Source organism: Burkholderia cepacia, from assembly GCF_029962485.1.
Lineage (GTDB): Bacteria > Pseudomonadota > Gammaproteobacteria > Burkholderiales > Burkholderiaceae > Burkholderia.
Genome location: NZ_CP073638.1, coordinates 2,339,803 through 2,453,520 on the forward strand (window position 1 = coordinate 2,339,803; position 113,718 = coordinate 2,453,520).

Annotated in this window: 103 protein-coding genes and 3 pseudogenes (2 of these 106 cut by a window edge); 60 read left to right on the forward strand and 46 right to left on the reverse strand. The window is 67.0% G+C overall.

The genetic code is table 11. The annotated features are described in order from the left end of the window. Both KEC55_RS26950 and KEC55_RS26955 read left to right on the forward strand, forming a co-directional pair. Positions 1–729, forward strand: partial view of a patatin-like phospholipase family protein gene (locus KEC55_RS26950; RefSeq protein ID WP_282508148.1) — the 3' portion only. It extends 489 nt beyond the left edge of the window; only the last 729 of its 1,218 coding nucleotides appear in the window; its start codon lies off the left edge, out of view; its stop codon occupies positions 727–729. 60 nt (positions 730–789) lie between these two features. Then, on the forward strand, positions 790–1,254 hold the full coding sequence (locus tag KEC55_RS26955; protein ID WP_282508149.1) for a signal peptide protein: 465 nt from the start codon (positions 790–792) through the stop codon (positions 1,252–1,254). Between the two features lie 45 nt (positions 1,255–1,299). On the opposite strand, the gene KEC55_RS26960 is transcribed toward KEC55_RS26955, so the two are convergent. Then, a complete protein-coding gene (locus KEC55_RS26960; protein ID WP_282508150.1) occupies positions 1,300–2,184 on the reverse strand; it encodes a LysR family transcriptional regulator in 885 nt (294 codons plus the stop codon). A 122-nt stretch (positions 2,185–2,306) separates the two neighbouring features. Here KEC55_RS26960 and argC point away from each other — a divergent pair, with 122 nt between their 5' ends. Continuing rightward, positions 2,307–3,248, forward strand: a complete 942-nt coding sequence (gene argC / locus KEC55_RS26965; RefSeq protein ID WP_282508151.1) for an N-acetyl-gamma-glutamyl-phosphate reductase — start codon at positions 2,307–2,309, stop codon at positions 3,246–3,248. A 108-nt stretch (positions 3,249–3,356) separates the two neighbouring features. Here argC and KEC55_RS26970 read toward each other — a convergent pair whose 3' ends face one another. After that, on the reverse strand, positions 3,357–4,280 hold the full coding sequence (locus KEC55_RS26970; protein WP_282508152.1) for a LysR substrate-binding domain-containing protein: 924 nt from the start codon (positions 4,278–4,280) through the stop codon (positions 3,357–3,359). 117 nt (positions 4,281–4,397) lie between these two features. On the opposite strand from KEC55_RS26970, the gene KEC55_RS26975 reads away from it, so the two are divergent. Then, positions 4,398–5,483, forward strand: coding sequence for a tartrate dehydrogenase (locus tag KEC55_RS26975; protein WP_282508153.1), 1,086 nt, complete (start codon positions 4,398–4,400; stop codon positions 5,481–5,483). Between the two features lie 47 nt (positions 5,484–5,530). Here the strand turns inward: KEC55_RS26975 and KEC55_RS26980 are convergent, their stop codons facing one another. The 3 genes from KEC55_RS26980 to KEC55_RS26990 form a co-directional block, all read right to left on the reverse strand. Next, on the reverse strand, positions 5,531–5,692 hold the full coding sequence (locus KEC55_RS26980) for a hypothetical protein (RefSeq protein WP_282508154.1): 162 nt from the start codon (positions 5,690–5,692) through the stop codon (positions 5,531–5,533). 199 nt (positions 5,693–5,891) lie between these two features. Continuing rightward, complete coding sequence (locus tag KEC55_RS26985; protein WP_027781811.1) at positions 5,892–6,371, reverse strand: DUF1348 family protein; 480 nt, start codon at positions 6,369–6,371, stop codon at positions 5,892–5,894. A 63-nt stretch (positions 6,372–6,434) separates the two neighbouring features. Then, positions 6,435–7,040: a TetR/AcrR family transcriptional regulator gene (locus KEC55_RS26990; RefSeq protein ID WP_282508155.1), complete on the reverse strand. Its 606-nt coding sequence runs from the start codon at positions 7,038–7,040 to the stop codon at positions 6,435–6,437. Positions 7,041–7,209: 169 nt separating this feature from the next. Between KEC55_RS26990 and KEC55_RS26995 the strand changes: the two genes are divergently transcribed. Continuing rightward, positions 7,210–7,848, forward strand: a complete 639-nt coding sequence (locus tag KEC55_RS26995) for a GNAT family N-acetyltransferase (protein ID WP_282508156.1) — start codon at positions 7,210–7,212, stop codon at positions 7,846–7,848. Continuing rightward, positions 7,845–8,261, forward strand: coding sequence for a hypothetical protein (locus KEC55_RS27000; RefSeq protein WP_282508157.1), 417 nt, complete (start codon positions 7,845–7,847; stop codon positions 8,259–8,261). The genes KEC55_RS26995 and KEC55_RS27000 overlap by 4 nt, the downstream gene beginning before the upstream one ends. Before the next feature lie 395 nt (positions 8,262–8,656). Here the strand turns inward: KEC55_RS27000 and tdh are convergent, their stop codons facing one another. Together tdh and KEC55_RS27010 are read right to left on the reverse strand one after the other, a co-directional pair. After that, complete coding sequence (gene tdh / locus KEC55_RS27005) at positions 8,657–9,685, reverse strand: L-threonine 3-dehydrogenase (RefSeq protein ID WP_176047845.1); 1,029 nt, start codon at positions 9,683–9,685, stop codon at positions 8,657–8,659. Positions 9,686–9,698: 13 nt separating this feature from the next. After that, positions 9,699–10,898: a glycine C-acetyltransferase gene (locus KEC55_RS27010; protein ID WP_282508159.1), complete on the reverse strand. Its 1,200-nt coding sequence runs from the start codon at positions 10,896–10,898 to the stop codon at positions 9,699–9,701. 161 nt (positions 10,899–11,059) lie between these two features. Here KEC55_RS27010 and KEC55_RS27015 point away from each other — a divergent pair, with 161 nt between their 5' ends. The 3 genes from KEC55_RS27015 (at position 11,060) to KEC55_RS27025 (ending at position 13,312) form a co-directional block, all read left to right on the forward strand. Beyond that, a complete protein-coding gene (locus tag KEC55_RS27015; RefSeq protein ID WP_193102032.1) occupies positions 11,060–11,671 on the forward strand; it encodes a helix-turn-helix domain-containing protein in 612 nt (203 codons plus the stop codon). Between the two features lie 141 nt (positions 11,672–11,812). After that, complete coding sequence (locus tag KEC55_RS27020) at positions 11,813–12,190, forward strand: DUF2471 family protein (protein WP_282508160.1); 378 nt, start codon at positions 11,813–11,815, stop codon at positions 12,188–12,190. Positions 12,191–12,292: 102 nt separating this feature from the next. Continuing rightward, positions 12,293–13,312, forward strand: a complete 1,020-nt coding sequence (locus KEC55_RS27025) for a tyrosine-type recombinase/integrase (protein WP_282508161.1) — start codon at positions 12,293–12,295, stop codon at positions 13,310–13,312. 136 nt (positions 13,313–13,448) lie between these two features. Here KEC55_RS27025 and KEC55_RS27030 read toward each other — a convergent pair whose 3' ends face one another. Beyond that, entirely contained in the window at positions 13,449–14,630 is a 1,182-nt protein-coding gene (locus tag KEC55_RS27030; RefSeq protein ID WP_282508162.1) for a DNA-binding protein, read from the reverse strand. Between the two features lie 1,822 nt (positions 14,631–16,452). Here KEC55_RS27030 and KEC55_RS27035 point away from each other — a divergent pair. Next, positions 16,453–17,820, forward strand: coding sequence for a replication initiation protein (locus tag KEC55_RS27035; RefSeq protein WP_176047839.1), 1,368 nt, complete (start codon positions 16,453–16,455; stop codon positions 17,818–17,820). Between the two features lie 80 nt (positions 17,821–17,900). On the opposite strand, the gene KEC55_RS27040 is transcribed toward KEC55_RS27035, so the two are convergent. Continuing rightward, positions 17,901–18,962, reverse strand: a complete 1,062-nt coding sequence (locus KEC55_RS27040) for a ParB/RepB/Spo0J family partition protein (protein WP_282508163.1) — start codon at positions 18,960–18,962, stop codon at positions 17,901–17,903. Positions 18,963–18,985: 23 nt separating this feature from the next. Next, positions 18,986–19,648: a ParA family partition ATPase gene (parA, locus tag KEC55_RS27045; RefSeq protein WP_059238301.1), complete on the reverse strand. Its 663-nt coding sequence runs from the start codon at positions 19,646–19,648 to the stop codon at positions 18,986–18,988. A gap of 966 nt (positions 19,649–20,614) precedes the next feature. Here parA and arsC point away from each other — a divergent pair. After that, on the forward strand, positions 20,615–20,971 hold the full coding sequence (gene arsC / locus KEC55_RS27050) for an arsenate reductase (glutaredoxin) (protein ID WP_282511442.1): 357 nt from the start codon (positions 20,615–20,617) through the stop codon (positions 20,969–20,971). A 124-nt stretch (positions 20,972–21,095) separates the two neighbouring features. Here arsC and KEC55_RS27055 read toward each other — a convergent pair whose 3' ends face one another. Together KEC55_RS27055 and KEC55_RS27060 are read right to left on the reverse strand one after the other, a co-directional pair. Next, entirely contained in the window at positions 21,096–21,311 is a 216-nt protein-coding gene (locus KEC55_RS27055; RefSeq protein WP_282508165.1) for a zf-HC2 domain-containing protein, read from the reverse strand. After that, positions 21,289–21,888 (reverse strand): RNA polymerase factor sigma-70, encoded by a 600-nt coding sequence (locus KEC55_RS27060; RefSeq protein ID WP_282508166.1) that lies wholly within the window; start codon positions 21,886–21,888, stop codon positions 21,289–21,291. Before KEC55_RS27060 ends, KEC55_RS27055 begins: the two co-directional genes overlap by 23 nt. A 367-nt stretch (positions 21,889–22,255) precedes the next feature. Between KEC55_RS27060 and KEC55_RS27065 the strand changes: the two genes are divergently transcribed. After that, entirely contained in the window at positions 22,256–22,810 is a 555-nt protein-coding gene (locus tag KEC55_RS27065; RefSeq protein WP_282508167.1) for an NADPH-dependent FMN reductase, read from the forward strand. Between the two features lie 45 nt (positions 22,811–22,855). Here the strand turns inward: KEC55_RS27065 and KEC55_RS27070 are convergent, their stop codons facing one another. Beyond that, a complete protein-coding gene (locus tag KEC55_RS27070; RefSeq protein ID WP_282508168.1) occupies positions 22,856–25,105 on the reverse strand; it encodes a hybrid sensor histidine kinase/response regulator in 2,250 nt (749 codons plus the stop codon). A 468-nt stretch (positions 25,106–25,573) separates the two neighbouring features. Between KEC55_RS27070 and KEC55_RS27075 the strand changes: the two genes are divergently transcribed. Genes KEC55_RS27075 through KEC55_RS27085 form a run of 3 tightly spaced genes read left to right on the forward strand, consistent with a single transcriptional unit; the run spans position 25,574 to position 27,496 of the window. Then, positions 25,574–25,942, forward strand: a complete 369-nt coding sequence (locus tag KEC55_RS27075) for a response regulator (RefSeq protein WP_034187557.1) — start codon at positions 25,574–25,576, stop codon at positions 25,940–25,942. Further along, entirely contained in the window at positions 25,935–26,561 is a 627-nt protein-coding gene (locus KEC55_RS27080) for a chemotaxis protein CheC (RefSeq protein ID WP_176047832.1), read from the forward strand. The genes KEC55_RS27075 and KEC55_RS27080 overlap by 8 nt, the downstream gene beginning before the upstream one ends. After that, positions 26,558–27,496, forward strand: coding sequence for a GGDEF domain-containing protein (locus KEC55_RS27085; RefSeq protein WP_282508169.1), 939 nt, complete (start codon positions 26,558–26,560; stop codon positions 27,494–27,496). The genes KEC55_RS27080 and KEC55_RS27085 overlap by 4 nt, the downstream gene beginning before the upstream one ends. 16 nt (positions 27,497–27,512) lie before the next feature. Here KEC55_RS27085 and KEC55_RS27090 read toward each other — a convergent pair whose 3' ends face one another. Then, positions 27,513–28,397, reverse strand: a complete 885-nt coding sequence (locus KEC55_RS27090; RefSeq protein ID WP_282508170.1) for an alpha/beta fold hydrolase — start codon at positions 28,395–28,397, stop codon at positions 27,513–27,515. Positions 28,398–28,588: 191 nt separating this feature from the next. Here KEC55_RS27090 and KEC55_RS27095 point away from each other — a divergent pair, with 191 nt between their 5' ends. From KEC55_RS27095 to KEC55_RS27115, 5 genes are all read left to right on the forward strand, one after another. Continuing rightward, a complete protein-coding gene (locus tag KEC55_RS27095) occupies positions 28,589–28,921 on the forward strand; it encodes a hypothetical protein (protein ID WP_282508171.1) in 333 nt (110 codons plus the stop codon). A 269-nt stretch (positions 28,922–29,190) separates the two neighbouring features. Beyond that, positions 29,191–30,039: a presqualene diphosphate synthase HpnD gene (hpnD, locus tag KEC55_RS27100; RefSeq protein ID WP_282508172.1), complete on the forward strand. Its 849-nt coding sequence runs from the start codon at positions 29,191–29,193 to the stop codon at positions 30,037–30,039. Positions 30,040–30,052: 13 nt separating this feature from the next. Next, positions 30,053–31,306 carry a hydroxysqualene dehydroxylase HpnE gene (gene hpnE / locus KEC55_RS27105; RefSeq protein WP_282508173.1) on the forward strand — a complete coding sequence of 418 codons (1,254 nt, stop codon included), beginning with the start codon at positions 30,053–30,055 and terminating at the stop codon, positions 31,304–31,306. Positions 31,307–31,317: 11 nt separating this feature from the next. Next, positions 31,318–33,291: a squalene--hopene cyclase gene (shc, locus tag KEC55_RS27110; RefSeq protein ID WP_282508174.1), complete on the forward strand. Its 1,974-nt coding sequence runs from the start codon at positions 31,318–31,320 to the stop codon at positions 33,289–33,291. Between the two features lie 2 nt (positions 33,292–33,293). Continuing rightward, positions 33,294–34,001, forward strand: coding sequence for a phosphorylase (locus KEC55_RS27115; protein ID WP_282508175.1), 708 nt, complete (start codon positions 33,294–33,296; stop codon positions 33,999–34,001). A gap of 150 nt (positions 34,002–34,151) precedes the next feature. Here the strand turns inward: KEC55_RS27115 and KEC55_RS27120 are convergent, their stop codons facing one another. The 3 genes from KEC55_RS27120 to KEC55_RS27130 form a co-directional block, all read right to left on the reverse strand. Beyond that, on the reverse strand, positions 34,152–34,391 hold the full coding sequence (locus tag KEC55_RS27120) for a hypothetical protein (RefSeq protein ID WP_282508176.1): 240 nt from the start codon (positions 34,389–34,391) through the stop codon (positions 34,152–34,154). 219 nt (positions 34,392–34,610) lie between these two features. Next, entirely contained in the window at positions 34,611–35,606 is a 996-nt protein-coding gene (locus KEC55_RS27125; RefSeq protein ID WP_282508177.1) for an MlaA family lipoprotein, read from the reverse strand. Then, positions 35,599–38,232, reverse strand: a complete 2,634-nt coding sequence (locus KEC55_RS27130) for an MMPL family transporter (RefSeq protein WP_282508178.1) — start codon at positions 38,230–38,232, stop codon at positions 35,599–35,601. The genes KEC55_RS27125 and KEC55_RS27130 overlap by 8 nt, the downstream gene beginning before the upstream one ends. A gap of 310 nt (positions 38,233–38,542) precedes the next feature. Here KEC55_RS27130 and KEC55_RS27135 point away from each other — a divergent pair, with 310 nt between their 5' ends. Then, positions 38,543–39,139, forward strand: a complete 597-nt coding sequence (locus tag KEC55_RS27135) for an MlaC/ttg2D family ABC transporter substrate-binding protein (protein WP_166955807.1) — start codon at positions 38,543–38,545, stop codon at positions 39,137–39,139. A 210-nt stretch (positions 39,140–39,349) separates the two neighbouring features. On the opposite strand, the gene KEC55_RS27140 is transcribed toward KEC55_RS27135, so the two are convergent. From KEC55_RS27140 to glcD, 8 genes are all read right to left on the reverse strand, one after another. Continuing rightward, positions 39,350–39,994, reverse strand: a complete 645-nt coding sequence (locus KEC55_RS27140; RefSeq protein ID WP_282508182.1) for a response regulator — start codon at positions 39,992–39,994, stop codon at positions 39,350–39,352. A gap of 32 nt (positions 39,995–40,026) precedes the next feature. After that, on the reverse strand, positions 40,027–41,409 hold the full coding sequence (locus KEC55_RS27145) for a cache domain-containing protein (protein WP_282508184.1): 1,383 nt from the start codon (positions 41,407–41,409) through the stop codon (positions 40,027–40,029). 131 nt (positions 41,410–41,540) lie between these two features. Then, positions 41,541–43,106, reverse strand: coding sequence for a sensor domain-containing diguanylate cyclase (locus KEC55_RS27150; RefSeq protein WP_282508185.1), 1,566 nt, complete (start codon positions 43,104–43,106; stop codon positions 41,541–41,543). Positions 43,107–43,674: 568 nt separating this feature from the next. Next, positions 43,675–45,849, reverse strand: a complete 2,175-nt coding sequence (locus KEC55_RS27155) for a malate synthase G (RefSeq protein ID WP_282508187.1) — start codon at positions 45,847–45,849, stop codon at positions 43,675–43,677. Between the two features lie 41 nt (positions 45,850–45,890). Next, on the reverse strand, positions 45,891–46,295 hold the full coding sequence (locus KEC55_RS27160; RefSeq protein ID WP_282508188.1) for a GlcG/HbpS family heme-binding protein: 405 nt from the start codon (positions 46,293–46,295) through the stop codon (positions 45,891–45,893). A 20-nt stretch (positions 46,296–46,315) separates the two neighbouring features. Next, the gene (gene glcF / locus KEC55_RS27165; RefSeq protein ID WP_282508190.1) at positions 46,316–47,536 is read right to left on the reverse strand and encodes a glycolate oxidase subunit GlcF; all 1,221 of its coding nucleotides are present in this window, start codon (positions 47,534–47,536) and stop codon (positions 46,316–46,318) included. Between the two features lie 24 nt (positions 47,537–47,560). After that, a complete protein-coding gene (gene glcE / locus KEC55_RS27170; RefSeq protein WP_282508191.1) occupies positions 47,561–48,637 on the reverse strand; it encodes a glycolate oxidase subunit GlcE in 1,077 nt (358 codons plus the stop codon). After that, entirely contained in the window at positions 48,637–50,136 is a 1,500-nt protein-coding gene (gene glcD, locus KEC55_RS27175) for a glycolate oxidase subunit GlcD (protein ID WP_282508192.1), read from the reverse strand. The genes glcE and glcD overlap by 1 nt, the downstream gene beginning before the upstream one ends. Positions 50,137–50,354: 218 nt before the next feature. Here glcD and glcC point away from each other — a divergent pair, with 218 nt between their 5' ends. The 3 genes and pseudogenes from glcC to KEC55_RS27190 all read left to right on the forward strand — a co-directional run bounded on the left by glcC (position 50,355) and on the right by KEC55_RS27190 (position 53,303). Further along, positions 50,355–51,125: a transcriptional regulator GlcC gene (gene glcC, locus KEC55_RS27180; RefSeq protein ID WP_282508193.1), complete on the forward strand. Its 771-nt coding sequence runs from the start codon at positions 50,355–50,357 to the stop codon at positions 51,123–51,125. A 247-nt stretch (positions 51,126–51,372) separates the two neighbouring features. Further along, positions 51,373–51,810: pseudogene (locus tag KEC55_RS27185) on the forward strand (DUF6306 domain-containing protein); the annotation flags it as partial. 35 nt (positions 51,811–51,845) lie between these two features. Beyond that, positions 51,846–53,303, forward strand: coding sequence for a DEAD/DEAH box helicase (locus KEC55_RS27190; RefSeq protein WP_282508195.1), 1,458 nt, complete (start codon positions 51,846–51,848; stop codon positions 53,301–53,303). A gap of 79 nt (positions 53,304–53,382) precedes the next feature. Here the strand turns inward: KEC55_RS27190 and KEC55_RS27195 are convergent, their stop codons facing one another. From KEC55_RS27195 to KEC55_RS27215, 5 genes are all read right to left on the reverse strand, one after another. Next, positions 53,383–54,234 carry a carbohydrate ABC transporter permease gene (locus KEC55_RS27195; protein ID WP_282508196.1) on the reverse strand — a complete coding sequence of 284 codons (852 nt, stop codon included), beginning with the start codon at positions 54,232–54,234 and terminating at the stop codon, positions 53,383–53,385. Between the two features lie 21 nt (positions 54,235–54,255). Continuing rightward, positions 54,256–55,200 carry a carbohydrate ABC transporter permease gene (locus KEC55_RS27200; protein ID WP_282508197.1) on the reverse strand — a complete coding sequence of 315 codons (945 nt, stop codon included), beginning with the start codon at positions 55,198–55,200 and terminating at the stop codon, positions 54,256–54,258. Between the two features lie 54 nt (positions 55,201–55,254). Then, positions 55,255–56,514 (reverse strand): ABC transporter substrate-binding protein, encoded by a 1,260-nt coding sequence (locus KEC55_RS27205; protein ID WP_282508199.1) that lies wholly within the window; start codon positions 56,512–56,514, stop codon positions 55,255–55,257. 62 nt (positions 56,515–56,576) lie between these two features. Beyond that, a complete protein-coding gene (locus KEC55_RS27210) occupies positions 56,577–58,562 on the reverse strand; it encodes a beta-galactosidase (protein WP_282508200.1) in 1,986 nt (661 codons plus the stop codon). An 8-nt stretch (positions 58,563–58,570) separates the two neighbouring features. After that, entirely contained in the window at positions 58,571–59,722 is a 1,152-nt protein-coding gene (locus KEC55_RS27215) for an ABC transporter ATP-binding protein (protein ID WP_282508201.1), read from the reverse strand. A 188-nt stretch (positions 59,723–59,910) separates the two neighbouring features. Between KEC55_RS27215 and KEC55_RS27220 the strand changes: the two genes are divergently transcribed. After that, positions 59,911–60,951 carry a LacI family DNA-binding transcriptional regulator gene (locus tag KEC55_RS27220; RefSeq protein WP_282508202.1) on the forward strand — a complete coding sequence of 347 codons (1,041 nt, stop codon included), beginning with the start codon at positions 59,911–59,913 and terminating at the stop codon, positions 60,949–60,951. Between the two features lie 102 nt (positions 60,952–61,053). Here KEC55_RS27220 and KEC55_RS27225 read toward each other — a convergent pair whose 3' ends face one another. After that, positions 61,054–61,695, reverse strand: a complete 642-nt coding sequence (locus KEC55_RS27225) for a GntR family transcriptional regulator (RefSeq protein WP_282508203.1) — start codon at positions 61,693–61,695, stop codon at positions 61,054–61,056. A gap of 130 nt (positions 61,696–61,825) precedes the next feature. On the opposite strand from KEC55_RS27225, the gene KEC55_RS27230 reads away from it, so the two are divergent. Continuing rightward, the gene (locus tag KEC55_RS27230) at positions 61,826–62,302 is read left to right on the forward strand and encodes an OsmC family protein (protein ID WP_282508204.1); all 477 of its coding nucleotides are present in this window, start codon (positions 61,826–61,828) and stop codon (positions 62,300–62,302) included. A gap of 28 nt (positions 62,303–62,330) precedes the next feature. Beyond that, on the forward strand, positions 62,331–62,975 hold the full coding sequence (locus KEC55_RS27235; protein ID WP_282508205.1) for a glutathione S-transferase family protein: 645 nt from the start codon (positions 62,331–62,333) through the stop codon (positions 62,973–62,975). Positions 62,976–63,075: 100 nt separating this feature from the next. Here the strand turns inward: KEC55_RS27235 and KEC55_RS27240 are convergent. Next, positions 63,076–63,342 (reverse strand): annotated as a pseudogene (locus KEC55_RS27240) (LysR substrate-binding domain-containing protein); the annotation flags it as partial. On the opposite strand from KEC55_RS27240, the pseudogene araH reads away from it, so the two are divergent. The 9 genes and pseudogenes from araH to KEC55_RS27285 all read left to right on the forward strand — a co-directional run. Continuing rightward, positions 63,332–63,538 (forward strand): annotated as a pseudogene (araH, locus tag KEC55_RS27245) (L-arabinose ABC transporter permease AraH); the annotation flags it as partial. The pseudogenes KEC55_RS27240 and araH sit on opposite strands and share 11 nt — an antisense overlap. A gap of 51 nt (positions 63,539–63,589) precedes the next feature. After that, positions 63,590–64,489 carry an SMP-30/gluconolactonase/LRE family protein gene (locus tag KEC55_RS27250; protein ID WP_282508206.1) on the forward strand — a complete coding sequence of 300 codons (900 nt, stop codon included), beginning with the start codon at positions 63,590–63,592 and terminating at the stop codon, positions 64,487–64,489. A gap of 180 nt (positions 64,490–64,669) precedes the next feature. Beyond that, complete coding sequence (locus KEC55_RS27255; RefSeq protein WP_282508208.1) at positions 64,670–65,173, forward strand: MarR family winged helix-turn-helix transcriptional regulator; 504 nt, start codon at positions 64,670–64,672, stop codon at positions 65,171–65,173. A 232-nt stretch (positions 65,174–65,405) separates the two neighbouring features. Next, a complete protein-coding gene (locus KEC55_RS27260; RefSeq protein WP_176047780.1) occupies positions 65,406–66,236 on the forward strand; it encodes a p-hydroxycinnamoyl CoA hydratase/lyase in 831 nt (276 codons plus the stop codon). 58 nt (positions 66,237–66,294) lie between these two features. Continuing rightward, a complete protein-coding gene (locus KEC55_RS27265; protein WP_282508209.1) occupies positions 66,295–67,743 on the forward strand; it encodes an aldehyde dehydrogenase in 1,449 nt (482 codons plus the stop codon). Then, complete coding sequence (locus KEC55_RS27270; RefSeq protein ID WP_432626301.1) at positions 67,740–69,641, forward strand: feruloyl-CoA synthase; 1,902 nt, start codon at positions 67,740–67,742, stop codon at positions 69,639–69,641. The genes KEC55_RS27265 and KEC55_RS27270 overlap by 4 nt, the downstream gene beginning before the upstream one ends. 258 nt (positions 69,642–69,899) lie before the next feature. After that, complete coding sequence (mhpT, locus tag KEC55_RS27275) at positions 69,900–71,105, forward strand: 3-(3-hydroxy-phenyl)propionate transporter MhpT (RefSeq protein ID WP_282508212.1); 1,206 nt, start codon at positions 69,900–69,902, stop codon at positions 71,103–71,105. 66 nt (positions 71,106–71,171) lie between these two features. Further along, positions 71,172–72,320 (forward strand): porin, encoded by a 1,149-nt coding sequence (locus KEC55_RS27280; protein ID WP_282508214.1) that lies wholly within the window; start codon positions 71,172–71,174, stop codon positions 72,318–72,320. Between the two features lie 28 nt (positions 72,321–72,348). Beyond that, a complete protein-coding gene (locus KEC55_RS27285; protein ID WP_282508215.1) occupies positions 72,349–74,073 on the forward strand; it encodes a tannase/feruloyl esterase family alpha/beta hydrolase in 1,725 nt (574 codons plus the stop codon). An 87-nt stretch (positions 74,074–74,160) separates the two neighbouring features. On the opposite strand, the gene KEC55_RS27290 is transcribed toward KEC55_RS27285, so the two are convergent. Then, complete coding sequence (locus KEC55_RS27290) at positions 74,161–74,637, reverse strand: Lrp/AsnC family transcriptional regulator (protein WP_282508216.1); 477 nt, start codon at positions 74,635–74,637, stop codon at positions 74,161–74,163. A gap of 182 nt (positions 74,638–74,819) precedes the next feature. Here KEC55_RS27290 and KEC55_RS27295 point away from each other — a divergent pair, with 182 nt between their 5' ends. Continuing rightward, positions 74,820–76,052 carry a diaminopropionate ammonia-lyase gene (locus tag KEC55_RS27295; RefSeq protein WP_282508217.1) on the forward strand — a complete coding sequence of 411 codons (1,233 nt, stop codon included), beginning with the start codon at positions 74,820–74,822 and terminating at the stop codon, positions 76,050–76,052. 29 nt (positions 76,053–76,081) lie between these two features. Next, positions 76,082–77,266: a M20 aminoacylase family protein gene (locus tag KEC55_RS27300; RefSeq protein WP_282508218.1), complete on the forward strand. Its 1,185-nt coding sequence runs from the start codon at positions 76,082–76,084 to the stop codon at positions 77,264–77,266. A gap of 21 nt (positions 77,267–77,287) precedes the next feature. On the opposite strand, the gene KEC55_RS27305 is transcribed toward KEC55_RS27300, so the two are convergent. Beyond that, positions 77,288–78,001, reverse strand: coding sequence for a GntR family transcriptional regulator (locus KEC55_RS27305; RefSeq protein ID WP_282508219.1), 714 nt, complete (start codon positions 77,999–78,001; stop codon positions 77,288–77,290). 172 nt (positions 78,002–78,173) lie between these two features. Here KEC55_RS27305 and KEC55_RS27310 point away from each other — a divergent pair, with 172 nt between their 5' ends. Genes KEC55_RS27310 through KEC55_RS27330 form a run of 5 tightly spaced genes read left to right on the forward strand, consistent with a single transcriptional unit; the run spans position 78,174 to position 84,216 of the window. Further along, complete coding sequence (locus KEC55_RS27310; RefSeq protein ID WP_176047770.1) at positions 78,174–79,472, forward strand: MFS transporter; 1,299 nt, start codon at positions 78,174–78,176, stop codon at positions 79,470–79,472. Between the two features lie 51 nt (positions 79,473–79,523). Then, on the forward strand, positions 79,524–80,252 hold the full coding sequence (locus KEC55_RS27315) for a maleate cis-trans isomerase family protein (protein ID WP_282508220.1): 729 nt from the start codon (positions 79,524–79,526) through the stop codon (positions 80,250–80,252). Positions 80,253–80,262: 10 nt separating this feature from the next. Beyond that, a complete protein-coding gene (hydA, locus tag KEC55_RS27320) occupies positions 80,263–81,675 on the forward strand; it encodes a dihydropyrimidinase (RefSeq protein ID WP_282508221.1) in 1,413 nt (470 codons plus the stop codon). Positions 81,676–81,724: 49 nt separating this feature from the next. Further along, positions 81,725–82,921: a serine hydrolase domain-containing protein gene (locus KEC55_RS27325; RefSeq protein ID WP_282508222.1), complete on the forward strand. Its 1,197-nt coding sequence runs from the start codon at positions 81,725–81,727 to the stop codon at positions 82,919–82,921. A gap of 14 nt (positions 82,922–82,935) precedes the next feature. Next, entirely contained in the window at positions 82,936–84,216 is a 1,281-nt protein-coding gene (locus KEC55_RS27330) for a serine hydrolase domain-containing protein (protein WP_282508223.1), read from the forward strand. A gap of 137 nt (positions 84,217–84,353) precedes the next feature. On the opposite strand, the gene KEC55_RS27335 is transcribed toward KEC55_RS27330, so the two are convergent. Beyond that, positions 84,354–85,712: an aspartate aminotransferase family protein gene (locus KEC55_RS27335; protein ID WP_282508224.1), complete on the reverse strand. Its 1,359-nt coding sequence runs from the start codon at positions 85,710–85,712 to the stop codon at positions 84,354–84,356. Between the two features lie 439 nt (positions 85,713–86,151). Here KEC55_RS27335 and KEC55_RS27340 point away from each other — a divergent pair, with 439 nt between their 5' ends. Together KEC55_RS27340 and KEC55_RS27345 are read left to right on the forward strand one after the other, a co-directional pair. Beyond that, complete coding sequence (locus tag KEC55_RS27340) at positions 86,152–86,730, forward strand: hypothetical protein (protein ID WP_282508225.1); 579 nt, start codon at positions 86,152–86,154, stop codon at positions 86,728–86,730. A gap of 263 nt (positions 86,731–86,993) precedes the next feature. Then, positions 86,994–88,991: a glycoside hydrolase family 28 protein gene (locus KEC55_RS27345; RefSeq protein ID WP_282508226.1), complete on the forward strand. Its 1,998-nt coding sequence runs from the start codon at positions 86,994–86,996 to the stop codon at positions 88,989–88,991. A gap of 104 nt (positions 88,992–89,095) precedes the next feature. Here KEC55_RS27345 and KEC55_RS27350 read toward each other — a convergent pair whose 3' ends face one another. Together KEC55_RS27350 and KEC55_RS27355 are read right to left on the reverse strand one after the other, a co-directional pair. Beyond that, positions 89,096–89,605, reverse strand: coding sequence for a GNAT family N-acetyltransferase (locus KEC55_RS27350; protein WP_282508227.1), 510 nt, complete (start codon positions 89,603–89,605; stop codon positions 89,096–89,098). A 239-nt stretch (positions 89,606–89,844) separates the two neighbouring features. After that, positions 89,845–90,495: a glycine zipper 2TM domain-containing protein gene (locus KEC55_RS27355; protein WP_059238436.1), complete on the reverse strand. Its 651-nt coding sequence runs from the start codon at positions 90,493–90,495 to the stop codon at positions 89,845–89,847. A 464-nt stretch (positions 90,496–90,959) separates the two neighbouring features. Between KEC55_RS27355 and KEC55_RS27360 the strand changes: the two genes are divergently transcribed. The 3 genes from KEC55_RS27360 (at position 90,960) to KEC55_RS27370 (ending at position 93,940) form a co-directional block, all read left to right on the forward strand. Then, a complete protein-coding gene (locus tag KEC55_RS27360; protein ID WP_282508229.1) occupies positions 90,960–92,159 on the forward strand; it encodes an amidohydrolase family protein in 1,200 nt (399 codons plus the stop codon). Between the two features lie 66 nt (positions 92,160–92,225). Further along, positions 92,226–93,410: an amidohydrolase family protein gene (locus tag KEC55_RS27365; protein ID WP_282508230.1), complete on the forward strand. Its 1,185-nt coding sequence runs from the start codon at positions 92,226–92,228 to the stop codon at positions 93,408–93,410. A 56-nt stretch (positions 93,411–93,466) separates the two neighbouring features. Beyond that, positions 93,467–93,940 carry a nuclear transport factor 2 family protein gene (locus KEC55_RS27370; RefSeq protein ID WP_282508231.1) on the forward strand — a complete coding sequence of 158 codons (474 nt, stop codon included), beginning with the start codon at positions 93,467–93,469 and terminating at the stop codon, positions 93,938–93,940. Positions 93,941–94,046: 106 nt separating this feature from the next. Here the strand turns inward: KEC55_RS27370 and KEC55_RS27375 are convergent, their stop codons facing one another. Beyond that, the gene (locus tag KEC55_RS27375) at positions 94,047–94,910 is read right to left on the reverse strand and encodes a LysR family transcriptional regulator (RefSeq protein ID WP_282508232.1); all 864 of its coding nucleotides are present in this window, start codon (positions 94,908–94,910) and stop codon (positions 94,047–94,049) included. 185 nt (positions 94,911–95,095) lie between these two features. On the opposite strand from KEC55_RS27375, the gene KEC55_RS27380 reads away from it, so the two are divergent. Next, positions 95,096–95,770 carry an ankyrin repeat domain-containing protein gene (locus tag KEC55_RS27380; RefSeq protein WP_282508233.1) on the forward strand — a complete coding sequence of 225 codons (675 nt, stop codon included), beginning with the start codon at positions 95,096–95,098 and terminating at the stop codon, positions 95,768–95,770. A 28-nt stretch (positions 95,771–95,798) separates the two neighbouring features. Here KEC55_RS27380 and KEC55_RS27385 read toward each other — a convergent pair whose 3' ends face one another. Together KEC55_RS27385 and KEC55_RS27390 are read right to left on the reverse strand one after the other, a co-directional pair. Continuing rightward, a complete protein-coding gene (locus KEC55_RS27385; RefSeq protein ID WP_282508234.1) occupies positions 95,799–96,017 on the reverse strand; it encodes a hypothetical protein in 219 nt (72 codons plus the stop codon). Then, entirely contained in the window at positions 96,014–96,277 is a 264-nt protein-coding gene (locus tag KEC55_RS27390) for a helix-turn-helix domain-containing protein (protein ID WP_282508235.1), read from the reverse strand. Before KEC55_RS27390 ends, KEC55_RS27385 begins: the two co-directional genes overlap by 4 nt. A 454-nt stretch (positions 96,278–96,731) precedes the next feature. Here KEC55_RS27390 and KEC55_RS27395 point away from each other — a divergent pair, with 454 nt between their 5' ends. Further along, positions 96,732–97,535, forward strand: a complete 804-nt coding sequence (locus KEC55_RS27395) for an ABC transporter substrate-binding protein (protein WP_282508236.1) — start codon at positions 96,732–96,734, stop codon at positions 97,533–97,535. 31 nt (positions 97,536–97,566) lie between these two features. After that, positions 97,567–98,415, forward strand: a complete 849-nt coding sequence (locus tag KEC55_RS27400; RefSeq protein WP_282508237.1) for a phytanoyl-CoA dioxygenase family protein — start codon at positions 97,567–97,569, stop codon at positions 98,413–98,415. Between the two features lie 74 nt (positions 98,416–98,489). Here the strand turns inward: KEC55_RS27400 and hutC are convergent, their stop codons facing one another. Both hutC and KEC55_RS27410 read right to left on the reverse strand, forming a co-directional pair. After that, complete coding sequence (gene hutC, locus KEC55_RS27405; RefSeq protein WP_282508238.1) at positions 98,490–99,227, reverse strand: histidine utilization repressor; 738 nt, start codon at positions 99,225–99,227, stop codon at positions 98,490–98,492. Between the two features lie 30 nt (positions 99,228–99,257). Further along, positions 99,258–99,800 (reverse strand): helix-turn-helix domain-containing protein, encoded by a 543-nt coding sequence (locus KEC55_RS27410; protein WP_282508239.1) that lies wholly within the window; start codon positions 99,798–99,800, stop codon positions 99,258–99,260. A 134-nt stretch (positions 99,801–99,934) separates the two neighbouring features. On the opposite strand from KEC55_RS27410, the gene KEC55_RS27415 reads away from it, so the two are divergent. Genes KEC55_RS27415 through KEC55_RS27425 form a run of 3 tightly spaced genes read left to right on the forward strand, consistent with a single transcriptional unit; the run spans position 99,935 to position 102,365 of the window. Further along, a complete protein-coding gene (locus KEC55_RS27415) occupies positions 99,935–100,717 on the forward strand; it encodes an aldolase (RefSeq protein ID WP_282508241.1) in 783 nt (260 codons plus the stop codon). A gap of 50 nt (positions 100,718–100,767) precedes the next feature. Continuing rightward, on the forward strand, positions 100,768–101,664 hold the full coding sequence (locus tag KEC55_RS27420; protein WP_282508243.1) for a dihydrodipicolinate synthase family protein: 897 nt from the start codon (positions 100,768–100,770) through the stop codon (positions 101,662–101,664). Then, complete coding sequence (locus KEC55_RS27425) at positions 101,661–102,365, forward strand: MOSC domain-containing protein (RefSeq protein WP_282508244.1); 705 nt, start codon at positions 101,661–101,663, stop codon at positions 102,363–102,365. Before KEC55_RS27420 ends, KEC55_RS27425 begins: the two co-directional genes overlap by 4 nt. 17 nt (positions 102,366–102,382) lie before the next feature. On the opposite strand, the gene KEC55_RS27430 is transcribed toward KEC55_RS27425, so the two are convergent. Then, a complete protein-coding gene (locus tag KEC55_RS27430) occupies positions 102,383–103,144 on the reverse strand; it encodes an SDR family oxidoreductase (RefSeq protein WP_282508245.1) in 762 nt (253 codons plus the stop codon). 383 nt (positions 103,145–103,527) lie between these two features. Between KEC55_RS27430 and KEC55_RS27435 the strand changes: the two genes are divergently transcribed. Continuing rightward, entirely contained in the window at positions 103,528–104,235 is a 708-nt protein-coding gene (locus tag KEC55_RS27435) for a YceH family protein (protein WP_176047747.1), read from the forward strand. A gap of 187 nt (positions 104,236–104,422) precedes the next feature. Here the strand turns inward: KEC55_RS27435 and KEC55_RS27440 are convergent, their stop codons facing one another. Both KEC55_RS27440 and KEC55_RS27445 read right to left on the reverse strand, forming a co-directional pair. Then, on the reverse strand, positions 104,423–104,845 hold the full coding sequence (locus tag KEC55_RS27440; RefSeq protein WP_282508246.1) for a hypothetical protein: 423 nt from the start codon (positions 104,843–104,845) through the stop codon (positions 104,423–104,425). A 28-nt stretch (positions 104,846–104,873) separates the two neighbouring features. Beyond that, entirely contained in the window at positions 104,874–105,428 is a 555-nt protein-coding gene (locus KEC55_RS27445) for a hypothetical protein (protein ID WP_282508247.1), read from the reverse strand. Positions 105,429–105,832: 404 nt separating this feature from the next. Between KEC55_RS27445 and KEC55_RS27450 the strand changes: the two genes are divergently transcribed. The 3 genes from KEC55_RS27450 to KEC55_RS27460 all read left to right on the forward strand — a co-directional run bounded on the left by KEC55_RS27450 (position 105,833) and on the right by KEC55_RS27460 (position 109,036). Next, complete coding sequence (locus tag KEC55_RS27450) at positions 105,833–107,149, forward strand: lipase family protein (RefSeq protein WP_282508248.1); 1,317 nt, start codon at positions 105,833–105,835, stop codon at positions 107,147–107,149. Positions 107,150–107,341: 192 nt separating this feature from the next. Further along, entirely contained in the window at positions 107,342–108,472 is a 1,131-nt protein-coding gene (locus tag KEC55_RS27455; protein WP_282508250.1) for a 3-deoxy-7-phosphoheptulonate synthase, read from the forward strand. 135 nt (positions 108,473–108,607) lie between these two features. Then, the gene (locus tag KEC55_RS27460) at positions 108,608–109,036 is read left to right on the forward strand and encodes a PRC-barrel domain-containing protein (RefSeq protein WP_282508251.1); all 429 of its coding nucleotides are present in this window, start codon (positions 108,608–108,610) and stop codon (positions 109,034–109,036) included. 186 nt (positions 109,037–109,222) lie between these two features. Here KEC55_RS27460 and dapF read toward each other — a convergent pair whose 3' ends face one another. Beyond that, on the reverse strand, positions 109,223–110,053 hold the full coding sequence (gene dapF / locus KEC55_RS27465; protein WP_282508253.1) for a diaminopimelate epimerase: 831 nt from the start codon (positions 110,051–110,053) through the stop codon (positions 109,223–109,225). 239 nt (positions 110,054–110,292) lie between these two features. Between dapF and KEC55_RS27470 the strand changes: the two genes are divergently transcribed. After that, positions 110,293–111,783: an alanine/glycine:cation symporter family protein gene (locus tag KEC55_RS27470; RefSeq protein ID WP_282508254.1), complete on the forward strand. Its 1,491-nt coding sequence runs from the start codon at positions 110,293–110,295 to the stop codon at positions 111,781–111,783. A gap of 351 nt (positions 111,784–112,134) precedes the next feature. Beyond that, positions 112,135–113,718: the 5' portion of a carbon starvation CstA family protein gene (locus KEC55_RS27475; protein ID WP_122948294.1), read on the forward strand. 495 nt of this gene lie beyond the right edge of the window; 1,584 of the gene's 2,079 nt are visible here — the first part of the coding sequence; it begins with the start codon at positions 112,135–112,137; the stop codon falls past the right edge of the window.

The window sequence follows — 113,718 nt, forward strand, 5'->3', positions numbered from 1 at the left end:
TACGACACGTCGCAATTGCGCACGACGCTACTGAAGCTGTGCGACTTCGACCGGATCAATTCGGGCGAAACGCGCGTGTCGGTCGGCGCGGTCAACGTCGGCACCGGCAACTTCGTGTACTTCGACAACTCGCGCATCCGTCTTGCGCCCGAGCACTTCATGGCGTCCGGTGCGCTGCCGCCCGCGTTCCCGCCCGTCGAGATCGACGGCGAGTACTACTGGGACGGCGGTGTCGTGTCGAATACGCCGCTGATGGAAGTGCTCCGCGCACGGCCGCGCCGCGACACGCTCGCGTTCCAGGTCGATCTGTGGAGCGCACGCGGGCCGTTGCCGCGCACGATGGCCGACGTCGCCGAACGCACGAAGGACGTGCAGTATTCGAGCCGCACGCGTTTCGTGACCGACACGCTGCAGCGCGAGCAGCGCTACCGCAACGTGCTGCGCCACGTGCTCGACCAGGTACCGGACGAGCAGCGCAAGGCCGATCCGTGGTGCATCGAGGCCGATGCGATGTCGTGCAGCAAGAAGTACAACATCCAGCACCTGATCTACCAGCAGAAAGCGTACGAGCATCACTACAAGGACTATCAGTTCGGTCTGTCGACGATGCGCGACCACTGGTCCGCGGGTCTCGACGACATCCGCAAGACGCTCGCAGTGAAGGACGGCCTCGCGCTGCCCAACAACGACGCGGGCTTCGTCACGCACGACATTCACCGCCGCCGGTAATGCCGTGTCCGGCGGCCCGGCGCGACGCATGCGCCGGGCCGTTCTCCTTTCAGATTCGACATGCCGATTTTCATTGCGCTATTCGCGCTCATCGCAATTGGATGGGGCGCGGTTCACCTGTTTCACGTCATCGCCGCGCAGTTCGGCCAGCCGGTCGCGATCGCGGCCGCCGTGCTCGCCGCCGCAATCGTGATCGCACTGGTCGCGTGGTGGATCAAACGCCGCCGCGACGTCGCACCGAATACGAAGGAAGAAGGCTGGACGCACATCGTGCATCGCGCGTGGGGCGAGTTGCGCCTGTCAGCAACGCAAGGGCTGCTGTGGTTGTCGCATGACGGCGCCGACGGCCGCTATACGCTGTCGCAGCTCGACGGCTGCCAGGTCGCGCCGATCGGCGGCCGCTGGCATCTCGTCGTGCGCGTGCGCGACGCCGTGCACAGCGAATGGAAGCTGCCGATGACGGACAAGCGCGATGCGCAGCGCTGGGCGCGCGTACTGACGCTCGCGAAGGACAACCGGCTCTGAACGACGCGCGTTTGGCCCACACGGGCAAAACCGCACCAAGTTCCGCTATCGCGCGCCGAGCGCCCACAGCGCGTCGAGCACGTGCTGCGTCGCCCGTTCGACGGGGCCGGCCCGATGGGCAATACCCAGTTCGCGCCACAACGCCGGGCGTAGCGGCCGCATGACGATGCGCGCATCCGGCAGCGGCGCACCGGCCTCGTGCGGCAGCAACGTCGCACCGTAACCTGCGGCGACCAGGCTCTTGATCGCATCGTTGTAGTTGAGTTCGATCCGCGGCTCGGGCCGGTGGCCGCCGAGCGCGAACCATTCCGTCGTGAGCCGTGACAGGCGCGTCGTCGCATCGTTGAGAATCAGCGGACGCGCTGCCAGATAGGACGGCGTCACGCGCGCCGGAAGCCGCCAGTCCGCGGGCAGGAACGCCATCACCGGATCGCGCCGCCACGCGCGGATCGACAGCCCCGCGACCGCCGCCTGCGGCAACGCCACCAGACCGACGTCGAGCGTGCCCTGCGCAAGGCGCGCCAGCGTGTCCTGCGACGTGAGCACCGCGATCTGGACGTCGATATCCGGATGCTGTTCGCGCAGCCGCGCCACCGCCTGCGGCAACAGATGCGCGATCGCCCCGGTCGATGCGCCAAGGCGCACGCGCCCGGTCAACCCCTGCACCTGCCGCTGCACGTCGTCCAGCGTGGATTCGACTTCGGCCAGCAGACGCCGCGCCCGCTCCACCAGCACTTCACCGATCGTCGAAGGCCGCACGTTTCCGCGCGTGCGGGACAGCAATGGCGCGCCGACGCGGCTTTCCAGCTCGGCAATATGAAGACTGACGGTGGGCGGTGCGAGATGAAGCCATTGCGCTGCCGCGACAAAGGATCCCTGGTCGGCGATCGCGACCAGCGTACGCAAGCGGTCGAGACTGATCTCGCGCATCAAACACCTCTCGTTCAGGAAAGCTGAATCAGATAGTCAGTAAATTCAACTTTTCCTATTCTAGGCGTTCGGCGGACGATACGGCTTTCCCCCGACGACCGAACGCGAGGAACACGACCATCATGAGCTTCCCCACTGTCTTCATCGACGGCGACCAGGGCACGACCGGACTGCTGATTCACGAGCGCCTGCGCGAGCGCGCCGACTTGCGGCTGCTCACGCTTCCGGCTGCCGAACGCAAGGACCCCGTGCGGCGCGCCGACGCGCTCAACGCATGCGATATCGCGATCCTGTGCCTGCCCGATGCGGCCGCGCGCGAAGCGGTCGGCTTCATCCGGAACCCGGCGGTACGCGTGATCGATGCGAGTTCCGCTCACCGCACGCAGCCCGAATGGGTCTACGGCTTTCCCGAGATGGCCGAAGGACACGCGCGGAACATTGCACACGCAAAGCGCGTCACCAATCCGGGCTGCTACCCGACAGGCGCGATCGGCCTGCTGCGCCCGCTGCAACAGGCCGGCCTGCTGCCGCGCGACTACCCGGTGAGCATCCATGCGGTCTCCGGTTACTCGGGGGGTGGAAGGGCGGCCGTCGAAGCATTCGAATCGGGTGACGCCGCCGCACGCGGGCTGCCGCTGCAGGTGTATGGCCTGGCACTGGAGCACAAGCATGCCCCCGAGATCCGGCTGCACGCCGGGCTCGCACACCGGCCGTTCTTCGTGCCGGCCTACGGTGCCTACCGGCAAGGCATCGTGCTCACCATACCGATCGAACTGCGCCTGCTTCCGGCCGGCGTGACCGGTGAGCAGCTGCATGCGTGCCTCGCGCACCATTACGCCGGCGCACGTCACGTCGACGTCACGCCGCTTGCCGACGCCCGCGCGATCACGCATCTCGATCCGCAAGCGCTGAACGGCACCAATGACCTGCGGCTCGGCGTGTTCGTCAATGAAGACCACGGTCAGGTACTGCTGTCCGCCGTGTTCGACAATCTCGGCAAAGGGGCATCGGGTGCAGCCGTGCAGAATCTCGACCTGATGCTCGACGCATCGAGCGCGGCCTGAGTCTCCCGCAGGCGCCATCGCAGGCCCGCCCGTCGGGCCGCTCGCCGTCGCATCCAGCGCTGCTTCGGTGCCTGCGCCCCCCCCGTAAAAGCTCACCTTTAGACGATTTCAGGCCGTATCGTCACCTGCTGCTGCATTCAGGCCGGCCAGCGTCTCCACCAGAAAATCCACGCACACGCGCACCTTCGCCGACGCTGCGACGCGTTCCGGATACACAGCCCAGATGTTCGCGGGCTGGATCGCGTCCGGCAGTACGCGGCACAGTTCACCGCGCTCGATCAGCGGCGCGGCCTCCCAGATCGACCGCAATACGATCCCGCGTCCCGCCAGCGCCCACTGCACGGCCACCTCGCCATGATTCGTCGACAGCGCGCCGCCGACCTTCACCGTGACCGTCTCGCCGCGCACATTCAATCGCCAAATACCGAACGGATGGTCGCGCTCCTTGATTGCAAGACAATCGTGCGACGCGAGATCCGCGAGCGAGCGCGGCGTGCCGCGTCGTGCGAGATAGTCGGGCGACGCGCACAGCACGCGATGGTTCGCGGCGAGGCGGCGCGCGATCAGGTGATCGGCGATCTCGTCGCCGATCCGCACGTCGAGGTCGTAGCCCTCTCCCGCGACATCGACGAGCCGGTCGAACAGATCGAGCCGCACGTTCAGTTGCGGATAGCGCGCGCTGAAGTCGAGCAGCGCCGGCGCAACGACATGCCGGCCGAAGCCGAAGCTGCTCGAGATGCGCAGCGTGCCGCGCGGCACCGTGCGGGTAGTCGACACGTCCTCGACGAGATGATCGACGTCGTCGAGAATCTTCTCGGCGCGCGCGAATACGCGTTCGCCTGCTTCGGTCGCGCTCACGCGACGCGTCGAGCGATGCAGCAGGCGCGTGCCGAGCTGCGCCTCGAGCAACGCGATGCGCTTGCTGACGTACGCGGGCGACACCGCGAGCTGCTCGGCGGCCGCGCTGAAGCTCGCCAGGCGGACAACCAGGCTGAACACGCGCAGGTCGTCGAGATTCGGGGATTTGTTCACGATTCGTGGAAAGTCGATTAACCTTTCGCGCGATTTTAATCCGGATGGAAATAAATAGAATGACGTGACGGCCCGCTGCCTCCCTCGGCAGCCGGCCAACCAGCCAAGGAGATTTGCATGACCGACAAGACCTACAGGATTGCCGTGATCCCCGGCGATGGCATCGGCCGCGAAGTGATGCCCGAGGGCCTGCGCGCGCTCGCCGCCGTCACCGCGCGCTTCGGCATCCGCTTCGACTTCGTCGAGATCGACTGGGCGAGCTGCGACTACTACGCGCAGCACGGCAAGATGATGCCGGACGACTGGAAGGCGCAGTTGTCAGGCATGGACGCGATCCTGTTCGGCGCGGTCGGCTGGCCCGCGACGGTGCCCGATCACATCTCGCTGTGGGGCTCGCTGCTGAAATTCCGCCGCGAATTCGACCAGTACATCAACCTGCGGCCCGCGCGCCTGTTCGACGGCGTGCCGTCGCCGCTCGCCGGCCGCCGCGCGGGCGACATCGATTTCATGATCGTGCGCGAGAACACCGAGGGTGAATATTCGTCGGTCGGCGGCACGATGTTCGAAGGCACCGATCGCGAAGTCGTGATGCAGCAGTCGATCTTCACGCGGCACGGCACCGAGCGTGTGCTGAAATTCGCGTTCGAGCTCGCGCAACGGCGCGCGAAGCGCCTCACCGTCGCGACGAAGAGCAACGGCATCGCGATCAGCATGCCGTGGTGGGATGCGCGCGCGGCCGAAATGGCCGAACGCTTTCCCGAGATCGCCGTCGACAAGCAGCACATCGACATCCTGTGCGCGCGCTTCGTGCTGCAGCCGGACCGCTTCGACGTCGTCGTCGCGTCGAACCTGTTCGGCGACATCCTGTCCGATCTCGGCCCGGCCTGTACGGGCACGATCGGCATCGCGCCGTCGGCGAACCTGAACCCCGACCGCACGTTCCCGTCGCTGTTCGAACCCGTGCATGGGTCGGCACCCGACATCGCGGGGCAATACATCGCGAACCCGGTCGCGATGATCTGGTCGGCGGCGATGATGCTCGACTTCCTCGGCAACGGCACGGGCCGCGAACGTGAAGCGCACGACGCGATCGTCGCCGCGATCGAGAACGTACTGCGCACGGGGCCGCATACGCGCGATCTCGGCGGTAATGCAGGCACGCAGGAAGTGGGCGAGGCGATCGCCGCGCGGATCGCGGGCTGAGCGCCGAGGATCGAAGGTCGCGCCCGGCGCTCGTGCCGGGCGACACTTCACGAATCCGTCTGCGGTGAGCAACACGCGATGCGTTTGCGCACGCGTGCAGATTCTTCGGAAGCGTGCGTGCCGATGTCGATCCGATCGGTGAGTTGCACGTCACGCTCACTCACACCGATCGTCAGTGCTTCACCGGTGCGATCGGTGAGATGCATCACGCGGCAAGGCACACCGCTCGCTACGCGTCGACATGTCTGCTTCACCCGTGCAATCACGCGTCGACCTGTTCGGAACACACAGTTCGACGCGACATTTCACCTCCTCCCGAAAAATCTCACCTTAGCGTAGCGACTCCCGAATTTCCTCACCATTGAACCTCGGTGATGCGTTCGCCGCTCCGCTGAATCGACGTGAACCTCACAGCCCGAGGTCGGACAGCCCCGGATGATCGTCCGGACGACGACCGAGCGGCCAGTGATAAAGACGGTCCGCCTCGCGAATCGGCAGATCATTGATGCTCGCGTGACGATGCGCCATCAGGCCGTTTTCGTCGAACTCCCAGTTCTCGTTGCCATACGAACGAAACCAGTTGCCCGCGTCGTCATGCCATTCGTACGCAAAGCGCACCGCGATGCGATTGCCGCCGAACGCCCACAGCTCCTTGATCAGCCGGTAGTCGAGCTCGCGCGTCCATTTCCGCTGCAGCAGCCCGACGATCTCGTCGCGGCCCGTGACGAACTCGGCACGATTGCGCCATCGGCTTTGCGGCGTATAGGCGAGCGACACGCGTTGCGGGTCGCGCGTGTTCCATGCGTCCTCGGCAGCGCGCACCTTCTGGCGCGCCGTTTCAAGCGTGAAGGGCGGAACGGGTGGGCGGACTTCGGGGGAAGCGGACATGGGTTGCTCCTGTTCAGGTTCTGGCCGCGAACGAACGCAGCCGGTTCGGATTCGCTGCACCGGCTACCGGGACACGGTATCGAGCAGCAGTTCGGCCGTCGCGCGCGCATCGCGCGCGGCGTTTGCATCGCCACTGACGAGTGCCACGCCGATCGCGCCGTCGATCAGCACGAGCCACTGGCGCGCGATGCGGGCCAGCCCGCGGCGCTCGAGGCCGGCTTCGTCGGCATACGCATCGAAGCACTCGCGCACGAATGCCAGCAGCCGTGCCTTGTGCTCGCGCGCGACGACCCGCACGGGATCGTCGGCGTCGGGGATCTCGCCCGATGCGTTCAGGAACGCGCAGCCATGAAAATCGGGCTGCCCGAACCAGTCGCGCAACACGTCGAACATGCCGAGCAGCTGTGCGCGCGGCGCCTTGCCGCGCGCCAGCGTGGCGTCGACGAACCAGCGCATCCAGCGTGCGTCGCGACGTTCGAGCGCGGCGACCACCAGCGCCTCTTTCGATTCGAAATGCGAATAAAAGCTCTTTCGTGCCGCGCCGGATCGCTTGACGATCGCATCGACACCCGTTGCGTGGATGCCGCCCGAGTAGATCAGCGCTTCGGCCGCGTCGAGCAGCCGGTCGCGAACGCCCGGTTCGCCGGAGGAGTCGTGAGGTGTGTTCATGGGTTTACGGTAGAACGATCGTTCTCCATCGTCAATACCCATGTGAAAAAGCCCCATCGACGGGAGGGCTGAAGCGCGGCCTGGCGGCGCGCGTTTACGACATTTTTTCTTGAAGCCGATACGGGACGCTCACTACACTTCGGTCACCCTGTCTGGGCACAAGGACATCATGCAGCGACCGGAATCCGCGCGCCCCGTGCGCGCCTATGCGGCTTATGCGAAGCGGCTCGACGGCCGCGTCGTCGTGCGGCGCTTCGACCCGTGCAGCGATTCGTACGACGCCCTGACCGCGCTGCTGCATCGCGCGTTCGCCCCGCTCGGCGCACTGGGCTTCAATTGCCCGAGCGTCGATCAATCGGCGTCGGCGACGCGTGAACGCATGCTCACCGGCGAGTGCTTCGTCGCGCTCGGCAACGCGCATCTGGTCGCGACGATGACGATGCTGTCGCACGATCCCGATTCCCGCTGCGATCCGTATCGCAGCCGGTGCGTCGCGACGCTCGGCCAGCTGGCCGTCGACCCAGTCTGGCAGGATCGCGGCATCGGCCGCTCACTGCTCGCGTTTGCGCAACATCGTGCCGCCGCGCGCGGCGCGACGCACCTCGCGCTCGACGCGCCGCATGCGGCGGTCCGGCTCGTCGATTTCTATCGCCGGGAGGGATTTCAGCCGGTCGACGTGATGCGTTTTCCGGGGCACAACTACGACAGCGTGATCCTGTGCAAAGCCGTCGGCATCGCGAACGACCGCATGCGTGGGTGCGGCACGACGCAGATCGAGGTCGCGCGGCAAGCCGGTACGGTGTCATGAAACACGAGGTGCCGAAGCGCGAGGACGGCAAGGATCGCGCACAGCTCGACGCCCGGCAGGCACGTGTGTGTGCGGCGCTTCGACTGCGCGGTGTGATGCAGCTGACGATCGTCACGATCGCGGTTGCGCAGGCGCTGGCGTTCGCGTTCGAAGGCCTGCTGGGCGCCGCCGGTTTCGCGCCGGACGCCGCGACGGTGCTGCTATTCCGCTTCGTGACATGCGCGCTCGTCAGCTTCTGGCTGCAAGCGGATGCGTTACGCGCGTATCAATTCGCAGCGCAGCACGGGTTCGTCACGGTTCCCGGCGCGCATGGCGATCCGGTCGACGTTGCGCCGCAATGCCCGAAGCGCTGGCTCGTCGTGTTGAATCTTCAGCTCGAACCGCGATGGGTGAAGGGTGAACGGAACAAGTAGCGATCCGCGCACCGTTGGACGCCATGCTCAATGCGTATGAGTGAGTCGCGACGCGGTTCGCGGGCTCACGGTTGATGTCGCGATTCAATTCGGTGTCGCGTGCGGTGCGTCGCGAACGATCGCCCGGCCGGCGAAGCAGGGAAGCGTATGGGAACGGGGAGAGCAGGCGCCGAACGGCGTGGAGGGGCAAAGCGAAGCAGAAGCTGACAGGTGAAGCGAACGTGCGATTGCAAGTCACCGATGTGTGATCGCGGCGTGATTCACGCATGCGAACACAGCTCCCGAATAATCTCACCTCAAGCGTCGAATCACGCGCATCGATGTTGACGATGCGCGTGCAAACGAAAGCGGGGCAGGCGGCAAACGCGCCGCACTACCCCGTCTCGACACTCGACTCAGGCCGTCCAGTCGAGAATCACCTTGCCGCTTTCGCCGGACAGCATCGCGGCGAAGCCTTGCTCGAAATCGTCGGCCGCGAAGCGATGCGTGATGATCGGCGACAGGTCGAGGCCGCTCTGCAGCATCGCGACCATCTTGTACCAGGTCTCGAACATCTCGCGACCGTAGATGCCCTTGATCTCGAGCCCCTTGAAGATCACCTGGTTCCAGTCGATCGCCGTCTGCGCGGGCGGGATGCCGAGCAGCGCGACCTTGCCGCCGTGGTTCATCGCCTCGAGCATGCTCGTGAACGCGCTCGGCACGCCCGACATCTCGAGACCGACGTCGAAACCTTCGGTCATGTGCAGGTCGGCCATCACGTCGCGCAGCGATTCGCGTGCGACGTTGACCGCACGCGTCGCGCCCATCTTGCGCGCGAGCTCGAGCCGGTAGTCATTGATGTCGGTGATCACGACGTTGCGCGCGCCGACGTGCTTCGCGATCGCGACGGCCATGATGCCGATCGGGCCGGCGCCGGTGATCAGCACATCTTCGCCGACGAGATTGAACGACAGCGCCGTGTGCGTCGCGTTGCCGAACGGATCGAAGATCGACGCGAGATCGTCGGAAATCTCCGGCGGAATCTTGAACGCGTTGAACGCCGGAATCGCCAGATATTCGGCGAACGCGCCTTCGCGGTTCACGCCGACGCCGACCGTGTTGCGGCACAGATGCCGGCGCCCCGCGCGGCAGTTGCGGCAGAAGCCGCACGTGATGTGGCCTTCGCCGGACACGCGATCGCCGATCGCGAAGCCGCGCACTTCCTGCCCCATCTCGACGATCTCGCCGACGTATTCGTGACCGACGTGCATCGGCACGGGAATCGTCTTCTGCGCCCAGTCGTCCCACTTCCAGATATGGATGTCGGTGCCGCAGATCGCCGTACGGCGGATCTTGATCAGCACGTCGTTGTGGCCGACTTCCGGACGCTTCACGCGCGTGAGCGTGAGGCCGGGGCCGCGTTCGAGCTTTGCCAGTGCTTTCATGGTCGTGCCTCCGTCAGATGATGCCGAGCGACTTGCCGACGCGCACGAACGCGGCGACCGTCTGGTCGATCTGCTCGGGCGTATGCGCGGCGCTCATCTGCGTACGAATGCGCGCGCGGCCACGCGGCACGACCGGGAACGAGAAGCCGATCACGTAGACGCCTTCGCCGAGCAGCTTGTCGGCCATGTTCGTCGCGAGCTGCGCGTCGCCGAGCATCACCGGGATGATCGGATGCGCGCCGGGCACGAGCGTGAAACCGGCTTCGGTCATCTGCTGGCGGAAACGCGCGCCGTTCTCGCGCACGCGCTCGCGCAGCTTCGCGCCTTCGTCGCTGCCGAGCAGTTCCAGCACCTTCAGCGAGGCCGCGGCAATACTCGGCGTCAACGTGTTCGAGAAGAGATACGGGCGCGAGCGCTGGCGCAGCAGTTCGATCACCTCGCGACGCGCGGCGACATAGCCGCCCGATGCACCACCGAGCGCCTTGCCGAGCGTGCCCGTGATGATATCGACGCGGCCTTCGACGCCGCAGTGCTCGGGCGTGCCGCGGCCGTGCGTCCCGATGAAGCCGACCGCGTGCGAATCGTCGACCATCACGAGCGCACCGTAGCGATCGGCCAGATCGCAGATACCTTTCAGGTCGGCAATGATGCCGTCCATCGAGAACACGCCGTCGGTCGCGATCAGCTTGTGGCGCGCGCCCGCCGCATCGGCTTCCTTGAGCTTCGCCTCGAGGTCGGCCAGGTCGTTGTTCTTGTAGCGGAAGCGCTTCGCCTTGCAGAGACGAACGCCGTCGATGATGCTCGCGTGGTTCAATTCGTCGCTGATGATCGCGTCGTTCTCGTCGAGCAGCGTCTCGAACAGCCCGCCGTTCGCGTCGAAGCAGCTCGAATAGAGGATGCTGTCCTCGGTGCCGAGAAACGCGGCCAGCGCGCTTTCCAGCTGCTTGTGGACGGTTTGCGTGCCGCAGATGAAACGGACCGATGCCATGCCGAAGCCGTCCTGGTCGAGGCCGGCCTTCGCCGCGTCGATCAGGCGCGGATCGTTCGCCAGACCCAGATAGTTGTTCGCGCAGAAATTGAGCACGCCGGCACCGCCGGCGAGCCGCACTGCAGCCGCCTGGGGACTCGCGATCTCGCGCTCGGTCTTGTAAAAACCGTCCGCGCGGATCTGGTCGAGCGTCCCGCGCACCTGGGCGAGAAAGGCATCACGCATCGCAAAGCTCCTGACAGGGTTTCGCATTCCGCAACGCGCCACTCGTGGCGGCGGCGCAACGGCCTGCTACTGTTATAGTCGGTCGTTCGGTTGACCGCATTTATCCGATATTCCGAACTAGAATTCGAAATATCGAACAACTCTAAGCGAACGGAATCCAAATGGCAAGTTCCTCCGGGTCGCGGCGCACGCCTGCCAGCGCCGCACCGCAGCCGCCGGCCGTCACGCCGCCGCGTGTCGGCGAGCAGATCCAGCGGCTGCGCAACGAGCGCAAGCTGACGCTCGACGACCTGTCGCGCGCGGCCGGCGTATCGAAATCGATGCTCTCCGAGATCGAACGCGACAAGGCCAACCCGACGATCGCCGTCGCGTGGCGCCTGACGAATGCGCTCGGCATCACGCTCGACGAATTGTTCTCTCAGCCGAAGGCGCCCGAGACGATCCGGGTGGACGGCCCGCACGACATCCCCACGCTCGCCGGCCATGACGGCCGGTACCAGTTGCGCGTATGGGGCCCGATCGACCTCGCCGGCAAGTTCGAGTGGTACGAGCTGACGCTACCGGGCGGTGGCGCACTGGTATCGAACGCACACGAACCCGGCACGCGCGAGCACCTCACCGTGCTGCAAGGCGCGATGGAAATCGAGGCCGCGGCGGCCAGCCGACGCCTGAAGGTGGGCGACACCGCACGCTACCCCGCCGACGAGCCGCACGCGATCCGCAACCCCGGCAAGGCCGAGGCGCGGGCATTGCTGATCGTGATCCATCGCTGACGGCGCGGATAGTCGGCCAAAAGGTCAATCGCAGGCCAGTTGCGGAAAATACTGTATGTTTGTACAGTATACGGACATTCCGCCATGCACGGGCCGGAGCCGGCGCACCGAGGCGCCCGCCCCGGTCGACAGGAGCCTGCAATGACAGAAGAACAAGATTTGGCCGCGCTCAGCTTCAAGGCTGCCGCGCACGATCTCGAGTTGATCGTCCGGCATATCGCCGGGCGCTATATCCACCAGCGCGTGCCGCTGACGTGGCGCCTGCTGCACGCGATCGAGGCCGAGGCGCTCGCCGACCTCGGCTTTGCCAGCCGGCACGAAGCCGGCATGCGTCAACTGTTCGAACGACCGTCGGACATGACCTTTCCCGAAACGGACGATCCGATCGACTTCGGGCGCTCGAACGCGCTGCCCGCCGTCTTTTCGTTCGCGGTGCTCGCGTATGAAGCTGCGGCCACGTCGCAGGACGCGGCGCCTCGCGAGCGCGCTCACCGTCAGTCCAAGGCCTGGGGCGACTGAGGGCCAAGCCCCGGCTGCAGCGCACGGCGGCCGGTCCAGTCTCTTGCTGCCCGACAGGTTGCGGAAAGGGCTACCATATACGCAACTAACGGAATAAACACCATGTCCCTTCCCGCCTCTCCCGACACCGCTGCACGCCCGGAAGAAAAGGATCTGTTCGACCGCGGCGCATCCGACTGGATCGTCTCGCCCGAAACCGCGTTCGACGCCTGGCTTGCAATGCAGGACTATCGCCGCTCGTCGGCCGACGTCTATCGCGCGCAATGGGGCGCTTTTCTCACCTGGATGCGTGCGCACCAGAAGAATCTGGCAACCGTCGACACGGCCACCATCGCAAACTTCGTCGGCGAGTTGTCGATCCGAAAAACGCAGCGCATGCGTTATCTACGACTGATCGAGCGGGTGCTCGATCACATCCGGCGCACCGAATATGCATCGACCAACCCGGCCCGTTTCATTGCTCAGGATGGCGAAGCGAACTGGCGCAAGGCACGCGACAACGAGCCGACCGGTTTCCTCACGCCGGCCGAGCGCGCGACATTGCTCGCCTATCTGTTTTCACCGATCGGCGTATCGGGCTCCGCTTACTGGAAAGAGCGGCGCGACCGCGCGCTCGTCGCTGCGTTTCTCGGTGCCGGCATCAAGACCGGCGAAGCGCGGGCACTAACGATTAGTTGCATCAATACGAGCGCCACGTCGCTGCAGATCGAGTCGACGCATCCGGATTACGCGCGCGAAACCCATCTGGCCTCGTTTGCGATCGCGCTGCTCGAAGCATGGCTGAACGAGCGCAAGCGCCAGGAGATTCCGGGAGAACTCGTGTTCCCCGCATCGCATGCCGGACGGCCGATGCACAAGGCGACGATGCTGCGCGCGATCGACGCGATCGTCGAATCGGCCGGGCTCACGTCATCGCGCACCGCACGTGCCAGCCCGCAAACGCTGCGCAATACCTACGCGGCCGAGCTGTTCGAGCACGATGTGCCGCCCGAGCGCGTCGGCAAATGGCTGGGCTTCATGCGTCCGATCTCGTCGAACCGCCTGCATCGCGCATGGAAAAACTGGCGCGACGGTTTGGCCGACCACAACGGTGACGCAACCGACAGCGACGACACTCACTGATCGGGAAACGGCTGCTCACGCACATGATCCGTGAGCAGCCTTGCGTGGCGCAGCCTCACCGTTTCACAGCTCCCGAAAAACCTCACCTCAAGCGTCCCGGATCGTCTCACCTGTGCAGGTGCTGCCGATCTTCGGGTCAGGAATGCGCAAAGCGCGCGACGGCTTCGAACCGGGACGGCCATGTGCCCGAAGCGTGTTCACATTCCGGGCACGCCACTTCAAACCCCTCTTCACCGTGTGACAGCTCCGGCTCCCCGTCGCAATGCGGGCACTGGGTGGGCACTGGAATGTCGTGATCCAGCGCGGTGCCAATCGCGGAAAACGCTTCCGCATCCAGTTGCCCGGCATCGGCCAGGCGCCGGATCAGCGCGGAGACTTCCGGATTCATCCCTTGGCTCGCGCGGAGCGAGCTTACGTCGCGTGTCGCGCGCTCCAGCTCTTCGCCCTGGGTGCGCAACTGTTCTTCGAGCCGATCCGCGCGCGCCTTGGCCGAACTCAATTGCTGCAGGAAATCGAACTCCTTGCGCTGAACGTCCCGCAAACCGCTCTGGTAGGTCGATGCCATGCTGCGCAACGAGTCCAGCTCGACCAGCATCGGTTTGACGCGACGCTCGGCTTCGGCCACGGCGTCCTTGATTTGCTGCGCATAGTGCTCGGTGCGCTGCTGCAATTCGGCTTGCAATGCATCGATCCGGTCGCGCAGCGCTGCGTTTTGCGCCTGCTCGGTGTCGATGCGGGCCGCTGCCGCGGCCAGTTCTTTCTCCAATCGCGCGACTGTGGTGAGTAACGTCGCTTCGCTTGCCGAACCGTGCGTCGATTGCGACGCGAGTTGAACCTCGAGTTCGGTCACTCTGGCCTGCAACTGCTCGTTTCGGGTTTCGCCGCGGGCGAGCGCCCCTTCGAGCGTCTCCTGGCGGACGGTTGCGTCGCGCAACCGCTGTTCTGCGTCGGCCACGCCGGCGCGAACCTGTTCGCGATCGCCATCGAGACTGTCGCGGGCTGCTTTTAGCGCTTCTTCATAGAGTGCCCCGAGCAATGCACCGGCTTTTTCCTCGACGGCCTTCGGAATGGCTGCACCGTCGAGCCGGATCTTGGACGCGGAACGGATGCGCTCCCAGAAATGGTCGATGTCTTTCGGAATGTCGCTGGCGCTGCCGGTCTGGGTGAGATCGCGGACGTTGGCGGCCGACGGCCGGATGCCGAGATCGAAGAACAAACGCTTGCATGCATGCAGCGACAATTCCTGACGGCGCGCACCGCTGGCGCGCAGCGATTCCAGTTCGTCTCGAATGACTTGGCGTATTTCGTCCAGGGTCATGACCGTGCTCACAGACATTGAAATGTGGCAATCATAACGAAATACGTATTTCTTGATACTAATTTTGTGCAGGCGTGGTGAATTTGCGTCGCTTCGCACAGAAATCGGGTCTGTGAGCCGATCTGGTCGACTGTGCTCAAGGATTCCGTGAAACAAAGCGAAGAAGATCAGCCAAGTCCTTGTTACACAAGCATTTTCCTGCAGACCCCGAATTTCGGCATTTGTTTCACATGACAGCGGATCCGATTGCCTGTGGGTGTTCAGGGGTTGGGGTGTCTGTGGAAAACTCGTCAGCCGATGTCTTGAGAGTATTAGAAGTAAACACCCTTGAACCCTTAGTTAAAAACGTTAACGCCACGGCACAGCCTTATGCAACAAGGCTTTCCGGCCGACAAGGTGAAGTTTTACGGGAGCCAAGGTGATCTTCTGCGGGAGCTGAAGTGATTGGGTTCGGGGAGCAGCGTGAGCCGTTGCAGGAAAGATCGTGAGCGGATTCGGGATCACAGTGAAACACGAGATTTCCCAAAGGTGAGGTTTTTCGGGGCCGCACAGCCACAGAACCCGCGCCGTGCCTGTCTGCACAGTTTTCTGCCTGTGCAGACACAGGTGAGCGTTTGCAGGACCTTCTTTGCGCCCCGATTCTGCCCATCTTTTGGGCAGTTTTGGCGAAAGGTGAGGTTTCACGGGACTCCGCGGGATTTTGCTGTGAGGATTTCCGGGAAGCGAACGCCATTTTGCACAGCAAAAGTGCGCTCAGGGGCCTGTGATGCCCTAAAGGTGAGGCTTTTCGGGAGGGAAATCCGGGTTTTCCTGGCCTGATCCCGCTAAGGTGAGCTTTTTCGGGGCATGGATCACAGGCTGTGCGCGCAGTCACAGGTGAGGCTTTTCGGGAATGCAATTTGCCCGAAAAATGGTCAAAGGTGAGGCTTTTCGGGACCTGTGAGCGGCAGGATTCGTCGAAAAGCCCGTCAGGACTGGAAGAAATCTCGTTTTTGCTGTGCCACTTTTTGGCACAGGTGAGATTTTTCGGGGGCTGACATACCGGTGTCGTATGAAGGATTAACGCCGAAAGGTGAGGCTTTTCGGGGGATGTCTGCGGTGCACAGCCAAATGCCTTCTGAGCATAAGTATCGGAACGCATTGAGGTTTTTGATACTGTGGCGGTTACGGTGAGGTTTTTCGGGAGCCATTCCTGTGCCCGTTGCGGCACAGCATTTTTTCGAAAAGGTGAGCGTTTTCGGGAGGCTTCGCCAGCCAATCCCGCGCGTGCCGGGCATTCGTCGGCATCCGGACGAAAGAACACGCTGTGCTCAAGGTGAGTATTTTCGGGACCTGATCCTGTTGGTGCGCTGTACAATGCGCGCCCGGGCCTGCAAATCAGGTTCGATTCGGCCGTGCGGGCCGGTTTCGGCGATGTCTTTTCGAACGCCGGACCCGATCGCGATCCCCTCGCGAGCCGTGCCTGTACATGCATACAGGCCGCGGTGGGGCGATCGGGGACGCACAGCAACGGACAATCGCAACCCTGTGCCGAACGCACGGCCGGGCAGTCGCAAAATTACGACAAATTGAAAGGTGAGCCGATACGGGAGCGAATTCCGCACGTGTCGTGCACAGGTGAAATTCTGTGAATCCGCGCATCCCGCGGCACGTCTGGAAGAGTCCGGAACGCTGCAATGGCGGACCGGTGAGGGTTTTCGGGAGTGGTTGGGGTGAGCGCCGTTTTGCACGCGCGCTTCACCGGCTATGGTGAGCATGTCGTTCTGGACGCACATCACCGCAGGCGCTATCCTTCCGGGAAACTTCACCTCCGACCCGACGTATGGCCACGACGAAGCGCGCCAAGAAAACCGATGTGGATGTGGTGAGTGCCAGTTCAGCTGAATTGCGCAAGGCCGTCGAGGCGATTGCCATTCAGCCGAAAAGCGGCAAGATCACGCTCCTCACTCGCAAGCTGTTCAATGTCCTGCTGGCCGTCGCGCAGCAGGCCGACGACTCGGGCGACACCTATCGCGCGCTGCTGTCGGACATCGTCGCCAACTCCGCTTTCGACTCGAACGACACCGCGCTGGTGAAGGAACACCTGCGCCGCATGGTGTCGGTGCAGGTCGAATGGAGCACGGGGACGTCGAGCCAGAAGCCTGGCCGCAAGTGGGGGATCTCGACGCTGATCGCCGACGCGGAAATCCTCGAGGATCCGACGACCCGCCGCGTGTGGGTCGAATTCTCGTTCGCACCGAAGATCAAGAAGAAGCTGCTCGACCCGGTCCAGTATGCGCGTCTGAGCCTGCAGTTCCAGAGCCAGTTGCGCAGCAGCGCCGGTCTCGCCCTGTACGAGATTTGCGTGCGCTACCTGACGAACCCGAGCCACCTGACGATGCGCGAACCGTGGGAATGGTGGCGGCCGATCCTGTCGGGTACGCCCGATACGGAAGCCGGCGACGAGGCAAAGCGCGAGTACAAGTACTTCAAGCGCGACTACCTGCGTCCCGCGATTGCGGAAGTCAACGCAGTCACCAACATCTTCGTCGAGCTGATCGAGCACCGCGAAGGGCGCCGGGTGGCCGAGATCCAGTTCCGCGTGACCGAACGCAAGCAGCCGATGCTCGCGCTCGACGAACACCCGAACGTGTTCGACAGCACGCTGGTCGACCGGATGGTCAAGCTTGGGATCCCGCTGAAGGAAGCGCAGACGCTCTATGCCGACAGCGAGGAGAACCGGATTCGCGCCGCACTGCAGATGACCGAACAGCGGTTGCGCAGCACGACGCTGCCGCCGGTGCGCAGCGCGCCGGCGTTGTTCAAGGATGCGCTGAAGAAGGGCTATGCGCCGCCGGTCGAGTCGGTCGACGCGCTGCCTGCCGGCACGCCGTCTGCGAAGGTCGCAGCGGCCCAGCCGGACGATCTGAAGGCGCGTCTGATGAGCGAGTTCGCGGCGTTCCGCCGCAAGGAAGCGAAGGTGCTGTACGAAGAGCAGGGCGACGCTGAGCGCGAAGTGGCGCGCGAGTCGTTTGAATCGGAGGCACTGCCGACGATGGGCTCGCATCTGCGCGACGACTGGCGCAAGCGCGGCCTCGATTCCAAGCTGGCCGAGACGGCCTTTTTCGACTGGCTGGCCCAGAAGACCTGGGGCGAGCCGACCGACGGCGACCTGCTGTCGTTCACGCTGAACCAGTCGCGGGCTGCCTGAGGCCCGTTGACGGGCCGCCGCCGGCCTCGCCCTAAGCCGGCGGGCCCGGCGTCCTCACCGGGCCCTGCTGGCCGTTTCCATCACTCCGACAACAGCATCCGCTCGAGCTGCTCGAGGATCGCGTCGCGCTTGTCCTTCGGGAGACCGCGCAGGCGCAATTCGATGCGATCTTCGCCATACGACTTCAGGTCGCCCACCGATTTGCCGCCGAGCTTGATCTCGAGACGCTGCGCATAGCGCTGACGGCCCGCGACTTTCGGCGTCTCCTGCGCCGCGACGCGGCCCTTGACGATATCCGACACCTGACGCGTGCTGAGATCGTCCGACACGATCTTGTTGATCAGCCGCAGCGTCGCCTCGGTACCGCGCGCGTTGTGATAGCGGCCGACTTGATACGCCATGTTCGAGCCGAAGCGGTCGGGACGCACGACCATCTCCTGCATGATCGGCTCCGGCAGCTTGCCGATCGACAGCGCGACGGCCACCGTCGACTCGTCGAGGCCGAGGTGCTCGGAGAGCTCCTTCTGGCTCTGGAAATGCTTGTCGTCGAGGAAGCGGCGCCACACGACGGCGTTGTCGAACACCGTCTGCGTATCGCGCTGGACGTTGAGATCGTAGCCGAGCTTGTAGCTCTGGATGCCGATCGGCACGTCGATCACGATCGCCTTGACCGACTCCTTGTTCGCTTCCTTCAGCGCCCGCACGCGACGACCGCCGTCGCTGACGAAATACGTGCCCGGGTTGTCGTAATCCGGAATCACGTGGATGGCCTGCTGCTGCCCCTGCTTCGCGAGGTTGACCGCGAGTTCGGCAATCGACGACTTCAGATAGAAGTGCCGCGGGTTGAACGGGCTATGCTTGATCGCCTTCAACGACAGCTCGATCACCTGGCCCGGTGCGTAGCGATTCTCGAGGCGCCACGCGCGATATTGCGGCGACTCGTCGATCGACGGATCGATCGTGAGCTCCGGAGCAGGCGGCGGCGCGATGTCTTTCTTTGCGGATTTTGTCGGCGTAGGCGTGGGCGTCTCGGACTTGACGATACCGTCGATCGCGTTGAGCCGATCAAGCGCGGTACGCTTCTCGCTCGTCGTGATATCCGGGCGCGCTTGGAATCCTTTGGCAAATTGGGAGGGTTTCATGTGACTCCTTTGTGCGCATAAAGTCAGGGCAGCATGGCGACGATTTCGTCGGCACATGCACGAATTTCGGCCGCGGCCAGCTTGCCGCCGCGATCGTTCATCTGCAGCACGGTCTGACCGAGCGCCATCGCTTGCTTGTACGCTTCCCGGGTCGGGATCTGCGTTTTCAGCAACGGGAAGCCGAGCTCCTCGAGCGCACGCTTCAGCTCGCGGGTCAGCATGCGCTTCTCTTCGGTCTTGTTCAGCAGGAAGACCGCGCGGAGATCTTCGTTCATGACCTGAGCCTGCTGGATCAGCTTGACCAGCCCGACGCTCGACCAGTAATCGGCCGGCGACGACGAAGTCGGGATCACTGCAATCGATGCGGCGAGCAGGACGACGCCTGAGACTTTCTCGGTGATCGACGGCGGGCAGTCCACGACGATGATGTCGTAGTCGTTGATGAACTTCTTGATCTCGCGATGGATCTGGCCGTCGGCTTCGGCAAGGTTGACGACCGGAAACGGGATGCCGTTTTCGCTGTCGCCGGATGCGCTCGACCAGTGAACCAGCGTGTTTTGACGGTCTGCGTCGATGACGAGGACGCGCTTCCCTTTTTCATGGAACGCGGCGCCGAGGTGCATGGCAATCGTGCTTTTGCCGACGCCACCTTTTTGTTGAGTGACTGCAATGATTTCCGCGGCCAATTTTCACTCCTGTTTTGATCGTTGGAATTCTACAGGACGATATTTGGATTTCAATGAAATTGTCGTTCAACAACTACGCATTAGCCATTCGGGCTATCGGTTTATGCGCATAAACGAGCCTGAGGAGATTGGTGGCTCGATTGGATCGTGTGGCGGATGCTTGGCGACGTCGATGGGCGACATCGTTGGATGTTGAATCGCGGGCAGCATCGTGAGCATGAGTGACGTCGCTCTGCGATATCCCGGATGCACTGCCCTTTCGTTGGATGGGGCTTGTCTGAGTGCCGGTGGTTTGTGCGCATAAACTCGGCCGAGGACGAGCGATCAACCTCGTGGAGAAATGGCCGTGCATTGATGAGCGAGGGGTGTGATCGTCGAGCGCCGACCAAGCATGCCGCTTCGGTGCGTGTCGTTGAACCCGAATGTATCGACGTGAGGCTCGGTCCGGGAGCGATGTTTATGCGCATAAACCGGCGACGCTCGATGGTGAGCAACGATGGGCCACATGCAGCCGTGCCTGAATCCGATGCGCGACGATGCCGTGGCGAGGCCGCATGTCGAGATAGCGGTCCCTCGGTGCCGTGGTGTATCGACATGCGATCACGCGCCAAATCGCGACGCCCCTCCCCCCGACGATCGCAGGCTTTATGCGCATAAATCAATCCACTCGCGCTATCTCCCGCACCACTCGCTCAGCACGGAGTCAGTCACGATGCGTTGGCTCGCAGAGACATAGCTCTCGTCACGCGATAGCGCACCGCCCGACTTTATGCGCATAAACACATCCACTCTTTGACGCGTGCGCCCCGGAAAGCGCTCCCTTTCGCGACTCCCGGCCATGATGCACCGCCCCACCGACTGCCTCGGCGATACACCGAACCCACACCCGATTTCACCCCAGCCGCCCGTCAGAACCCCTCGCACAGACTGGCTACAATACAGGGCTCTACCATCCAGGCCTGAATGATGATCACGATCTACCACAACCCCCGATGCTCGAAGTCGCGCGAGACGCTTGCGTTGGTCGAATCGCTGAATACCACCGGCGCGCCGCTGAACGTCGTCGAGTACCTGAAGACGCCGCCGACGGTCGAGGAACTGGAAACGCTGCATCGGCAGCTCGCTCGCCCGGTGCGCGACATGCTGCGTGACGGCGAGGAGCCGTACAAGACGCTGAATCTTGCCCGCGCGGATCTAACCGACGCCGAGGCCTATGCCGCGATTGCCGCGCATCCGATTCTGCTGCAGCGGCCCATCGTCGTGTATCGCGGCAAGGCGGCCATTGGCCGGCCGCCCGAATCGGTGAAAGCGTTGTTCGAATAATTCTTGGCCAGCGTATTTTTCTTATTGCCTCAGCCCGACGTACGCGCCGGCATTCGACGCCGACGCGATCGCCGGGCAATCCACCGCCCGCGACGCGAACAATAGCGGCGACACGAGCCGTATCCTAGCGTTCGCCGGACGATGAACCGTCATCGTTCGGCTCCTGCCCCGCCGCCGCTTTCGCGGCCGTCCGCAACAGCGAAATCTGTCCGCGATAGGCTCTGCATCCGCTGCAGGTCGGCAGATGAATGCGCACCTGCAGTCGTTCGTGCAGCGTCAGATGCCGGTCGAGCGCATCCGACAGCAGTCGCGTGATGTCAGTACATTTCCCCGGCAGCATCTTCGGTCGTCAGTCCTTTTTCACTCAGGCAGGTTCGCAGGCGCGTGCGCGCCCGATACAGCAACACGCTGCAATGATTCGTCGTCATCGTCAATTCGCTGCAGATCTCCGCAATCTCGACATCGAGAAATTCGCGCATCATGAACACGCGCCCGATCTGTTCCGGAAGGTGGTCGAGGCAGACCTGGAACAGCGTCCAGAACTGCTGCTGCTGCAACAGCGTCTCGGGCTTCGGCCACGGTCGCGGCTTCGCATGCGCGGCCCAGTGCCCGTTCTCCTTGAACAGTTCTCGATCGAGCACCGATTCGCCGTCGAGTTCGGCGTCGAGCGCGGACAGGTTGACTGTCCGCTGCCGCGCGCGCAGCACGTCGATCAACTTGTTGCGCAGGATGCCGAACACCCACGTCTTGTGGGCCGACAGCCCGGCGAAATCGCCCGCGTGCGACCACGCGGCGGCGAGTGCTTCCTGCACGGCGTCTTCGGCCGCGTCAGCATCGCGGAGCTGGAGTCGCGCGAAGCGCAGCAGGTCGCGCCGCAGTTGCGCGAGATAAACGGGATCGTCGTAGGCGGACGGCATGTCTGGGTTGCAGTGTTTCGAAACGATCGCACTTGCGCCACCGGGCGCGCGCATCGCGGTGCGTGCAGCTTACTGGGCGCGCCGCCAGCCTGCAACGCATGTTCCGTCACGATTTCACGAAACCAGCCAGCGTGCTGCGCTATGCTTGCCGAACCCCGGCCTGCGCGTCGACGGCGTCGCGCGGTGGGCAATCTGTAACGTCAGAACATAACGGTCGAGTTATCCACAATTTCTGTGGAAAACCTTGTGGAAAGTCGGCCGTTCGGCCCCGTGGGACGGCTCGCGGGCTGGCTTGCCTATAAACAGACCTTTATTGCCCGTTCGGAAGCAATTGATCCGATTCTTCACTCACCGGAAGGAGAATGCCATGTCCTATCGTATTGCGGTCGTCGTCGGCAGCCTGCGCCGCACATCGACGAACCGTGCGCTCGCGCACGCCGTGATTTCGCTCGCCCCCGCCGATTTTTCGTTCGAGTTCGTCGAGATCGGCGAGCTGCCGCTGTACAGCCAGGACTACGACGCGGATTTCCCGGAAGTCGCGAAGCGCTTCAAGCAGTCGATCGAAGCCGCCGACGCGCTGCTGTTCGTCACGCCCGAATACAACCGGTCGATTCCCGGCGTGCTGAAGAATGCGCTCGACTGGGGTTCGCGCCCGTGGGGTTCCAACTCGTGGTCGGGCAAGCCGGGTGCGGTCCTCGGCACGTCGCCGGGCGCCGTGGGCACCGCGCTCGCGCAGCAGCATCTGCGCAACGTGCTCGCATACCTCGACGTGAAGACGCTCGCTCAACCCGAGATGTTCATCAAGCACGATCCGGCACGCATCGACGATCAAGGCCAGATCGTCAGCGAGGACACCCGCAAGTTCCTGCAAGGCTTTGTCGATCGCTATGCGAGCTGGGTGCGCCTGCTGAAGTCGGCCTGAGCGTCACACCCGTTCAGCCGTCGGCGCCGGCCCGCACGCAGCGGGTCACGCGCCGGCGTGCCGCGCGTCGCGCGCTTCGCGGATGCCCAGCAGGATTTCGTCGAGCAGCGCGATGTCGAACGGCTTCGACAGCACGCGTACGTTGACGGTGCGCGTGCGGTCGAGTTCCTCCGCATAACCCGTGACGAGAATCACGGGCAGCTTCCCAGGCCGCTTGTCGACCGCTTCCGCGAGGTCGATGCCGTTCAGACGGCCCGGCATGTGGATATCCGAAATCACGAGGTCGAACGCATCGTTCGCGGCCGCGCCCTCGATCAGGTGCAGCGCGTCGTCGGCGGTGGGCGCATAGGTCACGCGGTGGCCGAGCAGCGACAGCAGCGCCTCCGTGCCGGCCGCGACTTCGCTGTTGTCCTCGACGAGCAGCACGTGCAGGCCCGCGAGTGCGCCGGTGCCTGCTTCGTGCGCGACGGCCGGCGGCCGCGCGACGACGTCCTCGGCGCGTGCGCGCGGCAAATAGAGGCGCACCGACGTGCCGGCCCCGACCGCGCTGTCGATCGTTGCCAGGCCGCCCGAGCGCTCGCAGAACGCAAACACCTGCGGCAGGCCGAGCCCCGTCCCCATCCCCGGTGCCTTCGTCGTGAACAGCGGCTCGAAGGCGCGCGCGAGCACGTCGGGCGCCATGCCCGAACCTGTATCGTCGAGCGAGATCTGCACGAAATCGCCGGTCAGCGGGAAGCCGTCCTCGCGACGCAGCGTCACGTTGCGCGCGCCGACCGTGAAGCGGCCGCCGGCCGCCATCGCGTCGCGCGCGTTGACCGCGAGGTTGATCACCGCGAGTTCGAGCTCCGCGACGTCGACGCGGATCGGCCAGACGCCGGGCTCGATCGCAACGACCAGCGACGACTTCGAGCCGAGCGATGTCTTCAGCAGTTCGCGGCATGTGCCGACCCATTGCCCGACGTCGATCGTCTCGTTGTGCAGCGGCTGCTTGCGCGCGACGCCGAGGAGCTGGCGCGTGAGCGACTGCCCGTTCTTCAGCGCGCGTTCGATCGCGCCGAGTTCCTTGTCGAGATGCTGGACACCGCGCCGCCGTGCGATCTGCACGTTGCTCGAGATGATCATCAGCAGGTTGTTGAAGTCGTGCGCGACGCTGCCGACGAGGTTGCCGAGCGCCTGCATCTTGCGCGACTGCCGGTACGCCGACTCGATCGAACGCCGCATCGATGCTTCGGCCTGCCAGCGATCCCACGCCTCCTCTTCCGCCTTCAACCGCTTGAGCGACAGCCAGATCACCGACCACAGCGCGATCGACGGCGCGAACATCGAGATGAACAGCACGCTCAGGTGTTCGTACCATTCATGCCAGATCGCCGACGTGCGGTACGCGCACGTCACGTACACGGGATAGCTGCCGACCTGGCGGTACGCGACGATCTCGCTGCTCGCGCCGTCGTGGCGCACGCGCACGACGCCTGCGCGCGGATCGTTGCGCGCATTGCCGAACGTGACCGAGCGATCGGTGTGCGCGAGCGACGGCGGCGGCGGATACGACGCGATCACCGCACCGTCCGAGCGCGCGAGCGCCATCGTCATCGGCGTGCTCGCGCCGCCGAGGAGGTCGCGATAGAACGCATTGAAATACGACGACTTCAGCGCGATCGACACCATCCCGGCGAACGAACCGTCGCTATGACGGCGCGCGACGCCTGTGTTGAACACCGGAATGTTCTCGAGCTTGAGCGGCCCCATCATCAGCCGCGAGATGTGTTCGATGACCTTGCCGTCGCGGATGCCCGCGAAGTCGTCGCGGTTCGCGATCGACGCATACGGCGCCGGGTAGTAGAGGCTGTTGGCGAGCAGCATCCCGCTCGCGCCGAAGATCGACACGGCGGCCACCTGCGGATAGCCGCCGCCGATCGTGTTCAGCGCTTCGTGGATGTCGGATTCCTTGGTGCGCACGGTGGCGTCGTCCATGTCCTGCACGAGGTCGACGATGCGCGCATCGAGCGTCTCGCTCAGGTCGAACACCTTGAGCGCGTGCTCCTCGGCAACCCGCACCGTACGCATCGTCACGTCGCTCGCGGCGGCCTCGCGCGTATTCAGGTCGTTGTACGCCATCACCACCACGTAGATGCACGGCAGCACGATCGCCGCGACGAGCAGCACGATCAGCGTCACGCGGCGTACCGCGAAATCGTGTTCGGGTGCGCCGGACGCGTAGCTGCCGTCGTCCTGCCAGTCGTCGGCGGGCGGGGAGGCGGGAGCGTGGGAGTCGGCAGGCCGGTCGGACGTCATCGAAGAAGCGGGTGAAGCGGAGGTGCCTGCCATCATAAACGAGTTGCGACGGCCGGCCGCGCAGCCCGCGGCGACACGATCCTGTCGGTTCCGACAGGGGGAAACTGTCAGATTGAAAACGCGACGAATCCGGCAGCGCAAACGTACACAAGGAAAAATTTTGCGTGCTTATCTCGAAAATGATCGCGGCTGTTTTCGGAATGGCGTGCGATCGGACCGATTCTGTTCGAAATGGTGAAAATGGCGAGTTGCATCGCCTCCGGTTTACTCCGAGAATCGCGCCTTGCTTTCCCTATGACAGATATATGCGCCCGCCGGCGATCGCCGCGCGGGCGTCGCGCGCACCTGCGTCGCGACGTCCGCGCACGGCCGCAAGGCGGTTGCCCGCGCCCGAACGCATGGCCCCTAAAGAAGTGCGCCGCGCGGTCGTTAACGCGAGAGAGACCATTCCGTATACCGCATCGCCCCATGCCTTTGCCGATTGTAATTGCCGACGATTCGCTGCTCGCTCGCAAACTTCTGACAAAGGCGCTGCCGGGAGACTGGGACGTTGAAGTCGCGTATGCAGCGAATGGTCGCGAGGCCTTGGCGCTCTATCGTGACGGCAAAGCTTCCGTGATGTTTCTGGACCTGACGATGCCCGACATGAGCGGATATCAGGTCCTGGAAACACTGCGCCACGAAGATCTGAACACGTTCGTGATCGTGGTATCCGCCGATATCCAGCCGCAGGCGCAAGCACGCGTGCGTGAATTGGGCGCGATCGCATTCGTTGCCAAGCCCGTGACGTCGGAGGCATTGCTGCCCATTCTCAAGGAGTATGGGTTGTATGCCTGAATCGGTGTTCACGGCGGAGCAACGCGACGCGTTGCAGGAGATCGCCAACCTTGCAATGGGCCGCGCCGCCGCGCGGCTTGCGTTGTTGCTCGGGCGCTTCATCGAATTGTCGGTGCCGCGCGTGCGCGTCGTGCAAGCGGCGGACGCGGGCAACGCGCTGCGCGAGATGACGGGCATTCACGACAACGTGACCGCCGTGCGCCAGGGCTTCCGTTCCGACATCAAGGGCGAAGCGATCGTGCTGTGCCGCACGTCGGGCGTCGCGCGGCTCATGTCGGTCGTCGACCGCACGTTCGGCGACGGCGTCTATGGCGGGATGGCGACGCCCGACGAACTCGTGTTCGACGTCGCGAACGTGCTGATGGGCGCGTGTGTCGCATCGATCCTCGACGAGCTCGGCCGCAAGCCCGTGTTCTTCCCGCCGGGGTTGCTCGGTGCGAACGTGTCGTTCGACGACGTGTTCGAGCCGAACGTGCTCGCGTGGAGCGTCGCGCTGCTGCTCGAAGTGAATTTCGGGCTCGAGGACCACACGTTCCGCGCTCACTTCGTCATGCTGATGGCCGAGGACTCGATCCGGTTGATGGGCGACGCGCTCGACGCGTTGCTGTCCGCGCTATGACGGCCGCCGCCCCGTCGCTGAGCGACCTCGTGATCGAGCGGGTCGGCTTCGGGCTGTTCGTGCTCGACCGCTCGATGACGGTGCTGATGTGGAACCGCTTCATGCAGGATCACAGCGGCGTTCCGGCGGCCGACGTGCTCGGCCGCAACCTGTTCGACTGCTTTCCGGACCTGCCGCACACGTGGCTGTCGCGCAAGCTCGAGAGCGTGTTCCAGCTCGGCAGCTTCGCGTTCAGTTCATGGGAGCAGCGCCCCTACCTGTTCCGCTTCGAGCACGACCGGCCGATTACCGGCGGCGTCGACTACATGCAGCAGGACTGCACGTTCATGCCGCTCACGCGCGGCCGTGACGTCGAGGCCGTGTGCGTGACGATCTCGGACGTCACGCACGTGAGCGTGATGCAGCGCGAGCGCGAGGAAGCCGTCGCGAAGCTGCGCGAACACGCGAATCGCGACGGGCTGACCGGCATCGCGAACCGGCGCTTCTTCGAGGCGCGGCTCGGCGACGAATTCGCGCGCTGGCAGCGTTACGGCGGCGACATGTCGGTGCTGCTGTTCGATCTCGATCACTTCAAGACGATCAACGACCGCTTCGGCCATGCGGCCGGCGACGCCGTGCTGCGCGAGACGGCGCGCCGCGTCGCGTCGATCGTGCGCGCGCAGGATACGTTCGGCCGCTTCGGCGGCGAGGAATTCGCGCTGCTGCTGCCGTGCACGAATCTCGACGAGGCGATGCTGGTGGCCGACAAGGTGCGCGACGCGATCGGCAGCCTGCCGGTCGATGCAGAAGGCGTCAGCGTGCCGGTGACGGCGAGCGTCGGCGGTGCATGCGCGAAGACGGGCGCGCCGACCAGCGACGTGCTGGTCAACGAGGCCGACGCCGCGCTCTATCGCGCGAAGCGGCTCGGGCGCGATCGTTCGGTGGCCTACGCGTAGACCGCGCCCGCCGCGCTCAGCTTTTCGCGATGTCGGCGAGCACGCCGGCCAGCACGGCCGGCTGCGACATGAACGGCGAATGGCTGCTGTCGAGCTGGTGCACGTGGGTCGGGTTGCCGGGTGCGAGCGCGTCGGCTTCGTCGATGAAGCGTTGCTGCAGCGCGGGCAGGATCACGCGATCCTCGAGACACTTGATGTAATGACGGTCGATCGCGCCCCAGCGCGTGGCGGTGGTCGGGATCGCGGTCGCGAACGGCGCGGCCGGCACGTCGCAGGTCATCAGGTTCGCGACGGCGTCGAAGTCGGCCTGCGGCACGTCTTCATACAGCGCGCGCTTCATCGTGTCGCGATACGCGGCATCGCCGCTGCGCGGGTCGATGCGCAGCGCACCGGCGACGCGCGGACTCGCGAGCATCAGCGGGCCGAGCATCTCGCCCTTGTTCTCCGGCGCGCGTACGTAGTCGAGGCCCGGCACGCCCGAGCCCGGCATGAAGGCCGAGAGATAGACGATCTTCGCGATCTTCTCCGGTGCGCGCTCGGCGGCCGCCGTGATCGCGAGGCCGCCCATGCTGTGCCCGACGAGCACGACCTTGCCGTGGCCGAGCGCATAGGCGTCGTCGACGGCCTGCATCACGTGGGTCGCGTAGTCGTCGAGCGTCGTGTTCGCGACCGGCGACGGTTCGGCGCCGAACGCATCCTTGTCGAGCGGCCGTGCGAGATACGACGCGGGAAAGCGGGCGTTGATGCCGTGCGCGGGCAGGTCGCGCGCGATCGACAGGTGGCCGCGCGCGGCCAGCGCGGCCGCGACGTGCGCGTAGCACCACGCGCCATGCCAGGCGCCGTGCACGAGCACGAAAACGGGATGGCCGGACTGCGGGGTGGCGGTGTCGTTCGTCTCCATGGTGTCCGTATTTTTTGAGAAAGGTGTCATCTTAGACGAACCGGCCGGTATCCAGAGGCGGACGCACGGTGTGGTTGCGTGGCCGGTCGCGATCCGTCCCTCTTGTCTCGCGCAGGCAACATTTCGTCCGGATCTGATTTGAATTTGTGCCGAAGCACGCTAACTTGTTGCTTTGCCTGCGATTGCGCCCCATGAACGTCGACTATCTCTTCTACCGGAAGCCGGACAAACCCGGCCCCTATTCGCTCGACGACCTGGGCGACATCGCGCCGCCGATCGGCCCGGGCGACCTGGTGCGAGCGGGCATCGCACGCGTGTTCGAGCAGATCGACTGGAAGGAATCGCCCGACGTGCCGGGCGCGTGGTTCGGCACCGGCGGCGCGGTGTTCCAGTTCACCGCGGAGCCCGACGGCCGCGTGACGAGCTTCATGGGCTCACGCCTCGAACGCCGCTCGATGCTGCAACTCACGCGTGAAATGGGGCTCATTGCGCTCGATCTGCAGCGCGACATCGTTTACGGCTGACCCGCCGCCGGCGCCGCACGGCGCCGGTTCCCGCCGAGGCCGGCCGTACCGGGCTGCCGGCGGCCTCCGGCGCCCCGCCGGGCGTGGCGCGTGTCCGCCATCGAACTTCAAAGATTGCTATACTTTCGCCCAATTCCGGCTTCCGGCCGGTAATTTGTGCCTGTCTGCGTCGATCGTTCGCATATCTCGCACGCATTTGACACCCTGACCATCCCAGCCGGGCATGGCTTCTTCAATCGCCCCGCGTGGGTGTCTCCGTGGAGCTCGTCTTGGCCGTTTCCAATTCCGTCGTGGACGAACAAGAAACCGACGCCGCTGCCGTCACATCGGGCAGTTCTTTCTACTTGGCGATGCGCATCCTGCCGGCCGTGCAGCGCGACGCGATGTTCCAGGTCTACGCGTTTTGCCGCGCGGTCGACGACATCGCCGACAGCGACCTGCCGCGCGCGGAGCGCAACGCGGGCCTCGATCGCTGGCGCGCGGACATCGACGCGTGTTTCGCGGGCCGCCCGCCGCGCCACCTGGTTGCGCTCGACCGCGAGATCCGCGCATTCAACCTGCAGCGCGCCGATTTCCACGCGATGATCGACGGGATGGCGATGGACGCCGTCGAAGACATCTGCGCGCCCGACGAGCCGACGCTCGACCTCTTCTGCGATCGCGTGGCGAGCGCCGCCGGCCGGCTGTCGGTGAGGATTTTCGGGATGCCGGAAGCCGAAGGGATCGAGCTGTCGCACCACCTCGGCCGCGCACTGCAGCTGACGAACATCCTGCGTGACATCGACGACGACGCGGCGATCAACCGCTGCTACCTGCCGCGCGAGCTGCTCGCACGCGAAGGCATCGCGATCAGCGATCCGGCGACGATCGTGCGCGATCCGGCGCTGCCGCGCGTGTGCGCGACGCTGGTCGAGCGCGCGCTCGAGCACTTCCGCCAGGCCGACGCCGTGATGGATACCTGCTCGCGTGCGCAGGTGAAGGCGCCGCGCATCATGTCGGGCGCGTATCGCTGCATTCTCGAAGCCGCGATCGCACGCGGCTTTGCCTTCCCGCGCGCGCCGCTGCGCAAGCCGAAGGCGCGCATGCTGATGATCGCCGCGCGCTACGCGCTGTTCTGAGTCGACCGAGTCGATGCCCAGAACCGTCCACGTGATCGGCGCCGGCCTTGCCGGCCTGTCGGCCGCGGTCGAGCTGCAACGTCGCGGGCGACGCATCGTGCTGCACGATGCGCACGCGCTTGCGGGCGGCCGCTGCCGCTCGTGGTTCGACGGGACGCTGAACACGACGCTCGACAGCGGGCTGCACACGGTGTTCGCGGGGCAAGCCGCGACGCAGCGCTACCTGCGCGCGATCGGCGCGGCCGATCAGCTCACGGGGCCCGCGTTGCCTGAATGCGCGGTCGTGGACATCGCGTCGCAGCAGCGCTGGACATTGCGCTTCGGCAACGGGCGCTGGCCGTCGTGGCTGTTCGATGCCGCGTCGCGCGCGCCGGGCACGACGCCGCTCGACTATCTCGCGCTCGCGCCGCTCGCGGTCGCGCGCACGGGCCGCTCACTCGCACAGACGATGCGATGCGACGGCGTGCTGTGGGATCGTTGGCTGCGGCCGTATTTCCTCGGTGTGCTGAACGTCGAGCCGCGCCACGCAAGCGCCGAACTCGCACGCGCCGCGCTGTGCGGCACGTTTGCCGCGGGCGGCCCCGGCAGCCGTCCGCTTGTCGCGCGCCACGGGCTCGGCAGCGCATTCGTCGAACCGGCGCTGCGGATGCTGCAGCACGGCGGTGCGCAGATCCGGCTGAATTCGCGGCTCGATGCATTCGAATTCGGCGCGCACGGCAACGCGGTCGATGCGGTTTCGGTCGGCGGCGAGCGCATCGATCTCGCGCCGGGCGACGCGGTCGTGCTGGCCGTGCCGCCCGAGGTCGCGCGGCCGCTCGTGCCCGAACTCACCGCGCCCGACACGTTCAGCGCGGTCGTGACCGCATATTTCGCGGTCGAATCGCCAGCCGGCAATCCGCAGCAGACGACCGTCGTCAACGGCATCGTCGACGCGGTGCGCACCGGCGGCGGCCAGCTCGCGGCGACGATCCGCGATGCGGGCCGCTGGCTCGACATGCCGCGCGACACACTCGCGCGGCGCATCTGGGAAGACGTCGCGCGCGTGACCGGCGCGAACCCGGAAACCATCCCCGCGTGGCAGCTCGTCGTCGAGCCGCGCGCGGGCTTTGCGGCGGTGCCGTCGCAGGAAATGAAGCGTCCGGCCGTGCGTACGCGCTGGACCAATCTTGTGCTGGCGGGCGACTGGATTGCCACCGGCTTGCCCGCCACGATCGAGGGCGCGATCCGCTCCGGCCAGCTGGCCGCGGACGTGCTCCAGACACAATAAGAGAGGGACCGATGAACGATCTCACCGAAATGGCTACCTTGTCCGCCGGCACCGCGCCGGCCGGCGTCGACGCGGCCGTCGCACGTGCGACCGACGCGCTGCTGGCCGCGCAGCAAGCGGACGGGCACTGGGTCTACGAACTCGAAGCCGATTCGACGATTCCCGCCGAATACGTGCTGCTCGTCCACTATCTCGGCGAGACGCCGAACCTCGAGCTCGAACAGAAGATCGGCACATATCTGCGCCGCATCCAGCAAGCCGACGGCGGTTGGCCGCTGTTCACCGACGGCGCGCCGAACATCAGCGCGAGCGTGAAGGCGTATTTCGCGCTGAAGGTGATCGGCGACGACGAGAACGCCGAGCACATGCAGCGCGCACGCAAGGCGATCCACGCGATGGGCGGCGCCGAGATGTCGAACGTGTTCACGCGCATCCAGCTCGCGCTGTACGGTGCGATTCCGTGGCGCGCGGTGCCGATGATGCCGGTCGAGATCATGCTGCTGCCGCAGTGGTTCCCGTTCCACCTGTCGAAGGTGTCGTACTGGGCGCGTACCGTGATCGTGCCGCTGCTCGTGCTGAACGCGAAGCGCCCGATCGCGAAGAACCCGCGCGGCGTGCGTATCGACGAATTGTTCATCGATCCGCCCGTCAACGCCGGGCTGCTGCCGCGCCAGGGCCACCAGAGCGCCGGCTGGTTCGCATTCTTCCGTGTGGTCGACCATGCGCTGCGCGCGGTCGACGGCCTGTTTCCGAGCTACACGCGCGAACGTGCGATCCGTCAGGCCGTGTCGTTCGTCGACGAGCGCCTGAACGGCGAGGACGGCCTCGGCGCGATCTACCCGGCGATGGCCAACGCGGTGATGATGTACGACGTGCTCGGCTACGCGGAAGATCATCCGAACCGTGCGATCGCGCGCAAGGCGCTCGAGAAGCTGCTCGTCGTGCACGAGGACGAAGCGTACTGCCAGCCGTGCCTGTCGCCGGTGTGGGACACGTCGCTCGCCGCGCACGCGCTGCTCGAGACCGGCGATGCGCGCGCGGAAGAAGCCGTGCTGCGCGGCCTCGAATGGCTGCGACCGCTGCAGATCCTCGACGTGCGCGGCGACTGGATCTCGCGCCGTCCGCACGTGCGGCCCGGCGGCTGGGCGTTCCAGTACGCGAACGCACACTACCCGGACGTCGACGATACGGCCGTGGTCGTGATGGCGATGGATCGCGCGCAGAAGCTCAAGCAGTCGGACACGTATCGCGATTCGATGGCGCGTGCGCGCGAATGGGTCGTCGGCATGCAGAGCAGTGACGGCGGCTGGGGTGCGTTCGAACCGGAAAACACGCAGTACTACCTGAACAACATCCCGTTCTCCGATCACGGTGCGCTGCTCGATCCGCCGACGTCCGACGTGTCGGGCCGCTGCCTGTCGATGCTGTCGCAGCTCGGCGAGACGCCGCTGAACAGCGAGCCGGCCCGCCGCGCGCTCGACTACATGCTGAAGGAACAGGAGCCGGACGGCAGCTGGTATGGCCGCTGGGGGATGAACTACGTGTACGGCACGTGGACGGCGCTGTGCTCGCTGAACGCGGCCGGCCTGACGCCGGACGATCCGCGCATGAAGCGCGGCGCGCAGTGGCTGCTGTCGATCCAGAACAAGGACGGCGGCTGGGGTGAGGACGGCGACAGCTACAAGCTGAACTACCGCGGCTTCGAGCAGGCGCCGAGCACGGCGTCGCAGACGGCCTGGGCGCTGCTCGGCCTGATGGCGGCCGGCGAAGTGAACAACCCGGCCGTGGCGCGCGGCGTCGACTACCTGATCGCCCAGCAGAACGAAGAAGGCCTGTGGGACGAGACGCGCTTCACGGCGACGGGCTTCCCGCGCGTGTTCTACCTGCGCTACCACGGCTATCGCAAGTTCTTCCCGCTGTGGGCGCTGGCGCGCTACCGCAACCTGAAGCGCGACAACGCGACGCGCGTCACGGTCGGGATGTAACGGTGGGCGTATCACGACACAACGGCGCATTGCCCGTCATCGCGGTGACGGGGATGGCGTTCGAGGCGCGCATCGCGCGCGGTAATGGCGTCGAGGCCGTGTTCGCTGCGCGCGCCGACCGGCTCGAACGCGCGCTGGCAGACGCGACCGCACGCGGCTGCGCGGGCATCGTCAGCTTCGGCACGGCGGGCGGGCTTTCGCCCGATCTGGCGCCTGGCGCGCTCGTGATCGCGAGCGCGATCGACGGGCCGTTCGGCCGCGTGGAGACCGATGCGGGGTGGAGCACGCGGCTCGTCGCCTCGCTGCACGACACGCCGGTGTGGGCGCGCGTCACGCGTGGCACGATCGCGGCCGTCGGTGCGCCGGTCGTCAGCGAACAGGAGAAGGCGTCGTTGCATCATGCGAAGGGCGCGCTGGCCGTCGACATGGAGTCGCACATCGCGGCGGCCTTCGCGGCGGCGCGCGGCGTGCCGTTTGCGGTGTGCCGCGCGATCGTCGATCCGGCGTGGCGCACGCTGCCGCGCGCGGCGACCGCCGGCCTGCGCGACGACGGCAGCACGGCGATCCTGCCGATCCTGCGTGAATTGCTGAAGCAGCCGTCGCAGCTCGGCCCGCTGCTGCAGGTCGCAAGCGACGCGCGCGCGGCACGCACCACGCTGATCCAGGCGCGCCACGCGTTCGAGCGTACGGGCGCAATGCGGGTCGTCTGAGCGGCTTGCGCCGCTTTTCCCTCCCCTCTTTCGGGTTCGTTGCGCACGCAGGCATTGCGTGTGCGACGTGACCTCGCATCCGACCGCTTCCGGTCTCCTCTCGCCCTTGCGCAATGACGGCGCGTGACGCTGCCGCGTTCGCGACGCCTCCTACGAACGCCAGTGCGGCGGCTCACCCGTTGCCCACGTGACCAGAACGAGCAGCGCACTGAGCAGCATGACTGCGGAGAAGAATGCCCAGGGGCGGCGGTCGGGACGAAACACGTTGCCGACGACGACCAGCGATGCGATGTAGACGAGCATCACTACCCAGCCTTGCCACAGAACCGGAACCCCCCACCCCCAGCCATGCTCCTTGGCGAGGAACCAGTATTGGTGCGTGTTGTTCATGTTCAATGGAAAGGGTTGACGGGATGTGGGGTCGATTGCGCGAGCGCGATGCGTCGTTCAGCGGCCGGCGCGTCTCGCGACAGCGCATGCGACATCTTAAATCCGGCCGCGCAAGTCTTCAGCGGGCATGGCATTCGCGGGCGGCACGGATCGTACGGACAAAAAAAGAGCGCTGCATGATGCAGCGCTCTTTGTCTTTGCGCGGCCGCCGTTGCGGCGTTACTGCGCGGCCGGACTGCTTGCAGGTGCGGCCGGCGTGGCCGGCACGGCCGCTGAACCGGACGCCGCCGGCACGGCTGCCGACGCCGCGGCCGGTGCGGCAGCAGGCGCACTGGCGGGCATCGCATTGTCCGCACCCGGATCGTCGTACTGCGGCAACCCCGGCGCGGCCGGCGCGTTGTTCGGCGTCGCGCCCGATGCGCCGCCCGAGTCGCCCGGATCCTCGTAGTTCGGCAGCCCCGGCACGGCCGGCGTCGCGGCTGGCGCGGCGCCCGGCTCACCCGGTTCGTTGTAGGTCGGCAGCGCGGCCGACGACGACTGGCTGCGGTACGTCAGCGACTTGCGCTGCTGCAGGTACGCGTCGCGCACGAACGAATACGGATCGAGCGCGGCCTGCTTCAGCAGGTCGGTCGCGCCGAGCAGGTCGGAGCGCGCGCTGATGAACTGCGCGATGTACATCGGGTTGCGCGCGGCCGGCTCGATGTAGTTCAGCAGGTTGAAGCGCACGTCCACCGCGCGGCCGACGCCATCGCGGATCGTACTCGGCCCGAACACGGGCAGCACGAGGTACGGGCCGGACGGCACGCCCCAGCGCGCCATCGTCAGCCCGAAATCCTGGTGGTGCTTCGGCAGCCCGGCCGGCGTCGCGATGTCGATCAGGCCGGCGACGCCGAACAGCGAGTTCATCGCCACGCGCATCAGATCCTGCGTCGCATCGGTGATGCGCAACTGCAGCAGGTTGTTCGCCATGTTGCCGAGATCGCCGAGGTTCGAGAAGAAGTTGCTGATCGCGGTCCGCACGGGCGTCGGCGTGATCTTCTGGTACCCCTTCGCGATCGGCTGGGCGATGTTCGTGTCGACCGTGTCGTTGAACGTGTACATCGCCCGGTTCATCGGCTCGAGCGGGTCGTTGGGATTGCGGTTCGGTCCCGTCGCGCAGCCGGACAGCATCGCGCTGGCGGCGACGGTCGCCGCAATGATTCGCACCTTATTCATTGATTCCTTGCGATTGGTTCTTGGCGCGTTTGACGCGCGGTTTGCCCATCAGGACGGGCTGGAACACCACGGCGCCGATTAGCGTGCAGGTCAGGGCCAGCGCGAGCAGTTTGCCCATGCTCGATGTGCCCGGATGGTGCGACAGCCACAGGCTGCCGAATGCAGTTGCCGTCGTCGCGGCGCTGAACAGCACGGCATGCGTGAGGCTCGAGTGCAGCAACCCCGTCTGCCCCGCGCGCCACGCCATCACGAAATACACCTTGAACGCGACGCCGACGCCGAGCATCAGCGGCAGCGCGATGATGTTCGCGAAGTTGAGCGGCATGCCGAGCACGACGCACATCTCGAGCGTCACGACGCCCGACACGAGCAGCGGCACCAGCGTGCGCAGCACGTCGCCGAAGCGGCGCAGCGTGATCCACAGCAGGATCGTGATCGAGATGATCGACCACAGCGCGGCATGCAGGAACGCGTTGATGATCGTATCGGCCGAATGCAGGATCGAGATCGGCCCGCCGGTCGCGCCCGGTTCCGCGGCCTTCACCGTTTTCGCGAAACGGCGCAGCATCGTGTCGTCGTTCGGGTCGACGCCCTTCGGCACCTTCGGCGAGATCTGCACGAGCGCGTGGCCGTCCGGCGCGACCCAGTCGCGCACGAGTTGCGGCGGCAGCGTTTCGCGCGTGATGTCCTGCGGCTGCAGCAGCGATGCGAGCTGGTTGAGCGCGATGCGCAGTGTTTCGCCGAACGCGCGCTCGGCGCGGTCGCGCGTCGCGCTGTCGGCGGCCGCGAGCTTCGCGAGCGATGCGGACAGGTGCTGCGCGGCCGCTGCGCCCGGGCCCGGGTGATCTTCGGCCGCGTAGCTCAGCAGGTCCGACACGCGCTTGAGCGCGGCGACGCGCTGCGCATCGGTCGCGGGCGGTGCGGCCGGTTGCGTCAGCGCGGGCAGCAGGTCGCTCGCGGCGGCAGCGATCGCCGCGCGCTTGGCCGGCTGGTCGGCGGGGATGAAGGTCGACAGCGTGGTCGTGCGGCCGACTTCGGGCAGCGCGTCGAGGCGCTTCGCGGCCGCATCGGCTTCGGCGAGCGACGGCGCGAGCATTGTGACGTCGTTGACCGCCGCTTCCGGCGAATCCTTCAGCGCGAGCAGCGTCGCCATCGATTCGCTGTTCGGATCCTTCAGGTGCAGCGGGTTGAAGTCGAAGCGCAGGAACGCGAGCAGCGGCAGCGCGCCGATCACGACGACGAGCGTGCCGATCAGGATCGGCTTGCGATGGCGATCGAGGTAGTCGTCGACCGGCGCGAGCCACGGGAAGCCCGGCGTCTTCGATTCGCCCGGCGGCGCGAACAGGCGCAGCAGCGCGGGCAGCAGCGTGAGCGTGGTCAGCAGTGCGACGAACATCCCGACGCCCGCGATCAGCCCGAGCTCGGACACGCCGCGATACGCGGTGGGGATGAACGAGAAGAAGCTCGCGGCGACGGCCGCGGTGGCCAGCGCGAGCGGCATGCCCATCGAGTGCGCGGCGCCGATCAGCGCGTGGTCGATGCGCGGATCGCGGAAGCGTTCCTCGCGGTACTTCACACCGTACTGGATCGAGAAGTCGACGCCGAGGCCGACGAACAGCACCATGAACGCGACCGAGATCATGTTCAGCGAGCCGACCATCGCGAGGCCGAGCGCCGCGGTCACCACGAGGCCGACGAACAGCGTGACGAGCACCGAGCCGATCATCCGCTTCGAGCGCAGTGCCAGCCACAGGATCACGAGCACGGCGAGCAGCGTGAGCGCGCCGTTGAGCGCGGCGCCGTCCTCGACCGACGCGAATTCGTCGTCGGCGAGCGGCTGTTCGCCGGTCAGGCGCACGGCCGCGCCGTAGCGCTTCTCGAGGTCGAGCGAACGCGCCGCGTCGCGGATCACCTGGCTTGTCTCCGCGCCGGCCTTCAGCGCGCCGTAGTTGACCACCGGCTGCACGGTGACGAACGCGCGCGCGGGCTGCCGCGCGGCATCGCTGTCGACCAGCGCGCGCCACGAGAACGCGGCCGGCTTGCCGGCCAGCACGTCGTCGACCGTCGCCGCGCTGCGCGCGAGCAGCTTGGCCATCGTCGGCAGTTTCACCTGGCCGGTCAGCAGCGGCTGGCCGAGCGTGGTGGCCAGTGTGGTGGCGAGCCCGGTGAGGCTCGGATTCTTCGCGAGTTCGTTGACGAGCGGGCGCGCGCTCGCGAGCTGCGACGTTGTATCGGAGACTTCCTGCGGCGACAGGAACAGCAAGCCGTTGTGCTCGAAGAACGGCCCGCCGCCGGGCTCGGCAACCTGGCCGATGCGGCCGGCTTCGGCATCCTTCTGCAGCGCTTCGGTCAGCGCATGCGCGGCGGCGTTCGCGAACTCGGGCGCAGGCGCCTCGACGACCGCGAGGATCGTGCCGTTGCGTTGCGGGAACGCCTTGTCGACGGCCTCGCCGAGCGCGGCCCATTGGGGCTCCGCATCGACGAGTTTGCTGATGTCGGTGTTGATCTTGAAATGCTGCGCGACATAGACGCCGCTGAGCGCGGCGATGACGAGCGACAGGACGACGACCCAGACGGGGCGGCGCACCGACCATGCAACGAGTCGGACGATGAGAGATGTCACCATGTGGCGGTGGGGAGCGGCTGGCAAGGGCAAAGTAGTCAAGTATACCGGCGCGGCGTGGCGGCGGTCGTGACGATGGGGGTTTCGGGGCGGGAAGGAGATTTGTTTGCGGTGGTGGAATCGGTACCCGTGACCGGTTCATTTGTATGGGGATATTTACATAGTCGGCGCGGGGCTGCGTTGCGTGTGACAAATGAAGCTGAAAGGTAACAGTCGGTCACCGTGCGGCAACCGGGCGTCAGGCCCGGTATACTTGGCTTCACCGGCCGATGCAAAGAGCCGGTCGTTTTTTCTCACCGAGTGCGATATCCGTATGAAACGTCATCTGTTTGCTTTCGTCGCGGCCGCCGCCGTGTCGGTTTCCGCTTTCGCGCAGAGCGCGCCGGTCGACATCGTCCGCAATGCGGTCGAGGGCACCGTCACCGCGATGAAGGCCGATCCGGCCGCGCGCGGCGGTGATATGGCGAAGGTCACGCAGGTCGTCGAGCAGCGCTTCCTGCCCGCGACCAACTTCGAACGCACGACCCGCATCGCGGTCGGCGACGCATGGAAGCAGGCCACGCCGCAACAGCAGCAGGAGCTGTACAAGCAGTTCAAGCTGCTGATGACGCGCACCTACGCCGCGTCGCTCGCGCAGCTCGGCAGCCAGGACGCGAAGTTCTCGTTCAAGGCCGGCGGCGCGTCGGGCGCCGACGCGCTCGTGCAGTCGACGGTCTCGACGCCGGGCGACAGCCAGTCGGTCGGCTATCGTCTCGGCAAGGTCGGCAACGACTGGAAGATCTACGACATCGACATGTCGGGTGCGTGGCTGATCCAGGTCTACCAGGGGCAGTTCAAGAGCCAACTGGCGTCGGGCGGGATCGACGGCCTGATCGCGTACCTGCAGAAGCACAATTCGCGGACGAACTGACGGGCGTTGCAAGGCCGCGGTCCGGATGCATGAAGGGCGCCCTCGGGCGCCCTTTTTCATGGCTGCGTGCTGGTTGCGCGTGATGCGCCGACGCCGAGCTATGGTGGTTGCGGCGATGCTCGCCATGCAGCGTGAAACGCGCAAGCGGTCTGATCGTGCCGCGATGACGCGCGTGACGTCTTCCCGCCCGGAATGACGCGACGTACCGACCTACCTTCGCCGATGCTCGACCGCGAACTTGATCAGCTCGGCCTGCCCTTCGATCTCCAGCTTGCGCTTCAGGTTGAGCCGGTGCGTTTCCACCGTGCGCACCGATAACCCCGTCTGCTGCGCGATCTGCTTGCTCGACAGCCCTTGCGCCAGCGTATCGAGGATGTCGCGTTCGCGCGGCGTCAGCCGGTCCAGCGGCGACGCGGTCGCGCTCGCCTGGATCATCCGCGCGGCGAGCCCTTCGCTGAAGAACGTCTGCCCGGCCAGCACCGCGCCGATCGCGCGGACGATCTCGCTCGCGGGCGAATCCTTCAGCAGGTAGCCGCTCGCGCCGGCGCGCACGGCCTGCGTCACGTATTCGGTGTTGTCGTGCATCGACAGCATCAGCACGCGGATGCCCGGAAACCGATCGTGGAACACGCCCGCAAGCGTGATGCCGTTCATCCCGTTCATGCCGACGTCCATCAACGCGAGATCGGGTTCGAGCGACGCGGCGAGCGCGAGCGCCTCGTCGGCGTTGCCGGCCTCGCCGACCACCGACAGGTCGGCTGCTTCGAGCCGCATCCGCAAGCCGTCGCGCACGAGCGGATGATCGTCGACGAGCAGCAGTCGGGCGGCAGGCCGGGCGGTGTCGGGGGCGCTCATGCGTGAAAGGTCTCCTGTTATGGTGCGTGTCGTCACGCCGCGCCGCGCAGCGGCACGCGCGCGGCGACGATCGTGTGGCCGACCTGCGACGCGATCGTCAGCACGCCGCCGAGCGCGTCGAGGCGCTCGCGCATGTTGCGCAGGCCGATGCCGCGGCGCGCGTCGGCCTGCGAGCGTTCGGCGTCGAAGCCGCAGCCGTTGTCGGCGATGGTGAGCGTGACGGCGTGCGCGCCGACGTCGAGCGTGACGGCCGCGCGCGACGCCTGCGCATGATGCACGATGTTGCTCAACGCTTCCTGCGCGATCCGGAACAGCGCGGTGTTCACGGCCTCGGGCAGCGGCCGCGCGCCGCTGTGCGCGACCTGCGTATAGCCGATGTCGATGCCGCTTTCCGCGCCGAGTTCGCGCACGAGCTGTTCGAGCGCGGCCGCGAGGCCGAGATCGTCGAGCATCGACGGACGCAACGCATGCGAGATGCGTCGCACTTCGCGCAGCGTGTCGCCGAGCCGCCCGACACTCGTCGCGAGCGCCTGCTCGGCTTCGGGCACACGCGCCGCGCCGCGCTCGAAGCGCGCGAGCGCGGATTCGAGCATCAGCTTCGCGGACACCATCATCTGGCTGATCCCGTCGTGCAGTTCGCGCGACAGCCGCGCACGTTCCTGCTCCTGCGATTCGACGACGCGCTGCGCGAGCAGCTTGAGCTTCGCGTCGGCGCTGCGCGACTCGCTGACGTTCAGTACCAGCGCGCACACGGCGATCGCCGCCGCGCCGGTCAGGGCGATCGCGGTGAGCCAGCTCATCGTGCGTTCGATGTTCGCGGAAGCGCGCGCGTCGATGCGTTGCAGCGCGGTGTCGACGTCGTCGAGATAGATGCCGGTGCCGACCATCCAGCCCCAGCGTTCGAGCGCGACGACGTAGCCGAGCTTGGGCGCGACGCGGCCCGTCGACGGCCGCTGCCATGCGTAGCGCACGTAGCCGCCGCCGCTCGACGCCGCGCCGATCAGCTTCTGGATCGTCAGCGCGCCCTGCGGGTCGCGCATCGTCCAGTAGTTGTGGCCGACGCGCTCGGGCTCGCGCGGATGCATCAGCGAATTGCCGTGCAGGTCATACACGAAGAAATAGCCGTCCGGGCCGAAATCCATTTTCTGCAGCATCGCGAGCGCCTGCGTGCGCAGCAGCGCGTCGTCACGCGCGTTGCGGCCGCTCGCGTCGTAGAGCGGCATGATCGCGCTCGTCGCGAGCTCGACGTAGTGCTTCAGCTCGACTTCCTTGCTCGACAGGTACGCGGCCTGGATCGTCGCGTGCTGCGTGCGCGCGAGCGACGTCGCCTGCTGGCGCACGCCGAAGCCGATGCCGGCGATCGCGAGCAGGAACGGCACGATGGCCAGAAGGAAGATCTTTGCCTTGAGTCTCATGGTGGTACGAGGCGGCCGCGTGCCGGCGCGGGCCGGCCGGGCGCGTCAGCCGCGCGGCGGCGCGGTGGCGTATCGAGCCGACATTGTCGGCGATTTTGCGCGCGGGCGGCAGCGGCCCGGGCGCCCGGCGCTCAGGCCCGGCGCGATTCGAGATGGCTGGCGGACGCGGCCGTCTGCACGACGATGCGATTGCGCCCGGCTTCCTTCGCGCGATATAGCGCGTCGTCGGCGAGCTTCAGCGCGCCCTGCATGTCGTCGTCGCATTCGGGATAGCTCGTCGTCACGCCGATGCTCACGGTCAGGCGGCCGACCGTGCCCGCGTCATGCCGGATGCCGAGATCGAGGATGCCCGTGCGGATCGTTTCGGCGATCGTCACCGCGCCGTCCGTGTCGATGTCGGGCAGCACGACGACGAACTCTTCGCCGCCGTAGCGCGCCGCATAGTCGGCCGGGCGGCGCAGGCAGCCGGCGATGCAGTGACCGACCGCGGCGAGCGCGTCGTCGCCGGCCTGGTGGCCCTGCGTGTCGTTGTAGCGCTTGAAGTAATCGACGTCGATGAACAGCAGCGACAGCGCGTGCTGCGAACGGGCGGCGCGGCGCCATTCACGCGCGAGCGTGACATCGAGCATCCGGCGGTTGTCGAGGCCCGTCAGGCCGTCGGTGCGCGCGAGTGCCTGCAATTCGGTTTCCGCGCGGTGGCGCTTGCGCAACTGCACGTCGAGCAGCAGCGACAGGCCGACGAAGCCGATCGCGAGCGCGGCCATCGCGGAGCCGATCGGGATCGCGCGGTCGTACCACGCGGCGTAGGTGTCCGCTTCCGAGCGCGCGACCATGATGATGAGCGGCAGGTGCTCGAGGTGCCGGAACACGTACAGGCGCCGCACGCCGTCGATCGACGCGGTGTCGGCGAAGCTGCCTTCGTTGGCCGTCATGAAGTGCCGGAACGTGCTGGCATGGCTGATGTCGCGGCCAACGATCTTGGGGTCGTACGGCTCGCGCGCGAGCATCTGGCCGGCCGTATTGATCAGCGCGATCGAGCCGCGATCGCCGAGCGACAGCCGCGAGAACAAATTCTGGAAATATTCGAGCCGGATCGACATCACCGCGACACCGCCGAACGACCCGTCGGGTTTCGTGATCCGCCGGCTGAGCGCGACGCTCGGCGAGCCGTCGCGCAGCCGCGAATGATACGGCGGGCTGACGTACAGGCCGACGTCGGGGTGGTCGCGGTGCACGGCGAAGTACGGTTCGTTGGCGAAGTTGGCCTTGCGCGGCACGTCGCTCTTGCCGTCGACCGAGATGTCGCCCTTTGCATTGAGCACGTAGATGCCGCCGAGGTACTTGGCCGTCGTCGCGCGGTCGAACAGCACCTGGCGGCGCAGCGACATCGGCAGCTTGACGACTTCGGGGTCGTTTTCGCCTTCGACGACGGCCTGCAGCGACAGCGAATAGATCTCGATGTTGCGCTCGATGTCCCACGACGCCATCAGCGCAAGGTTTTGCTGCATTGCGGCCGAGCGGTCGCGTGCGTCGATGCGGCCTTCGTACAGCACGATCCCGCACAGCAGCAGCAGGAGCAGCGCGATCAGCAGCCCGGTATAGAAGATCAGGTGCGGCAGCAGGAACCTGCGCAAATGAGCGGCGACACGGCTCGTCAGGCCGGATTCGCTGGGCATTGCGTAGTCGGTTTCTGCCATGGTCCGAGGATCGATGGGCATCGTCGCCAGGCGGCGGGCCGATGCGATTGTTTGTATGACGTGTCGGCGGCGATCCGGTGCGCGGCCCCTCCGGCGCCTCCCCGCCTTTCGGCGGAGAAAATGGGCACCGATTATCGGCAATCGCGGCCAGATAAACCGGTAAATCAACGATTCACCGGCGACATCTGCCGTGATTCGACGATCAGGCGAATCGGGCGGCGCGGATTCAACGGAGTATAACGCGCGTGTCCGCGTGCGCGGAAAATGTTGCGACCCGTTGATCCGGATCAAATTACCGTGAATTCCCGGACTTGCAAATATCGGTCAGAGCGTTGCAGCGTAAGGCTTTGCGGTCTGGCGGACGCATCCGCGCCGCGCATGGCCGGCGATTCCGCCGGTTTAACGGCGGGCGCGCGCGAAACTTGAATGCGCGTGATACGTACCGATTATCGGATTCAACGGACGATTTCAACAGCCGTGTGAACGCGAATATGAAAACGGGCGGCCGCGAGGGCCGCCCGTTTCGTGACGCCGGCAGGCATGCGGGTCAGGCCCGCATGCGCATGCCTCAAGCGCCGTGCTGTTGCGCCTTGAACGCGAGGCGGAACCGGTGCAGCAGCGGCTCGGTGTAACCGCTCGGTTGCGACGTGCCCTGCAGCGCGAGCGCGCACGCGGCCTTGAACGCGGTCGACTGGTCGTAGCCGGGCGCCATCGGGCGATAGTTCGGGTCGCCGGCGTTCTGCTGATCGACGACGCGCGCCATCCGCTTGAACACGTCGAGCACGAAGGCCTCGGTGATCACGCCGTGGCGCAGCCAGTTCGCGATGTGCTGGCTCGAAATGCGCAGCGTTGCACGGTCTTCCATCAGGCCGACGTCGTGGATGTCGGGCACCTTCGAGCAGCCGACGCCCTGTTCGACCCAGCGCACGACGTAGCCGAGGATGCCTTGCGCGTTGTTCTCGACCTCGCTCAGGATCTCGGCCTCGCTCCACTCGGCGCGCTCGACGACCGGTACGGTCAGCAGGCCTTCGAGCAGCGTGTCGCGTTCGCTCGCGTACGGCGTTTTCTCGAGTTCCTGCTGGACGGCTTGCACGTCGACGAGGTGGTAGTGCAGCGCATGCAGCGTCGCGGCGGTCGGCGACGGTACCCAGGCGGTGTTCGCGCCGGCGCGCGGATGCGCGATCTTCTGCTCGAGCATCGCGTGCATCAGGTCCGGCATCGCCCACATGCCCTTGCCGATCTGTGCGCGGCCGCGCAGGCCGGCCGACAGGCCCGCGAGCACGTTGTTGCGCTCGTACGACTGGATCCACGCCGACGACTTCATGTCGCCCTTGCGGATCATCGGGCCCGCTTCCATCGCGGTGTGCATCTCGTCGCCGGTGCGGTCGAGGAAGCCGGTGTTGATGAACGCGACGCGCGCTGCTGCGGCGGCGATACACGCGGCGAGGTTCACGCTGGTGCGGCGCTCCTCGTCCATGATGCCCATCTTCAGCGTGTTGCGCGGCAGGCCGTACAAGTCTTCGATGCGTGCGAACAGCGTATCGGCGAACGCGACTTCGAGCGGGCCGTGCATCTTCGGCTTCACGATGTAGATCGAGCCCGTGCGCGAATTGCGCTTCGCCTTCAGGTCGTGCAGCGAGCACAGCACCGTGACGACGCCGTCGAGGATGCCTTCCGGAATCTCGTTGCCGTCGCGGTCGAGCACCGCGCCGTTGGTCATCAGGTGGCCGACGTTGCGCACGAACAGCAGCGAGCGGCCGTGCAGCGACAGCGTGCCGCCATCGGGCGTGGTGTACTCGCGGTCGGCGTTCAGGCGGCGCGTGAAGGTCTTGCCGCCCTTCGCGACTTCCTCGACCAGCGTGCCCTGCATCAGGCCGAGCCAGTTGCGGTAGAGCTGAACCTTGTCGTCGGCGTCGACCGCCGCGACTGAATCCTCGCAGTCGATGATCGTGCTGACCGCCGCTTCGAGCACGACGTCCTTCACGTTCGCGAGATCGGCGCGGCCGATCGGCGTCGATGCGTCGATCTGAATCTCGAGGTGCAGGCCGTTGTGCTTCAGCAGGATCGCGGACGGCGCGTCGGCCGCGCCCTGGTAGCCGACGAACTGCGCCGGTTGCGCGAGGCCCACGATTCCCTTCGCGGTTTCGACGGCGAGCTGGCCGCCCTGCACGCGGTAGCGCAGTGCGTCGCGGTGCGAGCCGCTCGCGAGCGGCGCCGCGTTGTCGAGCACGTTGCGCGCATAGTCGATCACGCGCTGGCCGCGCGTCGGGTTGTAGGCCGAAGTGCGTTCGGCGCCGCCGTCTTCAGGCAGCGCGTCGGTGCCGTACAGCGCGTCGTACAGGCTGCCCCAGCGGGCGTTCGCGGCGTTCAGCGCATAGCGTGCGTTCGACAGCGGCACGACGAGCTGCGGGCCGGCCTGCGTGGCGATCTCGCTGTCGACGTTCGCGGTGGCTGCCGCGACGTTCGACGGGACCGGCACGAGGTAGCCGATTTGTTCGAGGAACGCGCGGTACGCGGCGTGGTCGCGTACGGGGCCCGGATGTGCACGGTGCCACGCGTCGAGTTCCAGCTGCAGGCGGTCGCGTTCCGCGAGCAGTTCGCGGTTGCGCGGCGCGAGGTCGTGCACCAGGGCCGAGAAACCGCTCCAGAACGCGGCCTTGTCGATGCCGGTGCCCGGCAGCGCTTCGTTTTCAATGAACTGGCTCAGCGCTGGCGCGACTTGCAGTCCTGCTTGGTCGATCATCGTTAATCCTCCCGGGGAAAATGCGCGCGCGGCTTGGCTGGTTATCCCGCGACGCTTTGTGTGCCGGCGCGGGCGATCTGCGCGTCCTGCTCGGACTTTACGCCAGACACGCCGATCGCGCCCGCGATCCGGCCGCCGACCGTGATCGGCACGCCGCCTTCGAGCAACCCCGTCAGCGGCACGCTGAGAAACGCGGTGCGGCCACCGTTGATCATATCCTCATACGCCTTCGTCTCGCGACGGCCGAGCGCCGCCGCGCGCGCCTTGTCCTGCGAGATGATCGCGCTGGCCGGCGATGCGCCGTTCAGCCGCGCGAACGCGAGCAGGTGGCCGCCATCGTCGACGACGGCGATCGACACGGCCCAGCCGTGGCGTTCCGCTTCGGCGCGGGCGGCGGCGAGCATGCGATCGGCGTCGTCGAGTTCGAGTTCGGGTTTCGTTTGCATGGAGGTCCTCCGGAATCAGGTCAGTTGACGAGTCGGTTGTCGACGAGTTCGATCCAGTGGCGCACGGGCGTGCGCCCCGCGCCGTTCAGGTGAGTCTGGCAGCCGACGTTGGCCGTGACAATCAGGTCCGGCTGCGCGGCTTCGAGCGCATCGAGTCTGTTGTCGCGCAGTTTCGTCGCGAGTTCGGGCTGCGTCAGCGAATACGTGCCGGCCGAGCCGCAGCACAGATGGCCGTCAGCGACATTCGTCAGATCGAAGCCGAGCCGCGTCAGGATGTTTTCCACCGCGCCGCCGAGCCGCTGCGCGTGCTGCAGCGTGCACGGGCAGTGGACCGCGACGCGGCGCGGCGTCGCATCGGCCAGCGCGTCGAGCGGCTCGGCCGCGATCACTTCCGCGAGATCGCGCGCGAGCGCGCTGACGCGCCGCGCTTTCTCCGCATAGACGGGGTCGGAGCGCAGCAGGTCGCCGTATTCCTTGACGAACGCGCCGCAGCCGCTTGCCGTCAGCACGATCGCTTCCGCGCCGGCCTCGATCGCCGGCCACCACGCGTCGATATTGCGGCGCGCGCGGGCGAGGCCGGCATCCTGCGCGTTGAGGTGATATTCGGTCGCGCCGCAGCAGCCGGCTTCGCGTGCCGGCGTGACGCTGATGCCGAGCCGGTCCAGCACGCGCGCGGTGGCCGCGTTGGTGTTCGGCGACAGCGACGGCTGCACGCAACCTTCGAGCATCAGCACGCGCCGCGCGTGACGCACGGCCGGGCGCGGCGCGGCGGCGGGAACGGCGGCCGGGATCTTGTCCTGCAGCGTGCCGGGCAGCAGTGGGCGCAGTGCGCGGCCGGCCTTCAGCAATGCGGCGAACGTCGCCGGGCGCGGCACGACGTGACGCAGCCCCGCGCGCAGCAGACGTTCGCGCGCGGGCCGCGGCGCACGCTTCTCGGCTTCCGCGCGGCCGATGTCGAGCAGCGTGTGATAGCGCACGCCGGACGGGCAGGTCGTCTCGCAGTTCCGGCACGTCAGGCAGCGGTCGAGATGCTGCTGCGTGCGCTCGCCGCACGGTTCGCCTTCGAGCAGTTGCTTGATCAGGTAGATGCGGCCGCGCGGCCCGTCGAGCTCGTTGCCGAGCACCTGGTAGGTCGGGCAGGTCGCGTTGCAGAAGCCGCAGTGCACGCACGCGCGCAGGATCGCTTCCGCTTCGTCGGCCCGGGCGAGGGCCTTGCTTGCTTCGCTGAGATTGGTTTGCATCGGCGGGTCGGGATCGGGTTCGCGTCAGAAGTCGGCGTAGAGCCGGCCGGGATTGAAAATCGCATGCGGGTCGAGCTGTGACTTGAGCTGCCGGTGGACGCGCAGCAACGCGGGCGGCAGCGGCTGGAACGGCTCGTGTGTGACGCCCGGCGTGAAGCAGGTCGCGTGGCCGCCCGATTGCGCGGCGAGCCGCCGCACGTCGGCCGGCGCGGCGGCGCTTTTCAGCCAGCGCTGTGCGCCGCCCCAGTCGACGAGCTGCGCGCCCGGCAACGCGTCGAGCGGCGCGGCAGCAGGCACCGACACACGCCACAGCGGGCGCGGATCGTCGAAGAGCGGCAGCGCAAGATCGCGCAGCCGTGCCCAGAACGCGTCGGCGGTATCGTCCATCGGATCGCCGCCGATCGTGCCGCGAGCGGCCTTCACCGAGCCTTCTCCGCCTTCGATCCGTACGCGCAGCACGCCGTCCGCGTGGCACGCGCCCGCGAGCGGCAGCCCCGCGCGCCGCCATGCGGCCACGCGCTGCACGGCTTCACCGGCTGTGAGCGCCAATGCGAGATCGCACGTCGCGCGCGGTTTCGGCAGCACTTTCAGCGACACCTCGGTCACGACGCCGAGGCAGCCGAAGCTGCCCGCGAGCAACCGCGACACGTCGTAGCCCGCGACGTTCTTCATCACTTCGCCGCCAAAGCGCAGGTGTTTCGCGTGGCCGGTGATCACGCGGCAGCCGAGCACGAAGTCGCGCACCGCGCCGGCCCACGGGCGGCGCGGCCCCGACAGCGCCGCCGCGAACATCCCGCCGACCGTGGCCGCGCCGCCGAACGACGGCGGCTCGCACGGCAGCATCTGGCCGGCCGCGTCGAGCATCGCTTCGAGATCGGCGAGCGGCGTGCCCGCGCGCGCGGTGACGACGAGTTCGGTCGGGTCGTACGAGACAACGCCGCGATGCGTGCGTACGTCGAGCGTGCGGCCTTCGACGGGGCGGCCAAGGAACGCCTTCGTGCCGGCGCCGCGGATGTGCAACGGCTGGCGGTCGTGGAGCGCGGCGTCGACCTGCGCAACGAGCGCCGCGCTGTCGTCGATCGATTCGATGTCACGTCGCATCAGAAGCGCTCCAGTTCGGGAAACGGCAGCTTGCCGTGATGGACGTGCATCGCGCCGAATTCGGCGCAGCGGTGCAGCGTCGGGATGTTCTTGCCGGGATTGAGCAGGCCCTGCGGATCGAACGCGGCCTTCACCGCGTGGAAGAACGTGATTTCGTCGGCGTTGAACTGCACGCACATCTGGTTGATCTTCTCGCGCCCGACGCCGTGCTCGCCAGTGATGCTGCCGCCCGCCGCGACGCACAGCTCGAGGATCTTTCCGCCCAGCGCTTCCGCGCGGTCGAGTTCGCCCGGCCGGTTCGCGTCGAACAGGATCAGCGGGTGCATGTTGCCGTCGCCCGCGTGGAACACGTTCGCGACCGGCAGCCCGTATTCGGCGGACAACGCGGCGATCCCTTCGAGCACACGCGGCAGCTCGCGGCGCGGGATGGTGCCGTCCATGCAGTAGTAGTCGGGCGACATGCGGCCGACCGCGGGGAACGCGTTCTTGCGGCCGGCCCAGAAACGCTGGCGCTCGGCTTCGTCGCGCGCCACGCGGATCTCGGTGGCGCCCGCGGCGCGCAGCAATGCGGCGACGCGTTCGGCATCCTCGTCGACGTCGCTTGCCGCGCCGTCGAGTTCGCACAGCAGGATCGCCTGGGCATCGACCGGGTAGCCCGCGTGGATGAAATCCTCGGCCGCGCGGATCGCGAGGTTGTCCATCATCTCGAGGCCGCCGGGAATCACGCCCGCGCCGATGATCCGCGCGACCGCGGCGCCGGCCTCGGCAACGTCGTCGAAGCTCGCCATCAGCACCTTCACGCTCGGCGGTTTCGGCAGCAGCTTCACGGTCACTTCGGTGACGATGCCGAGCATCCCTTCGGAGCCGGTGAACAGCGCGAGCAGGTCGAATCCCGGTGCGTCGAGCGCATCGGCGCCGAGCGTGAGCGTATCGCCGTCGATCGTCAGGATCTCGACCTTCAGGATGTTGTGCACCGTGAGCCCGTATTTCAGGCAATGCACGCCGCCCGCGTTCTCGGCGACGTTGCCGCCGATCGAGCACGCGATCTGTGACGACGGATCGGGCGCGTAGTAGAGGCCGTGCGGCGCGGCCGCCTGCGAGATCGCGAGGTTGCGCACGCCGGGCTGCACGCGCGCGATGCCGGCATCGGGGTCGATGTCGAGAATCCGGTTGAACTTCGCCATCACGAGCAGGAGGCCTTTTTCGAGCGGCATCGCGCCACCCGACAGCCCCGTGCCCGCGCCGCGCGCAACGACCGGCACGCCGAGCGCGGTTGCGACGCGCAGCACCGCGCGCACCTGCTCGACCGTGTCGGGCAGCACGACCGCGAGCGGCACCGTGCGGTACGCGGCGAGGCCGTCACATTCGAACGGCTTGAGCGCCTCGCGTTCGTGCAGCACGTCGAGGCCGGGCGCCGCCGCGTGCAGCGCGGCGACGAGCGTGTCACGGCTGACGGTCGCCAGCGGGCCGTCGATCCGTTCGTCGTAGATGAAACTCATCGGTCTGTCTCCACCATGCGGGCGGCCGCGCGATGCGCGACACGCCGGAAGGAGGGGATTCTTGGCGGGCTGTGCCGGCGTGTCCAGACGTCTTACGAGTGGTCATACCAATTTCTGAATCGGCTCTTGTCAGGTATCCGCGCAAGGACAAGGAATTCCAATTGAAACAAGGCTTTGTGCGAAAATCGTCGGTATCCGTCCAAAGTGGTCATACCAGTATGGAAATGCAGGATCGAGAAGGGCCGGCGCGGCGCGTGGCCGATGTCGTCGCCGAGCGGATCGAGCAGCTGATCGTCGACGGCGTGCTGAAGGCCGGGCAGGCGCTGCCGTCCGAGCGCCGGCTGACCGAGAAGCTCGGCGTGTCGCGCACGGCCGTGCGCGAAGGGATGAAGCTGCTGCACGCGCGCGGGATCATCGACACGATGCACGGCAAGGGCTCGTTCGTCGCGAGCCTGACCCCGCAGCGCGAGACCACGCCGATGATGCATCTGCTCGGCTCGCAGCCGCGCACGCTGTATGACCTGTTCGAGGTGCGCGGGATGCTCGAGGCCGAGGCTGCCCGGCTCGCGGCGTTGCGCGGCACGCCGGCCGATTTCATCCTGATCAGGCGTCGCTACGAGGAAATGACCGCGGCCGACGCGCAGGATCTCGACCCTGCCGCGCGTGCGAAGCTCGATCACGCGTTTCATCTCGCGATCTGCGAGGCGTCGCACAACCCGGTGCTCGTCAATACGCTGCAGTCGCTGACCGACCTGTTGCTCAGTTCGGTGTTCGCGTCGGTGAACAACCTCTATCACCGCGAACCGCTGAAGAAGCAGATCGACCGCCAGCACGCGCGGCTCTACAACGCGGTCACGGGGCGGCTGCCCGACCAGGCACGCAAGGCCGCGAGCGAACATATCCGCCAGTGCGTCGAGTATCTGCGCGAGATCGAGCAGGAGGAGCAGCGGCTCGTGCGTTCGACGTTACGGCTCGAAGGGTGGACCTGAGCTAGCGCCGGTGCGTTTATGCGATGACATGAATCAAGCGAAGTGCGTCGACGATGCGGTTTGATTGGTTGTTGCATCATAATGTGATGTATTCGGCAGACGGCATCCTCGGATTTGCACGTTCGTGCAACGTGCGCCGTGTACCGTCGCATGTATTACGCCATCGATCCTGACAGGAGGATGCTGCATGTCGATTCCGAAGCATGGCGACGGGCCTGACGCCCGTGCCGACCCGATTCCGCATGAAGACCGCGCCGCGCTGCTGGCGACGCTCGACGAACTGCTGGAGGCCGAGCGCGCAGGCGCGCGTGTCGCTTCCGAAACGGCAGCCGAGGTGAGCGACGATCCGGAGCTGCATCGGCTGATCGCCCATATTCGCCAGGACGAGGCGCACTGGTGCAGCGTGCTCGTCGACGCGATCCGGTCGCTCGATGCGGTACCGACGCGCGCGACCGGCGCGTTCTACGAGAAGGCGATGACGATCGACGATCTGGCGGAGCGGATGGCATTCCTGAATCGTGGCCAGCGCTGGGTGGTCCGCAAGCTGCAGACGTTGCTGCCGACGCTCGCCGATCGGGACATGCATCACGCACTGTCGTTGATGCTGGTGGCGCACGAGAAGAATATCGGGGCGGTCGATGTGCGGCTGCGCGGCGGAGCGGACGGGGCGCAACCCGCGCCGTAACCGCTAGAATTGCGGTTTTAGCCCGGAATACGTCCATGTCCTTTGCCTCGCTTGGCCTGATCGAGCCGCTGCTGCGTAATCTGCAGGGCCTCAATTACCAGACACCTACGCCGGTGCAGGCCAAGGCGATCCCTGCCGTGCTGAGTGGCAAGGACGTCATGGCCGCGGCACAGACCGGCACGGGCAAAACGGCCGGTTTTGCGCTGCCGCTGCTGCAACGGCTGGTGCAACACGGCCCGGCGGTGTCGAGCAACCGTGCGCGCGTGCTGGTGCTGGTGCCCACGCGTGAACTGGCCGAACAGGTGCTGCAAAGCTTCGTCGAGTACGGCAAAGGCCTCGATCTGCGTTTCCTGGCTGCCTACGGTGGCGTGAGCATCAATCCGCAGATGATGAAGCTGCGCAAGGGCGTGGACGTGCTCGTCGCCACGCCGGGCCGTCTGCTCGACCTCAATCGCCAGAACGCGGTGCAGTTCGATCAGGTGCAGACGCTGGTGCTCGACGAAGCCGACCGCATGCTCGATCTCGGCTTTGCGCGCGAACTCGACGCCGTCTTCGCTGCGTTGCCGGCCCGGCGCCAGACGCTGCTGTTCTCCGCGACGTTTACCGACGATATCCGCGCGATGGCGGCCAACATTCTGCGCAGCCCGGTCGATATCAGCGTCAGCCAGCCCAATGCCACGGCCAGCAAGATCAAGCAGTGGGTGGTGACGGTCGACAAGCGGAACAAGCCCGATCTCTTCATGCACCTGGTGGCCGAGAACAACTGGGAGCACGCGCTGGTGTTCGTCAAGACTCGTGTCGGCGTGGATTACCTGGCGGCCATGCTCGATGAAGCGGGCTACGCGGTCGACACCATCCACGGCGACAAGCCGCAGCCCGCGCGCCTGCGTGCGCTGGAGCGCTTCAAGGCACGCGAAGTCCAGATGCTGGTCGCCACCGATGTGGCGGCGCGCGGGCTCGATATCGACGATCTGCCGCTGGTGATCAACGTCGATCTGCCGATCGTCGCGCAGGACTATGTGCACCGTATCGGCCGTACCGGGCGCGCGGGCGCCAGCGGGGTGGCGGTGTCGCTGGTGTGTGCCGACGAGGCGCCGCAACTGGCCGCGATCGAAGCGCTGATCCGGCAAACGCTGCGGCGTGAAGAAGAGCCGGGCTTCGAAGCCGAACACCGCGTGCCGGAAACGAGTGCGACCGGGCAGATCATCAAGAAGCCGAAAAAGCCGAAGAAACCCAAGGTGCAGCAGGCGGTGCCGGTTGCCAAGCAGGGGCCCGGCAAGAAGCCGCACCCGCAAGGCGGTGAAAGCAAGCGCAAGCCTGCGACGCAGCATGCGAAGCCGGCCGGTAATGGACCGGACTACACGATCGGCAGCCCGTTCAGCGTGCAGAAGCCGCGCAGCAAACCTGCGGGCAAGGCAGGTGCGGGGGCGGGCAAGCCGGCCGGCAAATCGGCGGCGAAACCCGCTGGCGGTCGCGGCAAACGCCAACCCTGATCCGGCATGAAAAAAGCCCGCCGAAGCGGGCAACCTCACGATGCGGAGGGGGAGATACGAAAACGCGTCCGGCGCGCGTTCAGCCTTTCGTCGCGCCGAACGTGAGCCCCGCGACGAAATGCTTCTGCATCGCGAAGAACATCGCGACCGACGGCAGCGCCGCAAGGATCGACCCGGCCGAAACGAGATTCCACGACGTCGTCCATTGTCCCTTCAGCGCGGCGACGCCCGCCGTGATCGGCGCGGCCTCATCGCCCTGCGTGAGACACAGCGCCCAGAAGTAATCGTTCCACACGAACGTAAACACGAGAATCGCAAGCGCGGCCAACGCCGGCCGGATCAACGGCAGCACGATCCGCCAGAACACCGTCCATTCTCCGGCGCCTTCGATGCGCGCGGCCTCGATCAGCTCGAACGGCAACTGCTTGATGAAGTTGCGCAGGAACAGCGTGCAGAACCCGGTCTGAAACGCGACATGAAACAGGATCAGCGCATCGACGGTGTTGAACACACCGAGCCTCAGCGACAGGTCGCGCACCGGAATCATCAACACCTGCACGGGCACGAAGTTGCCGGCGACGAACGTGCCGAACAGCGCGGTATTGCCGCGAAACCGGTAGGTCGCCAGCGCAAAGCCGGCCATCGCCGCGAGCGCGATCGAGCCGATCACCGACGGCACCGTGATCTGCACGCTGTTCCAGAAGTAATGCAGCATCGGTGACGTCGTCAGCGCGTCGCGGTAGTTCTCGACCATCGCGAAGTGCCGTGGCCACCCCCAGTAGTGGCCTTCGACGAGCTCCTCGGTCGAGCGCACCGACGTGACGAACACGGCGATCATCGGCATCAGCCAGATCAGTAATGCGACGGGCAGCGACAGCTTGTACAGCCGGCGCGAGACGGGCTTCCATTGGGCAACGGGCGTCGGAAACATGATCGATGAATCCCCGGTAGGTCACTGCTCGTTGCGCAGCATGCGGCGCAACTGGAACACGATGTAGACGAGCATGATCGCGAACAGCACGACTGCGATCGACGCGGAATAGCCGAGCCGGTAGTACTTGATCGCCTGGTCGTACATGTAATACGCGAGCACGGTCGAACTCTCGAACGGGCCGCCGCTCGTCATGACCGAGATCAGGTCGAAGCTGCGCAGCGCGCCGATCACCGTGACGACGATCGCCATGAACGTGGTCGGCCGCAGCTGTGGCAGCACGACGTGCCACAGCAGCGCGAAGCCGCGCGCACCTTCCATCCGCGCGGCCTCGATCTGTTCCGGGTTGATCGACGTGAGACCGGTCAGGTACAGGATCATGCAGTACGCCGTTTGCGGCCACAGCGCGGCGAACACGATGCCGAGCGTCGCGTAGCGCGCGTCGCCGAGCACCGGGATGCCGTGCCCCGCGATCAGCGCAAGCAGCCCGAACGTCGGATCGTAGAACCACGAGAAGATCAGGCCGACGACCACGCCGGACAGCACGAACGGCGCGAAGAACAGCGATTTTACGAGCCGGATGCCGCCGACCGCCTGGTTCAGGTACAACGCGAGCGCAAGCCCGAGCGGCGGCGCGAGCATGAAGAGCACGAGCCAGATCACGTTGTTGCGCAGCGCCGTGTAGAACGTCGGCGCTTGCAGCAGCTCGGCATAGTTCGCGAGGCCGACAAACGTGCGTTCGGTCATCCCGTCCCAGTTGTACAGGCTCAGCCACAGCGTCGACAGGATCGGCCAGATCACATAGACGGCAACCATTGCGCAGGCCGGCGCGAGAAACAGCCACGCGGCGCGTCGTTGCCGCCGCACGGCGGGCGACGGGCGGCGCGCGGGCAACGCGGTGGCGGATGTTCCGCGCGGCGGCGGCGCGGTGCCGGCGGGCGGGGTGGACGTGATCGGACTGGACACGGCAAGCCTCCTGAACGGACGCGGCGGCACGCGGCCGCCGGTTGGGTCACGCGGTCACTTCTTGTAGATCCGCTTGCGGGTCTGTTCGAGTTGCGCGAGCACCGTATCGAGCTGCGCGGGATTCGCGAGGAACTGCTGCATGCCCTTCATCCCCTCGTCGGCCATTTCCTTCGTCATGTCGCGGTCGTAGAACTGCGCGACGCCGCCCTTCGTATCGGCGAGGATCCGGAAGCCGATGCGCGAAATCGGATCGGCCGGCTCGGGCGACTTGCTGTTCGCCGACAGCGAGCCGAGGCCTTCCGCGAGCTTCGCGCCCATCTCGGGCGTTTCGACGAACGCGAGGAACGTGTGCGCATCGGCCTTGTTCTTCGCCTTCGTCGGGATGTGCAGCGATTCGACCGGGCCGTCCTCGGCGGTCGGCACCTTCGGGTCGATGACCGGGAAGCGGTAGTAGCCCATTTCCTGCTTCACGTTCGGCGGAAAGCCCGCCGCGATGAAGGTGCCCATCAGCATCATCGCGGCCTTGCCCTGGAACAGGAACGGCTGCGCGCCGTCGAGATCGTAGGACAGCGCGTTGTCGATGAAGTAGCCGGCATCGATCAGCGATTTCCAGGTCGTGTAGACCTTCTTCACGCGCGGGTCGGTGTACGGCACGTCGCCCGCCATCAACTGCTGGTGGAATGCGTTGCCGTTCAGGCGCAGGTCGAGATAGTCGAACCAGCCGGCGAGCGTCCACGCGTCGCGGCCGCCGATCGCGACCGGCGTGATGCCTGCGGCCTTCAGCTTCTTGCACGCGTCGAGAAACTGGTCCCAGGTCTTCGGTTCGTCGGCGATGCCGACCTTGCGGAACAGGTCCTTGCGGTAGAACAGGCCCCACGAGTAGTAGACGGTCGGCGCCGCGTACTGTTTGCCGTTGTACGACGATGCGTCGCGCGTCGACGCATACATCGCGCCCCAGCCATTTTTTGTCCAGTCGCCGCTCAGGTCCTCGAACAGCCCGCGCTTCGCGTAGTACGCCATCCGCTCGCCCGCGTGCCAGTTCACGACGTCCGGCGCGACGGTCGTCAGCCACGCGGGGAGCTGCACCTTGTACGCTTCCTCGTCGACGAAGGTCGCCTTCACGTCGATGTCGGGATGGGCCTTGTGGAATGCATCGAGCGTCGATTGCCAGACCGCGCGCTGGCTCGCGCCCTTGAACGCGATGTTGATGGTCAGCGTGCCGGCATCGGCGGGCGCCGTCATGGCGAGCGATGCGAAGGCGACGGCGGCGGCCGTGGCGAGCCGGGCGGCGGCGCGAAGGGGGCGATGTGTCATGGTGTCTCCAGTCCTGTGTGTCGTTGTGCGTGACCGGCACGTCGTGGCGCCGGTGGCGGGGGCTACGAACGGCTTCGATACACGGCTACGTCCTGCGGCTCGACCTGCGCGGCGCCGAGCACGAACGCCGACGGCGGCACCGCGTCGATCGTGTGCGGCGCGGTGCCATAGTTGAAAACGTAGGTCAGGCCACCGCGCCGGCTCACGCGCACGCCGTCGCCGAGCGGCGTCGGCACGAGGCCCGCTTCGGCCGCGACGTCGGCGAACAGCTTCGCGGTGGTTGCATCGTCGAACAGCGCGGCCCAGTAGTGCAGCGCGCCATGTGACACGCAGGCCGGATGACCGTCGGCGAAGCGTGCGCGCACGACGCTGCGCGTGTCGTCGTGCAGCTCGACGAAGTCGCGCCAGTGGCGCGCGTCGCCCGCGAGCGGCGAACCGTCGCGCAGCGTGCCGTCGATTCGCTCGGCCACGTTCGGCCGCAGCGATTCGACGCGCCACACGCGCACCGGCAGGATCGACGCGAGCGCGCCAGGCGGCAGCGTCGGCGGAATCTGCAGGTCGACTGTCTTCGAACCGGTACGCGGCCCGAACACCGCATGCGCACCCGAGGCGGCGAGCCGTGCCGCGAAATCGTCCGGCACGACGGGCAGCGGCGGCACCACAACGAGACGGTAGCCGTCGAGCGGCGCGTGCACTGAGATGATGTCGACGTCGAGGCCGAGCGAGCGCAGCGCCGAGTAGTACTCGAACGCGAAGCGCGGGTAGTGGAAATCGGCGCCTTGCGGCTGCACTTCGAACAGCCACTTCGCTTCGTAATCGAAGACGAGCGCGACCGGTGCGCGCACCGGGCCGTCCGCATCCGCGCCGGCGTCGTGTACGGAAGCGATCTCGCGCGCGACGCGCTGCGCCTCGCGGCCGCCTTCGTCGAGCTGGTTGTCCGGCGTGTTCAGGCCCGCGTGCATCTGCTCCTGCGCGAACGGCGCCTGCCGCCAGCGGAAGTACGACACGCAGCCGGCGCCGTGCGCGAACGCTTCCCAGCTCCACAGGCGCACCATGCCCGACAGCGGCGCGGGGTTCCACTGCGCCCAGTTCACGGGGCCCGGCTGCTGCTCCATCACCCAGAACGGCAGCTTCGACATGCCGCGATACAGGTCGTGATTGAACGACGCGAAATCGGGATGGCCGGTGCGCAGCCAGCGCGCCTTCACGTCGGGTGCGAACCATTGCTCTTCGAGCGCGCCGAGCGGGTAGCTGTCCCAGGTCGCGATGTCGAGGTCGCGTGCGACCTCGTAGTGGTCGAACTCGGTGAACAGCTGCATGAAGTTGTGCGCGACGGGCCGACCCGGCGAATGCGCGCGGATCACGTCGACCTGCATCCGGTGATAACGCGCGACTTCATCGGATGCGAAGCGCCGGTAGTCGAGGCGATGCGACGGATGGGCCTCGGTCACGGTGCCGACAGGCGCGTCGACTTCGTCGAAATGGCGATACTCCATGCTCCAGAACACGGTGCCCCATGCGCGGTTCAGCGCGTCGATCGTGCCGTAGCGCGCCTTCAGCCATGCGCGGAAGCGCACGAGCGCGGCCGGCGAGTAGCTGACGACCGTCTGGTGGCAGCCGAGTTCGTTGTCGGTTTGCCAGTAACGCACGGCCGGGTGGCGGCCGTAGCGTTCGGCGACCGCCGTGCAGATTTGCCGCGACGCTTCGAGATAGGTCGGCGACGAGAAGTCGTAATGGCGGCGCGAGCCGAACGCGCGCGGCCGGCCGTCCGCGCCGATCGCGAGGATGTCGGGATGGCGGTCGACCAGCCATTTCGGCGGCGTCGCGGTCGGCGTGCACATCACGATCTCGAGGCCGGCCGCGCCGAGCACATCGACCGCGCGATCGAGCCAGCCCCAGTCGTATTCGCCCGGCGACGGCTCGATCCGGCTCCACGCGAATTCGGCGATCCGCACCTGCTCGATGCCGAGCGCTTTCATCCGGCGGGCATCATCGGCCCACATCGATTCCGGCCAGTGTTCCGGGTAGTAGCAAACTCCGAGGCGCATGCCGATCCTTATGCGTAGTGGTGGTGGACGAGGACGTCGGTGCACGCGGGCACCGCGCGGCCGTCTTCGGTGAAGAGATGGCAGGCCGAGCCCGGCGCATGTAGGTGCACGCGCTCGCCGGTGCGCACCTGCGCGTCGCCGGGTACTTTCGCGATCAGCGGTGCGCCGCCGGGCGTGTCGAGGTGCACATAGGTCTGTTCGCCGAGGCGTTCGACGAGTGCGACGTCGCGCGCGAGCGTGGTCGCGTCGGGCGCGGTGCCGAGCGTCAGGTGTTCGGGGCGAATGCCGAGCGTCACGGCCACGCCGGCGCCGAGTGCCGAGCCGTCGCGTGGCAGCGTGAAGGTTTCGCCGGACGTCACGAGCGTGACGGTCGTGCGATGTGCGTCGCGCGTTGTGACGACGGCCGGCAGGAAGTTCATGCGCGGCGAGCCGATGAAGCCCGCGACGAAGCGGCTGGCCGGATGGTGGTAGAGGTCGAGCGGCGCGCCGACCTGCGCGATGCTGCCGTGCTGCGCGGTGTCCGCGCCGGCGTGCAGCAGCACGATCTTGTCGGCGAGCGTCATCGCCTCGGTCTGGTCGTGGGTCACGTAGACGACGCTCGCGCGTTCGAACTGCCGGTGCAGCCGCGCGATCTCGATGCGGGTCTGGCCGCGCAGCGCCGCGTCGAGATTCGACAGCGGTTCGTCGAAGAGAAACACGCCGGGCTCGCGCACGATCGCGCGGCCGATCGCGACGCGCTGCCGCTGGCCGCCCGACAGCGCCTTCGGCTTGCGCTCGAGCAGTGTGTCGAGTTGCAGGATGCGTGCGGCGTCGCGCACCTTGCGGTCGATCTCGGCCTTTGGCACGCGTGCGAGCTTCAGTCCGAACGCCATGTTCTCGTACACCGTCATGTGCGGAAACAGCGCGTAGCTCTGGAACACCATCGCGACGCCGCGCTCGGCGGCCGGCACGTCGTCGACGCGGCGGCCGTCGATCGACAGCTCGCCCGCGCTCAGATCCTCGAGGCCGGCAATCATGCGCAGCAACGTCGACTTGCCGCATCCGGACGGCCCGAGGAACACGCAGAACTCGTGCGCGCCGATCTCCAGATCGACGTCGCGAATGACCGGCGCGTGATCGCCATAGGCTTTCTGCACGCGCCGCATCGAGATGCTCGCCATTGTCTCCGCTCCATGTTTTAATGCGCCGTACTGCTTGATTAAGCGCTTAACCATCGCGATCAAAAAAAGGGGCGATGCGATCGCGGCCGAGTCGCGCCCGTCGGACGGGCGGCAAGGTGTGCGGCGATAGTGCGCCGCTTCGGTGAGCGAAGCAAATACTGGATCAACGTCTCATATAGTGAGCAAACATGGCGACACTGGATGAAGTTGCGCGCCGCGCCGGCGTGACGGCCGCGACGGTATCGAACGTGCTGCGCGATCGCGGCCGGGTGGGCGACGCGACGCGCGCACGGGTGCTGGAGGCCGTCGAGGCGCTCGGGTATCGGCCGCATCTCGCCGCGCGGGCGCTGGCGGAAGGGCGCGCGCCGACGGTCGCGCTGATGGTGTCGAGCATCGCGAACCCGTTCTATCCGGAGTTCGCGCTGGCGGTCGAACGCGCGGTGCGCCGTAACGGGCAGTTCCTGATCGTCTGCAATACGAACGAAGATCCGCTGCAGGGGCGCGCTTATCTCGACCAGATTGCCGGCACGATTTCCGAGGGCATTCTCGTGACCAACGCGAACCTGCACCTGCCGGATCTGCTCGACGTCGCGCGGCGCGGCGTGCCGGTCGTACTGTGCCTGTGGGAGCGGCCCGAGGCGCCGCCCGACGGATTGCCGTGCGTGGCGATCGATTTCCGCGAGGCGGGACGGATCGCGACGCGGCATCTGGTCGAACTCGGTCACGAGCGGATCGGCCTGATCGTCGGCGGATCGGCGAGCGGCGTGCAGGCGGCGCGCTACGACGGTTTCGTCGACGTGATGCGCGAAGCGGGGCTCGATGCGTCGATCGTCGCCGCCGAGCCAGACTCGATCGAAGGCGGCGTGCGCGCGGCGGGGCGGCTGCTCGACGCGCATCCGCAGTTGACTGCGCTGCTGGCCACCAACGACCTGCCGGCGATCGGCGCGATGCATGCGGCGGCCGATCGCGGCAGGCGTGTGCCGGACGATCTGTCGATCGTCGGGATTACCGACATTCACCTCGCCAGCGACACGCGGCCCACGCTGACGACCGTTGCGATTCCGACGGCCGAGGCCGCCGGGCTCGCGGTCGAACTGCTCAATGCGCTGCGCGAGGCGGGCGAGCGTAGCGACGGGGCGTCACGCGTGCGGATAGCGTCGCTGCCGAAACTGGTGGTGCGTGGGACGACCGGCCGCGCGCCTGACGGGAGCGTGACGCGATCGACTTGATGTATCGATGGGTTGAACGTCGCGAGGGAGGGCGCCGCCGCAATCGGCCCGGCCCGGTAAGGCCCACGCGCGGTGAAGCAAGCGGCAAACACAGCCCCGGCCTCAATCGCCTTCGACGAGCCGCATCACGATGCTTCTGGCCGATTCGAGATGCGCGACCGTCATCGAGCGTGCCGCGCGCGCATTGCGTTCGCGGCACGCCTGCAGGATCTCTTCATGCTCGACCTGGAACGACGGCGTATCGGCGAGCAGCGTCGTCTGCAGGCGCTCGTAACGTTCGACCTGGCTACGCAATTCGGCAATCGACTTCAACTGCCTCGCGTTGCCGCAACACGAATACAGCAGCGCGTGGAATTCGCGGTTCAGCTCGCCCTGCCGGCGCGGCCCGCTCGCATCGTCGAGCAGGCGATGCACGAGTTCGGCGCGCGCGAGCGTCTCGTCGTCGAGGCGCTTCACGCTTCGGTAGATCGCGTCGCCTTCGAGCAGCACGCGAAGATCGTAGATTTCCTGCACGTCGGACGCACTCAGCATCCGCACGATGGCGCCGCGATTCCTGAAGATATCCAGCAAGCCTTCGCGTTCCAGCCGCTGGATCGCCTCGCGCATCGGAATTCGGCTGATGCCGAACCGCTCGGCCAGGTCGCGCTCGACGAGCCGTTCCCCGGCCGCAAGCTCGCCGTTGATGATCATGTCGCGCAACGACGCGGCGACCGCGTCCGCCGTGGAATCGAGTTTGGCTTCCATACCTGCGTGTTTCGTCAATTTGGAATAATGGTATACCAAACGGGAATCCGGTGCCACAATGGCGGCGATAGGCGGGCGCTGCACGACGGCGTCCGGCACGGTCGAAGCACCGACATCAATGGAGAGCGAGATGGCATCTGGCGAACACAAGTATCGCGTCGCAGTGGAGTGGACGGGCAATCGTGGCACCGGCACGTCGGGATATCGCGAGTACGGCCGCGATCATGTGATCCGCGCGGGTTCGAAGCCGGACATCCCCGGTTCGTCGGACGCGTCGTTTCGCGGCGATGCGGCGCGCTGGAATCCGGAAGACCTGCTGCTCGCGTCGGCATCGGCGTGCCACAAGCTCTGGTATCTGCATTTGTGCTCCGATGCGGGCATTCGCGTGCTCGCCTATGTCGACGCTGCGGAAGGTACGATGGTCGACAGCTCCGAGCCGGGCCGCTTCACCGAAATCGTGCTGCGCCCGCACGTGACCATTCAGGCCGGCGACGATCTCGAGCGGGCAGAACATCTGCATCATGATGCGCATGCGAAGTGCTATATCGCGAACTCGGTCAATTTCCCGATCCGCTGCGAACCGGTGATCGAGTTCGCCGCCGCCTGACGCCGACACCAGCCGAATGAAATCGACGATGAAGCTTTTCTACTACCCCAGCAACGCCAGCATGGCGCCGCACTTCGTGCTCGAAGAAATCGGTGAGCCGTTCGAGCTTGAATACGTCGACCGCACGCACGATCAACACAAGTCGCCGGATTACCTCGCGCTGAACCCGAACGGACTCATCCCGGTGCTGGTCGACGGCGATCTCGTGCTGTACGAAACCGCCGCGATCTGCCTGCATCTCGCCGATACGCATCCGCAGCAGCAGCTTGCGCCCGGCCTCGGCACGCCGGAACGTGCACAGTTCTACAAGTGGCTCATGTGGCTCACCAACACGCTGCAGGCAACGCTGATCGCGTATTTCTATCCGGAGCGCTGGGTCGATGCGGGCAACGCGTCGGGCGCCGCGCAGGTCAAGGCGCATGCGGAGGCAAAGATCGCGACGCTGCTGGATCAGCTCGAGCATCAGCTGGAAACGACGGGCGGCCCGTGGCTGCTCGGTGAGCACTACACGGTGCTCGATCCGTATGCGCTGATGCTGTGCCGCTGGACGCGCGGCTTTGCCGAGCCGGCGCGGCAACGGTCGGTACTCGGCGGGTATCTGCAGCGGGTGCTCGCGCGCCCGGCGATCCAGCGGGCTTTGAACACGGAAGGGCTCGCAGCGCCCTGGGTGTAACGCGTAACGGGAGCAGCATGCGCGTCGAGCGGCGCGCATGCATACCCTGCAATTCGGCAATTCGGCAATTCGGCAAGGCAACCAAACCCGCGCTGCATCGTCACAGCGCGATGCCGTAAACCTCCCGCGCAGCCGCGCGAATCGCGTCGGCCATTACCGCGACGGCCGGCGAATGCAGCCGGTCGGTGCGCGTGATGATCCCGAAATCGTCCATCCGGCAATCCATCTCCAGCGGCAACACCGTGACGATTCCGTGCCGCGCGTAGTAGCGCGCGACGTCCTCGGCCAGCACTGCGATCATGTCGCTCTGCTCGAGCAACTGCGTGATGAACAGCAGCGCGGACGTTTCGACGAGGTTTGCCGGCGGCGTGTCGCTGACCGGCGGCGTCGCGACGATCTCCGGCGTGCTGGTCGGCGTGCTGATCATGGGCTCCGTGCAGGACGCGATGAGCCTGCTGAACGTGCCGACGTTTTACCAATATCTGATACGCGGCGGAATTCTGTTGCTCGCGGTGCTGTTCGACCAGTATCGTCGCAACCAGCGGCGCGCGATGAAGATCTGACCCTGACGAACGCGCGGCCGCCGGCGAAGGCGACAGATATCGGGAGACGGCATGCAACAGATTCATCCGGGCGCGGCGGCGCTGCTCGTGGACAGCCGCAACACGCTCGGCGAAGGCGCGACGTGGTGCGACGCGACGCACGCGCTGTACTGGACGGACATCGAAGGCGCGTGCTTGTGGCGCTGCCGCGCGGATGGCTCGGACGTCGCGCAGTGGCCGATGCCGGAACGGCTCGCGTGCTTCGCGCTGACCGATGAACCGGACGTGCTGCTCGTCGGGCTTGCCACGCATCTCGCGTTCTTCGACCTGCGCAGCGGCGCGTTCACGCGGATCGTCGACGTCGAGCCCGAGCTGCCGACGCGGCTGAACGACGGGCGCTGCGATCCGTTTGGCGCGTTCGTGTTCGGGATGAAGGACGAAGGCAGCGAGCCGCCGCAAGCGGTCGGCGGGTTCCATCGGCTCAATCCGGACCTCACGCTGGAGCGGCTTTCATTGCCGGCGGCGGCGATCGCGAACAGCATCGCGTTTTCTCCCGATGGTTCGAAGATGGTTTTCTGCGATTCGATGGTGCGCGAGATTCTCGTGTGCGATTACCGCGCGGGCGGCAACGTGGCCAACGTGCGGCCGTTCGCGCGGCTGACCGATGCGGACGGCGACCCGGACGGCTCGACGATGGACCGCGACGGCGGGCTGTGGAATGCACAGTGGGGCGGCCGGCGCGTCGTGCGCTACGGGCCGGACGGCGTCGAGACGGATCGCGTGGCCGTGCCGACCGCGCAGCCGAGCTGCGTGACGCTCGATGGCGAAGGCCGGTTGTACGTGACGAGCGCGCGTGTCGGCTTGAGCGACGATGCGCTTGCGAGCGATGCCGATGCCGGCGGCGTGTTCGTCGCGCAAACACGCTACGCGGGGTTGCCGACCGCGCGGTTCGCGGGCACGCTGCGCGGCTGATCGCGGATTCACGCAAGCGATCCCGTTCATGGGATGTCGCTGACGCCGCGGACTTCGCGCTGAGGTCCGCAGTCCACCGCGCATGCACGAGCGGCGCCGACGCCGTCGAGCTTCCGGAACACCCCGTTCATCCCCTCGACCTGCTGGTAAGATGGCCCGCAATCCCATCCTGCCCGCGCCATGAGCTCCACCCCGACCAAGCCCGCGAACCCGAAAAGCGCCGCAAAGAACACCGCCCGCGCGACGGGCGACAAGCCGAAGGCGCGCGTGCAGCAGCGCCTGACCTACGTGATCGGTGGTCTCGACCGGCTGCTGCGCCGCCACATGACCGACGCGCTCGCGCCGCTCGGCATCACGCTCGCGCAATACACGGCGCTGTCGGTGCTCGAGGCGCGCGGCGCGTCGTCGAACGCGCAATTGGCTGAGCGCTCGTGGATCACGCCGCAGTCGGCGAACGAAGTGATGAGCGTGATGGCCGCCCGCGGTTTCGTCACGCGCGAAGCCGACCCGTCGCACGGCCGCATCATCCTGCTGACGCTGACCGACGCAGGTGCGGCGATGTTGCGCGAATGCGAAGCCGTCCTGCGCCCGCTCGAAACGCGGATGCTTGGCGACGTCTCCGCAGACGACGCCGCGCACGTGCAGCGCGCGCTCGAACTGTTCTCGCGCAACCTGCGCGGCTGATCGCTTACCGAATCTCTACGATGTGGGCCCCTCGGGCCCGCGTTCGCTCCGTACGCGCCATCGCCGGTCGCCTGACCGTTCCCTGATTCCGTCGTTTCCTCTCGCTTTCCGCTCCGGGTTTACACCGCCGCTCGTGACGCTTGCAATATCAGGTAGCCTGATATTAAATGAAGCCGTCCGCAGCAGGAATGCTGCGCACCGAATCGCACAGGAACGAACGACAGGAACAGACATGAGCAAGTACGACAACCGCTGGCAGACCGTGGAAGTGAACGTGGAGGCCGGCATCGCATGGGTGACGCTGAACCGTCCGGACAAGCGCAATGCAATGAGCCCGACGCTGAACCGGGAGATGCTGGAAGTCCTCGACGCGGTCGAGTTCGACGACGAAGCGAAGGTGCTGGTGCTGACCGGCGCGGGCGCCGCGTGGACGGCCGGCATGGACCTGAAGGAATATTTCCGCGAGATCGACGGCGGCTCCGACGCGCTGCAGGAAAAGGTGCGCCGCGATGCGTCGGAATGGCAATGGCGCCGCCTGCGGATGTACAACAAGCCGACGATCGCGATGGTGAACGGCTGGTGCTTCGGCGGCGGGTTCTCGCCGCTCGTCGCGTGCGACCTCGCGATCGCCGCGGACGAAGCGGTGTTCGGGCTGTCGGAAATCAACTGGGGCATCCCGCCCGGCAACCTCGTCAGCAAGGCGATGGCCGACACGGTCGGGCATCGCCGCGCGCTGCACTACATCATGACCGGCGACACGTTCACCGGCGTGGACGCGGCGGAAATGGGCCTCGTGAACAGCAGCGTGCCGCTCTCCGGCCTGCGCGACGCGACGATCGCGCTCGCCGCGCGGTTGATGGACAAGAACCCGGTCGTGCTGCGCGCGGCGAAGCATGGCTTCAAGCGTTCGCGCGAACTCACGTGGGAGCAGTGCGAGGATTACCTGTATGCGAAGCTCGACCAGGCGCAACTGCGCGATCCGGAGCGCGGCCGCGAGCAGGGGCTGAAGCAGTTCCTCGACGACAAGACGATCAAGCCGGGCCTGCAGGCATACAAGCGCTGACGCGAGCGCAGATGAACCGCCCACGCAACCGCAAGAGACAGGCAAGGCAGGAGACGACATGACCGACAGACGGATGCTGATCGCCGGCGAGTGGTGCACCGCCCGCGACGGCAGGACCTTCGACCGATTCAACCCCGCGATCGGCGCGCTCGCGTCGCGCGCGCCGGCGGCCGGTATTGCCGACGCCGATGCGGCGATCGACGCCGCGCACCGCGCGTTCCCCGCGTGGGCGGCGCTCGCGCCGACCGAGCGGCGCCGCCGGCTGCTGAAGGCGGCCGACCTGATGGACGCACGCATCGACGAGATCATCGCGACGGGCGTCGCCGAAACCGGTGCGACGCCGGGCTGGCTCGGCTTCAACGTGACGCTCGCGGCGAACATGCTGCGCGAGGCCGCGTCGATGACGACGCAGATCGCCGGCGACGTGATCCCGTCCGATGTGCCCGGCAATCTCGCGCTCGCGATGCGCGTGCCGTGCGGCGTGGTGCTCGGCATCGCGCCGTGGAATGCGCCGGTGATCCTCGGCACACGTGCGCTCGCGATGCCGCTCGCATGCGGCAACACGGTCGTGCTGAAGGCATCCGAAGCGTGCCCCGGCGTACACGCGCTGATCGGCGCGGTGCTGGACGAAGCGGGGCTCGGTGCGGGCGTCGTCAACGTGATTACGCACGCGGCGGCCGATGCACCCGAACTCGTCGAGCGGATGATCGCGCATCCGCACGTGAAGCGGATCAACTTCACCGGGTCGACGCACGTCGGGCGCATCATCGCGTGCCACGCGGCCGCGCACCTGAAACCCGTGCTGCTCGAACTCGGCGGCAAGGCGCCGGTGCTCGTGCTCGACGACGCCGATCTCGATGCGGCCGTCGACGCGATCGCGTTCGGCGCGTTCTTCAACCAGGGGCAGATCTGCATGTCGACCGAGCGGGTGATCGCCGCGCGGCCGATTGCCGATGCGCTCGTCGAGCGGCTCGCCGCTAAGGCGCGCACGCTCGTCGCGGGCGATCCGCTCGCAGGCCATCCGCTCGGCACGATGGTCGACGCGGCGGCCGCCGCGCGCGCGGCGTTGCTCGTCGAGGACGCTCGCGCACATGGCGCGCAGTTGCCGCTCGGCTGCCGCGTCGAAGGTGCGACGATGCAGCCCGCGATCGTCGACGGCGTCACGCGCGACATGCGCCTGTATCGCGAGGAATCGTTCGCGCCGGTGGTCGCGATCCTGCGCGCGGACAGCGACGACGAAGCGGTCGCGCTCGCGAACGACAGCGAGTTCGGTCTGTCGGCGAGCGTGTTCAGCCGCGATGTCGCGCGCGCGATGGCGGTGGCGCGCCGGATCGAATCGGGGATCTGCCATATCAACGGCCCGACCGTGCACGACGAGGCGCAGATGCCGTTCGGCGGCACGAAGGCGAGCGGCTATGGCCGCTTCGGCAGCCGCGCATCGATCGCCGAATTCACCGAGCTGCGCTGGATCACCGTGCAGACCACGCCGCGTCACTACCCGATATGAGCGAGCCGACGATGAATGTTGCGACGCCCGCGAGCGGGCCAGCGAACGATACGAGCGGCGTGCGATATCGCGCGGCGGCCGTCGCCGTCGGTGCGGCCGAGATTCGTCGCGCGGATAACGGCGCGTGGTACCTGCGTTCGCGCGAACCGCTTGGCGACTACCCGACGCGCCTGACCGACTGCCTCGTGCGCGGTGCGCAGGCGCACGCCGACCGCGTGCTGGCCGCGCGGCGCGGCGCCGACGGCCGCTGGATCGAGATCACCTATGCGCAGATGCTCGAACGCGCCCGCGCGCTCGGCCAGGGCCTCGTCGATCTCGGCCTGTCGGCCGAGCGTCCGCTCGCGGTGCTGTCCGGCAACGATCTGGAACACTTGCAGCTGATGTTCGCGGCGATGCTGGCCGGCGTACCGTACTCGCCGATCTCGCCCGCGTATTCGCTGGTGTCGACCGACTACGGCAAGCTGCGACACACGCTCGGCGTGCTTCGGCCGGGCGCGGTGTTCGTCGCCGAACGCGCGCCGTTCACGCGCGCGCTCGATGCGACGCTGCCGGCCGATGCGGCGCTGGTCGTCGCGCACGATGCCGATGTCGATGCCGAGGGCCGCGCGGTGCCGCTGTCACGCCTGCTCGCCACCGTCCCGCGCACGATCGATGCAATCCACGCGGCGGTCGGCCCCGACCATCTCGCGAAGATCCTGTTCACGTCCGGTTCGACGAAGCAGCCGAAGGCCGTGCCGACCACGCACCGGATGCTGTGCAGCAACCAGCAGATGCTGCGCCAGACGATGCCCGAACTGACGCGCGAGCCGCCGGTGCTGGTCGATTGGCTGCCGTGGAATCACACGTTCGGTGGCAGTCACAACCTCGGTATCGCGCTGTACAACGGCGGCACGCTGTACATCGACGACGGCCGCCCGGTGCCCGGCCGCTTCGACGAAACCGTGCGCAACCTGCGCGAGATCGCGCCGACGATCTACTTCAACGTACCGAAGGGCTGGGAAGAGCTGACCGCCGCACTCGAAAATGACGCCGCGCTGCGCGACACGTTCTTCTCGCGCGTGAAGCTGTATTTCTTCGGTGGCGCGGGGCTGTCGCAGGCTGCGTGGGACCGGCTCGACCGCGTGACCGACGCGCATTGCGGCGAGCGCATCCGGATCATGGCCGGCCTCGGGATGACGGAGGCGTCGCCGTCGTGCCTGTTCACGACGGGGCCGCTGATGCGCGCCGGTTATATCGGGCTGCCCGCGCCCGGTTGCGACGCGAAGCTCGTGCCGTACGGCGGCAAGCTCGAACTGCGCTTCAAGGGGCCGAACGTGATGCGCGGCTACTGGCACGCGGACGTCGATCCGCGCGACGTGTTCGACGACGAAGGCTATTACCGCAGCGGCGACGCGGGCGTGTTTGCCGATCCGGAGCGGCCGGAACTCGGGTTGCTGTTCGACGGCCGGCTGACCGAGGATTTCAAGCTGAGCAGCGGTACGTTCGTGAGCGTCGGGCCGTTGCGCGCGAACGCGGTGTCGAGCGGGGCGCCGTACGTGCAGGACGTGGTCGTCACCGGGATCAATCGCGACGATATCGGTTTGCTGGTGTTTCCGCGTGTCGATGCGTGCCGTGCGCTGGCGGGGCTTGCTGCCGACGCACCGGTCGCCGACGTACTGCGCGCGCCGGCCGTGCGCGCGGCGTTCGCGGCGTGGCTTGCCGCGCTGAACCGGCATGCGAGCGGCGGCTCGACGTTCGTCGCGCGCATCCGGTTGATGGACACGCCGCCGTCGCTCGATCTCGGCGAAGCGACCGACAAGGGTTCGCTGAACCAGGCGGCCGTGCAGAAGCATCGCGCGGCGACGATCGACGCGCTGTATGACCCGGCGCGGCGCGATCCCGACGTGATTTACGCGTAGGCAGTCAGCAGGTACGAGCAGGGGCAAGCAGGCGTAACGACCGGCCGGCCACGTGACCGGCAGGCATTCTTGCGGCCATTGAATCAGGCTGCCTGATAAAAGCGGTCGTTCGGACGACACCTCGCGCGCCGCTTCGCCACTGGCCGGCGGCGCGCGGCGGTAGTTGCGGGGCGAACGACTACAAGACAAGACATGGGAATGCGGTGCATGGGGCTGTGCTCAAGCACTCACTCCAGCCGACCGGAGACAGGAGACAGGATGAACACTTACGTTGCTGAAAAACCCACGGTTGCGACCACGCTCGCACTGTGTTTCGCGATCGCCCTTCTCGAAGGGCTCGACCTGCAATCGGTCGGCGTCGCAGCACCGCGCATGGCGCGCGAATTCGGGCTCTCCGTATCGCAGATGGGCATTGCGTTCAGTGCGGGCACCTTCGGGCTGCTGCCGGGCGCGATGCTCGGCGGTCGGCTCGCCGACCGGATCGGCCGCAAGCGCGTGCTGATCGCGTCGGCCGCGCTGTTCGGGCTGCTGTCGATCGCCACCGCGCAGGTGTCGACCTTCGCGATGCTCGTCGTCGTGCGCGTGCTCACCGGCATCGGGCTCGGCGGCGCGATGCCGAACCTGATCGCGCTGTCGTCCGAAGCGGTCGAGCCGCGCTCGCGCAGCAGCGCGGTGGCGACGATGTACTGCGGCATTCCGTTCGGCGGCGTGATCGCGTCGCTGATCGGCGTGCTGCTCGCCGGCGATACCGAATGGCGGCACATCTTCTACGTCGGCGGCGCGGGACCGCTGCTGCTCGTGCCGCTGCTGGTGTGGTTCCTGCCGGAGTCACGCGCGTATCTCGACGTCGCCGGCACGCAGGCCGCACGCGCGAGCGTGGCACGCACGCTGTTCGGCGACGGCCGCACGACGTCGACGGTCGCGCTGTGGGTCAGCTACTTCTGCACGCTGATCGTCCTCTACTTCCTGCTGAACTGGCTGCCGTCGCTGATGGCCGCGCGCGGGCTCGATCGCGAGCACGTCGGCCTCGTGCAGATCGCGTTCAACGTCGGCGCGGGGCTCGGCGCGCTCGGCATCGGCGCGGCGCTCGACCGAATGCGCGCGTCGCGCGTGGTCGGCGGCATGTATGTCGGGATCGTGCTGTCGCTCGCCGCGCTCGCGGCCGCGCCCGGCTTCGCATCGCTCGCGGCGGCCGCGTTCGCGGCCGGGATGTTCGTGGTCGGCGGGCAGTCGGTGCTGTATGCGCTTGCGGCGATTTACTACCCGACCGCGATGCGCGGCACGGGCGTCGGCACGGCGGTGGCCGTCGGCCGGCTCGGTTCCGTCGTCGGGCCGCTCGCGGCCGCGACGCTGCTCGCCGCCGGCCGTAGCGCGCCCGTCGTGATCGGCGCGAGCATCCCCGTCACGCTCGTCGCGGCCATCGCCGCGCTGGTGCTGATTCGCCGCCCGCAAGCCGGCGACTGAGGTTTCGCATTTTTCAATGCGCGCCGTCAGAGCGCGCCACTCACCAAGGTCTGGAGACGCAACAACATGAAAACGAAGACAAGGAACGGCCTGCTGGCCGCCGGCGCCTGCTGCGCGCTCGCCGCGCCGGGCGCGCACGCGCAGTCGAGCGTGACGCTGTACGGGATCATCGACACGGGCGTCGAGTTCGTATCGCATGCGAACGCGGCCGGCGACCACGTGGTGCGCATGCCGGGCGTGACGGGCGAGCTGCCGTCGCGCTGGGGGCTGCGCGGCACCGAGGATCTCGGCGGCGGCTACCAGGCGGTGTTCACGCTCGAAAGCGGCTTCAACGTGCGCGGCGGCGATCTCGGGCAGGGCGGCCGGCTGTTCGGGCGACAGGCATTCGTCGGGTTGAAGGGCGGCTTCGGCACGCTCGCGTTCGGCCGCCAGTACACGATGACCTATCTCGCGCTGCAGGGCGCGGACATCATCGGCCCCGACATCTACGGGCTCGGCTCGCTCGACGCGTATGTGCCGAACGGCCGCGCCGACAACGCGGTGACCTACGTCGGCACCTATCGCGGCGTGACGCTCGGCGCCGCGTATTCGTTCGGTCGCGACGGCGCGGGCACCGGCAACTCGCCGGGGCAGGGCACGTGCGCGGGGCAGGTGCCGGGCGACGCCACGCAGTGCCGCGACTGGTCGGTGATGCTCAAGTACGACAGCGCGTATTTCGGTGCGGCGGCCTCGTACGAGGAGCAGCGCGGCGGCACCGGCGCGGCCGCGAACTTCTTCGACGGCATTGCGCCGGTTCCCTTCACCAGCAGTGGCGGCAAGGACGCGCGCACGCACGTGAGCGCCTATGCGCAGGCCGCCGGCGCGCGGATCGGCGCGGGCTGGATCGGGCGGCGCGTGTCGACCGGTTCGCCGGCCGCGCCCGGCGCGCATTCGGACCTGTTCTTCGTCGGCGCGTCGTATGCGGTGAAGCCGGATTTCGTCGTCGACGGCGAAGGCTACCGGATCGTCAACAGCGCGCACGACACGCGCGCGACGATGGCCACGCTGCGCGCGACCTATCTGCTGACCAAGCGCACGGCCGTCTATGCGCAATCGTCGTATCTGTGGAACAGCGCGCATGCGCGCTACGCGGTCAGCGGCGGCGGCGCCGGCACGACGCCCGGCGAAGGGATGGGGCAGCTCGGCGCGATGGTCGGCGTGCGGCACATGTTTTGATCCGGCAGCCTGACGAACGGGAGATATCTTGAACAGAAAATCTGCATTCCTCTGTATCGCACCGCTGTCCGCGGCGGCCATGCTCGCCGGTTGCGGCGGCGACGATTCTGTCAGTTCCACGCCGACACATCTGAGCGCTGCGACACCGGCCGCCATGGCGCAGACCTGCGACGCGCTTGCCGTGAAGCTCGCGTATGCGAACACGTCGTTCACGTCGGTGACGACCGCGGCCGCCGGCGCGCTGACGGTGGCCGGCAAGCCGATCGCCGAGCACTGCGTGATCGAAGGGAAGATGAACGAGCGCGTGAGCGCGGTCGACGGCAAGACCTACGCAATCGGCTTCGAAATGCGCTTGCCGAAGGCGTGGAACGGCCGCTTCTTCTACCAGGCGAACGGCGGGCTCGACGGCAACGTCGTGACCGCGACCGGCGAGATCGGCGGCGGCGGGCCGCTGAACGATGCGCTGAACCAGGGCTTCGCCGTGATCAGTTCCGATTCCGGGCACAGTGCCGCGCAGAACCCGCTGTTCGGCCTCGATCCGCAGGCGCGCATCGACTACGGCTACGGCGCGGTCGACGCGCTCACGCCGATGGCGAAGCAGGTGATCCGGCTCGCGTACGGCAAGGCGCCCGACCGCAGCTATTTCGACGGCTGCTCGAACGGCGGCCGTCACGCGATGGTCACGGCGGTGCGCAACCCGGCCGACTACGACGGGATCATCGCGGGCGATCCGGGCTTTCATCTGCCGAAGGCGGCGATCGGCGAGATGTATGGCGCGCAGCAGTTCGCGAAGATCGCATCGGCGACCGGATCGAACGGGCTGCCGGACATCCGCAGCGGCTTCACCGATGCCGAGCGGCAGTTCGTCGGCGCGAAGATCCTCGAGAAATGCGATGCGCTCGACGGCGCGGCCGACGGAATGGTGCAGGACGTTGCCGCTTGCCAGGCGCACTTCAGCGTCGAGTCGGATATCCCGGCCTGCGCGAACGGCACGCGCACGGGCGCCTGCCTGACGCCTGCGCAGAAGACCGCGCTCGAGAACGTGTTCGCGGGCGCACGCAATAGCGCGGGCACGGCACTCTACGCGGGCTTTCCGTACGATCCGGGCATCGCCGGCAGCGGCTGGGCCGCGTGGAAGCAGTCGAATTCGATCACGCTCGATCCGGCCGCGATGGCGTTCACGTTCATGACGCCACCGAAGAGCGCCGCGACGCTCGCGAACCTGTCCGGTTTCGCGCTCGGCTTCGACATGGACAACGATGCACCGGCGATCTTCGCGACGAACGGCACGTACACGCAATCCGCGTGGACGTTCATGACGCCGCCGGACGAGACGAACCTGTCCGCACTGAAGGCGCGCGGGGCGAAGCTGCTCGTCTATCACGGCACGGGCGACCCGGTGTTCTCGTTCGACGATACGCGCGACTGGTTTGCGAAGGTCGCGCAGGCGAACGGTGGCGATGCGTCGGACTTCGCGCGCTTTTATCCGGTGCCGGGGATGAACCACTGTTCGGGCGGGCCGGCGGCCGACCAGTTCGACCTGCTGACGCCGCTCGTCGCGTGGGTCGAGCAGGGGCAGGCGCCCGGTGCGGTGGTGGCCACCGCGCGCGACGCGACGAACGCGGTGCCGAATGCGGATGTGCCTGCATCGTGGGGCGCGGGGCGCACGCGGCCGCTGTGCCCGTATCCGCAGGTCGCGCGCTACAACGGCTCGGGCGACGTGAATTCGGCCGCGAGCTTCAGTTGTCGTTGAGGTAGCCGTCGATGGGAGGCGGCCGGCGCGTGCGATTGCGTGCCGGCCGCTTCATGTGTGCGATCGCTCACTCACTCACTCACTCACTCACTCACCGAGATCGACCGGCACCTCGAGCCCGACCTTCACGCGGCTCATGCTCACCAGCGTCTTGAACCGCTTCACGTTGTTGTTCGCGAAGAACAGCTCGCGCGTGAGCGCGTTGTACTGATCCATGTTGCGCACGGCCAGGATCAGCACGAAATCCCATTCCCCCGTCACGTAGTAGCACTGCTGGATCTGCGGGCAGCGCTCGAACGCGCGCTTCATCGCGTCGAGCTGGTCGATCTGCTCGCTCTCGACCTCGACATTTACGACGATCGTCAGCGGATGATCGACCTTGTCCGGCGCGACGACGGCCGTATAGCGCTCGATCACGCCGTCTTCCGCGAGACGTTTCAGCCGCCGGTTCACGGCCGCGGTCGACAGGTTGACGCGCGCGCCGAGCTCGGCCTGCGGTGTTTGCGCGTCGCGCTGGAGTTCCATCAGCAGCTTGCGGTCGAACGCATCGAGTGGGGTCGTCATGATGGCGCGTGAAACCTCGAAAGAATGAGAAATTTTTGCGTGTGAGCGGTCGATTTTGCGATTTTGTTGACCGGCATGCGCAATATTATTTTTCCAACCGATGGCGAGCGCAACCCGCGCTTGCCCGATCCGACCCACCCGATAGGCCGCCCGCGCGCGGTCCTGCTCAGGAGCTTTCCGCCATGCTGATCGCCAACCCGCGCGCGTCGCGCACCGCCTACCCGAACGCGCTGCGTCGCGTGATGAACATCGCTTCGGCCGACGAAAGCGGCGCATGGCTCGCGCACTGGCCGCTCGTCGGCAATGCGCGCACGCCGCTGCGCGCGCTGCCCGGTCTCGCCGCGCGGCTTGGCGTCGCGAGCATCAGCGTGAAGGACGAATCGTGCCGCTCGCCGCTCGGCAGCTTCAAGGCGCTCGGCGCGCCGATCGCGCTGGTGCGGCTCGTGAAGCGCCTGCGGCGCACGCAGGATCTCGATCCGCAAGGGCTCGTCACCGGCCGCTACGCGGCGCAGCTTGCCGACCTGACGGTGATCAGCGCGACCGACGGCAATCACGGCCGCGCGCTGGCCGCCGCCGCGCGCGCGATCGGCTGCGGGTGCGTGATCGTGCTGCACGCGAACGTCGATGCCGAGCGCGAACGCGCGATCTCGGCATACGGCGCGCGGATCGTGCGCATCGCGGGGAACTACGACGAATCGGTCGTCTGCGCCGCGCAGCTCGCGCAGGCGAACGGCTGGTATGTCGTGTCGGATACGTCGTACGACGGCTACGAAGCGATTCCGCGCGACGTGATGCAGGGCTATGGCGTGATCGCCGCCGAAGCCGCCGCGCAGGCGGCGCAGGACGACGGGCGGCCGTTCACGCACGTGTTCCTGCAGGGCGGCGTGGGCGGCCTCGCCGCGGGCGTCGCGAGCTATCTGTGGGAGCGCGATGGCGTGCAGCGGCCGCGCTTCGTCGTCGTCGAGCCGCGGCAGGCCGATTGCCTGTACCAGAGCGCGCTCGCGGGGCGCGCGACGAAGGCGACCGGCAGCGTCGATTCGGTGATGGCCGGGCTCGCGTGCGGCGAGGCGTCGCCGCTCGCGTGGGATTTCCTCGAGATGTGCATCGACCACTTCATGCTGATCGACGACGAAGACGCGGTGCAGGCGATGCGCGGCCTCGCGGCCGGCAGTGAACGCGACGTGCCGGTCGTCGCCGGCGAATCGGGCGCGGCCGGCGTGGCGGGCCTGGCGGTGCTGATGCGCGACCCGGCGCTCGCGCGGCAGGTCGGGCTCGACGCGAATGCGCGCGTGCTGGCGATCAATACGGAAGGCGCGACGGCGCCGTCCGTGTACCGGAACTGCGTCGGCGAGACGGCCGATGCGGTGCTCGCGCGGCAGCGCGACTGGCTGAACCGCGCGGCGGTGGCGGCCTGAACGACATGACGACCGACGAGGCGAACGCAATGGACGCAATCGATGCAATCGAAGAAAGCACGCTGCAGGGCCAACTGAAGACCTGGCGCCGCCATCTGCACCAGTATCCGGAAACGGGTTTCGAAGAAGTGAACACGTCGGACTACGTCGCGCGCATCCTGACGACGCTCGGGCTCGATGTGCATCGCGGGATCGGCGGCACGGGGCTCGTCGCGAACCTGACGGTCGGTACGGCCAAGCGCGCGATCGGCATCCGCGCGGACATGGACGCACTGAACATCGCCGAGCACGCGCCGGGCCGCGAGCATGCGTCGCGCACGCCCGGCAAGATGCATGCGTGCGGACACGACGGCCACATGTCGATGGTGCTCGGCGCCGCGCAACTGCTGGCCGAGCGCAAGGATTTCGACGGCACGGTGCGCTTCATTTTCCAGCCGGCCGAGGAGCATGGCCGCGGCGCGAAGGCGATGATGGCCGACGGCTTGTTCGAGCGCTTTCCGGTCGACGCGATCTTCGGCGCGCACAACATGCCGGGCATGCGCGCAGGCACGTTCGCGACGCGCGCGGGCGGCATCATGGCGAGCGAAGACAATTTCGTGATCCGGATCGACGGGCGCGGCACGCATGCGGCGCGGCCGCACATGGGCATCGATCCGATCGTGATCGGCTCGCAGATCGTGCTCGCGCTGCAGACGATCGTGTCGCGCAATCTCGACCCGGGCCAGCAGGCGGTGATCTCGTGCACGGAATTCCTGACCGACGGGCTGCGCAACGTGCTGCCGTCGACGGTGACGATCAAGGGCGACACGCGCAGCTATTCGCGTGACGTGCAGGCGCTGCTGGAAACGCGGATGCGCGAGATCAGCGAAGGGATCTGCCGCACGCACGGCGCGGCGTGCACGTTCGAGTACACGCACGAATTCGCGCCGACGGTGAATTCCGCGGAATGGGTCGGCACGGCCGTGCAGGCGGCCGCGCAGATTGCCGGCGCCAGCGCGGTGAACGCCGACGTGCAGCCGATGATGATCTCGGAGGATTTCGGCGCGTTCCTGCAGGCGGTGCCCGGCAACTTCGTGTTCATCGGCAACGGCGAGGTGGCCGGCCACGGCGGTGTGCCGCTGCACAACGCGACGTACGATTTCAACGACGCGATCCTGCCGGTCGGTGCGCGGTATTTCGCGGAAGTGGCGCGGCGCGCGTTGCGGGCGGCCTAGCGGAGCGTCAGTCGGCAGCCTTCACGCGCCGGCCGAGCGCTGCTCCGGCGCGTCGGCCGCGCGCGCGCGATCGAGGATCGCGAGCACCTCGCGCGCGGTGTTTTCCGAATGGCTGCGCAATACCTGCGGCAGCACCGCATGGTCGGGGTCGGCAAGCGCGGCCATGATGTCCTCGTGCTCGTGCAGCGACTCGGCCCAGCGCAGCGTGTCCGTGTTCGCGGCGCCCCGCGCGCGGTGCACCTTCGACATCAGCGACGCATAGATGCCCGACAGCACGGGGTTGCCGGCCGCGTCGACGATCATCTGATGAATCTGCTGGTTCAGCCGGAAGTATTCGACGCGCTTGCCGGCTTCATGACACTCGACCATCTTCCGGTGCTTCGCCTGCAGCGCGGCGAGCGTCGCCGTGCCGATCCGCTGGCGCAGCAACTCGCCCGCCATCGCCTCGAGCCCGTGCAGCAGCTCGAACGTCGAGACCAGGTCGTCGAGGTCGATCGACGCGACGCGATAGCCGATGTACTGGCGATGCGTGACGGCGCCTTCCGCGACGAGCACCTTCAGCGCTTCGCGCAGCGGCGTTTTCGACACGTCGAACGCGAGGCTGAGTTCCTTTTCGTCGATCCGCGCGCCGGGCGGCAATTCGCCCTCGTCGATCATCACGCGCAGGCGCGCGGCGATCTCGGCGGCCATGCCGCGCGTGCGCAGAAGCAGGGGATTGCGGGGTGTCTGGCTCATGATGGTGCGAGCTTATCACGATATCGGGGCTTACCCTGCACCAACATCGTGATATAAGAATCTCAATCAAACCAAGTGTTTACGCTAGAGGTAATTATAAATTTCTAATCTTATACTCGGCTCCACGTTGCGCGACGTCCCGACCATCCTCGTTCACTCCTGGAGTCCGTCCATGTCTTCAACCTCCGGTGTCGCCGCCCTGACGGTCGGCAAATCCGCTGTTCGCTGGAAGATATTCGTCGTCATGCTGAGCCTCATCGCGATCAACTACGTCGATCGCGCGTCACTGTCCGTCGCCATGCCTTACATCTCGCAGGAGTTCAATATCGGGCCCGCGATGGAGGGTCTGATCCTCAGTTCGTTCTTCTGGACCTATGCCGTGATGCAGATCCCGGGCGGGATGCTGGCCGACCGGTTCAAGCCGCGCATCGTGATCGCGACGGCGACCGTGTTCTGGGGCTTCTTCCAGGCGATCGCCGCGCTGTGCACGAACGCACCGTCGCTGCTGCTCACGCGCCTCGGCCTCGGCGCGGCCGAAGCGCCGATCTACCCGGCCGGCGGCAAGCTCAACGCGATCTGGATGACGCAGACCGAGCGCGGCCGCGGCGCCACGCTGCTCGACGGCGGCGCGCCGCTCGGTGCGGCCCTGGGCGCGGTGCTGATCGCCGGGCTGATCGCGGTGCTCGGCTCGTGGCGGCTCGCGTTCGCGGTGGCCGGCGTCGGCACCGTGCTGGCCGGGCTGCTCGCGTGGCACTACATCCGCAACTCGCCGCGCGAGCATGCGGGCGTCAACGACCTCGAAGCCGAATACATCGAGGCGTCGCATGCGAGCGATCTCGCGGCCGAGCCGGCCGGCGCGTCGGGCCGTTCGCGCGACTTCTTCAAGTACCGCTCGGTGTGGTGCATGTTCTTCGGCTGGATGTGCTTCAACAGCGTGTTCTACGGGCTGCTCACGTGGATGCCGAACTACCTGCACAAGGTTCATGGCTTCGACATCAAGCAGATGGGCGGCTCGACTTTCATCATCTTTTTCAGCGGCTTCGTCGGCGAACTGCTCGGCGGCTGGATCGCCGACAAGTGGAAGGCCGCGGGCGGCCGCCCGAACGTCGTGATGCGCACGCTGTTCGGCATCGCCGCGGTGATCGCCACGGTGTCGATCTTCTCGGTCGCGTATGTGAAGGACCCCGTCGTGTGCGTCGCGCTGCTGTCGTCGACGCTGTTCTTCCTGCGCTGGTGCGGGCTGTACTGGTGCATCCCGTCGTCGCTCGGCACGCGCAACAAGATCGGCTTCCTCGGCGGCCTGATGAACCTCGGCGGCAACATCGGCGGCGTCACCGTGCCGATCGTCGTCGGCGCGATCGTGCAGTTCACCGGCTCCTACTTCCTTGCGCTGATGGTGTTCGCGGCGGCCGGCGTCGGCCTGCTCGTGTGCTCCAGCGCGATCGACTACGAAAACAAGCTCCCCGTCTGACCGGCCCCTTTCCTTGCATCGACTGCATTCACTGGTAGAGAGAAACCCATCATGAAGAAACGTACCCTGCTCGGCATGCTCACCCCGTCCTCCAACACGTCGCTCGAACCGCTGACGAGCGCGATGGTCGCCGGCCTGCCGGGCGTGTCCGCGCACTTCGCGCGCTTTCCGGTCACCGAGATCTCGTTGACGGGCCAGGCGCTCGGCCAGTTCGACGACGACAAGATCATCCAGGCCGCGATGCTGCTCGCCGACGCGAAGGTCGACGTGATCGCATGGAACGGCACGTCGTCGGGCTGGCTCGGCTTCGAGGCCGACGAGCGGCTGTGCGAGCGCATCACCGCGGCGACCGGCATTCCGGCCACCACGTCGGTGCTCGCGCTCAACGAGATCCTGAAGAAGACGAACGCGCACGAATTCGGCCTCGTCACGCCGTATCTCGACGACGTGCAGACGAAGATCGTCGACAACTATCGCCGTTCGGGGCTGAACTGCATCGCCGAGCGCCACCTGAACCTGAAGGTCAATTTCTCGTTCTCCGAAGTGACGGGCGACGAGATCGGCAACATGGTGCGCGAAGTCGCGGCCGCCGGCCCGCGCGCGATCTCGATCTTCTGCACGAACCTGAATGCCGCGCACCTGGTGCCGGCGCTCGAGGAGGAAACGGGCATCCCGATCTACGACACGATCTCGACCGTCGTGTGGAAGTCGCTGCAGCTTGCCGACTACGACACGCGGCAGGTGAAGGGCTGGGGCCGTCTCTTCGGCGAAGTGATCTGAGGCGGGCGCCATGTCGAACGATCTCGATTTCGTGATCCGTCACGCCGACGTCGTCACGGCGGCGGACCGGTTCTCGTGCGACATCGGCATTCGCGCGGGGCGCGTGGCCATGCTCGGCCACGGGCTGCCGCGCGCGTCGCGCGAGCTCGATGCGAGCGGAATGCTCGTGATGCCGGGCGGCGTCGATGCGCACTGCCACCTCGACCAGCCGATGCCCGACGGGCTGCGGATGGCCGACGATTTCCTGTCCGGCACGCGCTCGGCGCTGTGCGGCGGCACGACGACCGTGATCCCGTTCGCCGCGCAGGCGAAAGGGCAGTCGCTGCAGGCGGCCGTCGACGACTATCACCGGCGCGCCGACGGGCGCGCGCTGGTCGACTACGGCTTTCACCTGATCGTCGCCGATCCGACGCCGCACGTGCTGGCCGAGGAGCTGCCGCGGCTGATCGCGAACGGCTACACGTCGTTCAAGGTGTACATGACCTACGACGACCTGAAGCTGAACGACCGCCAGATGCTCGACGTGCTGTCGGTCGCGCGCGAGCACGGCGCGCTCGTGATGGTGCATGCGGAGAATTCGGACTGCATCGGCTGGCTCACCGAGCGGCTGCTCGGCGACGGCCACGTCGCGCCGCGTTTCCATGCGCATGCGCGGCCGGCCGTGGTCGAACGCGAAGCGACGCATCGTGCGATCGCGTTCGCGGAGCTCGTCGACGTGCCGATCCTGATCGTGCACGTGTCGGGCGCGGAGGCGATCGAGCAGATCCGCTGGGGGCAGTCGCGCGGGCTGCCGATCCTCGCCGAGACCTGCCCGCAATACCTGTATCTGACGGCCGCCGATCTCGGCCATGACGATCACGGCTATGAAGGCGCAAAGTGCGTATGCAGCCCGCCGCCGCGCGATCCGGCGAACCAGCAGGCCGTGTGGAAGGCGCTGAAGCAGGGCGTATTCTCGGTGTTCTCGTCCGACCATGCGCCGTTCAACTACGACGATCCGTGCGGCAAGCATCCGGGCGGGCAGGCCGTTTCGTTCGACCATATCCCGAACGGGATTCCGGGGCTCGAGACGCGGCTGCCGCTGCTGTTCGACGGCGTGCGTCACGGGCGGCTGTCGCTGCACCAGTTCGTCGAGCTCACGTCGCTGCGCCCCGCGAAGCTGTACGGGCTGTATCCGCGCAAGGGGACGATCGCGGTCGGCGCCGACGCGGACATCGTCGTGTGGGATCCGGACAAGCGCGTGCGGATCGCGAATGCGTCGCTGCATCATGCGGTCGACTACACGCCGTACGAAGGGATCGAGGTGACGGGCTGGCCGCGTCATTGCTTCTCGCGCGGCGAGCTGCTCGTCGAGGACGGCCGGCTGCTCGCGGCCGAACCGGGGCGCGGGCAGTTCGTGCCGGCCGGCAAGCCGTGCCTCGATTGAGGTGAAGGCCCGCGCGCTGCCGCGGGCGCAGGTTTCAACAGGAGCAAGAATGAGCGTTTCCCACGCAATGCGCGGCATCGCGGCCGCGGCCATCGTCGCCGGTTCGTGCGGCGGCCCGGCGCTGGCCGCAGGCGGCGCGCCGCAAGACATGCCGAGCGTCGTGCCCGAATCGGTCGGCGTCGATTCGGCGCCGCTCGTGCGGCTGTCGGCATGGTTGCGCCACGACCGGATGGACGTGCGCAGCCTCGTCGTCGTGAAGGACGGCAAGATCGTGTTCGAGCGCTACGGCGACGGCCTCACGCGCGACCACAACTACGAGCTGTATTCGGTGACGAAGACGATTACCGCGCTGCTCGCCGGCGTGCTCGACGGCGAGGGCAAGCTCGGCCCGTCGACGAAGGTCGCGCCGCTGATCGCGGCCGCGCGGCCCGATCTCGCGAGTGAGCTCGCGGACAAGCAGGACATCGAGCTGCGGCACCTGATGTCGATGTCGAGCGGATTGCACTACACGACGCGCGAAGGCACCGATCCGCTGTACTACGAAGCGCCCGACCGGCTGAAAGTTGCCGTGACAAGCCGTGCGGCGCAGACGCCCGGCACGCAGTTCGACTACATCGACGTGAACCCGGTGCTGGTCGGCACGGCCGTGTCGATCGCCGCGCACGAGCGCGAGGACGAGTTCGCGCGCAAGCGGCTGTTCGAGCCGCTCGGCTTCGCGCACTACCGCTGGAGCGGCGCCGACGGCACCGGTGCGGTGGCGGGCGGCTGGGGCCTGCGGCTGCGTGCGGTCGACATGGCGAAGATCGGCATGCTGCTGCTCGACCACGGTCAGTGGAACGGCAAGCAGGTCGTACCGGCCGGCTGGGTGCGGCAGATGACGACGCCGTCGCCGGCCGCGGCCGATTACGGCTACTACTGCTGGATCAGCCACGTCGTCGAACACGGCACGCCGGAATTCGGCGCGATGGGCTTCAAGGGGCAGTTCATCACGGTGCTGCCCGCGCAGCGCGCGGTCGTCGTGATGACGAGCCTGCTGCCGACCGACGGCGGCTTGCGCGACGCAACCTACCTGAACCTGTATCGCCGGATGGTGAGCGACTACATCCTGCCCGCGCTCACGCCGGCGCAGCCGCCGGTCGAGCGCGCGGAAACGACGCAGGCGCTGCGCGACGAGCTGGCGCGCAGCCGCGAGACGAAGGGCGTGCCCGGCACGGCCGCCGCATTCAACGATGCGCCGGAGATTTGATGAGGATAACGAACATGATCGCCAATCCGGATGCATGGCCCGGTTCGCGACGGCCCGCATCGCGCGCCGTGCCTTTCGTGCGCCGGCTGCTCGCGCGGCTTGCGACGCTGCTGATCGGCAGCGGTGCGCTCGCGCCGGTGCCGACGATGTCGGCGGCGCACGCGGCCGATGCACGGCCGCCGCTGCATGAAACCGGTATCGAAGCCGCTGCGCCGGAGGACGTCGGCGTCGATTCGCGCAAGCTCGTCGAGCTGTCGCGCTGGATCCGCGAGCAGAAGCTCGATGTGTACAGCCTGCTCGTCGTGAAGGACGGCAAGCTGATCTTCGAGCGCTACGGCGCGAAGGCGTCGCGCGATTCGACCTACGAGCTGTACTCGGTGACGAAGGCCGTGACGTCGCTCGTCGCGGGCATCCTGGTCGATCAGGGCGCCGTGCATCTCGACGAGCCGGTGGCCGCGCGGCTCGCCGCGTGGCGTCCCGACCTCGGCGGCGCGCTCGCGGACAAGCGAGGCATCGAGCTGAAGCACGTGCTGTCGATGTCGAGCGGCCTGCATTACGACTTCAGCCCGAAGGACGATCCGATCTACTACACCGCGCCCGACCGGCTGAAGCTTGCTGCTTCGGCCGCGCCGAAGGTCGCGCCCGGCACCGCGTTCGAATACACCGACGTGAACCCGATCCTCGCGTCAGCGATGTTGAGCGCGGCGGCCGGCGAACCCGTCGAGCGCTATGCGCAGGCGCATCTGTTCGCCCCGCTCGACATGAAGCGCGCGACATGGGAGCGTGCGGATCGCACGGGGCTCGTGTCGGCCGGCTGGGGTTTGCGGCTGCGCGCGGTCGACATGGCGAAGATCGGCATGCTCGTGCTCGACGGTGGGCGCTGGCAGGGGCGGCAGGTGGTGCCGCAGGCATGGATCGCGCAGATGACGGCGCCGCGTGTGTCGCCGCATTTCGGCTACTACTGGTGGATCAACAACATCGTCGAGAGCGAGCCCGAATTCGACGCGATGGGCTTCAAGGGGCAATTCATCACGGTGCTGCCGAAGCGCAACACGGTGATCGTGATGACGGGCGTGCTGCCGATTGACGGTGGCCTGCGCGATGCGGAGAACGTGAAGCTGTTCCGGCGGATGGTGAACGGCTACATCCTGCCGGCGCTCGATGTCGGGCGGGCGTCGGGGCCGGGCTCGGGCGGCGTCGATACGCGCGTGGCGCTGCGCGACGAGCTTGAAGTGAGTGCGCGCTCCGCAGGCGTGCCCGGCACGCAGGTCGATGCGACGGATCTGCCGAAGTAGCCGTGGCGATACGCGTGAGGCGCTGCGTGTGGCGCTGGAAGTGAGTGCGCGCTCCGACTGAACTGCGGAAGTCGCGCCGGGCGTGCGTCCGGCAGCGCCGCTGCGGGCGAGCCGGACGCACGGTGCATCACATCACGTCACACCAGTTCGCCCAGGCACGCGTCGAACTGCGCGACGAGCCGGTCGACATCGTCGGCCGTCGTCTGCGGGCACACGAGCATCATGTTGTGGAACGGTGTGATCAGCACGCCGCGATTCAGCAGGTACAGGTGCACGATGTGTTCGAGTTCGCTGTCGAGCTGCGCGCCGGCCAGCGTGCCGTTGCGTGGCGGCTCGGGCGCGAACTGGAATTCGGTGCGCGCGCCGATGCGCGTCACGCACCACGGCAGCCCGTGTTTCGCGATCGCCTGCTCGAGGCCCGTCGCCAGCCGTGCGGCGAGTTCGAACATGTGCGCATACGCGGCGTCGGTCGCGACTTCGGCCAGCGTCGCGCGCATCGCATGCATCGCGAGCATGTTCGCGGTGAGCGTTGTGCCGATGCCCGAATGGCCGGGTGGCGCGTTCAGCTTCGCCTGCTTCGCGCGTTCCGCGAATTCCGCGCTGAAGCCGTACACCGCGCACGGCACGCCGCCCGCAATCGGCTTGCCGACCACCAGCATGTCCGGTTCGAGATCGTGCGCGACCGCGTAGCCGCCGGGGCCGCTGCTGATCGTGTGCGTCTCGTCGATCACCAGCAGCGTGCCGTAGCGGCGCGTCAGTTCGCGCGCGGCGTCCCAGAAGCCCGCGTCGGGCAGCACCATCCCGATGTTCGTCATCGCGGGCTCGGCGAGCACGCACGCGACGTCGCCGTCCTTCAATGCGGCTTCAAGCGCGGCCAGGTCGTTGAATTCGACGACGCGCGTGTTGGCGAGCAGATCGTAGGACTGCCCGAGCAGGCTGTCGCGCTGCACCGGGCGGCCGTCGACGAGATCGACGAACACGTCGTCGACCGTGCCGTGATAACAGCCGTTGAACACGACGATCGTGTTGCGGCCGGTGGCCGCGCGCGCCCAGCGCAGCACGAAGCGGTTCGCGTCGCTGGCGCTCAATGCGAATTGCCAGACCGGCAGCTTGAAGCGGCGTGCGAGTTCGCGCGATACCCATGCGGCGTCTTCGCTCGGCAGCATCGTCGTGTAGCCGCGCGTGGCTTGTTCGACGAGCGCGCGGGCGACCGGTTCGGGCGCGTGGCCGAACATCGCGCCCGTATCGCCGAGACAGAAATCGACGTAGCGATGGTCGTCGACGTCGGTGAACGTTGCGCCGCGCGCCTCCTTCACATACAGCGAGAACGGTGTCGACCAGTCCTGCATCCAGTGCAGCGGCACGCCGAACAGCAAGTGCTCGGATGCTTCCGCGGACAGGGCGCGGGAGACCGGCATGGCTTCGGTGAACGCTTGGCGCTCGCGATCGAACAATGCGCGGGCGCGGATGAGGTCGACTCCGTGGCGGGAAGGCAAAGGCAGCTCCTGGGCTGTGAAGAAGGGGAAACGATAGCGCGGGCGGCAGGGGGCTGAACAGACGCGGAATTACCGAGGCGGGTGGGTGGCGGGGATTCGCCGGTGCGTCCAATTTGATTTCAAGATGGCACAGGTGAATGAAAGACGCACCGGGACGTGAAGGTTTCCATGAATGTTTAACGGGTCTTTCGCGGCCTATCGTTGTTGCATGCCGTGGCGCGACGGGTTCACACGAGCAGGCCGGTATTGGCCGGCGCGCGAACCCGGTAGGTGGTTGCGATCGACTCCGGCCGACTCGATCGCGCGCGTACCCGGCTGGGCACAGCGAATTCGACGGGGATATTGCCAGCTAATTTCGGGATAGTTGGATCCCGGATTGGCCGGTGATGGGACGGGTTCGGGCGCCCGATTCCAACTTTCCAGCATGCGGGGCAACACAATGAAAATCCGAACCCATCTCGCCGCATTCGTCGCCTGCAGCGCCTTGACCGGCATCGCACACGCAGGCCCGACGTCGCCACAAATGATCGTCAAGAAAATCACGCTGACCGCGCATATCGGCGACAGCCTGTTCGCGTCGAAGCCGGACAACACCGCGTACGACGTGGTCGAGCTGAGCGCGACGGACGGCACGCAACAGACGTTCGCGGCGACGCTGCCGATCCGCGTGCGCACGACGTATCCCGATTTCAACGTCATGTTGCTGCAGCCGCTGCGGCTGTCGAACGGCCACGAAGACATGGCTAACGCGAAGGTCGTGCTGATGACGGGCGGCGCAGGCAAGGCGGACATCACGCCGGGCGCCGCTCGCCCGATCACGCTGGTGAGCCGCGGACACGACGGATTCGACGGCTACGACGAAACCCGCAACGTGAAGATCAGCGCGCAAGCGCCGGTCGCCGGTGACGCGGCGTCACCCAACGGGCGTTATCGCGGTGACCTCGTGCTGGTGTTCGAGCCGGCGGCTTCAGCGGGACGCGAGCCGGCGGCGGGGGCCGTCGCGGCGTCCGGCGAGTAGGGAAATCACCCCGGTGGACATCGCCCACCGGGGATTTTTAGTCAAAGTTTTTGCGCATAAACATACGACAACATATCTCTAAAGCAACATTTCCAAATGTGAGTGTGCGCACACATCCATGGCATTAAATCAGTGAAAACAGGGTAAACGACAAATACGTGTTCGGTGCAGGTCGCGACTAGACTGCGCGATGTAGTACGACGACGTATGAATAGTGATCCGCCGCCCGGCGCATCGATACCCCCTACACTGAAGGAGTGCCCATGGCCGCCCACCGCCGCCGTTCGTCTTCGTCCGCCCTGTCGCCCTCGTCGAAGCGGGTGTCACGCCGCGCCTTCATCGGCTGGACCGGCGCACTCGCCGGCGGCGCCATGCTCGGTGGACCGTTCGCGGCGACCCGGGCGCTGGCCGGAGGCCCCATGTCCAATACGTCGGCGGTCGATCTCGTGTGGGGCGAGCATGGCGCGGCGGCGCGCATCGCCGCGTCGCTCGCGCACGTGTCGCGGCTCGCCCGGCGCGGGCGCGATTTCGATGTGACGCACTTCGGCGCGCGCGCCTGCACGACGGTCGCGCAGACGTCGCCGTACCCGGTGGCGAAATCGCCGGTCAGCCCCGGTTCCGAACTGACGACCGCGCCCGGCGCGTTCGATTCTCGCCCGGCGTTTCTTGCGGCGATCGACGCGTGCCGGCGCGAAGGCGGCGGCCGGGTCGTCGTGCCGTCCGGCACCTGGTACTGCGCGGGGCCGATCGTGTTGCAGAGCGACGTCACGTTCCACCTGAGTGCGAACTGCACGATCTATTTCAGCCCGAACCCGGCCGACTACGCGAAGGACGGCCCGGTCGATTGCGGCGCGAACGGCCGCCTGTACTACAGCCGCTGGCAGGCGAACGATTGCCTGAACTACGGCGCACCCGTCTACGCGCGCAACGCGACGAACATCGCGCTGACGGGCGAAGGCCCGACCTCGGTGCTCAACGGGCAGGCGATGACGCCGTTCTCCGGCAGCGGCGCGAACAGCGTCTGCTGGTGGACCTACAAGGGCTCGTCGGGCGCGTACGGCGCGGGTGCGTCGGTACCGAGTCAGGCGTACCTGAATCCGGACAACGTCGATCTGCGGATCGTCGCGCCAGCGATTCCCGACGCGCTCTATTCGCTGCTGACGTCGCCGGTCACGCCGTGGCAGCAGGACCAGAATTACCTGCCCGCGCTGTCCGAGGCCGGCGTGCCGGTCGAGAAACGCATCTTCGGCCTCGGTCACTACCTGCGCCCGTGCATGGTCGAATTCATCGGCTGCACGAACGTGCTGATGGCGAACTACCAGACGCAGAACACGCCGTTCTGGCAGCACCATCCGACCGCGAGCCGCAACGTCGTGATCCGTGGCGTGACGACCAACAGCATCGGCCCGAACAACGATGGATTCGATCCGGACGCATGCACCGACGTGTTGTGCGAGGACTGCACGTTCAACACCGGCGACGACTGCATCGCGATCAAGTCGGGCAAGGACCGCGACACCGAATACGGTCCGGCAAAGCGGCACCTGATCCGCAACTGCACGATGAACAGCGGGCACGGCGGCATCACGCTCGGCAGCGAGATGGGCGGCGGCGTCGAGCAGATCTACGCGACCAACCTGTCGATGCTGAACGCGAACTGGCAGACCAACCCGCTGAACATCGCGATTCGCGTGAAGACCAACATGAACCGTGGCGGCTACGTGAAGGACTTCCACGTGAAGGGCGTCACGCTGCCGAACGGCGTGACGCAGAAGGGTGGCGGTTACGGCAGCGCGCTGCTCGCGGGCAGCCCGGTCAACGCGAGCGTGCCGCTCGGCGTCGTGACGCCGTCGGCCGGGAACCCGTCCGCGGCGCAGGGCGGCATCGTCACGTTCGACTGCGACTACCAGCCGGCGAACGATGCCGTGCGCACGCGTCCGCCGGTCGTGCAGAACGTGACGATCTCGGACGTGAAGGCGAGCAACGTGACGCTGAACGGCGTGACCGCGTCGTGCTTCCAGGCGATCGTCGCGCAGGGGCCCGTCGCGTTCGACTACAACGGCACACCGCCCACGCCTGCCGTGCAGCCGATCTCCGGCGTGACGATCAGCAACTGCGACTTCGGCACGCCGGTCGCGTCGGGCACGCCGACGGTCACGTCGCCGGGGCCGATCTATGCGTTCAACGTGAACGCGATGACGCTGACGAACGTGACGATCGCCGGGCAGGCCGTCAACACGACGATCACCGACAAGCGGTGATGCAATGAGGTGAGCGTGCAAGGGCGTTCGCGTGCGGGGTGGTCGGTCGATGCATGCGAACGCAACGTCAACGGCAAAAGCGAGTGCGAGCGAACGTGAACGCGTTACGCGAGCGTCTTGACCATGTGGTGCTCGTCGTAGAACTTGCCATCGACGTACAGCGAGCGCGGTTCCGTGCCGAACCGCACGAACCCTTGCGACGCATACAGCCGCTCCGCGGTGCCGTTGACCTCGTTCACGCACAGCATCAGCTGCTTGCACTGCCACGCCTGCGCGGCATGCCCGGTCGCACTTTCGAGCAGCGTCTGCGCGATACCCTGCCCGCGATACGCGGGATCGACGAACACGCCCCAGATCGTCGCCTTGTGCGCGATCTTCGTGCGCGCATCGCGGCGCACGCCGGTGATGCCGACGAGCGTATCGCCGTCGAACGCACCGAACACGGCACGTTCGTGGGTCGGCGTGATGCGCGTCGCGAATTCGTCGACCGGCACCTGCGATTCCTCGTCGAGCGTCGGCAGGAAGGACGTGGGCGCGGTGTCGACCGCACGCAGGCGAACGGTCTGGAAGCGGGCGGCGTCGGCCGCATCGAGCAGGCGGGTCGTGATCGTCATCGGGTGAATTCCGGTTGGGGATTGTGCATGTCGGTGCGGGCTGCCGTAGCCGCAGGATGCATCGTCCTTATCCTAATGGGAATTCGGATGTCGCGTGGCGCTGTTCGGCGCATTGCGCATGCCAGCGGCGCCGGAACGGTGTGCCCGTGCGCGAATGACGGTCACGCAGCCATGCTGGCGTGACGAAAGGGGGGGGCGTGAGACGTGCGCGCGATCAGCTCACACGCACGCAACGGGCATCAATAACGCGACAGCTGATTGCCGTTGATCTGCACGCGGTCGCCCGGACGCAGGTTGCCCGGTGACTGCACGTCGAACGAGCGCATCGAGCCGTCGCTGACCTGCACGTCGATCCGGTAGCTGCTCGGGCCCTGCGCGGCGCCCATCTGCTGACCGATCTGGTTGCCGGCCACCGCACCGCCGAGCGCGCCGATCACGGTCGCGGCATCGCGGCCATGACCGCGGCCGACCTGGTTGCCGAGCACGCCGCCGATGAGTGCGCCGACGACGGTGCCGGCCACACCCGACGGGCCGACCGAGCCGTTGACCGGCTGAATGTTCGCGACGGTGCCGTATTGCGCGCCGTACGGGTTCGCGTATTGCTGTTGCTGATTGCCATACTGGTCATACGGCTGCGTCCCGTACTGCGACTGGTTGCCATACTGATCGTACGGCTGCGGCGCCTGGTTCGGATACGCCGGTTGCTGCTGCACGTAGCCCGGTTGCGAGTACGCGGGCTGCGCGTAGCCGGGCGTCGCGTATTGCTGCTGCTGTGGATAGCCCGGTTGCGCGCCGTAGTAGCCGGGCGCGACACAGGCGGTCAGCGGGAGCGCCGCCACGGCGACGAGCGAGGCGAACAGAACGGTCTTCGTGGAGGGCATGCGCATCATGATGTTTCCTGCATCGGCAACGTGTCCGCCGACTGATTCCCGGATGGGTGGCGAACTCGGCGTGAGTATAAGGAATGGCCGGATGCGCGTCCGGTGCGGCCGGGTAACAACGTGTAAAGTCTGTTGCCGCGTAAATCGCCAGCCGGGCGGGGTGTTCGAGCCATGCCCGACAAGGGCGCGAGACGGCTTCCGGCCGGCCGCGCGACGGTGAGGCGGCCCACGTGTTTCAGGCGGCGATTCCGTCGCCTCCCCTGCGATCGAACCCCGTCGCCGTGCCAGGTCCCGCGGGCGTGCGCGCCGCACATCGCGAAATCGAATGCGCGGCATCGCGACATTTAATTGGCCTCGGGCGGCAGCGTCCGATATCGTGGCCGGATTCCCTGCCAAGGGTCGCGCCGCGCCGGCTGCGGTTCCTTCCCCTGTCCGCGCCGGTGGCGCGCCGCGACCGCCCCACATTCCAAGCCATGACCGAACGCTTCTTCATCAACGCCGTCGATGCCGGCGGCCAGCCCGTCAACCTCGTCGTCCGTGACGGCCGCTTCACCGAGATCGGCGCCGAGTGCGCAGCCGCGCCCGGCGCTCAGACGATCGACCTCGACGGCCGCGTCGTGCTGCCCGGTTTCGTCGACGGCCACATCCATCTCGACAAGAGCTTCGTCGGCGATCGCTGGGTGCCGCACGAACCGGTCGGCTCGCTGCGCGAGCGGCTCGCGGTCGAGAAGCGCCAGCTCGCCGCTGCTCCGCCGATCGTCGAGCGCGCGAACGCGCTGATCGCGCAGGCCGCCGCATTCGGCACGATCGCGATGCGCAGCCACGTCGACGTCGATGCGACGACGGGCCTGTCGAACCTGCAGGCCGTGATGGCCGCGCGCGAGCAGTGGCGCGGGATCGTCGACATCGAACTGGTCGCGTTTCCGCAGGCCGGCGTCGTGACGTGCCCGGGCACGGCCGAGGTGCTCGACGCAGCCGTGCGCGAAGGCGCGGACGTGGTCGGCGGGATTGACCCGACGACGCTCGACGGCGACGCGGACGGCCAGCTCGACATCGTGTTCGGCATCGCCGAGAAGCGCGGCGTGAAGATCGACATCCACCTGCACGAGCCGGGCGAAACCGGCATCGCGCAACTGCTGCGGATCGCGGCGCGCACGCGCGCGACCGGGCTCGGCGGGCGCGTGAACGTGAGCCATGCGTACGCGCTCGGCCAGGTGAGCGACGATGACGTGCAGCGCACCGCGGCGGCACTGGCCGAAGCAGGCGTGTCGATCCTGACGAATGCGCCGGGCGACTGTGCATTTCCGCCGGTGCAGCAGCTGCGCGATGCGGGTGTGCACGTGTTCGCGGGCAACGACAACATCCGCGACGCGTGGTGGCCGTACGGTAACGGCGACATGCTGCAGCGCGCGATGATGGTCGGCTACCGGTCGGGTTTCTACACCGACGAAGCGCTCGGCGTCGCACTCGACATGGCGACGCATGCCGGCGCACGCGCGATCGGCAAGGAACGCTACGGCATCGCGGTCGGCTGCGACGCGAGCTTCGTCGCGGTGCGCGCGCCGAACGCGGCGGCGGCCGTCGCGGGCGTCCCGGCCGAGCGCTGGGTATTCCGCCGCGGCGAGAGCGATACGGGTGCGCCGTTCGCCCCGTCGCTGCGCTTCACGCGCTGACCTGATGACCGGCAGCACGGCATGCGCCGTGCCTGCTTCGCACTGACCGACCACACCGGAACCGACATGACGAACCTGCTGATCCGCAACGTCCGCACGAGCGCCGACACCGCGCTCGACATCCTGATCGAAGGCGACCGCATCGCGCGCGTCGGCCCGTCGCTCGACGCGCCCGCCGGCTGCGCGATCGAGGACGGCGCGCTCGCGCTCGCGCTGCCTGGCCTCGTCGAAGGCCACACGCACCTCGACAAGACGCACTGGGGAATGCCGTGGTATCGCAACCAGGTCGGGCCGCGCCTCGTCGATCGCATCGAGAACGAACGCCACTATCGCGCGACGAGCGGCCATGACGCGGGCGCTGCGTCGCTCGCGCTGGCACGCGCATTCCTCGCGGCCGGCACGACGCGCATTCGCACGCACGTCGACGTCGATACCGAAGCCGGGCTGCGCCATCTGCACGGCGTGCTCGCGACGCGCGAGACGCTGCGCGGGCAGGTCGAGATCCAGATCGTCGCGTTTCCGCAATCGGGCGTGCTCAAGCGGCCGGGCACCGACGCGCTGCTGTCCGACGCGCTCGGCGCCGGCGCCGACCTGCTCGGCGGGCTCGACCCGTGCGCGATCGAAGGCGATCCGGTCGAGGCGGTGGACGTGCTGTTTGCGATCGCCGAGCGCCACGGCCGCGGGCTCGACATCCACCTGCACGAGCGCGCGTCGATGGGGGCGTACTCGCTCGACCTGATCCTGCAGCGCACGGCCGCGCACGGCATGCAGGGGAAGGTCACGATCAGCCACGGCTTCTGTCTCGGCGATATCGCCGAGCGCGAGCGCGATGCGCTGCTCGCCCGGATGGCCGAGCTCGGCGTGGCCATCGTCACGACCGCGCCGGCGGCGGTGCCGGTGCCGTCGGTGGTCGCGTGCCGCGCGGCGGGCGTGACGGTGATCGGCGGCAACGACGGCGTGCGCGACACGTGGTCGCCGTACGGTTCGCCCGACATGCTCGAACGCGCGATGCTGATCGGCATGCGCAACGATTTCCGCCGCGACGATGCGCTCGAAGTCGCGCTCGACTGCGTGACGCACAGCGCGGCGCGCGGCTGCGGCTTCGCGGATTACGGGCTGCAGCCCGGCAGCCGCGCGGATGTCGTGCTCGTCGATGCGCTGACGTTCGCCGAGGCCGTCGTCGCACGGCCGGTGCGACGCCTCGTCGTGTCGTCCGGGAAGATCGTCGCCCGCAACGGCGCACTCGTCTGAGTGGGGCGTCGCCCCGGTATGATCCGGATTTCAGCCGGATTTCCGGGGAGACGACGATGCGACGCACGACAGCGGCACGGGCCGCACGATGGATGGCGGCGGCCCTGTTCGCCGTGACGGCCGCGCATGCGGCGGCGGCCGGCCCGACCGACGCGCAGCAGGAAGCCAACCGGCGGACGGTGCTCGCGTTCTACGAGAAAGGCCTGAACGAAAAGGACGCCGATGCCGCGCTCGCGTATGTCGGCGATCGCTACGTGCAGCACAACCCGAATGCGGCTGACGGCCGCGACGGCTTTCGCAAGTTCGTCGCCTTTCTGCGCGACAAATATCCACAGTCGCATAGCGAGATCAAGCGCTCCTTCGTCGATGGCGACTACGTGATCCTGCACGTGCACGCGGTGCGCGAACCAGGTACGCGCGGCAGCGCGATCATGGACATCTTCAAGCTCGAGAACGGCAAGATCGTCGAGCACTGGGACGTCAACCAGCCGGTGCCCGAGCAGGCCGCGAACGGCAATACGATGTTCTGACGGGTATCGGGCGCGGGACGTGCCGATGCCCCCGCGATCGCATCGCATCGGCCGTGCCCGAGGCGTCGCGCCGCCCGTTCCCTTGGCGCATTCGGCTTTCGCTTTCCTACTGCTCCTCGTGCTCCAGCATCGCCGCGAGCGTCTTCGTCAGTTCGCTGACCATCGGGTCGGCCGTCGGCCGGTGCAGGATCGCGATGTCCATGTGCTCGATCGGCGCGAAACCCTGCGTCGCGGTCAGCACGACGTGCTCGTCGGTCACCACGCGCGCGGGCAGCACGCTGATGCCGAGCCCGTCCGCGACGGCCGCCTGGATGCCGCTCAGGCTCGACGTCGTGAAGCTGATCCGCCAGCGGCGGCCGCGCTCCTCGATCGCCTTGATCATGTCGTCGCGGTAAAGCCCGCGCGGCGGAAACACGACGATCGGCACCGGGTCGAGATCGATCGACGGATGCGTCGCGCTGTCGATCCAGCGCAGTTTCTCGGGCCAGCGCACGACGGCCTCGCGGCTGTCGCGCCGCTGCTTGATCAAAACGAGGTCGAGTTCGCCGCGGTCGTACGCGGCGCTGATGTCGCGGCTCAGCCCGCACATCACTTCGAGCTTGACCTGCGGATGCTCGCGCTTGAACGCGGCGAGCGCATGCGTCGTGCGGCCCGCCGCGAAATCGTCGGGCACGCCGAGCCGGATCGTCAGCGCAACCGTGGCGCCCGACAGCGCCTCCAGCATTTCGTCGTTCAGCGCGAGCATGCGCCGTGCATAGCTGAGCACCGTCACGCCCGCGTCGGTCGGCCGGACGTCGCGCGTGCCTCGGTCGAGCAGGCGGTGGCCGGCGATTTCCTCGAGCCGGCGCACCTTCTGGCTAACCGTCGACTGCGTCGAATGCAGGCGTGCGGAGGCCGTCGTGAAGCTGCCGCAGTCGGCAACCATCACGAGCGCGCGCAACAGGTCGATGTCGAACAGGGGTCTATTCATTTCTGCACTTTTGCGGATTCGAACATTTCATTTCCAAATGCGTGCGACGACTTTTAACATGGCCGGACGCCGCGGGCAATCGCGGTTTCGCCGGACCCGGCGCGGCGTCGTGTGGCGCCGTGCCGGCGCCTGACGCATTGCATCGGCCGCGCATCGGCGTGCGCGGCGCGCAAGGAGGAAACGGGATGTTATTCAAACGGATCGCGATCATCGGCTCGTTTGCGTTGACCACGCTGACGTCGGCCGTGGCTGCCGCCGACGGCGGTGCGCCCGAGGGCCGGCTGCGCAGCGCGGCCGACCGCGGCGACGCGGGCGAGGTGCGTACGCTGCTGGAGCGCGGCGCGCAGGTCGATTCGCGCGACGGGCAGGGCCGTACCGCGTTGTTGATCGCAACGCACGGCAATCACGTCGAGGCGGCGCGCGTGCTGATCGACGCGGGCGCGGACGTCAACGCGAAGGACGCGATCCAGGACAGCCCGTACCTGTATGCCGGCGCGCGCGGCTATCTCGACATCCTGCGGATGACGCTCGCGCACGGCGCCGATCTGCGCAGCACGAACCGGTATCGCGGCACCGCGCTGATTCCGGCGGCCGAGCGTGGCCATGTGGAGACGGTGCGCACGCTGATCGACGCGGGCGTGAACGTCGACCACGTGAACCGGCTCGGTTGGACCGCGCTGCTGGAGGCGATCATGCTCGGCGACGGCAGCGAGCGCTACGTGCGGATCGTGCAGTTGCTCGTCGACGGGCACGCGAACGTCGATCTGGCCGATTCGAACGGGGTGACGCCGCTGCAGCATGCGCGGCAGCGCGGGTACGGCGCGATCGAGCGGGTGCTGGTGGCGGCGGGGGCGCGGTAGGTTTCAACTGGGCGGGGCCGCGCCGCAGTCAGACCCATACTTCACGATACAGGTGAAGATCCCTCGACCATGCCGCGAGGTTTTTCCAGATGACCCGAAGCGGGGTGCCCGAGCGCTCGGCGGCTTCCTCGGCCGCCTTCACCACGACAGGGAGCGGCACCTCGTCGAGGATGACGGAAAACTGCGATTCGTAGCCTTGCGGAATGTGTCCGGTGATCAACGCGTCGGCCAGCAAGCGTTCGGTCAATTCGCCCTTGTAGCTGCGTTCGCGCTCACGACGGCCTTGTAGAGACCGTTTTGCGGCTGCCGCGGGCGTGCCAGGAGTTCGATACCGAGCACGCCGAGCAACGTGATCAGCTTGTTGATGCCGAGATCCTTGACCTTGCCGGCTTCGAGCCGATTGACGGTCAGGCGAGACAACCCGGCGAGCTTTGCGAGTTGTGCCTGCGTGAGGTCGAGTTCGGCGCGCCGTTTCGCGACGGCCTGACCGATTTCATGGAGTTGCATGGCGACCTCCCGACGACGATTCAGTGCTTCCCGATGTAAGCATTTCGAGGCGAGCTGTCGTCGCTGAAAAATGCCATCGCGGTATAGGGCGCATTGCCCATCCGGTCGAAGGAGCATCGGGCGGAGCATTGCCGCGGTCACCTGTATAGACATCAAATTTTGGCGAACATCCGGAAAAACGCGGTCTGTGGCGGCGCTGCATCTCGCAGGGTAAACACCCGAAAATCCCGCAAAAAGACCATCAATCAAGCGTCTCCCCACCTTTTCGGCCCCCATCTCCCCTCAATCCGCTGCCTCCCCGCATTCCCTCGCTTGCGCTCGAAAATCGAGTGGTCTAGACTGCATCGCAGTTTCATCGAAGTCCCGTCTTTCGCGCACCGTGCCGGCGTCCCGGCGCGGCGCCTCCACCGGACGCCGGCGTCGCCCGCCGCGTCGAGACCTTCAAGGACACGCCATGAACCGCACTGCAAAGTTCCTCGTTACCGCGCTGGCGTTCGCGCCGCTCGCGTCGTTCGCACAGGACACGTCGACGATCCGCTGGGGTATCGACCCCACGTATCCGCCGTTCGAGGCGAAGCAGCCCGACGGCTCGCTCGCCGGCTTCGACATCGACCTGCGCAATGCGATCTGCGAGCAGCTGCGTGCGAAGTGCGTGTGGGTCGAGCAGGGCTTCGACGGGATGATCCCGGCGCTGCGCGCGCGCAAGTTCGACGTGATCATGTCCGCAATGACGGCCACCGACGAGCGGCTCAAGCAGATCGACTTCTCGAACAAGCTGTATGCGTCGCCGGGCGCGCTCGTCGCGCCGGTCGGCTCGAAGCTCTTGCCGACCGCCGCGTCGCTCGCGGGCAAGCGCGTCGGGATTGACCAGGGCACGACGCAGGAGACGTACGCGAAGGCCGAATGGGCGACCAAGGGCGTGACGATCGTCTCGTACCAGAACCAGGACCAGGTGTACCAGGATCTCGTCAACGGCCGCCTCGACGCGACCTTCCAGGACAAGACCCAGGCCGGCTACGCGTTTCTGAAGACGCCGCGCGGCAAGGGCTATGCGTTCGCGGGCCCCGACGTAACTGACGTGCGCATCACCGGCTACGGCGTCGCGATGGGCGTGCGCAAGGGTGACGACGCGATGAAGAAGCGGCTGAACGACGCGATCGTCGCGATCCGCGCGAACGGCACCTACCAGAAGATCGCCGCGAAATACTTCGACTTCGACATCTACGGCACGAAGCAGCAGCTGACTTCGGCACCGTGATTCCGTGATTCATTCCATCGACAGGCACACCATGACGACTATCCACGACCGCGTCGCGCAAGCCGTGACGCCCGAACTGATCGCCGCGTTCCGCGAGGAAGGCGCGGTCTGCATCAAGGGCATCTTTTCGCCCGACGAAGTGGCCGCGCTGCGCGCCGGCATCGACGCGAATCTCGCCCAGCCGAGCGAGCGCGCGAAAGTGGCGAGCCAGCCCGACGATCCCGGCTGGTTCTTCGAGGATTTCTGCAACTGGCAGCACAACGACGCATATCGCGACTTCATCGTGCGCTCGCCGGCGCCGTCGGTCGCCGCCGCGCTGATGGGGACCGAGAACGTGCGGCTGCATCACGACCACCTGCTCGTGAAGGAGCCCGGCACGCGGCAGCGCACGCCGTGGCACCAGGACCAGCCGTACTACAACATCGAGGGCGACGACAACGTCAGCATGTGGATTCCGGTCGATCCGGTGCCGCTCGAATCGACGCTGGAATTCGTGGCGGGCTCGCATCTCGGGCCGTGGCTGATGCCGCGCACGTTCATGGACAAGGAGGCGAAGTGGTTCCCGGAAGGCAGCCTGGCGGACCTGCCCGACATCGAAGCCGACCGCGCGGCGTTCCCGATTCGCCACTGGGCGCTCGAGCCTGGCGACATGGTGTGCTTCCGGATGCTCACGCTGCACGCATCGGGCGGCACGCAGAACCGCCGGCGCGCGTTCTCGATCCGTTTCGTCGGCGACGATATCCGTCACGCGCCGCGCCGCTGGAAGACGTCGCCCGAGTTCCCCGGGCTCGCGGAACAGCTGGCCGATGGCGCGGCGCTCGACCACCCGCTGTTTCCGGTCGTGTGGTCGCGTGGCGCGGGGCAGGCTGGCGCGATCTGAGCCGCGCAGTCACGAACACGGCGGCCGTTTCATCGCGAAACGGCCGCCGTGTGCTTTTTCGCGGGTGATAAAGGTCAGGTCGGGTGGCGCCCGGCGCCGGGCTTGAAGCGGGAGCCGAGCCGGTAGCGGTTGCCCGGATGCAGGAAATGCACGAACGTGACGGGCAGCCCGTCCGTCCAGGTGCGGCGCGTGAGCGTGAGGCACGGCTCGTCGGCGCGCATGTCGAGCAGCCGCGCCTGCTCGACGGTCGGCAGCGACGCGTCGACCACGTGCTCGATTTCCAGTTCGTGGTGCGACACGTTGTTGTACAGGTATTCGGACGGCGGCTCGGCCTGGAAATCCTGGTCGATGAAGCCGGGCGCGGCGGCCGGGTTCACGTAGCGGTCCTCGAGCTGGATCGGGCGGCCGTTTTCCTCGTGCACGCACACCACATGAAAGACCGGCGTATTGACCGGCAGCCCGAACGCGGCCGCGACGTCGAACGACGCGGGCTCGCTCGACCGGCTCATCACGCGGCAGCGATATTCGTGCCCGCGCGCGCGGATCTCATCGCGGATATGCGCGATCATCAGCAGGTTCGATTGCGGCTTCACCTCGTCGACGAAGGTGCCGACGCCTGCGATGCGCTTCAGCACGCCTTCCTCGGTCAGCTCGCGCAGCGCGCGGTTGACCGTCATGCGCGCGACGCCGAACTGCGCGGCGAGATCGAGTTCCGACGGAATGCGGTCGCCGGGGCGCCAGTCGCCGGACTCGACGTTCTGGCGAACGAGCGTCTTGATCTGCTGGAACGGGGCGGTGGCCTTGGTGACCATCGGGGGTCCTTGCGCGAAGAAGTGACGAGGCTAGTCGTCGTGACTGACGATGACCAGGATCTCCGCCTGCGCGGTGCCGAGGCTGCGCGTGCGGTGCGGGATGAGTGCGTTGAAATAGACTGAATCGCCGGTCTTGAGTTGCACCGTCTCGTTCGGAAATTCGATTTCGACGCGCCCCTTGTGCACGAACAGGAATTCCTCGCCTTCGTGCTCGCGGAACGTCGACGCGACGAACTCGTGCGGCGGGTGCACGACGAACGGCAGCATCTTCTTCGGCGCGACGCCGGCCGCGATGCTTTCGAAGCGGTGCGCGTGGCGGTCGGCCGCCGCGCCCATCGCCGTGCGCTCGCCGGCGCGCGTGACCGTGATCAGCTCGCGGTTGTGGCTTTCCGAGAACAACTGTTCGACGTCGACGCTCAGCGCCTTCGACAGCTTCAGCGCGACCGCGATCGACGGCACGCTCAGGCCGCGCTCGACCTTCGACAGGTAGCTCTTGGTGAGGCCCGTCTCGTCGGCCAGCACATCGAGCGTCCAGCCCTTCTGTTTTCTGAGCAGCTTCAGGCGAATCGTCATGGGGCGCCAGGTGTCCTTCGAAAAACCGATTGTAACGCATGACACAAAGTGTCCTATGGTGTATCGTGTGTCTCGTGATGCCGGGGAAACGACCGCGGACGGCGCGGCGAACCCGATCCAGTCAGGAGGCGAACATGGCGGAAACGCTGAATTTGACGAAGGAAGCGCTGGTCGCGCTGGCCGAGCAGCGGCTTGAAAACGAGGTGGGCGACAGCGGCTGGTCCGCGCGGCAGAAGCTCGCACTCACGTGCCGGATCCTGTTCGACGCCGGTCACGATTCGGGCCTGGCCGGGCAGATCACCTGCCGCGCGGGCGATGCCGGCACGTATTACACGCAGCGGCTCGGGCTCGGGTTCGACGAGATTTCGGCCGCGAACCTGCTGCGCGTCAACGAGGATCTCGACGTGGTCGACGGCGAAGGCATTCCGAATCCGGCCAACCGGTTCCATACGTGGATCTATCGCGAGCGCCCGGACGTGAACTGCATCATTCACACGCATCCGGCGCATGTCGCGGCGCTGTCGATGCTCGAGCAGCCGCTCGTCGTGTCGCACATGGACACCTGCCCGCTGTACGACGATTGCGCGTTCCTGAAGGACTGGCCGGGCGTGCCGGTCGGCAACGAGGAGGGCGAGATCATTTCGAAGGCGCTCGGCGGCAAGCGCGCGATCCTGCTGTCGCATCATGGCCAGCTCGTGGTCGGCAAGACGATCGAGGAAGCCTGCATGCTCGCGCTGCTGATCGAGCGGGCCGCGAAGCTGCAACTGCTCGCGATGTCCGCCGGCGAGATCAGGCCGGTGCCGCCGGCACTGGCACGCGAGGCGCACGACTGGATTTCGAAGCCGAAGCGCGACGCGGTGACGTTCGACTATTACGCGCGTCGCGCACTGCGTACGCATCGGGATTGCGTCGCATGAATGCGTGCGTTGCTTCCATCTTGTCCGGCAATCATTGAGGAATACACATCGTGTCCATCCTGCTGCAAGGCATCATTGCCTACCCGGTCACACCGTTCTCCGCCGATGGCGGCGTTGACCTGAAAGCGCTCGATGCGCTGATCGAGCGGCTCATCGCCGATGGCGTCCACGCGATCGCCCCGCTGGGCAGTACGGGCGAGAGCGCCTATCTGTCCGACGCCGAATGGGAGGCGGTCGCCACCGCGTCGATTCGCGCGGTGCGCCGGCGCGTGCCGACCGTCGTCGGGATTTCCGACCTCACCACGGCAGGTGCGGTGCGCCGCGCGCGCCTTGCCGAGCAGGCCGGCGCCGATGCGGTGATGGTGCTGCCGGTGTCGTACTGGAAGCTCGGCAACGACGAGATCGTCGCGCACTATCGCGCGATCGGCGAGGCGATCGGCATCCCGATCATGCTGTACAACAATCCGGCGACGAGCGGCGTCGACATGTCGCCTGACCTGATCGCGACGATCTGCCGGACCGTCGACAACGTGACGATGGTCAAGGAGAGCACCGGCGACATCGGCCGGATGCATCGGCTCGCGCAATTGAGCGACGGGACGATCCCGTTCTACAACGGCAGCAACCCGATGGCGCTCGCCGCGCTGGCCGCGGGTGCGGCCGGATGGTGCACGGCCGCGCCGAACCTGAATGCCGCGTTGCCGCTCGCGCTGGTCGACGCGATGCGGACGGGCGACCTGACGCGCGCCAGGTCGGCATTTCACGCGCAGTTGCCGTTGCTGCAGTTCATCGTCAGCGGTGGGTTGCCGGTGACCGTGAAGGCCGGGCTGCGGCTGCGCGGCTTCGACGCGGGCGAGCCGCGGAAGCCGCTGCTGCCGCTGGGCGACGCACGCACGCGCGAACTCGAACGCCTGCTCGCGGCACTGCCGGACGGCGTCGCGGCATGAGCGATCACGCACGGCCGGCGATCGCGGCCGCCATCGGCGCGGTGCGGGTCGGCACGAGCCGGCCGCTGGCCGGCACGCCGCATGCGAGCGCGATCGACAAGCAGCCGGTCGATGCGCGCCTGTGGCTGGGTAAGCTCGGCTTTTCCGGCGACGAGCAAGCCGATGCGCGGCATCACGGCGGCCCCGACAAGGCGGTCCACCACTATGCCCACGACCACTATGCGTGGTGGTCGGCGCAGATCGGCGCGCGCGACGTGCTCGCGCAGCCGGGCGCATTCGGCGAGAACCTGTCGACGCACGGCGTGACTGAACGCGACGTCTGTCTCGGCGACGTGTTCACGCTGGGCCGCGCGGTGCTTCAGGTGACGCAGTCGCGGCAGCCGTGCTGGAAGCTCAACGCACGCTTCGACCATCCGCGGATGGCCGCCCTCGTGCAGCAGAGCGGCCGGACCGGCTGGTACTACCGTGTGCTGCAGGAAGGCTGGGTGGAGGCGGGCGATGTGCTGACGCTGCGTGAGCGCCCGTATCCGCAATGGCCGCTGTCGGCGGTACTCGATGTGCTGTACCGGCGCACGCTCGACATGGCCGCGCTCGCTGCGCTGTGCGACGTGCCGCTGCTGCCGCCCGGCTGGCGCAAGATGCTTGAAAAGCGCCGGACGGAGCGGCAGGTCGAAGACTGGACGAAGCGGCTCGGAGGGTAACGGGCCGCGTTTGCAGCTTATCGGGCCGGCAGGTTCCGCACGTCGGCCGTCGGCTCGGCGCCGAACGCGTCGCTCAGCGCATAGCCGATCAGTTGCCGCGCGGCCGCCTCGGGCGTCGCGAGCGCGCCGCTCGACTTCAACTCGTCGAACTTCTCGCGCATCGGGAAGTGGTCTTCGCTGGTCGAGCGGATCGTCGCCTGCATGCCCGTGTCGACGACGCCCGGCGCGACGCTGCAGATCCGCAGCGTGCCGTTCGCGTCGAGCGCGACCGCGCGTGCATGGTGATCGAGCGCGGCCTTGGTCGCGCAGTAGATGCTCCAGCCGGCGTATGCGTTGCGGGCTGCGCCGCTCGACAGATGCAGGATCCGGCATTCGGTCGTGGCCGAAGCCGCCTGCGCGAGCGCGGCCGACAGCATCAGCGGTGCCGCGACGTTCAGGCCGACTGCGCGCGCGACGATCGCCGGGTCCTGCGCGGCGAGCGGTCCGATCGGATCGACGATACCCGCGTTGTTGAACAGCAGCACGAGCGACGCGCCGTCGACGAAGTGGCGCAGCGTGTCGCCGGCGATCCAGGTTGCGACGGCCGCGGAATCGGACAGGTCGATCTCGACTTCGGAGAAGCGGTCGCCGGCTTGCGACGCGAGTGACGGATGACGGCTGCGCGACACGCCGAGCACGGCGACGCCCTCCAGCAGCAGTTGTTCGGCAAGCGACGCGCCGAGGCCGCGCGTGTGTCCGGTGACGATGGCGCGCACGTGCGCGGAAGAGGATGCAGTCATGGCGGTGAACCGGTGAAGGGGTGAACGGTGTTGACGAGCGGCGGGCATGCGTGGCGGCAGCACGCCAAGGACGGACGATGCGTGGAACCGGCGTGCGAATACGGTCGCAAGCGGCGCCACGGATATCGGGGTGAACGCATATCGTAGCGCCGGCATGCGCATCGCGCAAACGCCGGGGCGTGCGCGCATGCATCGCCGCGCGGCGCCGCGCAGTATCGGGTGCGCCGACAGGTTGGACGAAAGCCGGCTGCGGCAAGTGCGCGCGCCAGCGCAGCGCGCGGCGCGGGGCCACGCGTCGCGAGCTATCATATGGCTCGCCCGTGCGCGATGCCGGACGGGCCGCGATCGTTTCCCTTCACCTGCTGCACGCTGCGACGCCACTCATGAACACCACGCCGGATACGCCCACGCCACGCGCCCTTCGCGAACTCACGCCCCTCGAGGCCCGCATTCTCGGCGTGCTCGTCGAGAAACAGCACACGGTGCCGGATACCTACCCGCTGTCGCTGAACGCGCTGACCGCGGGCTGCAACCAGAAAACCGCGCGCGCGCCGGTGATGAGCGTCAGCGAGGACGAAGTGACGACCGCGCTCGACGAGCTGAAGCGCCTGAGCCTCGTGATGGAGGGCAGCAGCAGCCGCGTGCCGCGTTTCGAGCACAACATGAACCGCGTGCTCGGCATCCCGAGCCAGGCGATTGCGCTGCTGACGATCCTGTTGCTGCGCGGCCCGCAGACGGCCGCCGAGCTGCGCCTGAACAGCGCACGCCTGCACGGCTTCGCGGATATCTCGTCGGTCGAGGCGTTCCTCGACGAACTCGCGGCGCGCGCGCAGGCGCTCGTTATCCGGCTGCCACGCGCACCGGGCGCGCGCGAAAACCGCTGGATGCACCTGATGTGCGGCGAAGTGAACGTGGCCGACTTCGCGAGCGCGGATGCCGGCGGTGCGGATTCGGTGCCGCCTTCCGAGTTCGAGGCGCTGAAGGCCGAGCAGAAGCGCCTCGCGGATGAAGTAGCGCGGCTGAGTGCGCTGGTTCAGCGGATGGCGAGCGAGCTGGGAATCGACGTCGACGCGCAAGGTGACGCGTCCTGACGCAGATGGTGGCGGTGCTTGTGCACCGCCGCGTGACTTCAGCTTCATGCCCGGCACGAGATAACGCGCACCATCCGATCTCACGATCGGCTCGCGCGCCGCAAACGGTGCGTCGAGCTGCGGCCCCAGACAGGCTCCCGCCGCATGGTCGTTCCCCGACACGGCGAACGACAGCTTGCCGGGCCCATCACCAGCGGCATCCGGTTCGCTCGGACGCGTCGACATCCAGTGCGCGGCCGAACGACGTCTTCTTGCCGGTGCGCGCAGCGGTGTAGGTCATCGAATAGATCATCGCGCCCTGGCTCATCATTTCGTACCGCCCGTTGATCCTGCCGCCGACGAGTTCGACCCAGGTCGTCGTGTACTGATGCGGGCGATCTTCCGCGAGCACTTCGTCCTCTTCATGTTCGATCACCAGCGGGAGCGCCGTTTTCGCGTTCGCGTACCGGACCATGCCGCCCGACCATTTGACTGCATCGTCGTAGTAGGTGCGCATCTCGAAGCGCACGGGTTTGTCGCCATCCGACCTGAAGCAGAACACTTCGGTGGAAACCGTTGCGAGTGCCGGGAACGAGCTGCACAGCAGCAGGGCAGCAAGCGCTTTCTTCATGAGCGTGCGTGAACGATGACGAGCCATTTCAACCAACGCTGATCCGCGAAGCGCCCGCATCGACGAGCCGGAACAGCAGATCCTCGACGGCCGTCTCGGGTGCGGAGCCGAGATCCGCGTTGACGCGCCATCCGTGTTCCGTGCGAACCGGTTCCGACAGGTAGTGCACGATGCCGTGCAGCCCGTCTTCGGCCGGCTCGTTGTCGTCGTCGACATCGAACCACGCGAGGAACCACGTCTTGAACGCATCGACCGCCACGCTTTCGTCGAGACCGTCGGCCTCGATCACGGCCCAGTCCCACACGAACGGGCGGATCGACACGGCCGCGGTTTCGAGATCGAACTCGAACGGTTCGAAATCCAGTTGCGTGGTCGAATCGATCATCACGGGCTGGCCGGCCGCTTCGCCTTCGGCCGCGATGGTGTCGGCGCGGCACGGCAGCGCGAGCGGCCCTTCGGTGGCGAGCGCGCCGTCGGCCTGCCGGTAGGCCGGCTCGACGATCGCCGACGGTTGCGTGGCCGCTTTCGCGAGCAGGTCGGCGTAAGGTTGGCGGATGGCGCGGAGCAGTTCGGATACGGTCATCGTGGCGTGTCGGTCGGGCAGGGAACGATGGGTTGCAGGCAGGCGGCGCACGGTGTGTCCGGCGTCGCACGACGGGCCGCTTCGTTACCGGACAGACGTGATCGTACGGGACTTCGGCGACACGCGAACAGTCGGCCGAACGGCCGGTGCGTTCGCGTCGATCGGCCAGGGTTTTAGACGTTTACCTTCAAACAATCGAAAACGCCCATCGAACCTGTCCGCGTTGTGCTTCAATTAATCCGGTTTGTACTCCTACTAAAATTACGGATTCAGAACAGACCGGATCATTTACTCACAGGAGACAGTCGATGGCATGGAAACGGTTTTGATGCAGCAAGCATGATGGTCTGCAATACCGCCGAACTTCCTTCGATGAAAGCAGGTTATCCCAGGGGCCCCCACCCATGTCCTCCAGACGACTCATGACCGTCGCGGCCGCCGTGTGCGCCGTGCTGGCCATTGCCGCACCGTCGGCCGGCGCCGCCGTGCCGACCGTGTCCGACCCGTTCTACACGTACACCGGCGCCACGCCGCTGGCATCGATTCCACCGGGCACGGTACTGAAGACGCGCAACGTCACCTATCACGTGGCCGGCATCCCGACCGCCGTGACCGCGCAGCAGTTGCTATATCGCACCAACAACGCGCAGAACCTGCCCGTCGTCAACGTGACGTCGGTGATCCGCAGCCAGGTCAGCAACGGCCAGGCCATTTCGTACCAGTCGGCCTACGATTCACTGAACCCGTACGACGAGCCGTCGCAGGTGATCGCCGGCGACCGCGACGTGACCAAGGTCATCAACGTCGGCACGCTGCTCTACAGTGCGGAGTCGATCCCGCTGTCGACGCTGCTGCTGCTCGGCTACAACATCATCGTGCCCGATACGGAAGGCCAGACGGCGGACTTCGCGGCCGGCCCCGAATACGGGATGACGACGCTCGATTCGATCCGCGCGGCGCTCAATACGCCGTCGACGGGCCTGAATCCGTCGAGCAAGGTCGCGATGATCGGCTATTCGGGCGGCGCAATCGCGACGAACTGGGCCGCGCAACTCGCGTCGAGTTATGCGCCCGACATCAACAAGCAGCTCGTCGGCGCGGCGGAAGGCGGCGTGCTGGTCGATCCCGCGCACAACCTGCGCTATGTCGACGGCAGCATCGTGTGGGGTGGCGTTGCGGCGGCCGCGCTGGCCGGGCTGTCGCGCGGCTATGCCTTCGACCTGACGCCGTATCTCAGCGATACGGGCGTCGCCGTGTTCAAGGACATCCAGAATCAGTCGCTTGCGTACATCCTGCCGAAGTACACGGGCCTGCACTGGAGCACGCTGTTCAAGCCGCAATACGCGAACGACATCAACAGCATCCCGGCGTACGTGACGTATGCGAACAAGGTGAATGCAGGGCTGGCCGCATCGCCGACGATCCCGATGTTCATCGGCCAGGGCACGGCAGGTGCGCTCGACGGCACTTTCAGCAGCCAGGTCGGCGACGGCGTGATGCTCGCGTACGACGTGCGCGCGCTGGCGCAGAAGTTCTGCGCCAGCGGCACGCCGGTCACGTACACCGAGTATCCGCTGGAACATGCGGGCGCGATCGTGCCGTGGGTGGCCGGGATGCTGCCCTGGCTCTACGACCGCTTCAACGGGAAAACCGCGCCGAGCAATTGCTGGCTGACGTCGCTGCTGCCGAGCAATTCGCTGGCGCCCGAGACGCTGCACTAGACGCAGCGACGTACGACCGGATGAATGGTCGGGCGACCCGCTGGCGGTCGCCCTTTTTTTCGACGTCTCGACGCCGGTCGCGCGACGGCGGTTGCCACGCGCCCGCGGTCCCCCGCCGTTACTCTGTGCCGCCTTCTCCGGGTGCCATAATCGAGGCTGCCCATCATTTCAGACGTCCCCCGGAGAATCACCATGCAGAACCTCGACAATCCTTCCCATGATCGCGAGGTAGGCAGCGCCGACGCGACGCAGGACACCACGCGCATCGACGACGTCCGCATCGGCGCCGTGCGCCCGCTGATCTCGCCGGCGCTGCTGCTGGACGAGCTGCCGGTGCCGGCCGGCACGCAGACGCTCGTCGAGGATACGCGCCGCGCGATCGGCGACATCCTGCACGGCCGCGACGACCGGCTGCTGCTCGTCGTCGGCCCGTGCTCGATCCACGACCACGACCAGGCGCTCGATTACGCGCGCCGCCTGAAGGTTGCCGCCGATGCGCTGAAGGACGACCTCCTGATCACGATGCGCGTCTACTTCGAGAAGCCGCGCACGACGGTCGGCTGGAAGGGCTACATCAACGATCCGCGTCTCGACGGCAGTTTCCGCATCAACGAAGGGCTGCGCGCCGCGCGGCAGCTGCTGCTCGACATCAACGCGCTCGGCCTGCCGGCGTCGACCGAATTCCTCGACCTGCTGAGCCCGCAGTACATCGCCGACCTGATCGCGTGGGGCGCGATCGGCGCGCGCACGACCGAGAGCCAGAGCCATCGCCAGCTTGCGTCGGGCCTGAGCTGCCCGATCGGCTTCAAGAACGGCACGGACGGCGGCGTGCAGGTCGCGTCGGACGCGATCGTCGCGGCCGCTGCGAGCCATGCGTTCATGGGGATGACGAAGATGGGGATGGCCGCGATCTTCGAGACGCGCGGCAACGACGACGCGCACGTGATCCTGCGTGGCGGCAAGACGGGCCCGAACTACGACGCCGAGCATGTCGAGGCGTGCTGCGCGGTGCTGCGCAAGGCCGGGTTGCGCGAGCAGGTGATGGTCGACTGCTCGCATGCGAACTCGAACAAGTCGCACGACCGGCAGGTCGATGTCGCGCAGGATCTCGCCCGGCAACTGTCGCAGGGCGAGCAGCGGATCGTCGGCGTGATGGTCGAGAGCCATCTCGAGGCCGGGCGTCAGGACCTGAAGCCGGGCGTGCCGCTGAAGTACGGCGTGTCGATCACCGATGCATGCCTGAGCTGGACGCAGACCGAGCCGGTGCTCGACGTGCTGGCCGACGCCGTGCGGCAACGGCGCGCGCGGTCGCGCAACGCGTGACGCGGGCTGCGTCATCGCGTCCGATGCAGCGTTGCGCGAGTGGCGCTAACATGGGCCGGTGCGCAGCCTCGCGCGCACGGAGGCGGCGAGGCCGGCCGCCGATACCGACAACAATTCACCGGAGTGCATAACAGCATGGCTTTCTACAAGACCCTCATCGCAGCAACCGTCCTCGCCTCGAGCGTCAGCGCACACGCGCAGATCGCGGGTGCCCAGCCGATCAGCGTGACCGTCGAGCAATCGCAGGCGCTGCTCGAAGGCTGGAGCGTGAAGAAGAGCGTGCTCGGCAAGGCCGTGTACAACGACGACAACCAGAAGGTCGGCACCGTGCGCGACCTGATCGTCGCGCCGGACGGCTCGGTGTCGGCCGCGATCGTGTCGGCCGGCGGCTTCCTCGGCGTGGCCGCGCATGACGTCGCGGTGCCGATCGCGTCGCTCGACGTGCGCAAGGGCAACATCTACCTGCCGGGCGCGACGAAGGAAGCGCTGAAGGCGACGCCGGCGTTCCAGTACGCGAAGGTGCCGTCGCCGCCGAAGCCGAAGAAGCTCGACGACAAGCACTGATCGTCGACATATCGCCGCCCCGCGCGTGCCGTGCCGGGGCCGGCGAACCGCGGGCCGTCGACGGCCCGCGAGCCCGCGCGATCGCCGGACGCATCGCTCCGACGATCTATGACGGCACGGCCGCGCCTCGTGCGCGAATCGGCGTGGTGATCCGCAACACGCCGTGAATGCCGCCTATTCCGGCGATCAGATCGCCGGCTTCTCTCCGTCTACCCACACCCCGTCGAAACCGAACGCGACCGGCCCGCTCAGGAACACGCTGCCGGTACCGTCCCATCGAACGGTGACGTCGCCGCCGTCGCATGTCACCCGTACCGTATCGTCGAGCAGCCCGCGCCGGATGCCGTTGACGACCGCACCGCACGAACACGATCCCGAACCGAGCGGCACGCCGCCGCCGCGCTCCCAGATGCGCAGGCGAATATGCGTGCGATCGACGACCTGAACGAAATGCACGTTGGTTTTCTGCGGAAACAGCGGATGCGTTTCGATGGCCGGGCCGAGCGCCGCGACATCGATCATGCGGAGATCGTCGACGAAGAACGTGCAATGCGGGTTGCCCATGTTGCAGGCGGCCGGCGCGCCGGGCAGCGGCAGCGCGAGGGTGTCGAGTGCCTCGGCGACCGGCACGTCCCGCCAGCCGGTGAGCGGCGTGCCCATCCCGACGGTGATCAGGCCGTTCGCCTCCCTTGAGCATACGAGATACCCGCGGCCGGTCCGCAGCACGAGCGACGCCATGCCGGTTTCCCGCATCAGTTGCCACGCGACGCCGCGTGTCGCGCTGCCGCAGGTGTCGAGCGGCGAGCCGTCGGCATTCCAGAACGCGACGCGGGCGGCCGCGTCGTCGCAGTCCGACACCACCGCGAGCTGGTTGAAGCCGATGCCGTTGTGCCGGTCGCCCATGCGCCGCACGAGGTCGCGGTCGATGCGCGGCGCGTGATCCTGATCCTGACCGCGCAGGTCGACGATGACGAAGTCATCGCCGTTTGCGTTCATCTTCTGAAATCCGATCGGCATGGCGGTTCTGGCGGGAGGGACAGGCGAACACTGTACGTGGCTCGCCGGAGCGGATCAATCGACGTCACTCGACGTGACGCGCGGCTTGGGGCTCACCCCGATTCCGAAGAAAACCGTAAAGAATGTAATATAAATGAAAGACAAGGTCGGATCCGCCTGTAGTCGAGCCACCCGCGCGTGCACGTAACGGATTCGACTCTCCGCCACGCGCCCTCTTCCGTTATCAACAGAAACGCCTTATGGAAAAACTCGTCGATTCGATCAACGGTGTCATCTGGAGCCCCGCGCTCATCTTTCTCTGTCTTGCCGCAGGGTTGTACTTCTCGCTGCGCACCCGCTTCGCGCAGGTTCGCCACTTCATCGAGATGCTGCGCCTGATGCGCGGCAGCAAGGCATCGGCGGAAGGCGTGTCGTCGTTCCAGGCACTGGCGTTGTCGCTGTCGGGGCGTGTCGGCACCGGCAACATCGCGGGCGTCGCGACGGCCATCACGTTCGGCGGCCCGGGGGCGATGTTCTGGATGTGGCTCGTCGCGTTCCTTGGCGCGAGCACCGCGTTCGTCGAATCGACGCTGTCGCAGATCTACAAGGTGCGGCGCGAAGGGCAGTATCGCGGCGGCCCCGCGTACTACATCGAAAAGGGGCTCGGCATCCGCTGGTACGCAATCGCGTTCGCGATCGCGACCGTGTTCGCATGCGGGCTGCTGCTGCCCGGCGTGCAGGCGAACGGGATCTCGTCCGCGATCGAGAACTCCTTCGGCATCGCGAAGCCCGTTACCGGCGCGGTGCTCGTGCTGCTGCTCGGCCTCATCATCTTCGGTGGCGTGAAGCGGATCGCGCGCGTCGCGGAAATCGTCGTGCCGTTCATGGCGCTCGGCTACATCCTGATCGCGTGCGTCGTGATCGCGCTCGACATCGAGCGTCTGCCGGGCGTCGTCAAGCTGGTGTTCGAAAGCGCTTTCGGCTTCGAGGCCGGTTTCGGTGCGATGCTCGGCATGGCGATCCAGTGGGGTGTGAAGCGCGGCGTCTATTCGAACGAAGCGGGGCAGGGCACGGGCCCGCACGCGTCTGCCGCCGCCGAAGTGACGCACCCGGCGCAGCAGGGGCTCGTGCAAGCTTTCTCCGTCTATGTCGATACGCTGTTCGTCTGTTCGGCGACGGGCTTCATGATCCTGATCACGGGCGCCTACAACGTGATCGCGCCGAACGGCCGCGCGCTGTTCTCGGGTGCGGCCGGCATCGAGGCCGGCCCCGGCTATACGCAGATGGCCGTCGAATCGGTGCTGCCCGGCTTCGGCGCGGCATTCGTCGCGATGGCGCTGTTCTTCTTCGCGTTCACGACCATCCTCGCGTACTACTACATCGCGGAAACCAACGTCGCCTATCTGAGCCGCACGCGCAGCAGCGCCGCCGGCACGTTCGTGCTGCGCGCGGTGATCCTGCTCGCGACGCTGTACGGTGCGGTGAAGAGCGCGAGCGTCGCGTGGGCGCTCGGCGACATCGGTGTCGGGCTCATGGCGTGGCTGAACATCGTCGCGATCGTGCTGTTGCAGAAGCCCGCGCTCAAGGCGTTGCGCGACTACGAGGCGCAGAAGCGCGCAGGGCGCGAGCCGTCGTTCGATCCGGTCGCGCTCGGCATCGCGAACGCGACGTTCTGGGAGAAGCCGACAGCGGCGAGCGGCGCGCGCGATAGCCGGGCGGAGCCGGTCGTGGCAGCCGAGCGGCAGTCTTAGCACGGCATCCCGTGAATGTGCGCCGGCTGCGATGCCGGCGGCGCGCGATGCGGGATTCTTACGTTTTGCACCAGCGGCCGGCACATCTGTTGCCGGCCGTTTTACATCGTGCCGCGCCGGCGAGGCCGGCGCGTTTCCCGTCCCTTCCGCCCGAACGTTGCACACGCATCTACGTAATTCTACGTAGCTCCGCATACGTAGTTAACCGCTTGTAAGCCGCCCCCGTCGCACGGAATACTACGGCCCATCGTCGCGGCCTTTGCGAGGCGGCGACACGACGCATCGACGTCACGTGTGTGCGGCCCCTGCGCCGCACGCCATCTAAAACCACATTGGAGACCAGGAGACGCCATGAATCGGGCTTCCAGTACCCTGCTCTGGATCGCGGTCGCGCTGCTCGGCGCGTTCTCGTTCGGCACGATCGCACTCGCACACGGCGAGCGCGTGAGTGCCCTCTGGATCGTGATCGCCGCAGTCTGCGTGTATCTGATCGCGTATCGCTTCTACAGCCGCTTCATCGCCAGCAAGGTCATGCAGCTCGACGGGCTGCGGATGACGCCGGCCGTCAAGTACAACGACGGCCTCGACTACGTACCGACCAACAAGTACGTGCTGTTCGGCCATCACTTCGCCGCGATCGCCGGCGCCGGTCCGCTCGTCGGGCCCGTGCTCGCCGCGCAGATGGGCTACATGCCGGGCATGCTGTGGATCCTGGCCGGCGTCGTGTTCGCCGGCGCGGTGCAGGATTTCATCGTGCTGTTCATCTCGACGCGCCGCGACGGCCGCTCGCTCGGCGATCTCGTCAAGATGGAGCTCGGCACGGTGCCCGGCGTGATCGCGCTGTTCGGCGCGTTCCTGATCATGGTGATCATCCTCGCGGTGCTCGCGCTGATCGTCGTGAAGGCGCTGACCAACTCGCCGTGGGGCACGTTCACCGTCGCCGCGACGATTCCGATCGCGCTGTTCATGGGCGTCTACACGCGCTACATCCGTCCGGGCCGCATCGGCGAAGTGTCGATCATCGGCTTCGTGCTGCTGATGGCGTCGATCGCGTTCGGCCAGCACGTGCACGATTCGCCGACGCTCGCCGCGTGGTTCACGTTCACGGGCACGCAGCTCACGTGGATCCTGATCGGCTACGGCTTCGTCGCATCGGTGCTGCCGGTGTGGCTGCTGCTCGCGCCGCGCGACTATCTTTCGACCTTCCTGAAGATCGGCACGATCCTCGGTCTCGCAATCGGCATCCTGGTCGTCGCACCGGAACTGAAGATGCCCGCGCTGACGAAGTTCGTCGACGGCACGGGCCCGGTGTGGTCGGGCGGCCTGTTCCCGTTCCTGTTCATCACGATCGCGTGCGGCGCGGTGTCGGGCTTCCACGCACTGATCTCGTCGGGCACGACGCCGAAGCTGATCGACAACGAAACCAACGCGCGCTTCATCGGTTACGGCGCGATGCTGATGGAGTCGTTCGTCGCGATCATGGCGCTCGTCGCCGCGAGCGTGATCGAGCCGGGCATCTACTTCGCGATGAACGCGCCGGCCGCCGTGCTCGGCACGACGCCTGAAGCCGTCGCGAACACCGTCACGCAATGGGGCTTCGTGCTGACGCCCGACATGCTGACGCAGACCGCGAAGGCCGTCGGCGAAACGACGATCATCGCGCGCGCGGGCGGCGCGCCGACGCTGGCCGTCGGCATGGCGCACATCCTGCACCAGGTGATCGGCGGCGAAGCGATGATGGCGTTCTGGTATCACTTCGCGATCCTGTTCGAAGCGCTGTTCATCCTGACGGCCGTCGACGCCGGTACGCGTGCGGGCCGCTTCATGCTGCAGGATCTGCTCGGTACGTTCCACCCGGCGCTCAAGCGCACCGAGTCGCTGCCCGCGAACCTCGTCGCCACCGCGCTGTGCGTGGCCGCGTGGGGTTACTTCCTG

Bases quoted from the DNA above. Each gene is read 5' to 3' on its own strand.
- KEC55_RS26955 (WP_282508149.1), top strand. From the start codon at position 790: ATGCCGATTTTCATTGCGCTATTCGCGCTCATCGCAATTGGATGGGGC.
- KEC55_RS26960 (WP_282508150.1), bottom strand. From the start codon at position 2,184: ATGCGCGAGATCAGTCTCGACCGCTTGCGTACGCTGGTCGCGATCGCC.
- argC (WP_282508151.1), top strand. From the start codon at position 2,307: ATGAGCTTCCCCACTGTCTTCATCGACGGCGACCAGGGCACGACCGGA.
- KEC55_RS26975 (WP_282508153.1), top strand. From the start codon at position 4,398: ATGACCGACAAGACCTACAGGATTGCCGTGATCCCCGGCGATGGCATC.
- KEC55_RS26985 (WP_027781811.1), bottom strand. From the start codon at position 6,371: ATGTCCGCTTCCCCCGAAGTCCGCCCACCCGTTCCGCCCTTCACGCTT.
- KEC55_RS26990 (WP_282508155.1), bottom strand. From the start codon at position 7,040: ATGAACACACCTCACGACTCCTCCGGCGAACCGGGCGTTCGCGACCGG.
- KEC55_RS26995 (WP_282508156.1), top strand. From the start codon at position 7,210: ATGCAGCGACCGGAATCCGCGCGCCCCGTGCGCGCCTATGCGGCTTAT.
- KEC55_RS27000 (WP_282508157.1), top strand. From the start codon at position 7,845: ATGAAACACGAGGTGCCGAAGCGCGAGGACGGCAAGGATCGCGCACAG.
- tdh (WP_176047845.1), bottom strand. From the start codon at position 9,685: ATGAAAGCACTGGCAAAGCTCGAACGCGGCCCCGGCCTCACGCTCACG.
- KEC55_RS27010 (WP_282508159.1), bottom strand. From the start codon at position 10,898: ATGCGTGATGCCTTTCTCGCCCAGGTGCGCGGGACGCTCGACCAGATC.
- KEC55_RS27015 (WP_193102032.1), top strand. From the start codon at position 11,060: ATGGCAAGTTCCTCCGGGTCGCGGCGCACGCCTGCCAGCGCCGCACCG.
- KEC55_RS27020 (WP_282508160.1), top strand. From the start codon at position 11,813: ATGACAGAAGAACAAGATTTGGCCGCGCTCAGCTTCAAGGCTGCCGCG.
- KEC55_RS27025 (WP_282508161.1), top strand. From the start codon at position 12,293: ATGTCCCTTCCCGCCTCTCCCGACACCGCTGCACGCCCGGAAGAAAAG.
- KEC55_RS27030 (WP_282508162.1), bottom strand. From the start codon at position 14,630: ATGACCCTGGACGAAATACGCCAAGTCATTCGAGACGAACTGGAATCG.
- KEC55_RS27035 (WP_176047839.1), top strand. From the start codon at position 16,453: ATGGCCACGACGAAGCGCGCCAAGAAAACCGATGTGGATGTGGTGAGT.
- KEC55_RS27040 (WP_282508163.1), bottom strand. From the start codon at position 18,962: ATGAAACCCTCCCAATTTGCCAAAGGATTCCAAGCGCGCCCGGATATC.
- arsC (WP_282511442.1), top strand. From the start codon at position 20,615: ATGATCACGATCTACCACAACCCCCGATGCTCGAAGTCGCGCGAGACG.
- KEC55_RS27055 (WP_282508165.1), bottom strand. From the start codon at position 21,311: ATGCTGCCGGGGAAATGTACTGACATCACGCGACTGCTGTCGGATGCG.
- KEC55_RS27060 (WP_282508166.1), bottom strand. From the start codon at position 21,888: ATGCCGTCCGCCTACGACGATCCCGTTTATCTCGCGCAACTGCGGCGC.
- KEC55_RS27065 (WP_282508167.1), top strand. From the start codon at position 22,256: ATGTCCTATCGTATTGCGGTCGTCGTCGGCAGCCTGCGCCGCACATCG.
- KEC55_RS27070 (WP_282508168.1), bottom strand. From the start codon at position 25,105: ATGACGTCCGACCGGCCTGCCGACTCCCACGCTCCCGCCTCCCCGCCC.
- KEC55_RS27075 (WP_034187557.1), top strand. From the start codon at position 25,574: ATGCCTTTGCCGATTGTAATTGCCGACGATTCGCTGCTCGCTCGCAAA.
- KEC55_RS27080 (WP_176047832.1), top strand. From the start codon at position 25,935: ATGCCTGAATCGGTGTTCACGGCGGAGCAACGCGACGCGTTGCAGGAG.
- KEC55_RS27085 (WP_282508169.1), top strand. From the start codon at position 26,558: ATGACGGCCGCCGCCCCGTCGCTGAGCGACCTCGTGATCGAGCGGGTC.
- KEC55_RS27090 (WP_282508170.1), bottom strand. From the start codon at position 28,397: ATGGAGACGAACGACACCGCCACCCCGCAGTCCGGCCATCCCGTTTTC.
- KEC55_RS27095 (WP_282508171.1), top strand. From the start codon at position 28,589: ATGAACGTCGACTATCTCTTCTACCGGAAGCCGGACAAACCCGGCCCC.
- hpnE (WP_282508173.1), top strand. From the start codon at position 30,053: ATGCCCAGAACCGTCCACGTGATCGGCGCCGGCCTTGCCGGCCTGTCG.
- shc (WP_282508174.1), top strand. From the start codon at position 31,318: ATGAACGATCTCACCGAAATGGCTACCTTGTCCGCCGGCACCGCGCCG.
- KEC55_RS27120 (WP_282508176.1), bottom strand. From the start codon at position 34,391: ATGAACAACACGCACCAATACTGGTTCCTCGCCAAGGAGCATGGCTGG.
- KEC55_RS27125 (WP_282508177.1), bottom strand. From the start codon at position 35,606: ATGAATAAGGTGCGAATCATTGCGGCGACCGTCGCCGCCAGCGCGATG.
- KEC55_RS27130 (WP_282508178.1), bottom strand. From the start codon at position 38,232: ATGGTGACATCTCTCATCGTCCGACTCGTTGCATGGTCGGTGCGCCGC.
- KEC55_RS27135 (WP_166955807.1), top strand. From the start codon at position 38,543: ATGAAACGTCATCTGTTTGCTTTCGTCGCGGCCGCCGCCGTGTCGGTT.
- KEC55_RS27140 (WP_282508182.1), bottom strand. From the start codon at position 39,994: ATGAGCGCCCCCGACACCGCCCGGCCTGCCGCCCGACTGCTGCTCGTC.
- KEC55_RS27145 (WP_282508184.1), bottom strand. From the start codon at position 41,409: ATGAGACTCAAGGCAAAGATCTTCCTTCTGGCCATCGTGCCGTTCCTG.
- KEC55_RS27150 (WP_282508185.1), bottom strand. From the start codon at position 43,106: ATGGCAGAAACCGACTACGCAATGCCCAGCGAATCCGGCCTGACGAGC.
- KEC55_RS27155 (WP_282508187.1), bottom strand. From the start codon at position 45,849: ATGATCGACCAAGCAGGACTGCAAGTCGCGCCAGCGCTGAGCCAGTTC.
- KEC55_RS27160 (WP_282508188.1), bottom strand. From the start codon at position 46,295: ATGCAAACGAAACCCGAACTCGAACTCGACGACGCCGATCGCATGCTC.
- glcF (WP_282508190.1), bottom strand. From the start codon at position 47,536: ATGCAAACCAATCTCAGCGAAGCAAGCAAGGCCCTCGCCCGGGCCGAC.
- glcE (WP_282508191.1), bottom strand. From the start codon at position 48,637: ATGCGACGTGACATCGAATCGATCGACGACAGCGCGGCGCTCGTTGCG.
- glcD (WP_282508192.1), bottom strand. From the start codon at position 50,136: ATGAGTTTCATCTACGACGAACGGATCGACGGCCCGCTGGCGACCGTC.
- glcC (WP_282508193.1), top strand. From the start codon at position 50,355: ATGGAAATGCAGGATCGAGAAGGGCCGGCGCGGCGCGTGGCCGATGTC.
- KEC55_RS27190 (WP_282508195.1), top strand. From the start codon at position 51,846: ATGTCCTTTGCCTCGCTTGGCCTGATCGAGCCGCTGCTGCGTAATCTG.
- KEC55_RS27195 (WP_282508196.1), bottom strand. From the start codon at position 54,234: ATGTTTCCGACGCCCGTTGCCCAATGGAAGCCCGTCTCGCGCCGGCTG.
- KEC55_RS27205 (WP_282508199.1), bottom strand. From the start codon at position 56,514: ATGACACATCGCCCCCTTCGCGCCGCCGCCCGGCTCGCCACGGCCGCC.
- KEC55_RS27210 (WP_282508200.1), bottom strand. From the start codon at position 58,562: ATGCGCCTCGGAGTTTGCTACTACCCGGAACACTGGCCGGAATCGATG.
- KEC55_RS27215 (WP_282508201.1), bottom strand. From the start codon at position 59,722: ATGGCGAGCATCTCGATGCGGCGCGTGCAGAAAGCCTATGGCGATCAC.
- KEC55_RS27220 (WP_282508202.1), top strand. From the start codon at position 59,911: ATGGCGACACTGGATGAAGTTGCGCGCCGCGCCGGCGTGACGGCCGCG.
- KEC55_RS27225 (WP_282508203.1), bottom strand. From the start codon at position 61,695: ATGGAAGCCAAACTCGATTCCACGGCGGACGCGGTCGCCGCGTCGTTG.
- KEC55_RS27230 (WP_282508204.1), top strand. From the start codon at position 61,826: ATGGCATCTGGCGAACACAAGTATCGCGTCGCAGTGGAGTGGACGGGC.
- KEC55_RS27235 (WP_282508205.1), top strand. From the start codon at position 62,331: ATGAAGCTTTTCTACTACCCCAGCAACGCCAGCATGGCGCCGCACTTC.
- KEC55_RS27250 (WP_282508206.1), top strand. From the start codon at position 63,590: ATGCAACAGATTCATCCGGGCGCGGCGGCGCTGCTCGTGGACAGCCGC.
- KEC55_RS27255 (WP_282508208.1), top strand. From the start codon at position 64,670: ATGAGCTCCACCCCGACCAAGCCCGCGAACCCGAAAAGCGCCGCAAAG.
- KEC55_RS27260 (WP_176047780.1), top strand. From the start codon at position 65,406: ATGAGCAAGTACGACAACCGCTGGCAGACCGTGGAAGTGAACGTGGAG.
- KEC55_RS27265 (WP_282508209.1), top strand. From the start codon at position 66,295: ATGACCGACAGACGGATGCTGATCGCCGGCGAGTGGTGCACCGCCCGC.
- KEC55_RS27270 (WP_432626301.1), top strand. From the start codon at position 67,740: ATGAGCGAGCCGACGATGAATGTTGCGACGCCCGCGAGCGGGCCAGCG.
- mhpT (WP_282508212.1), top strand. From the start codon at position 69,900: ATGAACACTTACGTTGCTGAAAAACCCACGGTTGCGACCACGCTCGCA.
- KEC55_RS27280 (WP_282508214.1), top strand. From the start codon at position 71,172: ATGAAAACGAAGACAAGGAACGGCCTGCTGGCCGCCGGCGCCTGCTGC.
- KEC55_RS27290 (WP_282508216.1), bottom strand. From the start codon at position 74,637: ATGACGACCCCACTCGATGCGTTCGACCGCAAGCTGCTGATGGAACTC.
- KEC55_RS27295 (WP_282508217.1), top strand. From the start codon at position 74,820: ATGCTGATCGCCAACCCGCGCGCGTCGCGCACCGCCTACCCGAACGCG.
- KEC55_RS27300 (WP_282508218.1), top strand. From the start codon at position 76,082: ATGGACGCAATCGATGCAATCGAAGAAAGCACGCTGCAGGGCCAACTG.
- KEC55_RS27305 (WP_282508219.1), bottom strand. From the start codon at position 78,001: ATGAGCCAGACACCCCGCAATCCCCTGCTTCTGCGCACGCGCGGCATG.
- KEC55_RS27310 (WP_176047770.1), top strand. From the start codon at position 78,174: ATGTCTTCAACCTCCGGTGTCGCCGCCCTGACGGTCGGCAAATCCGCT.
- KEC55_RS27315 (WP_282508220.1), top strand. From the start codon at position 79,524: ATGAAGAAACGTACCCTGCTCGGCATGCTCACCCCGTCCTCCAACACG.
- hydA (WP_282508221.1), top strand. From the start codon at position 80,263: ATGTCGAACGATCTCGATTTCGTGATCCGTCACGCCGACGTCGTCACG.
- KEC55_RS27325 (WP_282508222.1), top strand. From the start codon at position 81,725: ATGAGCGTTTCCCACGCAATGCGCGGCATCGCGGCCGCGGCCATCGTC.
- KEC55_RS27330 (WP_282508223.1), top strand. From the start codon at position 82,936: ATGATCGCCAATCCGGATGCATGGCCCGGTTCGCGACGGCCCGCATCG.
- KEC55_RS27340 (WP_282508225.1), top strand. From the start codon at position 86,152: ATGAAAATCCGAACCCATCTCGCCGCATTCGTCGCCTGCAGCGCCTTG.
- KEC55_RS27345 (WP_282508226.1), top strand. From the start codon at position 86,994: ATGGCCGCCCACCGCCGCCGTTCGTCTTCGTCCGCCCTGTCGCCCTCG.
- KEC55_RS27350 (WP_282508227.1), bottom strand. From the start codon at position 89,605: ATGACGATCACGACCCGCCTGCTCGATGCGGCCGACGCCGCCCGCTTC.
- KEC55_RS27355 (WP_059238436.1), bottom strand. From the start codon at position 90,495: ATGATGCGCATGCCCTCCACGAAGACCGTTCTGTTCGCCTCGCTCGTC.
- KEC55_RS27360 (WP_282508229.1), top strand. From the start codon at position 90,960: ATGACCGAACGCTTCTTCATCAACGCCGTCGATGCCGGCGGCCAGCCC.
- KEC55_RS27365 (WP_282508230.1), top strand. From the start codon at position 92,226: ATGACGAACCTGCTGATCCGCAACGTCCGCACGAGCGCCGACACCGCG.
- KEC55_RS27370 (WP_282508231.1), top strand. From the start codon at position 93,467: ATGCGACGCACGACAGCGGCACGGGCCGCACGATGGATGGCGGCGGCC.
- KEC55_RS27375 (WP_282508232.1), bottom strand. From the start codon at position 94,910: ATGAATAGACCCCTGTTCGACATCGACCTGTTGCGCGCGCTCGTGATG.
- KEC55_RS27380 (WP_282508233.1), top strand. From the start codon at position 95,096: ATGTTATTCAAACGGATCGCGATCATCGGCTCGTTTGCGTTGACCACG.
- KEC55_RS27390 (WP_282508235.1), bottom strand. From the start codon at position 96,277: ATGCAACTCCATGAAATCGGTCAGGCCGTCGCGAAACGGCGCGCCGAA.
- KEC55_RS27395 (WP_282508236.1), top strand. From the start codon at position 96,732: ATGAACCGCACTGCAAAGTTCCTCGTTACCGCGCTGGCGTTCGCGCCG.
- KEC55_RS27400 (WP_282508237.1), top strand. From the start codon at position 97,567: ATGACGACTATCCACGACCGCGTCGCGCAAGCCGTGACGCCCGAACTG.
- hutC (WP_282508238.1), bottom strand. From the start codon at position 99,227: ATGGTCACCAAGGCCACCGCCCCGTTCCAGCAGATCAAGACGCTCGTT.
- KEC55_RS27410 (WP_282508239.1), bottom strand. From the start codon at position 99,800: ATGACGATTCGCCTGAAGCTGCTCAGAAAACAGAAGGGCTGGACGCTC.
- KEC55_RS27415 (WP_282508241.1), top strand. From the start codon at position 99,935: ATGGCGGAAACGCTGAATTTGACGAAGGAAGCGCTGGTCGCGCTGGCC.
- KEC55_RS27425 (WP_282508244.1), top strand. From the start codon at position 101,661: ATGAGCGATCACGCACGGCCGGCGATCGCGGCCGCCATCGGCGCGGTG.
- KEC55_RS27430 (WP_282508245.1), bottom strand. From the start codon at position 103,144: ATGACTGCATCCTCTTCCGCGCACGTGCGCGCCATCGTCACCGGACAC.
- KEC55_RS27435 (WP_176047747.1), top strand. From the start codon at position 103,528: ATGAACACCACGCCGGATACGCCCACGCCACGCGCCCTTCGCGAACTC.
- KEC55_RS27440 (WP_282508246.1), bottom strand. From the start codon at position 104,845: ATGAAGAAAGCGCTTGCTGCCCTGCTGCTGTGCAGCTCGTTCCCGGCA.
- KEC55_RS27445 (WP_282508247.1), bottom strand. From the start codon at position 105,428: ATGACCGTATCCGAACTGCTCCGCGCCATCCGCCAACCTTACGCCGAC.
- KEC55_RS27450 (WP_282508248.1), top strand. From the start codon at position 105,833: ATGTCCTCCAGACGACTCATGACCGTCGCGGCCGCCGTGTGCGCCGTG.
- KEC55_RS27455 (WP_282508250.1), top strand. From the start codon at position 107,342: ATGCAGAACCTCGACAATCCTTCCCATGATCGCGAGGTAGGCAGCGCC.
- KEC55_RS27460 (WP_282508251.1), top strand. From the start codon at position 108,608: ATGGCTTTCTACAAGACCCTCATCGCAGCAACCGTCCTCGCCTCGAGC.
- dapF (WP_282508253.1), bottom strand. From the start codon at position 110,053: ATGCCGATCGGATTTCAGAAGATGAACGCAAACGGCGATGACTTCGTC.
- KEC55_RS27470 (WP_282508254.1), top strand. From the start codon at position 110,293: ATGGAAAAACTCGTCGATTCGATCAACGGTGTCATCTGGAGCCCCGCG.